113 protein-coding genes, 2 tRNA genes and 8 pseudogenes (1 of these 123 running past the window's edge) are annotated in these 109,070 nt (G+C 69.9%); 60 read left to right on the plus strand and 63 right to left on the minus strand.

Annotation, left to right across the window (positions count from 1 at the left end):
- Window positions 1-210: 210 nt before the first annotated feature.
- From pstS to mshD, 8 genes are all read right to left on the minus strand, one after another.
- Window positions 211-1,347 carry a phosphate ABC transporter substrate-binding protein PstS gene (pstS, locus tag ACZ7IB_RS25500; protein WP_470916004.1) on the minus strand — a complete coding sequence of 379 codons (1,137 nt, stop codon included), beginning with the start codon at window positions 1,345-1,347 and terminating at the stop codon, window positions 211-213.
- Between the two features lie 241 nt (window positions 1,348-1,588).
- A complete protein-coding gene (locus ACZ7IB_RS25505) occupies window positions 1,589-1,987 on the minus strand; it encodes an NUDIX hydrolase (protein ID WP_470916006.1) in 399 nt (132 codons plus the stop codon).
- An 11-nt stretch (window positions 1,988-1,998) separates the two neighbouring features.
- Window positions 1,999-2,994: a CHAD domain-containing protein gene (locus ACZ7IB_RS25510; RefSeq protein WP_470916008.1), complete on the minus strand. Its 996-nt coding sequence runs from the start codon at window positions 2,992-2,994 to the stop codon at window positions 1,999-2,001.
- The gene (locus tag ACZ7IB_RS25515) at window positions 2,981-5,236 is read right to left on the minus strand and encodes an RNA degradosome polyphosphate kinase (protein WP_470916010.1); all 2,256 of its coding nucleotides are present in this window, start codon (window positions 5,234-5,236) and stop codon (window positions 2,981-2,983) included. Before ACZ7IB_RS25515 ends, ACZ7IB_RS25510 begins: the two co-directional genes overlap by 14 nt.
- A gap of 276 nt (window positions 5,237-5,512) precedes the next feature.
- A complete protein-coding gene (locus tag ACZ7IB_RS25520) occupies window positions 5,513-6,487 on the minus strand; it encodes an ABC transporter permease (protein ID WP_470916013.1) in 975 nt (324 codons plus the stop codon).
- Window positions 6,484-7,380, minus strand: coding sequence for an ABC transporter ATP-binding protein (locus ACZ7IB_RS25525; protein WP_470916015.1), 897 nt, complete (start codon window positions 7,378-7,380; stop codon window positions 6,484-6,486). Before ACZ7IB_RS25525 ends, ACZ7IB_RS25520 begins: the two co-directional genes overlap by 4 nt.
- Window positions 7,377-7,787, minus strand: a complete 411-nt coding sequence (locus ACZ7IB_RS25530) for a GntR family transcriptional regulator (protein ID WP_093899758.1) — start codon at window positions 7,785-7,787, stop codon at window positions 7,377-7,379. The genes ACZ7IB_RS25525 and ACZ7IB_RS25530 overlap by 4 nt, the downstream gene beginning before the upstream one ends.
- 90 nt (window positions 7,788-7,877) lie before the next feature.
- Window positions 7,878-8,801, minus strand: a complete 924-nt coding sequence (gene mshD, locus ACZ7IB_RS25535; RefSeq protein WP_470916017.1) for a mycothiol synthase — start codon at window positions 8,799-8,801, stop codon at window positions 7,878-7,880.
- A 297-nt stretch (window positions 8,802-9,098) separates the two neighbouring features.
- On the opposite strand from mshD, the gene ACZ7IB_RS25540 reads away from it, so the two are divergent.
- A complete protein-coding gene (locus ACZ7IB_RS25540; RefSeq protein WP_470916018.1) occupies window positions 9,099-9,359 on the plus strand; it encodes a hypothetical protein in 261 nt (86 codons plus the stop codon).
- A pseudogene (locus ACZ7IB_RS25545) lies at window positions 9,340-9,906 on the plus strand (5'-nucleotidase C-terminal domain-containing protein); the annotation flags it as partial. The gene ACZ7IB_RS25540 and the pseudogene ACZ7IB_RS25545, both read left to right, overlap by 20 nt.
- 50 nt (window positions 9,907-9,956) lie before the next feature.
- Here ACZ7IB_RS25545 and ACZ7IB_RS25550 read toward each other — a convergent pair.
- A complete protein-coding gene (locus ACZ7IB_RS25550; RefSeq protein WP_470916020.1) occupies window positions 9,957-10,367 on the minus strand; it encodes an HIT family protein in 411 nt (136 codons plus the stop codon).
- A gap of 129 nt (window positions 10,368-10,496) precedes the next feature.
- Here ACZ7IB_RS25550 and ACZ7IB_RS25555 point away from each other — a divergent pair, with 129 nt between their 5' ends.
- Window positions 10,497-11,390, plus strand: a complete 894-nt coding sequence (locus tag ACZ7IB_RS25555; protein WP_470916022.1) for a phosphatidylinositol-specific phospholipase C — start codon at window positions 10,497-10,499, stop codon at window positions 11,388-11,390.
- 28 nt (window positions 11,391-11,418) lie between these two features.
- Here the strand turns inward: ACZ7IB_RS25555 and ACZ7IB_RS25560 are convergent, their stop codons facing one another.
- The 6 genes from ACZ7IB_RS25560 to ACZ7IB_RS25585 all read right to left on the minus strand — a co-directional run bounded on the left by ACZ7IB_RS25560 (window position 11,419) and on the right by ACZ7IB_RS25585 (window position 16,997).
- Complete coding sequence (locus ACZ7IB_RS25560; protein WP_470916024.1) at window positions 11,419-12,846, minus strand: sensor histidine kinase; 1,428 nt, start codon at window positions 12,844-12,846, stop codon at window positions 11,419-11,421.
- Window positions 12,843-13,574: a response regulator transcription factor gene (locus ACZ7IB_RS25565; protein WP_470916026.1), complete on the minus strand. Its 732-nt coding sequence runs from the start codon at window positions 13,572-13,574 to the stop codon at window positions 12,843-12,845. Before ACZ7IB_RS25565 ends, ACZ7IB_RS25560 begins: the two co-directional genes overlap by 4 nt.
- Window positions 13,575-13,634: 60 nt before the next feature.
- Window positions 13,635-13,835, minus strand: a complete 201-nt coding sequence (locus ACZ7IB_RS25570) for a hypothetical protein (RefSeq protein WP_470916028.1) — start codon at window positions 13,833-13,835, stop codon at window positions 13,635-13,637.
- Window positions 13,836-13,845: 10 nt separating this feature from the next.
- A complete protein-coding gene (locus tag ACZ7IB_RS25575) occupies window positions 13,846-14,967 on the minus strand; it encodes a S1C family serine protease (protein WP_470916030.1) in 1,122 nt (373 codons plus the stop codon).
- 158 nt (window positions 14,968-15,125) lie between these two features.
- Window positions 15,126-16,169 carry a LacI family DNA-binding transcriptional regulator gene (locus tag ACZ7IB_RS25580; protein ID WP_470916032.1) on the minus strand — a complete coding sequence of 348 codons (1,044 nt, stop codon included), beginning with the start codon at window positions 16,167-16,169 and terminating at the stop codon, window positions 15,126-15,128.
- A 24-nt stretch (window positions 16,170-16,193) separates the two neighbouring features.
- Window positions 16,194-16,997, minus strand: a complete 804-nt coding sequence (locus ACZ7IB_RS25585; protein ID WP_470916033.1) for a response regulator transcription factor — start codon at window positions 16,995-16,997, stop codon at window positions 16,194-16,196.
- Window positions 16,998-17,310: 313 nt separating this feature from the next.
- On the opposite strand from ACZ7IB_RS25585, the gene ACZ7IB_RS25590 reads away from it, so the two are divergent.
- From ACZ7IB_RS25590 to ACZ7IB_RS25630, 9 genes are all read left to right on the plus strand, one after another.
- On the plus strand, window positions 17,311-18,207 hold the full coding sequence (locus ACZ7IB_RS25590) for an alpha/beta hydrolase family protein (protein ID WP_470916035.1): 897 nt from the start codon (window positions 17,311-17,313) through the stop codon (window positions 18,205-18,207).
- A gap of 41 nt (window positions 18,208-18,248) precedes the next feature.
- Entirely contained in the window at window positions 18,249-18,503 is a 255-nt protein-coding gene (locus tag ACZ7IB_RS25595) for a MoaD/ThiS family protein (protein ID WP_470916037.1), read from the plus strand.
- 10 nt (window positions 18,504-18,513) lie between these two features.
- On the plus strand, window positions 18,514-20,007 hold the full coding sequence (locus ACZ7IB_RS25600) for a hypothetical protein (RefSeq protein ID WP_470916039.1): 1,494 nt from the start codon (window positions 18,514-18,516) through the stop codon (window positions 20,005-20,007).
- A gap of 133 nt (window positions 20,008-20,140) precedes the next feature.
- On the plus strand, window positions 20,141-20,830 hold the full coding sequence (locus tag ACZ7IB_RS25605; protein ID WP_470916040.1) for an LmeA family phospholipid-binding protein: 690 nt from the start codon (window positions 20,141-20,143) through the stop codon (window positions 20,828-20,830).
- A 208-nt stretch (window positions 20,831-21,038) separates the two neighbouring features.
- A complete protein-coding gene (locus ACZ7IB_RS25610) occupies window positions 21,039-21,146 on the plus strand; it encodes a putative leader peptide (RefSeq protein WP_350983699.1) in 108 nt (35 codons plus the stop codon).
- A gap of 158 nt (window positions 21,147-21,304) precedes the next feature.
- A complete protein-coding gene (locus tag ACZ7IB_RS25615; RefSeq protein WP_470916042.1) occupies window positions 21,305-22,150 on the plus strand; it encodes a sulfurtransferase in 846 nt (281 codons plus the stop codon).
- Window positions 22,151-22,201: 51 nt separating this feature from the next.
- Window positions 22,202-22,489: a DUF1416 domain-containing protein gene (locus tag ACZ7IB_RS25620; protein WP_351200601.1), complete on the plus strand. Its 288-nt coding sequence runs from the start codon at window positions 22,202-22,204 to the stop codon at window positions 22,487-22,489.
- 256 nt (window positions 22,490-22,745) lie between these two features.
- Window positions 22,746-24,413, plus strand: a complete 1,668-nt coding sequence (locus ACZ7IB_RS25625) for an IS200/IS605 family accessory protein TnpB-related protein (RefSeq protein WP_470916293.1) — start codon at window positions 22,746-22,748, stop codon at window positions 24,411-24,413.
- 80 nt (window positions 24,414-24,493) lie between these two features.
- Window positions 24,494-24,751: a DUF3099 domain-containing protein gene (locus ACZ7IB_RS25630; RefSeq protein WP_383760227.1), complete on the plus strand. Its 258-nt coding sequence runs from the start codon at window positions 24,494-24,496 to the stop codon at window positions 24,749-24,751.
- A gap of 45 nt (window positions 24,752-24,796) precedes the next feature.
- On the opposite strand, the gene ACZ7IB_RS25635 is transcribed toward ACZ7IB_RS25630, so the two are convergent.
- Complete coding sequence (locus ACZ7IB_RS25635) at window positions 24,797-25,159, minus strand: DsrE family protein (protein WP_093540233.1); 363 nt, start codon at window positions 25,157-25,159, stop codon at window positions 24,797-24,799.
- 106 nt (window positions 25,160-25,265) lie between these two features.
- Here ACZ7IB_RS25635 and ACZ7IB_RS25640 point away from each other — a divergent pair, with 106 nt between their 5' ends.
- From ACZ7IB_RS25640 to ygfZ, 6 genes are all read left to right on the plus strand, one after another.
- On the plus strand, window positions 25,266-26,192 hold the full coding sequence (locus tag ACZ7IB_RS25640) for a hypothetical protein (RefSeq protein ID WP_470916044.1): 927 nt from the start codon (window positions 25,266-25,268) through the stop codon (window positions 26,190-26,192).
- Window positions 26,189-27,025, plus strand: coding sequence for a hypothetical protein (locus ACZ7IB_RS25645; RefSeq protein ID WP_470916046.1), 837 nt, complete (start codon window positions 26,189-26,191; stop codon window positions 27,023-27,025). Before ACZ7IB_RS25640 ends, ACZ7IB_RS25645 begins: the two co-directional genes overlap by 4 nt.
- Entirely contained in the window at window positions 27,022-27,927 is a 906-nt protein-coding gene (locus ACZ7IB_RS25650; protein WP_470916048.1) for a hypothetical protein, read from the plus strand. The genes ACZ7IB_RS25645 and ACZ7IB_RS25650 overlap by 4 nt, the downstream gene beginning before the upstream one ends.
- A gap of 335 nt (window positions 27,928-28,262) precedes the next feature.
- Window positions 28,263-28,835, plus strand: a complete 573-nt coding sequence (locus ACZ7IB_RS25655; RefSeq protein ID WP_470916050.1) for a heme-binding beta-barrel domain-containing protein — start codon at window positions 28,263-28,265, stop codon at window positions 28,833-28,835.
- A 71-nt stretch (window positions 28,836-28,906) separates the two neighbouring features.
- A complete protein-coding gene (locus ACZ7IB_RS25660; RefSeq protein WP_470916052.1) occupies window positions 28,907-29,377 on the plus strand; it encodes a Fur family transcriptional regulator in 471 nt (156 codons plus the stop codon).
- A 50-nt stretch (window positions 29,378-29,427) separates the two neighbouring features.
- Window positions 29,428-30,393 carry a CAF17-like 4Fe-4S cluster assembly/insertion protein YgfZ gene (ygfZ, locus tag ACZ7IB_RS25665; RefSeq protein ID WP_470916053.1) on the plus strand — a complete coding sequence of 322 codons (966 nt, stop codon included), beginning with the start codon at window positions 29,428-29,430 and terminating at the stop codon, window positions 30,391-30,393.
- A 101-nt stretch (window positions 30,394-30,494) separates the two neighbouring features.
- Here the strand turns inward: ygfZ and dtd are convergent, their stop codons facing one another.
- Window positions 30,495-30,944 carry a D-aminoacyl-tRNA deacylase gene (gene dtd / locus ACZ7IB_RS25670; protein WP_470916055.1) on the minus strand — a complete coding sequence of 150 codons (450 nt, stop codon included), beginning with the start codon at window positions 30,942-30,944 and terminating at the stop codon, window positions 30,495-30,497.
- Window positions 30,945-31,061: 117 nt separating this feature from the next.
- On the opposite strand from dtd, the gene ACZ7IB_RS25675 reads away from it, so the two are divergent.
- The 5 genes from ACZ7IB_RS25675 (at window position 31,062) to ACZ7IB_RS25695 (ending at window position 36,138) form a co-directional block, all read left to right on the plus strand.
- Window positions 31,062-31,676, plus strand: a complete 615-nt coding sequence (locus tag ACZ7IB_RS25675; RefSeq protein ID WP_470916057.1) for an RsiG family protein — start codon at window positions 31,062-31,064, stop codon at window positions 31,674-31,676.
- A 45-nt stretch (window positions 31,677-31,721) separates the two neighbouring features.
- Complete coding sequence (locus ACZ7IB_RS25680) at window positions 31,722-32,705, plus strand: asparaginase (RefSeq protein ID WP_470916059.1); 984 nt, start codon at window positions 31,722-31,724, stop codon at window positions 32,703-32,705.
- A 64-nt stretch (window positions 32,706-32,769) separates the two neighbouring features.
- Entirely contained in the window at window positions 32,770-34,020 is a 1,251-nt protein-coding gene (locus ACZ7IB_RS25685; RefSeq protein WP_470916061.1) for a GNAT family N-acetyltransferase, read from the plus strand.
- A 250-nt stretch (window positions 34,021-34,270) separates the two neighbouring features.
- The gene (locus ACZ7IB_RS25690; protein WP_470916295.1) at window positions 34,271-35,080 is read left to right on the plus strand and encodes a TetR/AcrR family transcriptional regulator; all 810 of its coding nucleotides are present in this window, start codon (window positions 34,271-34,273) and stop codon (window positions 35,078-35,080) included.
- 377 nt (window positions 35,081-35,457) lie between these two features.
- Entirely contained in the window at window positions 35,458-36,138 is a 681-nt protein-coding gene (locus tag ACZ7IB_RS25695; protein ID WP_470916063.1) for a TetR/AcrR family transcriptional regulator, read from the plus strand.
- Between the two features lie 45 nt (window positions 36,139-36,183).
- On the opposite strand, the gene ACZ7IB_RS25700 is transcribed toward ACZ7IB_RS25695, so the two are convergent.
- The 5 genes from ACZ7IB_RS25700 to ACZ7IB_RS25720 form a co-directional block, all read right to left on the minus strand.
- On the minus strand, window positions 36,184-36,687 hold the full coding sequence (locus tag ACZ7IB_RS25700) for a hypothetical protein (RefSeq protein ID WP_470916065.1): 504 nt from the start codon (window positions 36,685-36,687) through the stop codon (window positions 36,184-36,186).
- The gene (locus ACZ7IB_RS25705) at window positions 36,680-37,201 is read right to left on the minus strand and encodes a DUF2199 domain-containing protein (RefSeq protein ID WP_383959913.1); all 522 of its coding nucleotides are present in this window, start codon (window positions 37,199-37,201) and stop codon (window positions 36,680-36,682) included. The genes ACZ7IB_RS25700 and ACZ7IB_RS25705 overlap by 8 nt, the downstream gene beginning before the upstream one ends.
- A gap of 123 nt (window positions 37,202-37,324) precedes the next feature.
- The gene (locus tag ACZ7IB_RS25710; protein ID WP_470916067.1) at window positions 37,325-38,227 is read right to left on the minus strand and encodes an oxidoreductase; all 903 of its coding nucleotides are present in this window, start codon (window positions 38,225-38,227) and stop codon (window positions 37,325-37,327) included.
- Window positions 38,228-38,937: 710 nt separating this feature from the next.
- Entirely contained in the window at window positions 38,938-39,642 is a 705-nt protein-coding gene (locus ACZ7IB_RS25715; RefSeq protein WP_470916068.1) for an alpha/beta fold hydrolase, read from the minus strand.
- 77 nt (window positions 39,643-39,719) lie between these two features.
- A complete protein-coding gene (locus ACZ7IB_RS25720) occupies window positions 39,720-40,337 on the minus strand; it encodes a hypothetical protein (RefSeq protein WP_470916070.1) in 618 nt (205 codons plus the stop codon).
- 219 nt (window positions 40,338-40,556) lie between these two features.
- On the opposite strand from ACZ7IB_RS25720, the pseudogene ACZ7IB_RS25725 reads away from it, so the two are divergent.
- Window positions 40,557-41,084 (plus strand): annotated as a pseudogene (locus ACZ7IB_RS25725) (sigma factor-like helix-turn-helix DNA-binding protein); the annotation flags it as partial.
- Window positions 41,085-41,111: 27 nt separating this feature from the next.
- On the opposite strand, the gene ACZ7IB_RS25730 reads toward ACZ7IB_RS25725, so the two are convergent.
- The 6 genes from ACZ7IB_RS25730 to ACZ7IB_RS25755 all read right to left on the minus strand — a co-directional run bounded on the left by ACZ7IB_RS25730 (window position 41,112) and on the right by ACZ7IB_RS25755 (window position 47,464).
- Entirely contained in the window at window positions 41,112-41,528 is a 417-nt protein-coding gene (locus ACZ7IB_RS25730; protein WP_470916072.1) for a VOC family protein, read from the minus strand.
- A gap of 10 nt (window positions 41,529-41,538) precedes the next feature.
- Complete coding sequence (locus tag ACZ7IB_RS25735) at window positions 41,539-42,009, minus strand: helix-turn-helix transcriptional regulator (RefSeq protein WP_470916297.1); 471 nt, start codon at window positions 42,007-42,009, stop codon at window positions 41,539-41,541.
- Between the two features lie 241 nt (window positions 42,010-42,250).
- Complete coding sequence (locus ACZ7IB_RS25740; protein WP_470916074.1) at window positions 42,251-44,650, minus strand: ATP-binding cassette domain-containing protein; 2,400 nt, start codon at window positions 44,648-44,650, stop codon at window positions 42,251-42,253.
- Between the two features lie 154 nt (window positions 44,651-44,804).
- The gene (locus ACZ7IB_RS25745; RefSeq protein WP_470916077.1) at window positions 44,805-45,296 is read right to left on the minus strand and encodes a pyridoxamine 5'-phosphate oxidase family protein; all 492 of its coding nucleotides are present in this window, start codon (window positions 45,294-45,296) and stop codon (window positions 44,805-44,807) included.
- Window positions 45,293-45,649, minus strand: a complete 357-nt coding sequence (locus ACZ7IB_RS25750; protein ID WP_470916079.1) for a VOC family protein — start codon at window positions 45,647-45,649, stop codon at window positions 45,293-45,295. The genes ACZ7IB_RS25745 and ACZ7IB_RS25750 overlap by 4 nt, the downstream gene beginning before the upstream one ends.
- A gap of 735 nt (window positions 45,650-46,384) precedes the next feature.
- A complete protein-coding gene (locus tag ACZ7IB_RS25755; RefSeq protein WP_470916081.1) occupies window positions 46,385-47,464 on the minus strand; it encodes a MerR family transcriptional regulator in 1,080 nt (359 codons plus the stop codon).
- 793 nt (window positions 47,465-48,257) lie between these two features.
- Here ACZ7IB_RS25755 and rox point away from each other — a divergent pair.
- Window positions 48,258-49,697 (plus strand): rifampin monooxygenase, encoded by a 1,440-nt coding sequence (gene rox, locus ACZ7IB_RS25760; protein ID WP_470916083.1) that lies wholly within the window; start codon window positions 48,258-48,260, stop codon window positions 49,695-49,697.
- Window positions 49,698-50,010: 313 nt separating this feature from the next.
- On the opposite strand, the gene ACZ7IB_RS25765 is transcribed toward rox, so the two are convergent.
- Window positions 50,011-50,865 carry an alpha/beta hydrolase gene (locus ACZ7IB_RS25765; protein ID WP_470916085.1) on the minus strand — a complete coding sequence of 285 codons (855 nt, stop codon included), beginning with the start codon at window positions 50,863-50,865 and terminating at the stop codon, window positions 50,011-50,013.
- Window positions 50,866-51,391: 526 nt separating this feature from the next.
- On the opposite strand from ACZ7IB_RS25765, the gene ACZ7IB_RS25770 reads away from it, so the two are divergent.
- A complete protein-coding gene (locus ACZ7IB_RS25770; protein ID WP_470916088.1) occupies window positions 51,392-52,099 on the plus strand; it encodes a hypothetical protein in 708 nt (235 codons plus the stop codon).
- A gap of 14 nt (window positions 52,100-52,113) precedes the next feature.
- Here the strand turns inward: ACZ7IB_RS25770 and ACZ7IB_RS25775 are convergent.
- The 4 genes and pseudogenes from ACZ7IB_RS25775 to ACZ7IB_RS25790 form a co-directional block, all read right to left on the minus strand.
- Window positions 52,114-52,584 (minus strand): annotated as a pseudogene (locus ACZ7IB_RS25775) (IS5 family transposase); the annotation flags it as partial.
- A gap of 75 nt (window positions 52,585-52,659) precedes the next feature.
- Complete coding sequence (locus ACZ7IB_RS25780) at window positions 52,660-53,511, minus strand: GNAT family N-acetyltransferase (RefSeq protein WP_470916090.1); 852 nt, start codon at window positions 53,509-53,511, stop codon at window positions 52,660-52,662.
- A 100-nt stretch (window positions 53,512-53,611) separates the two neighbouring features.
- Complete coding sequence (locus tag ACZ7IB_RS25785; protein ID WP_470916092.1) at window positions 53,612-53,893, minus strand: DNA-binding protein; 282 nt, start codon at window positions 53,891-53,893, stop codon at window positions 53,612-53,614.
- Complete coding sequence (locus tag ACZ7IB_RS25790; RefSeq protein ID WP_470916093.1) at window positions 53,893-55,146, minus strand: IS256 family transposase; 1,254 nt, start codon at window positions 55,144-55,146, stop codon at window positions 53,893-53,895. The genes ACZ7IB_RS25785 and ACZ7IB_RS25790 overlap by 1 nt, the downstream gene beginning before the upstream one ends.
- 586 nt (window positions 55,147-55,732) lie before the next feature.
- Here ACZ7IB_RS25790 and ACZ7IB_RS25795 point away from each other — a divergent pair.
- The 3 genes from ACZ7IB_RS25795 (at window position 55,733) to ACZ7IB_RS25805 (ending at window position 57,354) form a co-directional block, all read left to right on the plus strand.
- Window positions 55,733-56,236, plus strand: a complete 504-nt coding sequence (locus ACZ7IB_RS25795; protein WP_470916095.1) for a helix-turn-helix domain-containing protein — start codon at window positions 55,733-55,735, stop codon at window positions 56,234-56,236.
- 27 nt (window positions 56,237-56,263) lie between these two features.
- On the plus strand, window positions 56,264-56,896 hold the full coding sequence (locus ACZ7IB_RS25800) for a hypothetical protein (RefSeq protein ID WP_470916097.1): 633 nt from the start codon (window positions 56,264-56,266) through the stop codon (window positions 56,894-56,896).
- 122 nt (window positions 56,897-57,018) lie between these two features.
- Complete coding sequence (locus tag ACZ7IB_RS25805) at window positions 57,019-57,354, plus strand: DUF2516 family protein (protein WP_470916099.1); 336 nt, start codon at window positions 57,019-57,021, stop codon at window positions 57,352-57,354.
- On the opposite strand, the gene ACZ7IB_RS25810 is transcribed toward ACZ7IB_RS25805, so the two are convergent.
- The 3 genes from ACZ7IB_RS25810 to ACZ7IB_RS25820 form a co-directional block, all read right to left on the minus strand.
- A complete protein-coding gene (locus ACZ7IB_RS25810; protein WP_470916101.1) occupies window positions 57,336-58,733 on the minus strand; it encodes a PP2C family protein-serine/threonine phosphatase in 1,398 nt (465 codons plus the stop codon). The genes ACZ7IB_RS25805 and ACZ7IB_RS25810 overlap by 19 nt on opposite strands.
- Before the next feature lie 318 nt (window positions 58,734-59,051).
- Window positions 59,052-60,140 (minus strand): C40 family peptidase, encoded by a 1,089-nt coding sequence (locus tag ACZ7IB_RS25815; RefSeq protein WP_470916103.1) that lies wholly within the window; start codon window positions 60,138-60,140, stop codon window positions 59,052-59,054.
- A 219-nt stretch (window positions 60,141-60,359) separates the two neighbouring features.
- Window positions 60,360-61,151, minus strand: coding sequence for a class I SAM-dependent methyltransferase (locus tag ACZ7IB_RS25820; protein ID WP_470916105.1), 792 nt, complete (start codon window positions 61,149-61,151; stop codon window positions 60,360-60,362).
- Between the two features lie 226 nt (window positions 61,152-61,377).
- On the opposite strand from ACZ7IB_RS25820, the gene mshA reads away from it, so the two are divergent.
- The 3 genes and pseudogenes from mshA to ACZ7IB_RS25835 all read left to right on the plus strand — a co-directional run.
- Entirely contained in the window at window positions 61,378-62,730 is a 1,353-nt protein-coding gene (mshA, locus tag ACZ7IB_RS25825) for a D-inositol-3-phosphate glycosyltransferase (RefSeq protein ID WP_470916107.1), read from the plus strand.
- Complete coding sequence (locus tag ACZ7IB_RS25830; protein ID WP_327273866.1) at window positions 62,723-63,250, plus strand: type III secretion system chaperone family protein; 528 nt, start codon at window positions 62,723-62,725, stop codon at window positions 63,248-63,250. The genes mshA and ACZ7IB_RS25830 overlap by 8 nt, the downstream gene beginning before the upstream one ends.
- Window positions 63,251-63,263: 13 nt before the next feature.
- A pseudogene (locus tag ACZ7IB_RS25835) lies at window positions 63,264-63,449 on the plus strand (hypothetical protein); the annotation flags it as partial.
- A 24-nt stretch (window positions 63,450-63,473) separates the two neighbouring features.
- Here ACZ7IB_RS25835 and ACZ7IB_RS25840 read toward each other — a convergent pair.
- Window positions 63,474-64,496: a phosphotransferase family protein gene (locus tag ACZ7IB_RS25840; protein ID WP_470916109.1), complete on the minus strand. Its 1,023-nt coding sequence runs from the start codon at window positions 64,494-64,496 to the stop codon at window positions 63,474-63,476.
- Window positions 64,497-64,678: 182 nt separating this feature from the next.
- Here ACZ7IB_RS25840 and ACZ7IB_RS25845 point away from each other — a divergent pair, with 182 nt between their 5' ends.
- Both ACZ7IB_RS25845 and ACZ7IB_RS25850 read left to right on the plus strand, forming a co-directional pair.
- Entirely contained in the window at window positions 64,679-65,467 is a 789-nt protein-coding gene (locus tag ACZ7IB_RS25845; protein ID WP_470916111.1) for a hypothetical protein, read from the plus strand.
- 172 nt (window positions 65,468-65,639) lie between these two features.
- Window positions 65,640-65,987, plus strand: coding sequence for an SCO0607 family lipoprotein (locus ACZ7IB_RS25850; protein ID WP_470916113.1), 348 nt, complete (start codon window positions 65,640-65,642; stop codon window positions 65,985-65,987).
- Between the two features lie 48 nt (window positions 65,988-66,035).
- On the opposite strand, the gene ACZ7IB_RS25855 is transcribed toward ACZ7IB_RS25850, so the two are convergent.
- Together ACZ7IB_RS25855 and ACZ7IB_RS25860 are read right to left on the minus strand one after the other, a co-directional pair.
- Entirely contained in the window at window positions 66,036-66,278 is a 243-nt protein-coding gene (locus ACZ7IB_RS25855) for a hypothetical protein (protein WP_114245783.1), read from the minus strand.
- Complete coding sequence (locus ACZ7IB_RS25860; protein WP_114245784.1) at window positions 66,275-66,523, minus strand: hypothetical protein; 249 nt, start codon at window positions 66,521-66,523, stop codon at window positions 66,275-66,277. Before ACZ7IB_RS25860 ends, ACZ7IB_RS25855 begins: the two co-directional genes overlap by 4 nt.
- 135 nt (window positions 66,524-66,658) lie before the next feature.
- Here ACZ7IB_RS25860 and ACZ7IB_RS25865 point away from each other — a divergent pair, with 135 nt between their 5' ends.
- On the plus strand, window positions 66,659-67,303 hold the full coding sequence (locus ACZ7IB_RS25865; RefSeq protein WP_470916115.1) for an AAA family ATPase: 645 nt from the start codon (window positions 66,659-66,661) through the stop codon (window positions 67,301-67,303).
- 929 nt (window positions 67,304-68,232) lie between these two features.
- Here the strand turns inward: ACZ7IB_RS25865 and ACZ7IB_RS25870 are convergent.
- Complete coding sequence (locus ACZ7IB_RS25870) at window positions 68,233-68,805, minus strand: hypothetical protein (protein WP_470916117.1); 573 nt, start codon at window positions 68,803-68,805, stop codon at window positions 68,233-68,235.
- A 277-nt stretch (window positions 68,806-69,082) separates the two neighbouring features.
- Window positions 69,083-69,349 (minus strand): annotated as a pseudogene (locus tag ACZ7IB_RS25875) (aminoglycoside phosphotransferase); the annotation flags it as partial.
- A gap of 205 nt (window positions 69,350-69,554) precedes the next feature.
- On the opposite strand from ACZ7IB_RS25875, the gene ACZ7IB_RS25880 reads away from it, so the two are divergent.
- Complete coding sequence (locus ACZ7IB_RS25880) at window positions 69,555-70,901, plus strand: hypothetical protein (protein ID WP_470916119.1); 1,347 nt, start codon at window positions 69,555-69,557, stop codon at window positions 70,899-70,901.
- On the opposite strand, the gene ACZ7IB_RS25885 is transcribed toward ACZ7IB_RS25880, so the two are convergent.
- Window positions 70,879-71,412: an NUDIX hydrolase gene (locus ACZ7IB_RS25885; RefSeq protein WP_032764683.1), complete on the minus strand. Its 534-nt coding sequence runs from the start codon at window positions 71,410-71,412 to the stop codon at window positions 70,879-70,881. The genes ACZ7IB_RS25880 and ACZ7IB_RS25885 overlap by 23 nt on opposite strands.
- Window positions 71,413-71,979: 567 nt before the next feature.
- Here ACZ7IB_RS25885 and ACZ7IB_RS25890 point away from each other — a divergent pair.
- Together ACZ7IB_RS25890 and ACZ7IB_RS25895 are read left to right on the plus strand one after the other, a co-directional pair.
- A tRNA-Trp gene (locus ACZ7IB_RS25890) sits at window positions 71,980-72,054 on the plus strand.
- Window positions 72,055-72,219: 165 nt separating this feature from the next.
- Window positions 72,220-72,672 (plus strand): hypothetical protein, encoded by a 453-nt coding sequence (locus ACZ7IB_RS25895; protein ID WP_351263483.1) that lies wholly within the window; start codon window positions 72,220-72,222, stop codon window positions 72,670-72,672.
- A 6-nt stretch (window positions 72,673-72,678) separates the two neighbouring features.
- On the opposite strand, the gene ACZ7IB_RS25900 is transcribed toward ACZ7IB_RS25895, so the two are convergent.
- Window positions 72,679-72,897, minus strand: coding sequence for a hypothetical protein (locus ACZ7IB_RS25900; RefSeq protein WP_470916121.1), 219 nt, complete (start codon window positions 72,895-72,897; stop codon window positions 72,679-72,681).
- Between ACZ7IB_RS25900 and ACZ7IB_RS25905 the strand changes: the two are divergent.
- Window positions 72,893-73,094: pseudogene (locus tag ACZ7IB_RS25905) on the plus strand (replication initiator); the annotation flags it as partial. The gene ACZ7IB_RS25900 and the pseudogene ACZ7IB_RS25905 overlap by 5 nt on opposite strands.
- A 95-nt stretch (window positions 73,095-73,189) precedes the next feature.
- Here ACZ7IB_RS25905 and ACZ7IB_RS25910 read toward each other — a convergent pair.
- Both ACZ7IB_RS25910 and ACZ7IB_RS25915 read right to left on the minus strand, forming a co-directional pair.
- Window positions 73,190-73,819: a DUF4360 domain-containing protein gene (locus tag ACZ7IB_RS25910; protein WP_470916299.1), complete on the minus strand. Its 630-nt coding sequence runs from the start codon at window positions 73,817-73,819 to the stop codon at window positions 73,190-73,192.
- A gap of 229 nt (window positions 73,820-74,048) precedes the next feature.
- Window positions 74,049-74,306, minus strand: coding sequence for a hypothetical protein (locus ACZ7IB_RS25915; RefSeq protein WP_470916123.1), 258 nt, complete (start codon window positions 74,304-74,306; stop codon window positions 74,049-74,051).
- Between the two features lie 218 nt (window positions 74,307-74,524).
- On the opposite strand from ACZ7IB_RS25915, the gene ACZ7IB_RS25920 reads away from it, so the two are divergent.
- Window positions 74,525-74,806 carry a ribosomal protein L7/L12 gene (locus ACZ7IB_RS25920; protein ID WP_470916125.1) on the plus strand — a complete coding sequence of 94 codons (282 nt, stop codon included), beginning with the start codon at window positions 74,525-74,527 and terminating at the stop codon, window positions 74,804-74,806.
- 100 nt (window positions 74,807-74,906) lie between these two features.
- On the opposite strand, the gene ACZ7IB_RS25925 is transcribed toward ACZ7IB_RS25920, so the two are convergent.
- Window positions 74,907-75,668, minus strand: a complete 762-nt coding sequence (locus tag ACZ7IB_RS25925; protein WP_266359292.1) for a phosphoglyceromutase — start codon at window positions 75,666-75,668, stop codon at window positions 74,907-74,909.
- A 205-nt stretch (window positions 75,669-75,873) separates the two neighbouring features.
- Between ACZ7IB_RS25925 and ACZ7IB_RS25930 the strand changes: the two genes are divergently transcribed.
- Window positions 75,874-77,220, plus strand: a complete 1,347-nt coding sequence (locus tag ACZ7IB_RS25930) for an MDR family MFS transporter (RefSeq protein ID WP_470916127.1) — start codon at window positions 75,874-75,876, stop codon at window positions 77,218-77,220.
- Between the two features lie 106 nt (window positions 77,221-77,326).
- Here the strand turns inward: ACZ7IB_RS25930 and ACZ7IB_RS25935 are convergent, their stop codons facing one another.
- Entirely contained in the window at window positions 77,327-77,476 is a 150-nt protein-coding gene (locus ACZ7IB_RS25935; protein WP_327369013.1) for a hypothetical protein, read from the minus strand.
- Window positions 77,477-77,647: 171 nt separating this feature from the next.
- Complete coding sequence (gene phoU, locus ACZ7IB_RS25940) at window positions 77,648-78,325, minus strand: phosphate signaling complex protein PhoU (protein WP_405685767.1); 678 nt, start codon at window positions 78,323-78,325, stop codon at window positions 77,648-77,650.
- A gap of 196 nt (window positions 78,326-78,521) precedes the next feature.
- On the opposite strand from phoU, the gene phoR reads away from it, so the two are divergent.
- Window positions 78,522-79,796 (plus strand): two-component system sensor histidine kinase PhoR, encoded by a 1,275-nt coding sequence (gene phoR / locus ACZ7IB_RS25945; RefSeq protein WP_470916132.1) that lies wholly within the window; start codon window positions 78,522-78,524, stop codon window positions 79,794-79,796.
- A 5-nt stretch (window positions 79,797-79,801) separates the two neighbouring features.
- Window positions 79,802-80,473 carry a two-component system response regulator PhoP gene (gene phoP / locus ACZ7IB_RS25950; RefSeq protein ID WP_470916301.1) on the plus strand — a complete coding sequence of 224 codons (672 nt, stop codon included), beginning with the start codon at window positions 79,802-79,804 and terminating at the stop codon, window positions 80,471-80,473.
- A gap of 76 nt (window positions 80,474-80,549) precedes the next feature.
- Here the strand turns inward: phoP and ACZ7IB_RS25955 are convergent, their stop codons facing one another.
- Window positions 80,550-81,206 carry a copper chaperone PCu(A)C domain-containing protein gene (locus ACZ7IB_RS25955; protein ID WP_470916135.1) on the minus strand — a complete coding sequence of 219 codons (657 nt, stop codon included), beginning with the start codon at window positions 81,204-81,206 and terminating at the stop codon, window positions 80,550-80,552.
- Window positions 81,207-81,825: 619 nt separating this feature from the next.
- Between ACZ7IB_RS25955 and ACZ7IB_RS25960 the strand changes: the two genes are divergently transcribed.
- From ACZ7IB_RS25960 to ACZ7IB_RS25985, 6 genes are all read left to right on the plus strand, one after another.
- Window positions 81,826-82,308: a CarD family transcriptional regulator gene (locus ACZ7IB_RS25960; protein ID WP_006380568.1), complete on the plus strand. Its 483-nt coding sequence runs from the start codon at window positions 81,826-81,828 to the stop codon at window positions 82,306-82,308.
- 334 nt (window positions 82,309-82,642) lie between these two features.
- On the plus strand, window positions 82,643-83,389 hold the full coding sequence (ispD, locus tag ACZ7IB_RS25965; RefSeq protein WP_470916137.1) for a 2-C-methyl-D-erythritol 4-phosphate cytidylyltransferase: 747 nt from the start codon (window positions 82,643-82,645) through the stop codon (window positions 83,387-83,389).
- Entirely contained in the window at window positions 83,379-83,882 is a 504-nt protein-coding gene (ispF, locus tag ACZ7IB_RS25970) for a 2-C-methyl-D-erythritol 2,4-cyclodiphosphate synthase (RefSeq protein ID WP_470916139.1), read from the plus strand. Before ispD ends, ispF begins: the two co-directional genes overlap by 11 nt.
- A gap of 647 nt (window positions 83,883-84,529) precedes the next feature.
- On the plus strand, window positions 84,530-85,933 hold the full coding sequence (gene cysS, locus ACZ7IB_RS25975; RefSeq protein ID WP_470916141.1) for a cysteine--tRNA ligase: 1,404 nt from the start codon (window positions 84,530-84,532) through the stop codon (window positions 85,931-85,933).
- Between the two features lie 81 nt (window positions 85,934-86,014).
- Entirely contained in the window at window positions 86,015-86,971 is a 957-nt protein-coding gene (gene rlmB, locus ACZ7IB_RS25980) for a 23S rRNA (guanosine(2251)-2'-O)-methyltransferase RlmB (protein ID WP_266359276.1), read from the plus strand.
- A gap of 116 nt (window positions 86,972-87,087) precedes the next feature.
- A complete protein-coding gene (locus tag ACZ7IB_RS25985; protein WP_470916143.1) occupies window positions 87,088-88,713 on the plus strand; it encodes a DoxX family membrane protein in 1,626 nt (541 codons plus the stop codon).
- 79 nt (window positions 88,714-88,792) lie between these two features.
- Here ACZ7IB_RS25985 and ACZ7IB_RS25990 read toward each other — a convergent pair whose 3' ends face one another.
- From ACZ7IB_RS25990 to ACZ7IB_RS26000, 3 genes are all read right to left on the minus strand, one after another.
- Window positions 88,793-89,503 (minus strand): nucleotidyltransferase family protein, encoded by a 711-nt coding sequence (locus ACZ7IB_RS25990; protein ID WP_470916144.1) that lies wholly within the window; start codon window positions 89,501-89,503, stop codon window positions 88,793-88,795.
- 34 nt (window positions 89,504-89,537) lie between these two features.
- Complete coding sequence (locus ACZ7IB_RS25995) at window positions 89,538-89,951, minus strand: hypothetical protein (RefSeq protein ID WP_470916145.1); 414 nt, start codon at window positions 89,949-89,951, stop codon at window positions 89,538-89,540.
- Window positions 89,952-90,176: 225 nt separating this feature from the next.
- Complete coding sequence (locus tag ACZ7IB_RS26000) at window positions 90,177-91,313, minus strand: ABC transporter ATP-binding protein (protein ID WP_470916148.1); 1,137 nt, start codon at window positions 91,311-91,313, stop codon at window positions 90,177-90,179.
- A 179-nt stretch (window positions 91,314-91,492) separates the two neighbouring features.
- Here ACZ7IB_RS26000 and ACZ7IB_RS26005 point away from each other — a divergent pair.
- Window positions 91,493-91,566 (plus strand) — tRNA-Thr (locus ACZ7IB_RS26005).
- A 381-nt stretch (window positions 91,567-91,947) separates the two neighbouring features.
- On the opposite strand, the gene ACZ7IB_RS26010 is transcribed toward ACZ7IB_RS26005, so the two are convergent.
- From ACZ7IB_RS26010 to ACZ7IB_RS26020, 3 genes are all read right to left on the minus strand, one after another.
- Window positions 91,948-92,280 (minus strand): hypothetical protein, encoded by a 333-nt coding sequence (locus tag ACZ7IB_RS26010; RefSeq protein ID WP_470916149.1) that lies wholly within the window; start codon window positions 92,278-92,280, stop codon window positions 91,948-91,950.
- A 411-nt stretch (window positions 92,281-92,691) separates the two neighbouring features.
- On the minus strand, window positions 92,692-93,453 hold the full coding sequence (locus ACZ7IB_RS26015; RefSeq protein WP_470916151.1) for an SDR family oxidoreductase: 762 nt from the start codon (window positions 93,451-93,453) through the stop codon (window positions 92,692-92,694).
- On the minus strand, window positions 93,450-93,761 hold the full coding sequence (locus ACZ7IB_RS26020; RefSeq protein WP_470916152.1) for a hypothetical protein: 312 nt from the start codon (window positions 93,759-93,761) through the stop codon (window positions 93,450-93,452). The genes ACZ7IB_RS26015 and ACZ7IB_RS26020 overlap by 4 nt, the downstream gene beginning before the upstream one ends.
- A gap of 306 nt (window positions 93,762-94,067) precedes the next feature.
- Between ACZ7IB_RS26020 and ACZ7IB_RS26025 the strand changes: the two are divergent.
- From ACZ7IB_RS26025 to ACZ7IB_RS26035, 3 genes and pseudogenes are all read left to right on the plus strand, one after another.
- Window positions 94,068-94,367, plus strand: a pseudogene (locus tag ACZ7IB_RS26025) (IS1380 family transposase); the annotation flags it as partial.
- 62 nt (window positions 94,368-94,429) lie between these two features.
- Window positions 94,430-94,618 carry a hypothetical protein gene (locus ACZ7IB_RS26030; protein ID WP_470916154.1) on the plus strand — a complete coding sequence of 63 codons (189 nt, stop codon included), beginning with the start codon at window positions 94,430-94,432 and terminating at the stop codon, window positions 94,616-94,618.
- Window positions 94,619-94,825: 207 nt separating this feature from the next.
- Window positions 94,826-95,248: a YgjP-like metallopeptidase domain-containing protein gene (locus ACZ7IB_RS26035; RefSeq protein ID WP_470916155.1), complete on the plus strand. Its 423-nt coding sequence runs from the start codon at window positions 94,826-94,828 to the stop codon at window positions 95,246-95,248.
- Here ACZ7IB_RS26035 and ACZ7IB_RS26040 read toward each other — a convergent pair.
- Window positions 95,245-95,991, minus strand: a complete 747-nt coding sequence (locus tag ACZ7IB_RS26040) for a TetR/AcrR family transcriptional regulator (RefSeq protein ID WP_470916157.1) — start codon at window positions 95,989-95,991, stop codon at window positions 95,245-95,247. The two genes, ACZ7IB_RS26035 and ACZ7IB_RS26040, sit on opposite strands and share 4 nt — an antisense overlap.
- A gap of 126 nt (window positions 95,992-96,117) precedes the next feature.
- Between ACZ7IB_RS26040 and ACZ7IB_RS26045 the strand changes: the two genes are divergently transcribed.
- A complete protein-coding gene (locus ACZ7IB_RS26045; RefSeq protein WP_470916159.1) occupies window positions 96,118-97,617 on the plus strand; it encodes an MFS transporter in 1,500 nt (499 codons plus the stop codon).
- Between the two features lie 234 nt (window positions 97,618-97,851).
- Window positions 97,852-98,292: an NUDIX hydrolase gene (locus ACZ7IB_RS26050; protein WP_470916161.1), complete on the plus strand. Its 441-nt coding sequence runs from the start codon at window positions 97,852-97,854 to the stop codon at window positions 98,290-98,292.
- 486 nt (window positions 98,293-98,778) lie between these two features.
- Here ACZ7IB_RS26050 and ACZ7IB_RS26055 read toward each other — a convergent pair whose 3' ends face one another.
- On the minus strand, window positions 98,779-100,188 hold the full coding sequence (locus tag ACZ7IB_RS26055) for an NAD(P)/FAD-dependent oxidoreductase (protein WP_470916163.1): 1,410 nt from the start codon (window positions 100,186-100,188) through the stop codon (window positions 98,779-98,781).
- Window positions 100,189-100,251: 63 nt separating this feature from the next.
- Window positions 100,252-100,926 carry a rhomboid-like protein gene (locus ACZ7IB_RS26060; protein ID WP_470916165.1) on the minus strand — a complete coding sequence of 225 codons (675 nt, stop codon included), beginning with the start codon at window positions 100,924-100,926 and terminating at the stop codon, window positions 100,252-100,254.
- A gap of 33 nt (window positions 100,927-100,959) precedes the next feature.
- Here ACZ7IB_RS26060 and ACZ7IB_RS26065 point away from each other — a divergent pair.
- Both ACZ7IB_RS26065 and ACZ7IB_RS26070 read left to right on the plus strand, forming a co-directional pair.
- Window positions 100,960-101,061, plus strand: a pseudogene (locus ACZ7IB_RS26065) (aminoglycoside phosphotransferase family protein); the annotation flags it as partial.
- Window positions 101,062-101,086: 25 nt separating this feature from the next.
- Window positions 101,087-101,575, plus strand: a complete 489-nt coding sequence (locus ACZ7IB_RS26070) for a GNAT family N-acetyltransferase (RefSeq protein WP_470916167.1) — start codon at window positions 101,087-101,089, stop codon at window positions 101,573-101,575.
- A gap of 12 nt (window positions 101,576-101,587) precedes the next feature.
- On the opposite strand, the gene ACZ7IB_RS26075 is transcribed toward ACZ7IB_RS26070, so the two are convergent.
- Entirely contained in the window at window positions 101,588-102,589 is a 1,002-nt protein-coding gene (locus ACZ7IB_RS26075; RefSeq protein ID WP_470916170.1) for a zinc-binding dehydrogenase, read from the minus strand.
- Between the two features lie 95 nt (window positions 102,590-102,684).
- Window positions 102,685-103,893: an NAD(P)-binding protein gene (locus ACZ7IB_RS26080; protein WP_470916171.1), complete on the minus strand. Its 1,209-nt coding sequence runs from the start codon at window positions 103,891-103,893 to the stop codon at window positions 102,685-102,687.
- A gap of 111 nt (window positions 103,894-104,004) precedes the next feature.
- Between ACZ7IB_RS26080 and ACZ7IB_RS26085 the strand changes: the two genes are divergently transcribed.
- A complete protein-coding gene (locus tag ACZ7IB_RS26085; protein WP_470916173.1) occupies window positions 104,005-104,682 on the plus strand; it encodes a pentapeptide repeat-containing protein in 678 nt (225 codons plus the stop codon).
- 15 nt (window positions 104,683-104,697) lie between these two features.
- Here ACZ7IB_RS26085 and ACZ7IB_RS26090 read toward each other — a convergent pair whose 3' ends face one another.
- The 3 genes from ACZ7IB_RS26090 to ACZ7IB_RS26100 form a co-directional block, all read right to left on the minus strand.
- On the minus strand, window positions 104,698-105,195 hold the full coding sequence (locus ACZ7IB_RS26090) for a hypothetical protein (RefSeq protein ID WP_114245809.1): 498 nt from the start codon (window positions 105,193-105,195) through the stop codon (window positions 104,698-104,700).
- Window positions 105,196-105,284: 89 nt separating this feature from the next.
- Entirely contained in the window at window positions 105,285-105,911 is a 627-nt protein-coding gene (locus ACZ7IB_RS26095) for a response regulator (RefSeq protein ID WP_470916175.1), read from the minus strand.
- Entirely contained in the window at window positions 105,908-107,272 is a 1,365-nt protein-coding gene (locus ACZ7IB_RS26100; protein ID WP_470916303.1) for a sensor histidine kinase, read from the minus strand. The genes ACZ7IB_RS26095 and ACZ7IB_RS26100 overlap by 4 nt, the downstream gene beginning before the upstream one ends.
- 209 nt (window positions 107,273-107,481) lie before the next feature.
- Here ACZ7IB_RS26100 and ACZ7IB_RS26105 point away from each other — a divergent pair, with 209 nt between their 5' ends.
- Both ACZ7IB_RS26105 and ACZ7IB_RS26110 read left to right on the plus strand, forming a co-directional pair.
- The gene (locus tag ACZ7IB_RS26105; RefSeq protein ID WP_470916177.1) at window positions 107,482-108,039 is read left to right on the plus strand and encodes a GlcG/HbpS family heme-binding protein; all 558 of its coding nucleotides are present in this window, start codon (window positions 107,482-107,484) and stop codon (window positions 108,037-108,039) included.
- Between the two features lie 56 nt (window positions 108,040-108,095).
- A protein-coding gene (locus tag ACZ7IB_RS26110) for a M1 family metallopeptidase (RefSeq protein ID WP_470916179.1) crosses the window boundary here: on the plus strand, window positions 108,096-109,070 show its 5' portion. The gene runs 432 nt beyond the window's last position; 975 of the gene's 1,407 nt are visible here — the first part of the coding sequence; its start codon is at window positions 108,096-108,098; its stop codon lies beyond the right edge, outside the window.

A 109,070-nucleotide genomic window follows, 5' to 3' on the forward strand; every position in this document is an offset into this window, starting at 1 on the left:
GTGTCTGTGGGTGGGGGGGAAACGGTGTTTTTTCGGGTCGGTGTGGGGGAGAGGGGGCCCCCCCGGGCGTGGGTGCACCGGGTGGGTGGTGGCGGGCCGGTCCGGAGGGGTGCACCGGACCGGCCCGCCAGGTGTTGCTGACGTTGCTACGGGTGTTGCTGGGTGGTGCTTGCGTGGCTTCGGGCTGCGTGCCCCGGCTGCGTGCCTCGGTTACGAGAGGGAGGCGATGGTCTCGCGGACCTTCGCGTTGATCTCGGTCGGGATCGGCGCGTAACCGGCGTCGGTGAGGAGCTTCTGGCCCTCGTCACCGGCGGTGTAGTTCAGGAAGGACTTGACCGTGGGCAGGGTCTCGGCCTTGTTGCCCTTGTCGCAGACGACCTCGTACGTCACCAGGACGATCGGGTACGCACCCTCGGCCTTGGTGGTGTAGTCGAGGTCGAGCGCCAGGTCCTTGCCGGTGCCCTTGATCTTGGCGGCGGCGATGGCCTTGGAGGCGTTCTCCGGGGTCGCCTTGACCGGGGCGGAGCCACCGGTGTTGATGTCGACGGTGGAGATCGACTGCGAGGTGGCGTAGCTGAGCTCGAAGTAGCCGATCGCGCCGTCGACCTGCTTCACCTGGGCGGCGACACCGGAGGAGCCGGATGCGGCCTGGCCACCGGGGGCCGGCCACTTCTTCTCGGCCTCGTACTTCCAGTCGCTCGGGGCGGCTGCGCCCAGGTACTTGCCGAGGTTCTGCGTGGTGCCGGAGTCCTCGGAGCGGTGGAAGGGCTGGATGGCCTTGTCCGGGAGCTTCGCGCCGCTGTTGAGCTTGGCGATCGCGGGATCGTTCCACTTCTTGATCTTGCCGTCGAAGATCTTGGCGAGGGTGGGGGCGTCCAGCGTGAGGCTGTCGACGCCTTCCAGGTGGTAGCCGATGGCGATCGGGCCGCCGACCATCGGGAGGTTGATGCCCTGGCCGCCCTTGCAGATCTTCTTCGACGCGGCGACCTCTTCGGGCTTCAGCGCCGAGTCGGAACCGGCGAAGCCGACCGTGCCCTGGTTGAAGGCGACGATGCCTTCACCGGAGGAGGACGACTTGTAGTTGACCTCGACGCCCGAGCAGCCGGCCATGTAGTTCTTGACCCAGAGGTCCATGGCGTTCTTCTGCGCGCTGGAGCCGGAGGCGAGCAGCTGACCCTTGGCGTCGTCGCACTTGATGTTCGACGCGGCGCTCGACTTGCCGCCGTTGCCGCCGGTGGACCCGTCGCTGTTGTTGTCCGAACCGCACGCCGTGAGGGCCAGGGCGCCGGAGACGGCGAGGGCACCGAGCGCGGTGGCACGAAGCCGGTTCTTGCGCTGAAGCTTCACTTTTCGGGTGTTCCTTCCAGGAGCCGCCGAGGTCTTTTTCGTTCTACGACGGCGTGCGATGTGGTGGGTGCTTTGGCGTTGCGCCGCGCACCGTGCACTGCCGAAGTTAGGCAGAACAGGTGAAGCCGTTTACGGGGGAGAGTGAACGGGAGGTGAACCGTGTCGTACGGTGCGGTTCTGGGGCCCCGTCCGGGGCGAGGGTTACGTCCTCGATGCCGGACGGACTCGATCCCCGTCCCGGTCAGGTGCTCGGCAGGCCGGCGAGCAAGGCGTCCAGCACATCCCGGTCGTGCGGCCGGGTGAGGCGGGTACGGGCCGCTGCCGGGGAGAGCCAGCTCACCCGGTCGACCTCTGCGTTCGGTACGAAGGCGCCACCGGTCGCCTCGGCCGCCCAGTAGGCGACCTCTTTGGGACGCCCGTTCACGGCGTACCGGACCGTGGGCAGCGGGGCACCCGGTGCGCAGTGGTGGCCCGTCTCCTCAAGGACCTCGCGCCGGGCGCCGTCCAGTGCGGACTCGCCGCGCTTCAGCTTTCCTTTCGGATGCGACCAGTCGTCGTAACGGGGTCTGTGGACCAGACAGATCTCCAGCTTGCCGGAGCGCTCCGACCGGCGCCACAGCACGCACCCCGCGGCGAGCACAGGCCCGCTCCTCACGGTGCGATCACCGCCGCGGTCGCGTACGGCCAGCTCTCCCGGAACACACTGCGCGCCGCCTCCACCTCGTGCCGCTGATCGGCGTGGAGCACCCCCAGGGCGTACGCGGTCGCGGGCGCGATCCGGGGCGTGCGGGCCGCCGATGCCGCTGCCGCGGCCGCCTCCGACGCATCCCGGTGCAGATCGAGCGCGTGCCCCGGCGCGACCAGGACCGGATCGGGGGCGCCCCGTACCACCTCGTGGGCGTACCGGTGCAGGCGCAGCAGCAGCCGGGTCCGGTGCCAGGGCGCGTCCTGCGCCTCGTTGTACGGCTTGACCGCCTCGTTCGAGGGGAGCGCGGCCACCGCACCGAGCAGCTGCTGTTCGGCCCGGTCGGCGGGCCCGTGCAGCATCTCCTCGGCCGGAGCCGTGGCCGCCGCGGCGAGCGGCACCTCGGAGGCGAGCAGCGCGACGGCGTCGGCCACCGCATGGAAGCGGGAGGAGCCGAGCGCCTGGAGCGCCGCGGAGTGGGCGCGGGTCCGGGCGAGGGTCAGCTGCCGTTCGAGCAGCGCCCCGGCGCGGGCCGCGCCGACGCCGAGGGCGGCGCGCTCCTTGTCACCGGCATCGGAGCCGGGCCCGGTGCGGGCGGTGGGCAGTGAGGTGCCGGACAGGGCGTGGAGAGCTTCGAGGAGCCGGTTCAGCCGGGTCGCGTAGGCGTGCTCCCGGGCCAGGGTGCCCGACAGCCAGGCCAGTTCGGTGCGCAGCTGCTCGGCCCAGGCCGCGTCCAGCGCCGCCCGGAAGGTGTGCAGCGTGCCGCCGATCCGGCGGGACGAGCGGCGCAGGGCACCGGCGGCCGCCTCGGCGGCGTGGGTTCCGGCGCCCGTGGGGGCGCTGTTCTCGCGGTGCAGGCGCAGGCTGCGCAGGAATTCGGCGGCCTGTTCCTGCAGGTAGGGCGCGAGCACCGCCCCTGCCGTAAGGTCCGCCTGCGTCGTCTGGTGGTCATGGCGTCGCACGCCGGCGCCTCCGGGCGTCAATGAGCATTTCCTGTACGTGCCGCAGCGGTTGGCCGTCCGCGTCCGTGGCGTGCCGGGTCCAGTTCCCGTCGGAACCGAGGTGCCAGGAGGAGGTGGTGTCGGCCATGCCGGTCTCCAGGAGCCGGCTGAGTGCGGCGCGGTGGGCGGGATCGGTGACCCGGACCAGTGCTTCGATCCGGCGGTCGAGGTTGCGGTGCATCATGTCGGCGCTGCCGAACCACACTTCGGGTTCGCCGCCGTTGCCGAACGAGAAGATCCGGGAGTGTTCGAGGAAGCGGCCCAGTATCGAGCGGACCCGGATGTTCTCGGACAGGCCGGGGACGCCCGGGCGGATCGCGCAGATGCCGCGTACCCAGATGTCCACCGGTACGCCCGCCATGGCGGCCCGGTAGCAGGCGTCGATGATCGCCTCGTCGACCATCGAGTTGACCTTGATGCGGACGTAGGCGCTGTGCCCGGCCCGCTGGTGCGTGATCTCCTTGTCTATACGGGCGATCAGCCCGTCACGCAGAGACCTCGGGGCGACCAGGAGGCGGCGGTAGGTCTCGCGGCGGGAGTAGCCGGAGAGCCGGTTGAAGAGGTCGGAGAGGTCCGCGCCGACCTGCGGGTCGGCGGTCAGCAGGCCGAGGTCCTCGTACAGCCTGGCGGTCTTGGGGTGGTAGTTGCCGGTGCCCACGTGGGCGTAGCGGCGCAGTGTGTCGCCCTCCTGGCGGACGACGAGCGAGAGCTTGCAGTGGGTCTTGAGGCCGACGAGCCCGTAGACCACATGGCAGCCGGACTCCTCCAGCTTGCGCGCCCACTTGATGTTGGCCTGCTCGTCGAAGCGGGCCTTGATCTCGACGAGTACGAGGACCTGCTTGCCGGACTCGGCGGCGTCGATGAGCGCTTCCACGATCGGCGATTCGCCCGAAGTCCGGTACAGGGTCTGCTTGATGGCCAGGACGTCCGGGTCGCCCGCGGCCTGCTCCAGAAACGCCTGGACGGAGGTGGAGAACGAGTCGTACGGGTGGTGCAGGAGTACGTCGCGTTCGCGCAGGGCGGCGAAGATGTCGGGCGCGGAGGCGGATTCGACCTCGGCGAGATCACGGTGGGTGCCCGCGATGAACTTGGGGAACTTCAGCTCGGGCCGGTCCAGGGACGCTATGCCGAAGAGCCCGGTGAGGTCGAGCGGTCCGGGCAGCGGGTAGACCTCGGCGTCGGACACCTTCAGCTCGCGTACCAGCAGGTCCAGCACGTACGGGTCGATGGACTCCTCGACCTCCAGGCGGACCGGCGGGCCGAAGCGGCGCCGCATGAGCTCCTTCTCCAGGGCCTTGAGGAGGTTCTCGGCGTCGTCCTCCTCGACCTCCAGGTCCTCGTTCCTGGTGACCCGGAACATGTGGTGGGCGAGGACCTCCATGCCCGGGAAGAGCTCTTCGAGGTGGGCGGCGATGACGTCCTCTATGGGCACGTACCGCTGCGGCGACGCCTCCAGGAAGCGGGTCAGCAGCGGCGGCACCTTGACCCGGGCGAAGTGGCGGTGGCCGCTGACCGGGTTGCGTACGACGACGGCGAGGTTGAGCGAGAGACCCGAGATGTACGGGAAGGGGTGCGCCGGGTCGACGGCGAGGGGGGTCAGCACGGGGAAGACGCGCTGCCGGAAGAAGGTGAACAGGCGGGCCTGTTCCTTCTCGGTCAGCTCGGGCCAGCGGATCAGCTGGATGCCCTCCTCGGACAGGGCGGGGGCGACGTCCTGCTGATAGCAGGCGGCGTGCCGGGCCATGAGCTCGCGCGAGCGGGTCCAGATCAGGTCGAGGACCTCGCGGGGCTGGAGTCCGGAGGCGGAGCGGGTGGCGACACCGGTGGCGATACGGCGCTTCAGTCCGGCCACCCGGACCATGAAGAACTCGTCCAGGTTGGAGGCGAAGATGGCGAGGAAGTTGGCGCGTTCGAGGAGGGGTGTCGCCGGGTCCTCGGCCAGTTCGAGCACCCGTTCGTTGAACGCGAGCCAGCTGCGTTCCCGGTCCAGGAAGCGGCCGTGGGGCAGTTCGCTGCCGTCGACGTCGGGTTCGTACGCGTCGACGTCGGCGTCGATGTCGGGATCGAGGTCGGCCCGGGTCGACAGTATGGCGCCGTTGGACGCCGACGAGGCGAGGGCGTGCGGCCGGTGCGCGGCGAGCGAGCCGACCGACGGCTGCACGGTGGGCTGGACCGGGACCTCGGAGCTGGGCTGCTGGCTCATGGCCCTATTCTTCCGCGTCGAGGGCTCCGAGGGCGCGCCGGAGGGCGCGGAGATCACGGGGAACTCACGGGGCCTGTGGTTCGCACGGTCTCCACCGGGATTTCTCCCGTTGTGGGGGGTCGGCACAGCTTGCTGCATCCTGAGAGGGTCGCAAGCCCTTCTGAATGGCTGGTAACGGCGACATGACGTGCAGGAAGCGGTGTGCCGTGGGTGGATCGGTCATATGAGCAGTGTCCGGGCCCTTCAAGGGCCCGGACACGGTGCGTGGAAGCGGTCTCAGCCGTGGTGGCAGCGCAGCACCCGGAAGGAGAGCGCGACGGCGAGCGCGGCCAGGGCGAGCAGGATGCCGGTTTCGACGAGCTGGAGCGGCCAGAAATGCGAGGCGGGGTGGTAGTCGACGTAGCGGAGGGTGATGTCCTTGTCGGCCAGGCACTGCTTGATGTCGGTGGGCCAGCTCAGGCACGCATCGTCGGGCAGCCGTTTGCCGCCGCTGGTCAGCCAGCCCTGTCCGGTATCTGCGGCCCCGTCGGGGAACCGGTAGTCGCTGCTCGGCCGGAACGTATCCGTCAGGGTCGGCCACAGATCGTTGCGCACGGTGTTCAGGGCCACCACCAGCGCGCCGTATCCGATCACGGTCACGACCATCGCGGCGACGGTGCGCCGCAGCACCAGCCCGGCGAGTGCGCCGAGGGCCAGCATGCACAGGGCGTAGCCGACGGGGACGGTGCCGATCGAGCCGTAGACCTCACGGGCGTACCGCTCCGACGGGTGGTGTATCGCGTTCTCCCGTGTCTGCGCCCAGGCGCAGACGGCGGACAGTACGGAGACGGAGGCCAGGGTCACGACGGCGGGCACGGCGAGTTTGGCGGCGAGCCAGCGCGCGGGTGTCACGGACTGGGACCACGCCAGCTTGTACGTGCCGCTCTCCAGCTCACGGGCGATCACCGGGCCCGCCACGAAGATCCCGATGAACGCGGGCAGGACCATCATCAGCAGGCCGGACCAGTTGAGGGCCTCCCTCATCCACAACTGGCGGTCGAGGAAGTCATTCACCGTGTCGCCGCAGCCGGGCGTGGTGTGCACGACCGAGCAGCCCGTCGCGGCGAAGGCGTCCGCGACGTGGTCGGTCCACAGCCAGGCGCCGGCCAGGACGGCGAGGGCCAGGACCGGGAGTGCGGCCGTGATCTGCAGGGCCCGCCGGTGCTGGGTGACGACCACACGGGCCGTTCCGCGCAGAGCGATCGTGCTCATACGGCAGCCACCTCCTTGCCGGCCTCGGCGCTCGGTGTCAGCAGAGCAGGCGCCTGCGGCGACCGCAGATGCGCCAGCAGCAGTTCCTCCAGCGAGGGCTCCGCGGCTTCCCAGACGGTGGCGTCCACGGGACCCTGCCTCCGTACCAGCGCCGTCTGCAGGCGCCCCGCCGTGCGGGACTCGACGACGGTGTGCGGGGCGGTGTCCCGCACCGGACCGGTGAGCAGGGCGTGCGCGGCGAGGAGGTCGTCCGTCTCGCCGCCGAGGCGGACCTGGCCGCCGTCGACGAGCAGGAGGTAGTCGCAGGCGCCCTCCAGCTCGGTGAGGATGTGCGAGGACATCACGATGGTGGTGGAGTGCTCGGCGGCCTCGGCCATCAGTGCGCCCATCAGCTGGTGGCGGGCGAGGGGGTCGAGGTCGGCCATCGGTTCGTCCAGCAGGAGCAGTTCGGGCCGCTTGCCGAGGGCGAGGGCCAGTGCGAGCCGGGTGCGCTGGCCGCCGGAGAGGCTGCGGACGCCGGCGTCGCGCGGGAGCTCCCCGGCGATGCGTTCGGCGGTGTCCTGGTCCCAGGTGGCGGGGTTCAGCTCGGCGCCCGCCCAGAGCGTCGCGGCGACCGTCAACTGCGGGTACAGCGGCTTGTCCTGGGCCACGAAGGCCATCTTGGCCCTTGCCTCCCCGGGCGCCCCGCCCAGCACTCGTACCGTGCCCTCCGCGGGCCGCAGGAAGCCCGCCGCGAGGGCGAGCAGGGTGGACTTGCCCGCACCATTGGGGCCGACGAGGGCGCACACGCGCCCGGTGGGCAGCCGGAACGAACAGTCGCGCAGCGCCCAGCCCCCGCCTCTGCTCCGGTACTTCATGCCGAGGCCGACGGCCTCGATCGCAGCGCCTGTCATCCGGCCTGATCCCCCTTGAAAGTCTTGTCCAGTACGGCGGTGAAGAGCGCGCTCACGTCGTCCTTCTCCAGTCCGGCCGCGCGGGCCCGGCGGGCCCAGTCGGCGAGCTCGGCGCGCAGCGGCGCGTCGTCGGCGGCCGCAGCGCCGCCGAGGGTCCGCGTGACGAAGGTGCCGAGCCCGCGCCGGGCCTCGACGAGGCCCTCGCGCTCCAGCTCCCGGTAGGCCTTGAGCACGGTGTTCGGGTTGATGGCGGTGGCCTCGACGACCTCGCGTGCGGTGGGCAGCCGGTCGCCGGGCTCCAGCAGGCCGAGGCGGAGGGCCTGTTTGGTCTGCTGGACGATCTGGAGGTACGTGGCGACGCCGCTGCGCCGGTCGATGCGGTACTCGACCGCTGCGGACTCTGCCATGTTCACCCCTTTCACTAATTAAGTAGTGGAAGAGTGGCGTAGAGAAGGGGCGACGTCAAGCGACGCCGCCCCCGGGCGAGTTGTGGCTGTTCAGGACTCCGTGCGGTACATCAGGTCCACTTCGTGCGTCGCGAAGCCCATCCGCTCGTAGACGGTCAGGGCCGCCTTGTTGTCCGCGTCGACGTAGAGCATCGCGGTCGGCAGCCCCTCGGCGGCCAGGTGGCGCAGCCCGATGGCGGTGAGCGCCTTGCCGAGCCCGCCGCCCTGCGCGTCGGGCCGGATGCCGACGACGTACACCTCGCCGAGTTGGTCATCGGCGTGCACCTTCGTCCAGTGGAAGCCGATCAGCTCGCCGCCGCGCTCGGCCAGGAAGAAGCCCTTCGGGTCGAACCAGGGCTCCGCCTTGCGGTCGTCCAGGTCGCGCTGGGTCAGTGAACCCTGTTCGGGGTGGTGGGCGAAGGCGGCGCGGTTCACCGCGAGCCAGGCGGCGTCGTCCTCGCCGGGCACGAAGGTGCGGACGGTGACGCCGGGCGGCAGCACCGGCTCCGCGATGTCCAGCGGGCTCAGCGGGCGCCGCAGCTGACGCAGTTCGCGGAAGAGGGAGAGGCCGAGGACCTGCGAGAGATGCCGGGCCGCGGACTTCCCGCCGTGCGCCCACACCCGCAGCCGCTTCCCGGTCACGGCGAGCAGCGCCGCACCCAGCGCCCGCCCGTGCCCCTGCCCGCGGTACGCCGGATGCACGACCAGCTCGGCGGCCGGCGCCTCGACGGGGTCGGTGTCCTCCAGCTGCGCATACCCGACCAGGGTCGGCCCGCTGGTGAGCAGCAGATGCCGCACCCCCTCACGCCGCCCGCCCCGCAGCTGCAGCCGCCCCTGCTCGGACACGGCCTGCCTGCCGTCGGACCGGGCCGCCTCGGCGAGCAGCTCGGACACGGCTCCGGCCTGTTCGGGGGAGAGTACTTCGAGCGTCTGGATCTCGCGTCCGGGGGCGGGGAGAGGTGCGTCAGTCGTCATGTGTACGAGCGTACGGGGGGTGAGGCGTGATGTGGCCCGGGCGGCCCGGTGTGCGTGCTGACGGCCAGGGCCTGGTTGCACCCCCGGCGTGTACTCGGCCATCGGCCGGTCGCGGCTCTCGGCGATATGTACGCCATACCGGTGATGCGCGGAAGTCTGCCCCGATACCGACCGCATGGCAACCGGTTCGTAACCCCGGACACCTGTCGCGCTACGCGCGTTGACTCTAGGCTGCGGCACGCAGTCTCCAGACTCGCCACCACTCTCAGACCTCCCGCTGAACTCACAACGGGACCGATGTCAGCGACACCGCAGAAGAACCGTGCGTCCCGGCGGATGCTCGCCGCCGCGGCCGGGCTCGCCACCGTCGGCGCGCTCGTCGCCGCGATGCCGGCCGGCGCCCAGGAACGCGGCCATGGGCACGGCCACCACAAGCCGGCCCGTACCGTCGACGTACAGCTGCTGTCCTTCAACGACCTGCACGGGAACCTGGAGCCGCCGGCCGGCTCGGCGGGCACGGTCAGCGAGACGCAGGCGCGACAGCTCCGGCGCCGGTGACGGCATCTCCGGGCCGATCACCGACATCGCCAAGGGCATCACGCCCAAGGCCGACGCGCTGGTCACGGGCCACACTCACCAGGCGTACGTGTGCACGGTCCCGGACCCGGCGGGCAACCCGCGCATGGTCACCTCGGCGTCGTCGTTCGGCAAGCTCTACACCGACACGACCCTCACCTACGACCGCCGCACCAAGGACATCGTCCGTACGTCGGTGAAGTCGGCCGGAGCCTCGAACCCGAAGTCGGCGAACCACATCGTCAGCCGGGACCAGCCCAGGGCCACCGACGTGACGGCCCTGATCGCCCGCTGGAACACCCTCGCGGCGCCCATCTCGAACCGGCCGCAGGGCTACATCAGCGCCGACATCAACGGCCGCGGCTCCACGGCCCCCGACAAGCCGCTCGGCAACCTGATCGCGGACGCCCAGCTGGAGGGCCTGGCCCCGGCGGACAAGGGCGGGGCGGTCGTCGCCTTCATGAACCCGGGCGGTATCCGGGCGGACCTGGTGTACAGGTCGACGTACGCGGGTGAGAGGGGCGGTGGGCCGGCGGGCCCACCGCCCTGCTGTGTGTTTCCGTCAGCCTGCGAGTGCCCTCATCGAACCGCGGTGACCCGGGCCAGGACCTGTTCGAGATCCTGGCCCGGGGCCCGCCGGGAATTCCACATCGGGTGCAGGTTGTCGCCGTGCCGGCGCGGTACCACATGGGCGTGGAAGTGGAAGACCTCCTGCGAGGCGGCCTCGCCGGTGGAATGGACGATGTTCACGCCGTCGGGGGCGAGGGCCGTATTCAGCAGAGCGGCGACTCGGTGCACCATGCGGGCGACATGCCCGTGCGTGGCCTCGGAGATCTCCCAGATGTCCCGGGCGTGCTCGCGCGGGACGACCAGGGTGTGGCCCTCAGAAGCCGGTGCGATGTCGAGGAACGCCACGGTGTGATCGTCCTCCAGGACACGGTGGGAGGGCAGCCGGCCGGACACGATCTGGCAGAAGACACAGGTACTCATCCGGCCGATGATCGCACCGGTCCGCCTCCGAAGCCGTACCTTTCCAGCCCGGCCGCCCTGTTCCAGTAGTGACGTGCACCCGTCATAATCCCAGGGCTGACCCCCCATGGCAGACGGAGGCACTCCCGCATGAGCCCGTACACCGCTACCCGCCGCAACTTCCTCACCGGCGCCCTCGCCGCCACCGCCACCGTCCTCGTGGGCGCGGCACCCGCCACCGCCGGGTCCCGTCAAGTCCTCACCACTCAGGACTGGATGGGCGCCGTCCCCGGCGCCACCGCGCTGCAACGACTCACGATCCCCGGCTCGCACGACTCCGGTGCCCGCTACGGCGGCCCCTGGACCGAGTGCCAGAACACCACGATCGCCGAGCAGCTGAACAGCGGGATCCGCTTCCTCGACGTACGGTGCCGGATCACCGGCGGCTCGTTCGCGATCCATCACGGGGCCTCGTACCAGAACCTGATGTTCGGCGATGTGCTGGGCGCCTGCTGGGACTTCCTGGCGGCCCACCCCGCCGAGACCGTGCTGATGCGGGTCAAGCAGGAGTACTCGGAGGAGAGCGACGCGGCGTTCCGGGCGGTCTTCGACGACTACCTCGACAACAGGGGGTGGCGGCCGCTGTTCCGCATCGACCCGGCGCTGCCCTCGCTGGGCGAGGCGCGGGGCAAGGTCGTGCTGCTCGCCGACAACGGCGGGCTGCCCGGTGTCCGCTACGCCGACTCCGCGCTCTTCGACATCCAGGACGACTACATGGCGGAGCCGTTCGCCAAGTACCCCAAGATCGAGGCCCAGTTCCGCAAGGCCGCCCAGCAGCCCGGGAAGCTGTACATGAACTACGTCAGCACCGCCGCCCTGATGCCGCCGCGCTGGAACGCGGACCGCCTCAATCCCCAGGTCCAGTCGTTCCTCGATGGCTCCGACGCGGCCGGCTGGACCGGGCTCGGCATCGTCCCGCTGGACTTCCCCGCCACCCGGTCCGGCCTGGTGGAATCGCTGATCCGGCGCAACCCCGGGGTCTGAGCGCTCCCGGCGGCCCGGGCGGCGGGCCTCACGGCCGTGGCGGTTTTGGCGGTGGCTGCGACGCCCCCGGCAGGCGGATCACCGCCACCGTGCCGTCGCCCTCCGCCGGGCGCAGGGTGACCTCGCCGCCCGACTGCTGGACCGTGCGGGCGACGATCGACAGGCCCAGGCCCGAACCGGGGAGCTGGCGGGCGGACGGGGAACGCCAGAAACGTTCGAAGACGTGGGGGAGTTCCTCGGCGGGGATGCCGGGGCCGTGGTCCCGTACCGTCAGTTCGCCGTCGCGCAGCGCGACCTCGATCGTGCCGCGGGGCGGGCTGAACTTGACCGCGTTGTCCAGGACGTTGACCACCGCCCGCTCCAGCCCGGCCGGCTCGGCCCGTACGTACCAAGGCGTCAGGTCCGCCCTGATCGTCAGCTCGGGACCGCGCAGACGGGCGCGTTCCAGGGCCGTGTCCGCGATGTCGTGCAGAGCGACGACCTGGAGCGGGCCGGGGTTCGCCGCGTCGGGGCGGGCCAGTTCCTGGAGGTCGCCGATGAGCGAGGCCAGCTCGGTCATCTGCGCCTTGACCGACTTCATGAGCGCCCTGCGGTCGTCCGGCGGGATGGCCCGGCCGGTGTCGTCGCTGCGGGCGAGGAGTTCGATGTTGGTACGGAGGGACGTCAGCGGTGTCCGCAGTTCGTGGCCGGCATCCGCGATCAGCTGGGCCTGACGGTCGCGGGAGCTGGCGAGGGAAGTGGTCATCGAATTGAAGGAGCGGGACAGCCGGGCGATCTCGTCCTCGCCCTCGACCGGGATGCGGACGGTGAGGTCCTCGGTGCGGGCGACGTGCTCGACCGCCTCGGTGAGCTCGTCGACGGGGCGCAGGCCGGTGCGGGCGACCCAGAGACCGGCCGCGCCGGCGCCGATCACGCCGATGCCGGAGACGACCAGGAGGACCCAGGCGAGCGTGGAGAGCGGCTTGTCGATCTCGCTCATCGGGCGGGCGATGGAAACGGCGATGTTGCCCGACGTCACCCCGGGGGCGGGGGTGAGTTGCACCAGCGGGTAGGTGTAGACCCGCATCTTCGTCCCGTCCTGGTCCCTGGCCGAGTGCAGGGCGTAGTCCTGCTGCCCTTCGGCCACTGCGATGTCGGCCGGGCTCACGGGGAGCGCCGATTTCTTGCGGGCGATGCACACCGTGCCCTGGGAGTCGACGAGCTGAACGGTGTATCCGGTGAACAGCGGGGGCGGCGGGGTGGTGCCCCGGCAGTAGGAGTACAGGTCTACCAGGTAGCCCCTGTCGACCTTGGAGCTGCGCAGCGAGTTGTCCATCTGCTGGTCCAGCTGCGCCTTCGTCACGACCCAGCAAGCCGCAGCCACCGCAGCCACCGCGACCGCCACCGCCGTCGCCACCAGCAGCGCGAGCCGGGTCCGCAGCGGCAGGGCGCGCAGCCGGTGCAGGGTCTCGGTCATCCGTCACCGCCGCCGGAGCGGAGCGCGTAACCGACCCCTCGCACCGTGTGCACGAGCCGCGGTTCGCCGCCCGCCTCCGTCTTGCGGCGCAGGTACATCACGTACACGTCCAGGGAGTTGGAGCTCGGTTCGAAGTCGAAGCCCCAGACCGCCTTGAGGATCTGCTCGCGGGTCAGCACCTGCCGCGGGTGCGCCAGGAACATCTCCAGCAGGGTGAACTCGGTACGGGTCAGCTCGACCCGGCGCGTGCCCCGGGTGACCTCGCGGGTGGCGAGGTTCATCCGCAGATCGGCGAAGTCCAGCACATCGTCGTCCGGGACGCCGCCGCCCGCCGTGGCCGCGTACGAGCTGCGGCGCAGCAGGGCCCGGATGCGGGCGAAGAGCTCGTCCAGTTCGAACGGCTTCACCAGGTAGTCGTCGGCGCCCGCGTCGAGACCGGTGACCCGGTCGCCGACGGTGTCGCGGGCGGTGAGCATCAGGATGGGTGTGGTGGTGCCTGCGGAGCGAAGCCTGCGGGCCGCCGTCAGTCCGTCCATCCGCGGCATCTGGATGTCGAGGACGATGAGGTCGGGGGCGTACGACTCGGCCCTGGCGAGGGCGTCGAGACCGTCGACGGCGACCTCGGTGCCGTATCCCTCGAACGCGAGACTGCGCTGCAGGGCCTCACGCACGGCGGGCTCGTCGTCGACGATCAGGATGCGTTGGGGATCGTCTTCGGCGGGGCTCATCGCTCGTTGTCCTCTTCTCGTTCCGGGCTGCCGGGGCGGGCCGCGGGGCCTGCCGTGCTCTCAGCCTCGCACGGCTGCGGCACGTCGTCGCGCGGCCCGGCGCTTGCGGCCCGCGGTGGTGCGGACCTCCGGGGCGCGCCGGGGCCCGGAGGTCCGGCGCTCGGCCGGTTCCGTGGCGAGTTCCACGGCGAGTTCCGTCACGAGGGCGAGGGGCAGGGCCAGGTCGGCCGGGCCGGTGGGGGTGTCGGTGGGGTGGAGCATGACTGTCTCCTCAGGAGCTGTTGCCGGCCCGCAGGGTGTCGAGGTCGGCCTTGAGTGTGTTCACCGGGATCGCGAAGCCGAGACCCACGCTGCCCGCGCCGGCGCTGCTGGATCCGTCGGACGAACTCGCCGAATACATCGCGGAGTTGATGCCGATGATCTCGCCGTTCATATTGATGAGCGCGCCACCGGAGTTACCGGGGTTGAGCGAGGCGTCGGTCTGGATGGCCTTGTACGTGGTGGTGGAGTTGCCGGTGTCGCCGTTGAACTGCTGACCGCCGAACTCGAACGGCCACTGCTGGCCGCCGCGCTGCCGGCCCTGGCCCTGGCCGCTGCCGTCCTCCTTGGCGACCGTGACATCGCGGTCGAGGGCGGAGACGATGCCGCTGGTGACGGTGCCGGTGAGGCCCTCCGGCGAGCCGATCGCGACGACCTGGTCGCCGACCGCGACCGCCGAGGAGTCGCCCAGCGTGGCCGTCTTCAGCCCGCTCGCACCCTGGAGCTTGATGAGTGCGAGGTCCTTGTCCGGGTCGGTGCCGACGACCCTCGCGTTGTACGTCTTGCCGGTGCTGAGCGTCACCTTGATCGACGAGGCGCCGGAGATGACGTGGTTGTTGGTGACGACCTCGCCGTCGGACGTGATGACCACCCCGGAGCCGGTGGACTCGCCCGCGGTCGAGGTCGCGTTGATCTCGACGATCATCGGCGAGACGGCCTGGGCGACACCGGCGACGGTGCCCTTGCTGCTCTGCGAGACGGTGGTGCCGGGGACGACGCCGCTGCCCGTGTTGTTCGCATCGTTGCCGGTGAGCCGGCCGATGACGGTGGCGGTGCCGCCGCCGACGACCCCCGCCGCGATCGCGACGGCTACCAGGAGGGCGACCGGCCGCCGGGCCCGGCGCCGGGACGAGGCAGGTTCGGGTGCGGGCTGCGGGAGGTCGGAGCCGTAACCGCCGTCCTCGCCTCCGCCGTGCCCGTCGGCGCCGCCCTGGCCGGGCCACACGGTGGTTCCGGGGCCCGTCGCGATCGGCTGCGCGGGCTGGTAGGGCGGCGGCGGCGGGTAGGACGCGTCACCGTTGCCGTACGAGGGGTACATCGGGTACTCGCCGCTCGGGCGCTGGCTCTCTGTCATGTCCAAGAGCGTGTCCGGCGAAGATGAGAGAAGCCTGAGCACTCGCTGAGAAGCCCGGCAGAACCTCGTATGCCCCATATAAGGGAGTACGGCCCGCCGGGAAGTACGGGGGTACGGCCCGGCAGGGACAAGAGGTACGCAGCTACGGCCCGCCGGGCCTATCGCGCCCCGACCGTGGGCTCCCCGCAGCCGCACGACCGCCGCACCACCAGCGCCGACGGGAACTGCTTCAGCCGCTCCCGCCGCGACCCCGACACCCGCAACGAGTCGTCGAGTACCAGGTCCACGGCCGCCCGTGCCATCGCCGGGCGGTCCGAGAAGACCGTCGTCAGCGGCGGATCCGTCAGACCGGCTTCCTTCACGTCGTCGAAGCCCGCCACCGCGAGATTCCCGGGCACATCGATCCGCAGCTCGCGCGCGGCCCGCAGCACACCGATGGCCTGGTCGTCCGTCGAGCAGAAGATCGCCGGCGGCCTGTCCGGACCCGCGAGCAGCTTCAGCGCCACTTGATAGGCGTCATAACGGTTGTACGGGGCCTGGAAGAGCCGGCCCTCCGTCGAGCGCCCCGACTCGTGCATCGCACGGCGCCAGCCCTCGACATGGTCGGCGACCGGGTCGCCGACCGCCGGGGTCGACTCCATGCCGCCGAGGCACGCCACGTACTCGTTGCCGTGTTCCAGCAGGTGCCGGGTGGCGAGCTGGGCGCCGCCGATGTCGTCCGTGACGACCGCGACGTCATCGATCGCCTCGGGCCGCTCGTGCAGCAGCACGACCCGCGCGTCCCATGCCTCGATCTCGGCCGCCGCCCGCTCGCTGGGGCCCTGGCTGACCAGGATCAGCCCGGAGACCCGCATGCCGAGAAAGGCCCGCAGATAGTGGACCTCGCGCTCGTCGCGGTAGTCGGAGTTGCCGACGAGCACCATTTTTCCGCGCTCGGCGGCAGCCTGTTCGACCGCGTGCGCCATCTCCGCGAAGAACGGCTGCCGGGCGTCCGGCACGATCATCCCTATGAGGTCGGTCCGCCGCGAGGCCATGGCCTGGGCAACCCGGTCGGGCCGGTAGCCCAGCTCCTTGATCGCGGCGAGTACCCGCTCGCGCGTGGCCGGGGCGACCGGCCTGGGTCCGTTGTTGATGACATAGCTGACGACCGCGGTCGACGTACCCGCCAGTCTCGCCACATCGTCCCGCGTCACCTTGGCCACGCGCGGCAGTCTACGCGGATGGACCTACCGGTTGGCAGGCCGGACCGGGGCTTCTTCGACGGTCTCGGCCACGCGCGACTGCTCCGGACGGAGTACGGGTTCGGCGGCCGCCTTCGCCGCGGCCTGCGCCTTGGCCTCCTCGGCGGCACGCTCCACCTTCTCCGGTGCGACGAAGCGGTAGCCGACGTTGCGGACCGTACCGATCAGCGACTCGTGTTCGGGGCCGAACTTGGCGCGCAGTCGCCGCACATGGACGTCGACCGTCCGAGTACCGCCGAAGTAGTCGTAGCCCCAGACCTCTTGGAGCAGCTGGGCGCGGGTGAAGACCCGGCCCGGGTGCTGTGCCAGATATTTGAGCAGTTCGAATTCCTTGAAGGTCAGGTCCAGGACCCGGCCCTTGAGCTTCGCGCTGTACGTCGCCTCGTCGACCGACAGATCGCCGCTGCGGATCTCCATCGGGGAGTCGTCGGAACTGATCTGCTGCCGGCCGGTGGCCAGCCGCAGCCGGGCCTCGACCTCGGCCGGTCCCGCCGTGTCCAGCAGCACGTCGTCGATGCCCCAGTCGGCGGTGACGGCCGCGAGACCGCCCTCCGTCACGACGAGGATCAGCGGACAGCCCGGTCCGGTGGACCGCAGCAGCTGGCACAGCGACCGCACCTGCGGCAGATCGCGGCGGCCGTCGATCAGGATGACGTCGGCACCGGGGGTGTCGACGAGAGCGGGGCCTTCGGCCGGCGCCACCCGCACGCTGTGCAGCAGGAGACCGAGGGCCGGAAGCACCTCCGTCGACGGTTGGAGGGCATTCGTCAGGAGCAGCAGTGAACTCATCGCCGCCCACCTGCCTGGGTCGTCGGTCGGTGATCGTGCACGGTTCGCTCGCCCATTACGTCGGTCCTCCTCGTTCCCTGCGAGAGGGGCACTCCCGGGCCGGGCCCGGGGGAGTATGCGGCACTTCTTCGTACGTTTCGTGCTGGCTTTCGCACTGTTTGCCGTACGACATTCGTCATACGGGTTTTACGGGTGCGGTCCCGCGCCCTGGGACCGCTGAGCTTGTGGAAACGTCGCCGTAACAACGCTTGGAAAGCACAAAAGGACCCGGGGGCTGCTTTGCCCGGATCCTCTTCCCAGCAGAATAGCCCACATGAGTTCAGTGTCCGAGGGGCGATTTCCGAGTTCTTCTGTTCCCTTGATCACGCCGGGTCCACTGCGCACCACATTGCGGACCGATGACGGGGTCCATATCGAGGCGGTGTACGAGCCGTGTACGGCAGATGCCGGGGCTGCTGCGGAAACATCCTTCGACAGTACTGCGATCGTGGTCGCGCACGGTTTCACCGGATCGGTGGACCGGCCCGCGGTGCGGCGTGCCGCCGGGGTGTTCGCCCAGCGTGCGGCCGTGATCACGTTCTCCTTCCGGGGGCACGGCGGGTCCGGCGGGCGGTCGACGGTGGGCGACCGCGAGGTGCTGGATCTTGCGGCTGCGGTGGAGTGGGCGCGGGCGCTCGGGCACCGGCGGATCGTGACCGTCGGGTTTTCGATGGGCGGTTCCGTGGTGCTGCGGCACGGGGCGCTGTATACGGGCCGATCAACGGCCGGCGCGGAAGCCGGTGGCACTGCGGAGCGCGAGGGGCGCATTGAGGCGCGCAACGAGGCGCATGCGGATGCGGTGGTGGCCGTGAGCGCCCCTGCCCGCTGGTACTACCGGGGCACGGCTCCGATGCGCCGCCTGCACTGGGTGGTCACCCGACCCCTCGGCCGGCTGGTCGGCCGCTACGGGTTGCGCACCCGGATCGACCGGAACGACTGGAATCCGGTGCCGCTCCCGCCGGTCGAGGCGGCCGGGCTGATCGCCCCGGCCCCGCTGCTGATCGTGCACGGCGACCAGGACCCGTACTTCCCGCTGGACCACCCCCGGATGCTGGCGGACGCGGCGGGCGACGGCGCCGAGCTGTGGCTGGAGCGCGGCATGGGCCATGCCGAGAACGCCGCCGACGAGAGCTTGCTCACCCGCATCGGAGACTGGGCGGTGGCGCGGTGATTCATGATGGACAGCTGATGCGAGACGAGAGGAACTCCGCCATGCCTGCGGGAACGATCCGCTACTGGGCCGCCGCCAAGGCCGCCGCCGGGACCGCGGAGGAGCCGTACTCAGCCGCGACCCTCGCCGAGGCGCTCGACGCGGTGCGTGAGCGGCACCCCGGTGAACTCACCCGAGTGCTGCAAAGGTGCTCGTTCCTCATCGACGGTGCCCCCGTGGGGACCCGCAGTCATGAGACCGTACGCCTTGCCGAGGGCGGCACGGTCGAGGTGCTCCCGCCGTTCGCAGGAGGGTGAACCGCAGAACATGAGCAGCAACGATCAGCAGCATCCGTACGGACAGGACCCGGGCTACGGGTACGACCCGCTGAACGGCCAGGAGCCGCAGGCTGCGCAGCCGCACGGGGATCAGTCCTACGGCGACCAGCCCTACGGCGCGCAGTCGTACGGGGATCAGTCCTACGGCGACCAGTCCTACGGCGCGCAGTCGTACGGAAATCAGTCGTACGCGGATCAGTCCTACGGCGACCGGTCCCACGGTCAGCAGCCGTACGGGGGCGAGTCCTACGGCGCGCAGTCGTATGGTCAGCAGGCCCCGTACGGAGCCCCGCAACAGGCGCACGGCCCGTACGACCCGAACCAGGCACCCCGGGCGAACCCCGGGCCCGCGTGGCCGGCCGGGCACATGCAGGAGCCCGCCGCGCCTGCTGGGCACGGCCCGCAGGATCCCGGTGTCACCCAGACCTGGGAGGGCCAGACCTGGGACACCCAGTACCAGCCGGCCATCCGGCCCGCCCAGTCCTCCCAGCCCGTGCAGCCCGCCCAGCCGGTGCAGCATCCCGTTCCGGCCGCCGCCGAGACCGGATATCCGCAGCCGCCGCTGGGTGCCTCCGGCTCCTACCCGCTGCCTCCCGAGGCCCCGGTCGCGCCCCTCGCGGCCGAGCCGGTCCGGGCGGCCGCACCCGCCGGCGCGGCTCCGGCCGCCACCGCGTCCGCGCACGATGCCACCGGTTACAGCGCGCCCACCACTCTGGGCAACAGCCGCATCACCAATGCCCAGCGCGCCCGCGCCGAGGGCCGTTCGCCGATCATCGCGCCGGGTATGCAGCCCGCCGGGATCACTGCGGGACTCGGGCTGCTGCTCGCCCTCGGCGCCGCGATCGGGCCGTACGCCCTGGTCGTACCCCTGGTACTGCTCCAGGCCGTGACCGCGGCCGGCTGGTTCCGGCTCAACGGCATGTGGCCGGCCCGGCAGGGCATCGCGCTCGCGTTCGCCGGTGGCTTCGTAGCCGACATCGCACTGCTCGCCGCGGGCCGCGAGAACGGACCGGCCGCCATCCTCGGCACCCTCGGTATCTGGGTGCTGCTCACCGTGGTCCTCCAGCTGCGCAGCCACGCGAGCGCCGACGAGCGGATGCAGGGGCTGATGGCCACCGTCGCGTCGGCCGCCCTCTCCGTCCTGGCCGCAGGACATCTCGCGGCGGTCCCGGACGCGGTGACGGTGGGCGGGGTGGCCGTCGCGGTCGCCGTGCTCGTCCGCGCGCTGCCGCTGCCCGGACCTGCCTCGGTCGTGGCGGCGCTGCTCGCTGCCGCGGGCGCCGGTGCGGTGGCGGGGGCGTTCACCGACTTCGGTACGAAGGGCGCGCTGCTCGGCCTCGCGGCGGGCGGTTGCGCACTGATCGGGCTGCGGGTGGCGAGCTACGACTACCCGTCACGGTTCGTCCACATGACGGCCGGTGTGGCACTGCCGCTCACCGCCGCGGCCCCCGCCGTCTATCTGATCGGCCGCGCGATCTCGTAGCGCGGAACGGTATCGCCCCCGGGAACCGAAGGGGGGTGACCGTTCGTCGATCACCCCGGGCGTCCTGTGCATCCATGGCGGACGCGCGGGCGCCAGGGGGCCGGCCGGATTCAGGGTGGGGGGAAGAACGGGCATGCGTGCACTGCGAATACTGCTGGTGACAGTGGTGGTTCTGGGCGGGATCTTCGTCGCCGTCGACCGGGCGGCGGTGTACTTCGCCGAGTCGGAGGTCGAGGGGCGGGTCCAGGTCACCGGCGCCACGATCGGCTCGACGGACGTCTCCATCAAGGGATTCCCGTTCCTGACACAGGTCGCCGGAGACCAGCTCGACGAGGTCGACGTCAAGATCACCGGCATCGAGACCGACGCCAACGGCCACAGGATCCGGATCAGTCGGATGAACGCCGCGCTGCACGAGGTGAAGCTCGCCGACGGCTACTCCAGCGCCACCGCTGCCCGGGCCACCGGCACGGCCGTCATTTCGTACGAGGACCTGACCAAGGCCGCCGGCGACGGCGTCGTCGTCGAGTACGGCGGCAACGGCAAGGTGAAGGTGACCGGCACGGTCGACATCCTCGGCAGCCCGCTCTCGCGCAGTGTGCTCTCCACCGTCACCCTGGTCGACGGCCACAGGATCAAGGTGCACGCGGACAAGGTGCCGGGCGAGGGCATCCCGGGGCTGGAGGGCCTGGTGCGCGAGAAGACCGACTTCGAGCGGGAGGTCGGCGGTCTGCCCAGCGGTCTGAAGCTGGAGAAGATCCAGCCGACCGCCGACGGCCTGGAGATCTCGGTGACGGGCACGGACGTACGGCTCGCGGGATAAGACCGACCGGCAAATGGGGGCCCAATGACCCTGCGCGCCACATATTGAGACGGCTGCGTCCGATCCGTAGATGGCCGACGGGCGCCGACGGCGAGGGGCGGCGCGGGGGAAGTCGTAATGCCATCCATGTCTCACATCACGGACGATCGTGTCTCATGATGCGACACGGCGGTGACATGCCCGCCCGTACCTCCCTACGATCGGTCCCATGCAGTGCTCTATTGGCGGTCTCCCACAGCGGGGACGGGCGGATCTCACGAAGCGGCGGGCAGTGGACCTGTGCCGCGTCGCCGCCATGCTCTGTCGCACTGTCTGAGCGGGAGCCTTCGGCACCCCGCATTCCCCGGCCCTTCGACCGATGTCAGGGCCCATCCCGATCGCCTGCGCACGTGCGCCGCACCCTGTGCCGCCGTACGTCCGCATCACGCACCGTCTCGCACCATCTCGCCGCAGACTGCCCCGGAGGAGAACAGAATGAGCCGCAGTGACGTCCTGGTAGACGCCGACTGGGTCGAGGCCCACATCGACGACCCGGAGATCGCTCTCGTCGAGGTCGACGAGGACACCTCGGCGTACGAGAAGAACCACATCAAGAACGCGATCCGGATCGACTGGACCAAGGACCTCCAGGACCCGGTCCGCCGTGACTTCATCGACCAGGCCGGCTTCGAGAAGCTGCTGTCCGAGAAGGGCATCGGCAACGACACCACTGTCGTCCTGTACGGCGGCAACAACAACTGGTTCGCCTCCTACGCGTTCTGGTACTTCAAGCTCTACGGTCACCAGGACGTCCGCCTGCTCGACGGCGGCCGCAAGAAGTGGGAGCTCGACTCCCGCGACCTGGTCGACGGCGACCAGATCCCGTCGCGCCCGGCCACCGAGTACAAGGCCCAGCCGCAGGACGAGTCGATCCGCGCCTACCGCGACGACGTCGTGAAGGCGATCGGCAGCCAGAACCTGGTCGACGTGCGTTCGCCCGACGAGTTCAGCGGCAAGCTGCTCGCCCCGGCGCACCTCCCGCAGGAGCAGTCCCAGCGCCCCGGCCACGTGCCGACCGCCCGCAACATCCCGTGGTCGAAGAACGCCAACGACGACGGCACCTTCAAGTCGGACGACGAGCTCAAGGCCCTCTACGAGGACGAGCAGGTCGACCTGGCGAAGGACACCATCGCGTACTGCCGTATCGGCGAGCGCTCCGCGCTCACCTGGTTCGTGCTGCACGAGCTGCTCGGCCAGGAGAACGTCAAGAACTACGACGGTTCGTGGACCGAGTACGGCTCCCTCGTGGGTGTGCCGATCGAGCTCGGCGCCAACAAGTAACTCCGCACGACCCGGACCAGCACGACCCCCGACCCAGAAGGACAGAACACCATGTGTGGAGCAAAGGCCGGCGGCCCCGACGCTTCGACCATCAAGCCCGGTGAGACCACCATCCAGGGCAGCGTGACCCGCGACGGCGAACCCGTCACCGGTTACGTGCGTCTGCTGGACTCGACCGGCGAGTTCACCGCGGAGGTCCCGACCTCGGCGACCGGACAGTTCCGCTTCTACGCGGCCGAGGGCACGTGGACGCTGCGCGCCCTCGTCCCGGGCGGCAGCGCCGACCGCACGGTCGTGGCGCAGACCGGTGGCCTCTTTGAGGTCGCGATCGCCGTCTAGTTCGCACGCGGGAGCCCGCCCGGCCGACCGGCCCGGCGGGCACCCGCGACACCTCACCGGCCGAGGGGCCGTACCCCAGGGGTTGTGAGCTGCTGTCGGTTTGCTGAGCTGAAGTGCGTTGTAGCGAGCAGGAGTGGGTCCTGTCGGTGCTTCGCGGGGTGGGAACGGTAGTTCTGGGGTCGAATGGGTGACCTTGGCGGCTGGTGCTCGTTGGGCTGGGTAGCGGGTGTCCGGTCTCATCGGGGAGGGTGACGTGGTGGGTGGTGTGCGGGAGTTGGCGGCGCCGTTCGTGGTGCCCGGGCCCCGCGGGGTGGCGGTCCGGGACCGTCTGAAGCACCTCACGCCCCAGGACGAGAAGGTTCTGCGTGCGGTCGGTGAGCATCAGGGCGCGCTCGCCTCCCGGGATCTCAGGGTCCGTTGTGCGGATGGTCTGGAGCACAGCGCGGACACCTGGGCGTCGCGTAAGCGGGTCCTGACCGCGCTGTCGTCGTCGCGGATCGCGGGTGCGATCACCAAGGCCACCCATGATCAGTGGGCGCTGGCGCGCCGTTGTCAGGCGGCGCACATCCGGAATCTGGAGGCCGGGATCGGGACGCTGCGGCACCGCCTGTCCCTCCCCATCGGCGCGAGGGGCACCAAGCGGGCAGCCGGTGGCTACCGCTCCAAGGGCGAGTGGTTCCACAAGTCCCGCCGCCTCGCGGCGCTGGAAGCCCGGCACGATGCCGCGGTCCGTGACCGGCAGGCCGGACGCGTCCGGGTCGTGCGGGGCGGCAAACGTCTCCTCAACACCCGTCACCACCTCACCCAGGCCCAGCTCACCGAAAGCCAGTGGCGGGAACGCTGGGAAGCGGAACGCTGGTTCATCGCCGCCGACGGCGAGTCCGGGAAACGGTTCGGGAACGAGACCATCCGCGTCACCCCGGACGGCGAAGTGTCCATCAAGCTGCCCGCCCCGCTCGCCCACCTGGCCAACGCCCCTCATGGCCGGTACACCCTCACCGTCCGTATCGGCTTCGCGCACCGGGGCGTGGAGTGGGCCGACCGCGTCACTGCGAACCGGGCCGTGGCCTACCGCATCCACCTCGACACCGACCGTCGCCGCTGGTACCTCACCGCATCCTGGCAACGCCCCGCCGTGCAGACCATCCCGCTGGAGGCCGCCCGCGCCCGGGGCATGATCGGCGTCGACACCAACGCCGACCACTTCGCCGCCTACCAGCTCGACCCACATGGCAACCCCATTGGCGAGCCCCGGCGGTTCTTCTACGACCTGTCCGGCGCCGCCGATCACCGCGACGCCCAGATCCGCCACGCGCTGACCCGGCTGATCCACTGGGCCAAGCAGGCCGGTGTTGCCGCGATCGGCATCGAAGACCTCGACTTCACCGCCGAGAAAACGCGGGAGAAGCACGGCCGCAGGAAGCGGTTCCGCCAGCTGATCTCAGGTATTCCGACCGGCAGGCTCAAGGCCCGGCTGGTCTCCATGGCCGCCGAACAGGGCCTGAGCATTGTCGCGGTCGACCCCGCCTACACCTCGATGTGGGGTGCCCAGCACTGGCAGAAACCGCTGGCCACCCCGCGCCGCAGAATGTCCCGTCATGATGCCGCCGGTATCGCGATCGGACGACGCGCCCTCGGACACCCGGTCCGGGATGGGGTATCCCCTGCTCGAACGGAGTTGAGAGCTTGGGGAAGGACGGCACCGCCCCCACACGACCGGAGTGATCGTGCGGGGCATCGGACCGCCCAGGCCCCACCAGGCACCCGAGGACGTGACGGAACCCGCCCACCCGCAACGGACCACGCCCCCAGAGACGTGCCGCCGAACGGGACGAGAAAGCGGGAACCCAGCGCATCCAACACCGTTCGGGATGCGCCCAGTACACATCAGTGGGTCCAGGACTCACTCATGCACACTGGCTAGGAACGGTTGGACGCCTTCTGAAGCGGGGTGCGGCCCTTCGCGCCATTCGCGTGTGCGCGTAACGGGCCTACGCTGGATTTATGTACGCCCGACGCCGTCGCGGCTATTTCCTGATGATGGGCGGCTGCATCGTCCTCTTCGTATCGGCCTGGGCATTCGTCCGGCTGTGGTCGATGCCCGCCGCGATAGCGATGTGTCTCGTCGCCATGGTCATCCCGCCCGTCGCCGCCATGATCGCCAACCGCCGGGGCCCGGAGGACCGCTGGTGGGACGATCCGTCCGGCGACCCGAAGTCCGACGAGTGGTGGGACGAACTCGACGGCAAGAAACGGCACTAGGTGTACTAGGGCCTGACGGGGGCGCGGGCGGGTGCGCGTGGCGCGTCAGTAGACGAGGGCCTGGACGCCGTCGGCCATGATCTCGCTGACGAAGACCTGGGCGCCCGCGATCCGTACGCCCTCCAGGACGTCCTGCTCAGTGATGTCGCGACGGGCCGCGCACTGCGTGCACAGGGTGATCTGCCCGCCCGCCTGGATCGACTCGATCAGATCCGGCAGCGGCGCGGCATGCGGCAGTTCGAACTCCGCGGCGCGCCCCGGCAGAGCAAACCATGAGGATTCACCGGTCAGCCAGAGCGAGACCTCCACACCGCTGGCGACGGCGACCGCGGCCACCGTGAACGCCTGCGAGCAGCGCTCGGCTGAGTCGGCACCGGCAGTCACCTTGATCACGAGCTTCTTCGGCATATGCCGAACTGTAATCGTCGGGCGGGCAACCTCATCTCCTCGGTGGCAGTCAGGTGTGTGCGCGGATAACGGAATCTGCGCCTCAGGTCTCGTGGGGGGACCCCTTTTGGAACCGAAAGACACCATTCCTGACGGGCAGGCCGAGCCGCTCGCCGGGGAAGAGGCACCGACCGGCGCCGCAGAGCCATCCGCGCCGGTGGCCGAGCCCTCGGTCGGGTCCGGGCCGGTGACCGTGCCTGCGGTCGAGCCCGAGCCTGCGCCCGAGTCCGCGCCCGCCCCTGTGGCCACAGCGCCCGTCGCGAGGCGCCCGCGTGGGCGTACGACCCTGCTGATCGCCGCTGCCGCGGTGCTCGGCATCGCAGGCGGCACCGCCGTGGGCTGCGACGTGCAGGCCGGACGGGCCCCGACACCGCTGCCCGCCCTGTCGCAGCCCGATCTGGCCTACCCGGCGAAGGCGCTGCCCCGGGGCAAGGTCCCCGACCCGCTGCCCGCGTCCCAGGACCGTCGGGTCAGGACGGACGGCGACCTGCGCAAGCTGCTCGCCGACAGGCCCGCGGGCTGGAGCGACGACAAGGCGGCGCTGGGCTTCCGCGACGGCTGGCTGGGCGTGGACGAGTACGCCCGCACCTTCAGGGACAAGGGCCCCCAGTACGAGTACTTCCTGGAGTCCGGCATGCGCCGGATCGCGGGCGCTGCCTGGAAGCGCGGGCAGTACCGCACCGCCGAGACCCATCTCGTGCAGTTCCGCTCGGGCGTCGAGCAGGTAGCCCAGGGCTTGGCCGAGGGCCAGCGTTCGTACATGCCCGGCACCGAGTTCGGTGCGGGTAACGACGGCGATCCGCTCAAGGGAAGCGGCAACGGCCGCTACTACCTCTACGAGGTCGAGCGGAAACCGGGCTATCTGCCGGCCTATCGGGCCAGGGCCATCGTGTACCGCGGCGACATCATGGCCGACATCAACATCTACGACACCGTACCGATCAGCAAGAAGGACATCCGGACGCTGGCCGAGCGACAGCTGGAGCGCCTGTGAACGACGTGGCCACGCAGGTGACGACGCCCGACGAGAGCGCCGACGCTCCCGGGCCCGCGGCCCCGCTTCCCCCGGCCGTCCCCGGCCGGGCACGCCGGGTGATCCGCACAGCGCTCCCCGTCGTGCTGGTGATCGCCGCGGTCGGAGGTGCGGCCGCGTACACCAGCAGCACGGTGGACAGCGCGGACCACAGCGTCAGGACCGTCCTCTGGCAGGAGCCCGAGCGCAAGCCGGGCAAGGACCCGGCCGGTGACGTGGCCCGGGGCAGGGCCTCCACCGAGCTCAGCAAGCTGCTGCTGCCGGTCCCGATCGGCTACCGGCTCGGCCCCGACATCGGAGAGATGGGCAACGACGGTGAGCAGAGCGGCAGCAAGGCGGCAGCCGCGGTGAAGGAGAGCGCCCACGGTCTCGCGGGCAAGGAACGCCGGGACTACGAGAAGCGGATCGACGAGCTCCGTATCGAGGGCACGGCCGTCCGTTCCTATGTACCGGACGGCAACGACCTGCTGGTGGAGACACAGATCATGCGGATGAAGGACAAGAAGGCGGTCCGGAACCTCTACGACGTCAGGTCGGACCTCTTCGAGACCATCGGCATCTTCCGCCAGGGGCCGAAGATCCAGGGGCACACGAGGAACGCCAAGTGCTTCGTCCTGCGCAAGGACAGTGAAGGCGGCGAGGACTCCATCGTGTCCATGGAGTGCATGGCGTACGACGGTGAGCTGAGCATCAGTGTCTCGGCATCCGGCACCGTGCCCTTCGACCGGGCGGCCGTCGCCGAATTGCTGAAGGACCAGCTCAACCACATCACGTCTCCGGGGGAGTACGTATGACCGAGCAGACGACGGAAACGCCCGCCGGGACCGAGCCCGCCGCGCCCGCCGGGACCGAGCCCGCCGCGCCCTCCGAGGCCACCCCCGTACCGCCGGCGCCCGAGCCTCCGTCGGCCCCGCCGCCGGCGTCCAAGCAGCCCCGGCGCGTCCTGCGGGCTGTCGCCCGGTGGACTGTCGCGGCCCTGGTTCTCGGCGGCCTCGGCGCCGGTACGGCCTTCGGCATCACCTCGATGGAGCGCACCGACGTACCGGGTCTGGCCACCGAGAGTGACGGCCGCTGGGACTATCCCGAGCTGAGCCTGCCCGCGCTGCCGGCCGGTTCGCCCCGCCCGTTCAGCGACGGCAATGCCGCCGAGATCCACCACGCCGACCTTCGGCGTCTGCTGCTGCCCGCTCCGGCCGGAGCAACCGTGGACAAGAAGCTCGATGGCGGCTGGGTGAGCACGGAGCAGTACCTCTCCGAGTATGCGAAGGGCAAGCGCTCCGACATCACACACATACTGAAGGACTCTGCTCCGCGGCACGTCGCCGCCCGCGGCTGGACGATGCCCGACGGCACGTCGTCCCGGATTTATCTCGTGCAGTTCAATTCGACGGCCTTCGCGCAGTACTTCAGGGACGCGATCGTCCAGGACACCCCCGCCGGGGTGCCGCTCGTCGGGACGTCCGAGATGTCCGAGATGGTCCTCGACGAAGGCTGGAACGGCGCGGGCAAGGTGGAGCGCACCGCGTCGTACGCGTACGACGAGGCGAAGCCGTACGGCAAGGCGCAGATCCGCCAGGGCTACCTGGTCGCCGGCGACACGCTCGCCCTCGTCGTCCAGTCCCGCAAGGGCAAGGAGGGCACTCGGAGTGTTCCGTTCCACCAGACGCTGATCCTGCAGAACCAGCTGCTGGGCTGACCTGCCCCTCGGCGGTCCCCGGGCAAACCCCGCACCGACGGGACGGGCCCCAACCCATTAGGCTGGGGCCCGGCCCCGTATTGCTGCCATACCGCTCGTTCCAAGGAGCTCCCGTGCTTGAGGCATTCTTCTCCGCCCTGCTGGTCCTGGTCTGCGTCGGCGTTATCGCCTTCGCCGGCGTGACCGTGAAGAAGCTGTACCAGGGTCAGCGCTGACCCTGGCCGCCCTCGCCTCCGTCCGCGCGGGTACCCCCCCCGTCACGAACGTGACACTCATGCCCGATGTGTCACGTCCGCACTCACCCGCCCCCACCTCACAGATCGTCTGAGCCGCTCATGATCGAGATCCCGTCCGACCTCCACCCGGACCTCGTCCCGCTGGCCTTCCTCCTCGGCAACTGGGCGGGCGCCGGTGTCTCCGACTTCCCCGGCGCCGAGCAGTGCAACTTCGGCCAGGAAGTCTCCTTCAGCCACGACGGCCGGGACTTCCTGGAGTACGTCTCGCACACCTGGGTGCTCGACTCCGAGGGCAAGAAGGCCAAGCCGCTGGAGTCCGAGTCCGGCTACTGGCGCATCGACAAGGACCGCAAGGTCGAGGTCGTCATGGTCCGCGACCAGGGCGTCATCGAGATCTGGTACGGCGAGCTGGCCGACAAGAAGCCGCAGATCGACCTGGTCACCGACGCGGTGGCCCGGACCGCGGCCTCCGGCCCGTACAGCGGTGGCAAGCGTCTCTACGGCTATGTGAAGAGCGACCTGATGTGGGTCGGCGAGAAGGCCACCCCCGAGGTGGAGCTGCGCCCGTACATGTCGGCGCATCTGAAGAAGACCGTCACCCCGGAAGAGGTCGAGGCGATGGCGAAGAGCCTCGGCGACCTGCCGGACGACGGCATCGCCTTCTTCAAGTAGTACGGCCCGTTCACGGGTTTCCCCTCGTGCAAAGCTGCGGACAGGTGCTCACCCGGTCCTACACTGGGCCTGTGGTGAGCACCGACTGGAAGACCGATCTCCGGCAGCGCGGCTATCGTCTGACGCCGCAGCGGCAGCTTGTCCTGGAAGCCGTCGACACGCTGGAACACGCGACGCCCGACGACATCCTCTCCGAGGTGCGCAGGACCGCGTCCGGCGTGAACATCTCCACCGTCTACCGGACGCTCGAGCTCCTGGAGGAGCTGGAGCTGGTCAGCCACGCCCATCTGGGCCACGGGGCACCGACGTACCATCTGGCCGACCGCCACCACCACATCCATCTGGTCTGCCGCGACTGCACGAACGTCATCGAGGCCGATGTCGATGTCGTCGCCGAGTTCACCGCGAAGCTGCAGGGCACCTTCGGTTTCGAGACGGACATGAAGCACTTCGCGATCTTCGGCCGCTGCGCCGACTGCACGGCGAAGGCGGCGTCCGAGGGTGCGCCCCGGACGGCCGACGCGGCCGACCCCAAGCCTTAGGCCGACCGGCAGCTGGAGGGCGGCCTTAAATCGCGTCGTACGCTGGTCGCATGAAGAGCCCCCTGCTGTCCCTGCCCGGCGCCGTCCCCGCCGAAGGCCGCGACGAAGGCGTCGCCGCGCACTACGGTGACCTGTTCCGCGAGCAGCGCGCCCTCGCCGACGGCTCCGGCCTCGTCGACCTCTCGCACCGCGCCGTCGTCACCGTCACCGGCAGCGACCGGCTGGCCTGGCTGCATCTCCTGCTCACCCAGCATGTCAGCGAACTCGCCCCGGGACAGGCCACCGAGGCCCTGATCCTCACCGCGAACGGGCACATCGAGCACGCCCTCTATCTCGTCGACGACGGCGAGACCGTGTGGATGCATGCCGAACCGGGCACGCAGGGTGACCTCGTCGCCTATCTGGAATCCATGAAGTTCTTCTACCGGGTCGAAGTCGCCGACCGCACCGAGGACTTCGCCGTGGTGTACCTGCCGGCCGGCTCCATCGCGGAGGTCCCGGACGGCGTGACGGTACGGGAGACGGCGTACGGCCGGGATCTGTTCCTGCCCCGCGCCGACCTGGAGAAGTACGCGGCCGGGCACGGCCCCGTGGCCGGCATCCTGGCGTACGAGGCACTGCGCGTCGAGGCGCACCGTCCGCGCCTCGGCTTCGAGACCGACCACCGCACCATTCCGCACGAGCTGGGCTGGATCGGCACCGCCGTCCACCTCCAGAAGGGCTGCTACCGCGGTCAGGAGACCGTGGCCCGGGTGCAGAACCTGGGCAAGCCGCCGCGGCGGCTGGTCTTCCTGCACCTCGACGGCAGCGAGGTCGTCCTGCCCGGGCACGGCACACCGGTACGGCTCGCTGCGGACGGTGCCGAAGGCCGTCAGCTGGGCTTCATCACCACGTCCGCCCGCCACCACGAGCTGGGACCGATCGCGCTGGCCCTGGTCAAGCGGAACGTCGCGGTGGACGCGGAGCTGCTCGCGGGGGACACGGCCGCAGCCCAGGAGACGGTCGTGGAGCCGTAGCTGTGCGTAGATTCTCTACGCACGACCGTCTGCACCGACTGCTCGACCTGGCTCAGACGTGACACGGACCAGACTCGGACCCGGCCCGGCTCAGGCCCGGCTCAGACCTCGATGATGACGGTGAACGGGCCATGGTTCGCGAGCGAGACCCGCATGTTCGCCCCGAACCGGCCCGTCTCCACCTGCGCCCCCAGCGCCCGCAGCTGTGCCACCACCTCGTCGACCAGCGGTTCGGCGATCTCGCCGGGCGCCGCGGCGTTCCACGTGGGCCTGCGCCCCTTCCGGGCGTCCCCGTAGAGAGTGAACTGCGAAATCACCAGAAGTGGTGCATTCACATCGGAGCAGGACTTCTCGCCCTCCAGAATGCGGACCGACCAGAGCTTGCGGGCGAGCTGCGCCGCCTTCTCCGCGGTGTCCCCGTGGGTGACTCCGACCAGCACACACAACCCCTCGCCGACGATTTCGCCGACCACCTCGGGCCCGCCCGACGCGCCCGCGCCGTCGGACACCGTGACGCTCGCACCGTCCACCCTCTGTACCACTGCACGCATACAGACCAACCTATCTTGGGCTGAACGGGTACAGAGCATCCACACAGGCCCCACGGGAGTGGCACCATGCTCGGAAGGCGGTGTGCCGACGCACCGGTCGAGGGGATGGACAACAGCATGAGTACTTATGGAACCGGGCAGTCCCCCGGCGCCGTGCCGGGCACGCGCACCGGCACCAGTACCAGCACCAGCACCATGCGCCCACCCGTGCAGCGAACCGGTCACGGTCCCGTGGACGGCCCGTCCGCGGGACCGCAGCCCGAGCTGGACGGCCTGCGGCTGCCGGAGCTGCGCACCCTGCGCCGCGAATCGCAGCGCGACGAGGCCGACCTCAGCTATGTGCGGCGGCTGGTCCAGGGGCGGATCGACATCCTGCGGGCCGAGCTGGCCCGAAGGCTGGATCCGGAGACACCCGTGGTGGACCGGCTCTCGGAGATCCTCGCCGACACCCCGTCCCAGCACCGCTCCTCCGCCAGGCATGTCACGCTCACCACACCGCGCAGCGACGAGTACCGCCGACTGGCGGCCGAGACGCTCGCCGAGGTCGAACTCTCCGACCTCGACGCCCGTACGGACGAAGAGCTGCACGCCGCGATGGGGCGCCTGGTCCGCTACGAACAGCAGGTCTCCCGACGCCGTCACCAGCTGCAACGGACCGCTGACGATTGCAGTGCGGAGATCGCCCGCAGGTACCGTGATGGTGAAGCACAAGTAGACGACCTGCTCGCCTGAAGCGACCCTTCCGGGGGCGGGTCCGCCCGTCCCCGGAAGGCCACCATGACCTCCAGCGCCGCCCCCGCTGCTCCCTCCGTCATATCCCCCGCCCACCCCGTCCTGGCCGAGGTCGTACGGTCCGGCTTCGTGGAGGGCCGGCACCGGGGCTCGCTGGTCGTACTGGCCGCCGACGGCAGCGTGGAGCGGGTTCTGGGCGACCCGGCGGCGCCGGTCTTCCCGCGCTCCTCCAACAAGCCGATGCAGGCCGCGGCGGTGCTGCGGGCCGGGCTCGATCTGTCCGGGGAGCGGCTGGCACTGGCCGCCGCGAGCCACTCGGGCGAGGACTTCCACCTCGAACTCGTGCGCACGATGCTCGCCGAACACGGACTGACGCCCGGCGATCTGCAGACCCCGCCCGATCTGCCGCTGGATCCGGCGGAGGCGGAGGCGTATCTCGCCGCGGGCCACGTCCGGGACCGGATCACCATGAACTGCTCCGGCAAGCACGCGGCGATGCTCGCGGTGTGCGCGGTGAACGGCTGGGACCGGACCTCGTACCTCGACCCGTCGCACCCGCTCCAGCAACTGGTCCACCAGGTGGTCGAGGAGGCTGCCGGAGAGCCGGTCGCGGCGGTCGGTACGGACGGGTGCGGGGCCCCGCTGATGGCGATCAGCCTGGTGGGTCTGGCGCGGGCCTTCCGTTCGTTCGTGCTGGCGGAGCCGGGGTCGGCGGAGCGCCGGGTCGGGGACGCGATGCGGGCCCACCCCGAGTACGTGGCCGGAACGCGCCGCCCCGACACCTGGCTGATGCGGGAAGTGCCGGGCACGCTCTCCAAGATGGGCGCGGAGGCGGTGCAGGCGGTGGCGCTGGCGGACGGCCGGGCGCTGGCCTTCAAGATCGACGACGGTGCGACGCGGGCCCTCGGCCCGGTGCTGGCACAGTCGCTGCGCCTGCTCGGCATCGACGCCCCGGTGGTCTCCCGGATCGGACGCACGCCTCTGCTGGGCGGCGGCGGCGAGGTCGGCGAGATCCGGGCAGCGTTCTGACCGGATTACCCGTCGGCGGAAAAACCGGGCGACATTCGGTGAGCCGGTATCTAGCGTGGGGTGTATGCGCCTTGACGTCCGTGCGATCACCGAATCCGAGTTCCCCGGCTGGCGGCAGGCCCTGAACACCGGCTTTCTGCGCCCGCCGACGGTGACGGAACAGGAGGTCGCCAGCCGCCTCCCGCACACCGACCTGGCCCGTACGCAGGGTGCGTTCGACGGCGGGCGGTGCGTGGCCACGTTCCGTTCGTTCGCGCAGGAGCTCACGGTCGTCGGCGGCGCCACGGTGCCGGCCGATGCGGTCTCCAACGTCACGGTGTCGCCCACGCACCGCCGTCGCGGGCTGCTCAGCCGGATGATGGCCATGGACCTGGCGGCGGCCAAGGAGCGCGGCGACGTGGTCGCCACGCTGATCGCCGCCGAGTACCCGATCTACGGGCGGTACGGCTTCGGCCCGGCGGCGTGGACCACCGAGTGGGAGATCGACGTACCGCGGACGGGCCTCGACCCGCGCTGGTCGGGGCCCTCCGCGCAGGACGGCGGCCGGATCGACCTGGTGAGCGGCGCGGACGTACGCAAACTGGGCCCGGCCCTCCACGACCGGCTGCGCGCCCGGCAGCACGGCGCGGTCAGCCGCGACACACGCTGGTGGGAGCTGAACACCGGCGAGAACCTGTCCGGCCCCGAGACCTGGACGGAGCCCTTCTACGCCGTCTACAGCAACGCGGACGGCGAGCCCGACGGCCTGATCGCCTACCGCGCCGACGACAACTGGGGCGACGCCAAGCAGCCGCTGAACCGGGCCACGGTGCTCGGCCAGATCGCCGTCACCCCGGCCGCGGAGCGCGCGCTGTGGCACTTCGTCTGCTCGATCGACTGGATCACCACGGTCCGCACCGGCCACCGCGCCCCCGACGACCTGCTGCCACTTCTCCTCCCGGACCCGCGCGCGGCCCGCATCGTGACCCAGGCGGACTGGCTGTGGATACGCGTCCTGGACGTCGTACGCGCCCTGGAGGCCCGCACCTACGCGGTACCCGGCGCACTGACCCTGGACATCCACGACGCCACGGGCCTGACCACCGGCCGCTACCACCTCGACGCCTCCCCGTCCGGTGCCACCTGCACCCCCACCACGGCCGCCGCCGATCTCGCCCTGGACGTAAGGGAGTTGGGGACGCTCTATCTGGGCGACGAGTCCCCGGCCCGACTGGCGGCCCTGGGCCGCATCGAGGAACTCACGCCGGGTGCGGTGGCGCTGACGGAGGGGATGTTCCGGACGGCGCGGCGGGCTTGGTGCCCGGATGTGTTCTGAGGTGAACCGGGCCAACGTTCTCACGTATCAGGGGTTGTGAGCGGCGGGGTGACCTCGGAGGCGCTCCGGCACGCCGGCTGCGGACGGGGTGGCTTCGGCCGTGACGGAGTTCCGTCAGGCGTAGGGCCGGCCGTGAAGCCCCCGTGATCGGTACGGCGACGGTCCTGTCCGGTCTCTGCGCGTAATTGCGTGCGTTGTACGCATAACTGGGATGGGTACCAAGGGGCGCAACGCCGCGGGGCGGGCGGCGATGAGCCCCGGGGCCGCGCGGAAGGTGGGGTTTCAGGTGACTGAAGAGAAGGGCCCGTCGGGCGGTACGGGCCTGCCGGCCAGCATCGAGGCCGCATGGGGGCTGCGGGAGCGTCCGGCCAAGGGGTCGAAGCCCGGGCTGAGCCTGACCCGCATCGTGGACGCCGCGGTGGCGGTGGCGGCGTCCGAGGGGCTGGGGGCGGTGTCGATGGGGCGGGTCGCCAAGGATCTGGGCGCTTCGACGATGTCGCTGTACCGGTATGTGTCCGCCAAGGGTGAGCTCTATGTCCTGATGCGGGAGGCGGCGATGGGTCCGCCGCCTCCGCTGCCCGCACTGGAGAGCGGCGCCGGCCGGCGGGAGGCGCTTGCGCAGTGGGCGTGGGCGCAGCGTCGGGTGTTCCACCGCAATCTGTGGATGCTCCGCATCCCGATCTCGGGCCCGCCCGCCAGCCCGAACTCCGTCGCCTGGTGGGAGCAGGGCCTCCAGGCTCTCGAAGGCACCGGCCTGAGCGCGGGCGAGGAGGTCTCCGTCATCCTCCTGGTCAGCGGGTTCGTACGGAATGATGCGCTGCTGATGGGCGATCTCGCCGCCGCAGTGGAGGCGCGCGGCATCCCGGCGCAGGAAGTGATGGACGGGTACGCCCGCACCCTGGACCGGCTCGTCGACCCCATACGGCATCCGTCGCTCTCCCGGCTGCTGAAGTCCGAGGTGATGGGGACCCCGGACGAGCCCGACCACGAGTTCAGGTTCGGGCTCGAACGCGTGCTGGACGGGGTCGAGGCCCTGGTGGAGGCACGGGCGCGGGACTGAGGGGGCGAGGCCGGGCCTCCACCGCCGGATGTCGGGCTTCCGCGCTGAAGACACAGCGCTTCCGTACCCGATGCCGGGCCTGCGCGCCCGGGCGTCAGGCTTCCGCGCTGAGCAGCACCTTGCCGACCGGGCTGCATGCCTCGATCGCCGTATGTGCCCGTGCGGCCTGCGCCAGCGGGTAAACCTGACACCTGACCGATCACCGGGCGCAGCCGTCCGGCCGCCACCTCGGCCAGTGCCTGCCCGGCCAGTCGTACGTGTTCCGCCTCCGTCAGCTGGACTTCCGTAACCCTTCCGGCAGTCGGTGGCCGGCTCGTCCGGCGCCCGTCCGGCCACCCTCGGACGTCAAGTCTGGTTGAGGTCAAGGCGTACGCTTCATGGTCATGAACGGAGAGAAACCCTGGCCCGGGGCGGCGGTGCATACGGCCCCCGCAGCCTCTGCGGCCCATGCGCCGATGAGCCTGCGTGAGCGGAAGAAGCAGCTGACGTACCAGGTGGTCTCCGATGCCGCGATCGCGATGTTCCTGGAGCGGGGCTTCGACAAGGTCTCGGTGGCGGAGGTGGCGGCCGCCGCGGACATCTCCAAGCCGACGCTGTTCCGGTACTTCCCGACCAAGGAGGACCTGGCCCTGCACCGGTTCGCCGACCATGAGGACGAGGCGGCCCGTGTCGTCGCGGCTCGTGCGGACACCGAGTCCCCCCTGGACGCCCTGCGCCGCCACTTCCTGGACGGCCTGGAGCGGCGCGACCCGGTGACCGGGCTCTGTGATGCGCCTCAGGTGCTGGCGTTCATGCGGTTGCTGTACGGGACGCCGTCCCTGGTGGCCCGCATGTACGCCTACCAGGGCCGCTCGGAGGCGGCCCTCGCCCGTGCGCTGGGCGACCGGGTACGGGACAGGCTGGCCGCGGGGCAGATCATCGCCGTGCAGCGCATCCTGGGCCTGGAGAACTGGCGGCGGATCGACGCGGGGGAGAGCGCGGACCAGGCTTACGGCAGTGCGGTCGAGGCCGCCGAACTCGCCTTTGTCCAGCTGCGGTCGGGGCTCGGGGAGGAGTAATGGGCGGCAGCGGTGGACGGGCGGTGTCCGCGCCGGCGTCCGGGTCTATTCGGACGGGCGGCAGTCTTCGGCGCTGCCCGTGAACACGATCGAATCGCTGTACGTCGGCGGGGGCCCGCTGCCGGTGACGTTCAAGGTCCATCCGCTCTTCTTGAGGGTCGCGTAGACGAACGTCTCCCGTTCGGAGCGGTCACTCACCCGCCAGCCGGCCGCCTCCAGCGCGGCGACGGCACCGGCGAAGGATCCTTTCGGCTTCGCCTTCCGCTTCTCCGGTTCCGTGTAGCGCCCCCAGGCGAAGGAACACCCGACGGCGGATTCCTCCTTCGTGCCCCTGCCGCTCTTCATGACGCCGACGACCAGGTCGGGCGACCTCGTCACCCCGGCCCCGGCGGCGACGGCCGTGACCTCCTGCTCGGTGACCTGCCGGGCGCGGGGCCGTTCCGGTGGCGTCCCGACGGACATGCGTACCGCCACCAGCGCGAAGGCCGCGAGCACTGCCGCACCCGTCACCGCCACGGCAGGGCGCACCCGGCGGTGTCGCTCAGGCACGGACGTCCTCGGCGTGCAGCACCGCTTCGGCGATCTCCCGCACCCGGTCGCGCGTGATGCCGGTGCGCTGCTCCACGGCGAGGGGGTGGTCGGTGGGCTCCAGCTCGATCCGGGGGCGCAGGCCGATCGGGCGGGTGTGGGCGTTCGTCTTGAGGTTGGTCGTGCGCGGCGAGTACAGCCCCAACTCGGTGCTCAGCCAGCCGAAGTACGGTTGCTCGGACTCTCGGCCGGGGGTCTCCCACACATCGAGGGCACGGGCGAAGTTCTCCCGGCTGAGAGAGACCCAGACGCCCCAGGAGAAGGGCTCCTCGCTGCCGAGGACGGGTATCTCGATCAGACCCTTGATGAAGTAGTGCTGGTGTCTGACGATGCACTGGTCCGAGGAGAGCATGCTGTCGGGATCGCTCTCCAGGCTTGCGTCCCAGACATCGGGTGCCATGGTCGAGTACCCCATCGGGAGTTCCGTGTGGTGTTCGCCGCAGCAGGAGCAGGTGTAGCCGGGGTCGATAGCCATGGGCGGGATCCTAGGCCCTGCGGTCTCGGGGGCGGCGGGCGTTCCGGACCCGGCCCGTACAGCGGGAACGCGCCGGCTCCACGCCCGGGCCGGGGCCGGGCCGGGCGGCCCTTCCCGATTCGGCTACCGGCGACGCCCGAGCAGTGCCATGTCGGCCTCGTCGAGAGTCAGTCGGCCGGCGGCCATGTTCTCCTCGAGGTGGGCGAGAGAAGCCGTGCCGGGGATCTGCACGATGGAGGGCGAGCGGGCCAGCCCCCACGCGATGGCGATCTGGAACACAGTCGCACCGTGCCGCTCCGCGACCTTCCGCAGGTTTTCGCTGCCGAGATCGGTGTGTCCGCCGCCGAGCGCGAAGAACGGCATGTACGCGATACCGGCGTCCGCGCACTCGTCGACGAGCGCGGCGTCCGCCTGGTCGAGCACTCCGAACCGGTTCTGCACGGCAGCGACCGGTGCGATCGACCGGGCCTCCGCGAGCTGCCCGGCCGTCACATTGCTGACGCCGAGCTGCCGGATCAGCCCTTCCTCGCTCAGCGCGGCCAGCACGGCGAACCGTTCGCCGAGCGACTCGGCGACATCCGGACCCAGCCGCCCCACGCGCAGATGCACCAGGTCGAGGACGTCGACCCCGAGATCCTCCAGATTCCGCTCCACCTCCCCGCGCAGCTGATCGGGACGGGCCTCGGCGTACATCTCACCGGTCTCGTCCCGCAGCGGGCCGACCTTGGTGGCGATGGTGACGTCCGCTGGGTACGGATACAGGGCCTCGCACAGGAGGTCGTTGGCGCGGTGGGTGTCGGAGAAGTAGAAGGCGGCGGTGTCGATGTGCCGCGCCCCGAGTTCGACGGCGCGCCGTGCCACGGCCACAGCGGTCGCGGTGTCACCGGCGGGTCCGCTCCACCGCCCCGGCAACTGCATCGCGCCGAAGCCGAGCCGGGGGATGGTGACGGCGCCGCCCAGTTCGAAGGTGCCGGGGCCGGGGGCAGGCGCGGAGTCCGAGGCCGAGTCGATCGATGAGAAGGTCATGGGGGCAGCATGGCTGCCGGAGGGCCGGATCACCACATTCATTGTTGCCCGTCACGGTCACGGCATTCTGAGACCGGCCGGGCCCGGCCGGCGTGAGGCAATGACCTCCGCGCCGACGCCCGGAACGAGAGCCTTCCCGCCCCACCCGCTCCGCGGAGTCCAGGCGTCGTACGTCCGTCGGAGCAGCTGTCCCTCCGACTACGCGCAGGTCGTCGCGGACTTCGAACCCTGGGAGGAAGGGGGCGCGTTCGAGACCGCCGACACCGCGTCGGTCAAGGGCTGGCCGGCGGACCAACTCGCCTCGTTCCACGAGGGTTTCATCCAGGGTGTACGCGAGGAGCCGGCCGACCTTGCCGACCGCGAGTCCGGGACCGTCGTCGCGGTGGCGGTCCTCCTGCAGCGCATCAAGGTGCATGAAGCCGACACCCGCCCGGGGCGTTCCGGGCGGCCGGACGCATCGCCTTGCGCAACGCCCTGGTGCAGGCATACGGACCGCCGCCCAGGCCCAAGCGCCGCCGCGGATGAGGACGGGGCGTGGCCACCCCTGCCCAGGGCGTGGCCACCCCTGCCCAGGGCGTGCCACCCCTGCCCAGGGCGTGCCACCCCTGCCCAGGGCGTGCCGCCCGGGTCCGGGCTGCCGCCCGGGTCCGGGCTGCCGCCCGGGTCCGGGCTGCCGCCCGGGTCCGGGGCGTGCCACCCCGGTCCGGGTCTCAGGATTCCACGGCCGACCGGTGCAGGATCCGTGCCAGCTCGTGCGGCTGGGAGAACATCGGCCAGTGGCCGGTGTCCATCTCGACCAGTTCCCAATGCTCGCTGCCGGCCAGCAGCTTGGCCACGTCGCCGTTCGGCTCGTCGCCGTCGAGCAGGCATTTGATGTAGGTCGCCGGAAGCTCGCCGAGCGGGCGTGCCAGTACGGCCGGCTCGGTCAGCGTGGTGCCCGGATGCGGTGCCGAGCCGGCCACGATCCGGGCGATCTGCTCGTCGGTGAGGTCCTGGCCGTCGAAGTCGGCGGCGGTGAGCGGCGCCCAGAAGCCGCCGTTCCCGGCGATCGAGGCCTCCAGCGCCTCGCGGCCCGCCCACCAGCCGGAGGCGAACGATTCGCCGTCGACCGGAATCTCGGAGTCGACGAACACCACACGGGCCAGCCGGTCACCGATGCGTTCGGCAGCCTGGCCGACCGGGATGCCCGAGTAGCTGTGCCCGACCAGGACGACGTCGTGGAGATCGTGGCGCTCCACCTCGTCGACGATGTCCCGGACGTGGGTCTGCTGCCCTGCCTGCACGCCCTGCTTCTCGGCGAGGCCGGACAGCGTCACCGGGTGGGCGCCGTGCCCGGCCGTACGCAACTGCGACACCACCTCGTCCCACGCTTGCGACCCGAGCCACGCGCCTGCCACCAGTACGAATTCAGCCATGGTGGCAAACTAGCGCGGCGGCCCCATCGCTCGCCCCGGTTTTGCCCAGGTGCGGCGTGGGCGCATCCGAGTCCGTGTCAGCCGAGCGGGGAGGCGTGGCCCGGCCTGCACCCGGAAGGGACGCTGTTGCCGCTGATGTCGAAGTCCCCGCAGGTGAGAAAGACATCGTTGAACTCGCCGAGCACAAAGGCGAGCCCGCCGACGACCGCGACGACGCCGATGACCATCCTTCGCTGGCGTACGGAGAGCTCCGATTCCCCGAACAGCAGGAGTTGCAGGAGCACCCAGGTCAGCAGCGGGGTGCCGATGATGCTGATGACGCCGCCCACCACGAAGACCGCCTCGCCCTGCCAGTTGCCGCTGCGCGGCACGATGGCGGCCAGACCGAGCCACGCGCTGGGCAGGGCCAGGCAGGCCCAGTACACCCAGCCGTGCCGCAGCCCGCGTTCGCGCATCAGCAGACCGGCCAGCAGTACGGCCGTCGACACCGCCCAGAGGGTGAGCAGCTGGTAGTAGAAGATGACGTTGTAGGCGCCGAGCGTGAAAGCGGGCTCCCAGACCGCCAGTGCTCCGCCGCCCGCGATCACGGCGGTCTTCGGCACCACCGAGGCCCCGCGGCCGCCACGCGTGCGGCTGGAGGCGGGGGCTGTGCCGTCGCTTGCGCCTGCGGCGCGGGCGTCGTCGTCATCATCCATGGGGACCCGTCTCCGACATGGGGATATTTCCGCACACATTACCCAGAGCCGAGATCCTGTCGGGCTGTCCGCGCGGTCGGCCGGGCGGAAATGGGTGGACAGCCCCGGACCGTCCCGGACCACCCCGGGCCCACCGGGCCGCCCACGGTTCCCCCGCCGCTCCCATGGCCGGTGTCACGCAAAAGGCCACGTACGACCGCCCCATGACATGCGGTCAGGACGGTCGGGCCGGCGCTGCTCGTGGTGCTGGAGACGCTGACACCGGCCGAGCGGCTCGCGTTCGTACTGCACGACATGTTCGCCGTGCCGTTCGACGAGATCGCCCCGATGATCGAGCGGACCCCGACCGCGACGCGGCAGCTCGCAAGCCGCGCACGCCGCCGGGTGCAGGGGCAGGCCCCGGTCCCCGACCCCGACCTCACCCGCCAACGCAAGGCCGTGGACGCGTTCTTCGCCGCCGCTCGCGACGGTCAGTTCGATGCGCTCGTCGCCGTACTCGACCCCGATGTCGTCCTGCGGTCCGACGGCGGCGTCGCACTTGCCCGCCACACGGTCGTGATCTCCGGCGCCCGGACCGTGGCCGGACAGGCGCTCACGTTCGGACGGCTCTCCCCGTTCGCGCGACCGGCGCTGATCAACGGAACCGCGGGGGTTGTCGTCGCTACGAACGGTCAGCCGTTGTCCGTCATGGCCTTCACCGTCACGGACGGGAAGATCGTCGCGATCGCCGTCGCCGCCGACCGGGCGCCCACCGCACGGGGGCCCGCCCGGGGCTCACTTCCCGAGGGGCTGGTTGAAGCGCAACAGGTTGCCGGCGGGGTCGCGGAACGCGCAGTCGCGGACGCCGTAGGGCTGGTCCATCGGCTCCTGCAGCACTTCGCCGCCCGCGGCGCTGATGCGCTCGAAGGTGGCGTCGCAGTCGTCCGTCGCGAAGATGACGCCACGCAGCATGCCCTTGGCCATCAGCTCCGCCATGGCCTGTTTGTCGGCCGGTGAGGCGTTCGGGTCGGCGGCGGGCGGCTCCAGGACGATGTTCACGTCCGGCTGCGAGGGCGCTCCGACGGTCACCCAGCGCATCCCCTCGAACCCGACGTCGTTGCGTACCTCAAGGCCGAGCACATCGCGATAGAAGGCGATCGCCTTGTCGTGGTCGTCGACGGCGATGAAGCACTGGGAAACGCTGATCTCCATGCCGTTCACGCTACGGCCTGGCAGCGGGGCTCGCTCCACCGTTCCTGACCGGCCGCGTGTGGATCTTGGCCATGCACGCCGGGATGGCGGCGCCATGGTCATGGCTCCGGGCCCGGTAGGCGCTCGGGCTCTCGCCGACCAGCTGGGTGAAGCGGGAGCTGAACGACCCCAGCGACGTACAGCCGACCGCGAAGCAGACCTCGGTCACCGTGAGGTCGCCGCGGCGCAGCAGCGCTTTGGCCCGCTCGATGCGGCGGGTCATCAGGTAGCCGTATGGCGTCTCGCCGAAAGCGGCGCGGAAGCTGCGGGAGAAATGGCCAGGGGACATCAGGGCGTCACGCGCCAGCGCCGGGACGTCGAGCGGCTCGCCGTAGTCACGGTCCATCCGATCGCGGGCCCGCCGCAGCCGGACGAGGTCGTCGAGGTTCTGCCGTCTCACCCGACCAGTTTCACACAGCTCCCGAGGCCGGTGATGAAGCATGGACGACGCCCCGGAGCCGGAGCTGACCGAGGACGAGCCGAGCGACCGGCTCAGCGATGACTGCGCGAGGCCTGCGTCCGCGGCAGTCATCGCCGAAGCCCTCGGGTGCTCCCCCGAGGCGGCCGGTCTTGCTCGTCCTGCCAGGACACGTCTCGTCACCAGTCGAGTGGGACGAGTCGAAACACGGGACGAGTCGAAACAGATGAGAGAACTCGTCCCACGGTGTCCGCGAGGGCCTCGGTCAGGTGCCGACGTAGGCCGCGAGGTGCTCGCCGGTGAGGGTGGGGCGGGCGGCGACGAGGTCGGCGGGTGTGCCCTCGAAGACGATCCGGCCGCCGTCGTGGCCGGCTCCGGGGCCGAGATCGACGATCCAGTCGGCGTGCGCCATGACCGCCTGGTGGTGCTCGATGACGATGACCGACTTGCCCGAGTCGACGAGCCGGTCGAGCAGGCCGAGCAGGTGCTCGACGTCGGCGAGGTGGAGGCCCGTGGTCGGCTCGTCGAGGACGTAGACGCCGCCCTTCTCGGCCATGTGCGTGGCGAGCTTGAGCCGCTGCCGCTCGCCGCCGGACAGTGTGGTCAGCGGCTGGCCGAGGGTGAGGTAGCCGAGCCCGACGTCGGCGAGCCGTTCGAGGATCTTGTGCGCGGCCGGCGTGTGCGCCTCGCCGGCGCCGAAGAACTCCTCGGCCTCGGTCACCGACATCGCGAGCACCTCGCTGATGTCGCGACCGGCGAGGTGGTATTCGAGCACCGATGCCTGGAACCGCTTCCCCTCGCACTCTTCGCAGGGGCTGGAGACGCCGGCCATCATCGCCAGGTCGGTGTAGATGACGCCGGCGCCGTTGCAGGTGGGGCAGGCGCCCTCGGAGTTGGCGCTGAAAAGCGCCGGCTTCACGCCGTTGGCCTTCGCGAACGCCTTGCGGATCGGGTCGAGCAGCCCGGTGTACGTCGCCGGATTGCTCCGGCGCGAGCCGCGGATCGCGCCCTGGTCGATCGAGACCACACCCTCGGCCCCCATCTGCCGGGGGATCGATCCGTGCACGAGCGAGCTCTTGCCGGAGCCGGCGACGCCGGTGACGACGACGAGCGCCCCGAGCGGGATGTCGACGTCGACGTTCTGCAGGTTGTTCGCTGTCGCGCCGCGGATCTCCAGGGTGCCGGTGGGCTTGCGCACCGTCTCCTTGACAGCGGCCCGGTCGTCGAGATGGCGGCCGGTGACGGTGCCGCTGGCCCGAAGCCCCTCGAGGGTGCCCTCGAAGCAGACGGTGCCGCCCCCCGTACCGGCGCCGGGGCCGAGGTCGACCACGTGGTCGGCGATCGCGATCGCCTCCGGCTTGTGCTCCACGACGAGCACCGTGTTGCCCTTGTCCCGCAGCCGCAGCAGCAGGTCGTTCATCCGCTGGATGTCATGGGGGTGCAGCCCGATCGTCGGCTCGTCGAAGACGTAGGTGACGTCGGTGAGCGAGGAGCCGAGGTGCCGGATCATCTTGACGCGCTGCACCTCGCCACCCGACAGCGTGCCCGCCGGCCGCTCGAGCGAGAGGTAGCCGAGCCCGATCTCAACGAACGAATCCAGGGTGTGCTGGAGCGCGGCGAGCAGCGGCGCCACCGAAGGCTCCTTGAGGCCGCGGACCCATTCGGCCAGGTCGCTGATCTGCATCGCGCAGGCGTCGGCGATGCTGATCAGCTTGATCTTCGACGACCGGGCCCCCTCGCTGAGCCGGGTGCCATCGCACTCGGGGCAGGTGGTGAACGTGACAGCACGCTCCACGAACGCCCGGATGTGCGGCTGCATCGCCTCCTTGTCCTTGGACAGGAACGACTTCTGGATCTTGGGGATCAGCCCCTCGTAGGTGAGGTTCACGCCCTCGACCTTCACCTTGGTCGGCTCCCGGTAGAGGAAGTCCTGCATCTCCTTCTTGGTGAACTTCCGGATCGGCTTGTCCGGGTCGAGGAGGCCCGACTCGGCGTAGACCCGCACGGTCCAGAAGCTGTCCGACTTCCAGCCGGGGATGGTGAACGCGCCCTCGGCGAGCGACTTGGAGTCGTCGTAGAGCTGGGTGAGGTCGATGTCGGAGACGGTGCCCCGGCCCTCGCAGCGCGTACACATGCCGCCGGTGCGGTTGAAGGTCGCTTTCACCGCCTTCTTGGCACCGCGCTCGACGGTGATGGCACCGCTCGCCCGGACCGAGGGGACGTTGAAGGCATACGCACTGGGCGGGCCGATGTGCGGCTTCCCGAGCCGGCTGAAGAGGATGCGCAACATCGCGTTGGCGTCGGTGGCGGTGCCGACCGTGGAGCGGGGGTCGGCACCCATCCGCTGCTGGTCGACGATGATCGCGGTCGTCAGCCCGTCGAGTACGTCGACCTCGGGCCGCGCCAGCGTCGGCATGAAGCCCTGCACGAAGGCGCTGTAGGTCTCGTTGATCATCCGCTGCGACTCCGCGGCGATCGTGTCGAACACCAGCGAGCTCTTGCCCGAGCCGGAGACCCCGGTGAACACCGTCAGCCGGCGCTTCGGGATCTCGATGCTGACGTCCTTGAGGTTGTTCTCGCGCGCGCCGTGCACGCGGATCAGATCGTGGCTGTCGGCAACGTGCGGCGCAGGCGACTGCGTGTCCGTCCTCGTGGCCATGCTCATCGTGTCTCCCTCTGTTGGGCGGGGCCGCCTTCGCGGTCTCCGTCGGCGTCGCCTGGCTCGATCCGACCAGCTTCGAGCGTACGTGCGGTTGTTCCTCGCTTCGGCCCGTGGAGCCTCTGGGCCCCGGCGGCCACGCGGCGTGCCCGCCGAGGCGTCAGACCAACCAGCGGCCGTCGCGCATCAGCTCGCGGTCGGGCAGCTCGTTCACCTCGCGCCAGGCCTGGATGCGGCGTGGGGAGATGCGGAACCAGCGGTACGGGGTGGCCGGCGCAATGGGGTCTCCCCTGCTCGAACGAAGCTGAGAGCTTGGGGAAGGGCCGAAGCCGGTGCGCGCGGCGAACCGGTCACCCGCGGCTGCCGGCAGCGCGTCGATCTCGAGGACCTCGACTTCGCCCTCGATCACGGACACGTCGCGGGTGTGGCCCAGCCCCAGCCGAACGGTTCGGGTGGCGGCCAGGTTCCTGCCGGTCGGGCTGTCCGTCGGCGTGGCCATCAGCAGCGCCTCGCCGTCCCGGTCGAAGGACAGCGGTACCAGGTACGGCGCACCGTCCGCCGAGGCACTGGCCACCCAGAGATCGATGTCGTGGGTGAGCCGATGCTCGGTGTCGCGACGACGCCGATCGCGGGAGCGGGGGTCGGCAGTCATCGGTCCTGAAGCAGCCCGAGGACGTTGCCGTCGGGGTCGGTGACGGTGGCCACCAGGCGGCCGCCACCGACGTCGTGTGCGGGCTCCTTCACGGTGGCACCCGCGGCGGTCACCTCGGCCAGCTTCGCCTCGATGTCCGGCACGTGCCAGTAGGCCACCGGTGAGGTCATGCCCTGCTGTCCACCGCCCGGCACCAGCCCGATGTGCTGGCCCGCGGCCTCGAAGCCGACGTAGTAGGACTCGTCGGCCTGCGGCGCTACGCCGAGCAGGGCGGCGTACACCTCCTTGGCCCTCGCCAGGTCGGTCACGGGATGCAGCACGGTCTTGATTCCCTGGGTGGAAGAGCTGGTCATGGTCACTCCTGAAGTCGTGGGTCCGGTCGGGATTGTCTGGCTCAAACGGGAAGTGCTGAATTCGACAGGCCGATCGCTTCGGCTGTGGATTTCGCCGTTGGCCGCGATGTCCATGGCAGTCACGCTAGCTGCGGCTCGGGGGCCGGCGCTTCTCGAATCCTGATCGGTCCGGTCGCGTGTTCCGCGACACACGACGGGATCCCCGCCGTCGCGCGCGTCATGTGCTGCCGACAGACGCCGACGGCACACCGACCAGCGCGGTGAAGCGACTGCTGAAGGTGCCCGGCGACGAGCAGCCGACCGCGATCCGGACCTCGGCGCACCCCACGTCAAACATCTCGGTGAACCAGATCACCGGAGTCTGCAAGAGAATGGGACCAGATCATCTGAGACGGGGACCAGATCATTCGAGACGGGACACCGGTGATCGAGCGGCCGATGGTCGAGAGGTGTCCTGTCCCGGATAACTGTGGGCAGGGTGAGGCTCTGACCTGCGGTGCCTACGGTTGTGCAGGACAGGCTGGCGGTTGGTGTCCCGGTCAACCGTAGGCAGCGCGGTCGTTCACCCGCGGGGCCAAGCCGGCAGGCGCCGTAGAGGTCGCGATGCGCCGGCTGCCATGGCTCGGGGAGCCGGCCCGGCTCTCCTGGCTTGTCGGGCGAGTCGGTACTCGTCGGCTTCACGGATGAGTTCCTGAGAGCGAATCTGGTGCAACTCGAAGTGCATGCCGCTCGCTCCTACTGCTGGAACTCCATGACGTCGGCGACCACGCAGCTGATGTTGTCGGGGCCGCCGGAGCCGTTGGCGAGGGCGATGAGTTCACGGACGGCCTGCTCGGGCTCCCTGACTTCGGAGAGCACCCGTCGGATTTCTTCGGTCGGCACGACGGTCGACAGACCGTCGGAGCAGAGCAGGTATCGGTCTCCCTGCTGGGCGTCGTTCAGGCGCATGTCGGGGACGGCATCGGCTCCTTGACCCAGGGCCCGTATCAACAACGACCGCTGGGGGTGGGAGGCGGCTTCCTCCGGGGTGAGGCGTCCTTCGTCGACCATCGACTGCACCATGGTGTGGTCGTGCGTGATCTGGAACAGCTCTCCGTCGCGCAGGAGATGGACGCGGCAGTCGCCGATGTGGACGAGGGCCAGCTGCGATCCGGTCCAGAGCATCGCGGTGAGTGTCGTACCGGCTGCTTCGGGTGAAGAGCCAGTCGCGGCGACGCCGTCCACGGCCTGCCTGGCCCGCTCGATGGCGTCTTCGAGGACGTTGAGGAGATTGCCCGCCGGGATGCTGTCCGTTTCGAGGTGCTTGAGCGCGTCGACGGCGGCCGCGCTCGCGGGGGCTCCTGCGCTGCCGTAGCCGTCGGCGACGGCGAGCAGGCGGGACCCGGCGTAGGCGGTGTCCTGGTTGCTTTCGCGGACCAGGCCCGTGTCGGAAAGGGCGGCGTAACGGATTCCCAGGGGCTTCGCGGTCGGGGACATGGCTGGGTCCTTCCAGTACAGGTGGTCGATGAGGAAGGTGGCCAGGTCCTGCCGTGCGGCGGTGTCGGCTTCGGCCTGGGCCCAGAACGCGCGGATCTCCTGGGCCGCCGGGCCTGCCTCCAGCGTGCAGACGTGCTGGATGCGGGCCAGGGGCATTCCCAGGCGTCGGAGCCAGGCGACGAGCCGGGCCTGATCCACTTGTTCCGGTGCGTAGAGGCGGTAGCCGGTCACCGGGTCGACGCGAGCGGGGGTCAGCAGGCCGAGCTCGTCATAGAGACGCAGCGCCTTCGGCGACAGGCGGGACGCCTTCGCGAACGTCCCGATGGTCAGCAACCCCATGCTCGCTCCTCCTCATGCCGAGCACATCGCCCGGCCCCACCGATGCTGTGGCTTCCCCCAAGGTGAAGGTCAACCATCGGGGCACTGACTGCTCTTTCCGTGTAGCGGTCGATGCGGCGCATTACCGTGGCGCACTCCTGAACGAGTCCGACGAGGGCGGGACCGGCCGGGGGAGGGGTGCCGACGGGCAGGCGGCGTTGGAACTCCGCGAGGACTCGACCGATGTCGTCGGGGTGACCACTGTCGGCCACGACCGAGCGCCAGGAAGGCATCACCGCGAGGGACATGGCGGCGGCCATGCCGGGATATGCCATCACGTAGAGCCCCGGTCCCCAACCGCTGCGCGCGCTGGTCCGCTTGCGGTGTCGCGCTTCAGCCGGCCCTTCGGCGCTTGAGTTGGTCCCACCGAGCGCCAGGTCGGCCTGGACCGCCGGCATCGCCGTACGCGGCGCGTCACCGCTTCGGGAGGAGCTTGTCCGTCCACAGCGGACGACAAAAGGCAAAGGCAAGGAGGTTACCCACTCCTTGCCACTTTCAAGATATAGCGCACCGGGGGGCTTGCGGCAAGGCCCGGGTCGTGCCGCAGAATCGTCGGCCTGGGCCAGAACCTGCGGAAATCAGGGATTCGCGAAGTACGCGTGCTGTTGTCGATGTATGGGTCACGCGGGACGCCGAACCACCGGTGGGACTCGCGTTGCGTTTGCGGGGGCTGGGCGCGGAGGCGCGGGCGTGCGTGCCGCCGGACCGCGCGGAGCGGCTGGCCGAAATCCAATCTCGTTGAATGGGCGTTTTGATGATTGACGTGATCGTGGTCGGCGGCGGACCGACCGGCTTGATGCTGGCCGGCGAGTTGCGGCTGGCCGGAGTGCACGTGGTCGTGCTGGAGAAGTTGGCGGAGCCGACCGCGGAGTCCCGCGGGCGCGGTCTGCACGTGCGCAGCGTCGAGGTGATGGACCAGCGCGGCCTGCTTGACCGGTTCCTCGCGGTCAGTGAGAAGTTCCAGGTCGGAGGTTTCTTCGGCGGCATCATGAAGCCGTGGCCGGACCGGTTGGACACGGCGCACCCGTACGGCCTCTCCACCCTTCAGCCGGTCACCGAGCGGCTGCTCAATGAGCGTGCGCTCGAACTCGGTGCCGAGATACGGCGCGGCTGCGAAGTGGTCGGGCTGAGCCAGGCCGAAGACGGGGCCGGCGCCGGGGTGACCGTCGAGCTGGCGGACGGCACGCACCTGCGCTCGCGCTACCTCGTCGGGTGCGACGGCGGCCGCAGTGCTGTGCGCAAGCTGCTCGGCGTCGGTTTCCCCGGCGAGCCCGCCAAGGTCGAGACGCTGCTGGGCGACATGGAGATGACCGAGGATCCGGCGACGGTTGACGCCATCGTCGCGGAAGTCCGCAAGACCCAACTCCGGTTCGGCACCATCCCCAACGGGGACGGGACGTACCGCGTCGTCGTGCCCGCCGACGGCGTGGCCGAGGACCGTGCGACCGCGCCGACGCTCGAGGAGTTCAAGGAGCGGCTGCGGGCGGTCGCGGGCACCGACTTCGGCGTGCACTCGCCACGCTGGCTGTCCCGGTTCGGCGACGCCACCCGGCAGGCCGAGCGCTATCGGGTCGGCCGGGTGCTGCTGGCCGGCGACGCGGCGCACATCCACCCGCCGACCGGCGGGCAGGGGCTCAACCTCGGCGTGCAGGACGCGTTCAACCTCGGCTGGAAGCTGGCCGCCGCGGTCAACGGCTGGGCGCCGGAGGGGCTGCTGGACAGCTACCACGCCGAACGGCACCCGGTGGGCGCCCGCGTGCTGGACAACACCCGTGCGCAGATCGCGCTGCTCGGAACCGATCCGGGGGCGACCGCGCTGCGGGAGCTGTTCTCGAAGCTGATGGACTTCGAGGAGGTGAACCGGTACGTGACCGGGATCATCACCGCGGTCGAGGTCCGCTACGACTTCGGCGAGGGCCACGAACTGCTCGGCCGGCGGATGCGGGACGTGGGGCTGAAGCGAGGGCGCCTCTACGAGTTGATGCACGGCGGCCGCGGGCTCCTCCTCGACCGGACCGGCCGGCTCTCGGTGGCGGGCTGGGCAGATCGGGTCGACCACGTCGTCGACGGCAGCGAGGAATTGGACGTGCCTGCGGTACTGCTGCGGCCGGACGGCCACGTGGCGTGGGTCGGTGAAGATCAGCAGGATCTGCTCAGCCGGCTGCCCACGTGGTTCGGCGCTGCCGTCGGCTGAGCGCGCAGTTGTGGCCCGAAAGGGTGGGCCGTGTTCTGCTGTCCTGTCCCAGATAACTGTGGGCATGGTGGGGCTCTGACCTGTGGTGCTTACGGTTGAGTGGGACGAGCCGGCTCCTCCTGTCCCGCTCAACCGTAGGCAGCCACCTCTGGGGGTGTGCATCGCGAAAGTCCACCGATGGCCCTGGCGTTCCTGGCGGGGTGAGCCCGCGGGATCCCACTGGACCCGGGTGTGCCGGTGCGCCGGCCTGAGCCTGCTCATGAGATTCGGCCCGGCGCACCTACTGCAGCACCGCCAAGCGCCTGGTGGAGTGTCAGCGCGCTGCGAGGTTTGCGAGCAGTTCGGCAGCGGGCTTCGGGCGGACGAGCCAGCGCAGGTGGCTCCCCTCGAGTGTCCGAACCTCAAAGGGGTTGTCGGGTGTGAGCGTGTTGGCTTCGCGGATCATACGGTCCTGCATGACGAGCGGAATGCTGGCATCGTTGGCAAGGCGCACATAGGTCTTGGGAATCCGACCCCAGGTCGTGGCCTGTGCCCGGTCGGCAGACGTACCGACATCTAGGTTCTCATCGGGCTGGAAGGTGTTCAGGAACGTCCGGAACTCATCGTCGGCGAGGTCGGCGGAGAAGGCTTGCCTGAACGCGGCGAGTGCCGCCGGGTCAGCGGTTCGGAAGTTGGTCCGGATCAGACCGAGCTCGATCGGGTTCCCGACGACCGCCGGAGCGAAGGCGCCCAGGTTGACTTCCGCCATCTCCGGCTCGGCGTAGTAGTCATTGACGTCCAGGTCGACCGGGCACCAGGCGGAGACGTAAGCGATCCGGTCGATCAGCTCAGGCCGGGCGTTGCCGGCCGCGGTGATCGTGATGCCACCCCTGCTGTGGCCGACGAGGATGGTGGGTCCGTTCTGCTTCGCCCGTTCGAGGACTTCGATCACGCGGGCGGCATTGTCGGCGAGTGTGACTCCCTTGATGCTCCCCGGTTCCGCGGCGAGCGCGTTCACATCCTGAGGAGCCTGGTAGGCCGCGGGGAATGTCGCCTCGAACCCGTGCCCCGGAAGGTCGACCGCAACCGAGCGGTGCCCGAGCAAGGCGAGCTCGGCCTGGAGCGGCGCGAACGAGAACGAATTCGCGAAGGCCCCATGAACAAAAACGAATGTCGGCAGATTCTGCATGCCTCAGCCTCCAACAGAACGATCTCCGCAGCAAGATCAGGGGTTCGAAGGGGTGTCCGCATCGGGAAGCGGCGGTGGAATTCGGCGATGGCCTGAGCGACGAGGAGGAGGTGGTCACTGCTGGCCGCCTGTCTCCAAGTGGCAGACGCGAACGGACCGATCAGCGTGATGTGCTCGGGGAATCCGGCTGCAATCAGCCAGGGTGCCGCTTTGTCCGGTTCCACTGTCGGCTGCCCGGAGGTCGGGGATGGCTTTGGCCAGGTTCTGCCGGGACTGGCCGCTGAGGATGCAGAGGGCATCGAGGCTGGTGAGGCGGGAGTCCAGCCAGCGTGAGGGAGAGCGCAGGCCGGCCAGCAGAACATGGTTCGCCAGGGCCGGCCGGGACCAATAGGACGACTCGCACTCGCTGGGGAACGGCGGCAGGGTGATGGGAAGTGGGCGAATAGGAACTCCTGACGGAAGGACTCCCAAGTCCCCTCGTTGTCCCCTGGGAAGGTGGGCTGCGGCCTGGTGCGAGGATGCTGTCGTGTCAGATGCGATTCAGACAGTCAACTGGGGTGTCATACCGGGCCATCCCGGCTGGTACGAACCGGCTCGTGCCGCACGCGGTCTGCGCGCCCTGGCAGATGCAGCGAGCCTGATACAGGCAGCCGAGGCCGGCTCGCTGCTCGACGGCGGCGGGATCGTCCATGGCCACAGTGGAGCGGTGTTCCCAGCGGCTGTGGTTGCGGTACCCCTGCTCCTGGACATCGCCCAGCAGGGTCACCCGGCGGCGAGGGACACCGCGTTGGGGCTGATTGATGAGGCCTTGTCGTCCTATCCTCACGTCGGGTACTCGCGAGTGGCGACGCCCTGCGGGACAGCGGTCCCGATCTGCTGCGCCATCGCCCATCACCTGCGAGCCCGCACCGTTTTCCTCGCCGGGCTGGGGAAGAGGGGCAAGGCGCTACTTGCCGATGCTGCCGAGCACTGGCGCTTCGAGATCCAAGAGTGCGCCGCCGACGGCAATGACACGGCAGCCTTCGGGGCTCTGGCAGGCTGTTTCCCGGCGGGCGGGCACGCGGCGGAACTGCACCTCGCCGGTGGGATCACTGTGCTGGACGACGTTGTCCTCGAATACCCGCCCGTGCAGGGCTCTCGCGAGGCGGCCTTGCGGGTGATCGGACGGCATCCGGGCGAACTACCGCCCGGCGCCACCCTGTTTCCGGCGGAGTGCGGGGAACGCGTGCACTGACCGGCTTCTCTCCTTCAAGGGCATTCCGGTACAGGGACCGGCCGCCGTCGCGGCGCGGTGAGACGCCTCCAGCAGATGAGGATGCATCCGAGGGTGAGGAAGGCTTCGTGAATTTCGTCCCGGATCTCCCAGCGGATCCGCAGGCGGCGGAACCAGTGCAGGCGGGTGAACGTGCGCTCCACGACCCGGCTTTGGGTGCCCAGGCCGGAGCCGTGTTCGGTACCCCGGCGGGCGATCAGCGGCTTCACGCCGAGGTCCCGAACCAGACGGCGGTACTTGTCGTGGTCGTAGCCGCGGTCGCCCAGCACCACGTCCGGGCGGCGCCGGGGCCGGCCCCGTTTGCCCCGCACCGGCGGCACCGCTTCGAGCAGGGGGACCAGTTGAGTGACGCCGTTGCGGTTGCCGCCAGTCAAGGTGGCCGCGAGCGGGATGCCGGTGGCGTCGGTGATCAGGTGATGCTTGCTGCCCGTCCTGCCCCCGTCAACGGCGATCGCCAGCGTCCGCGGAGGAGGGGCGAAGCCGGCGATGCCGCTTCCAGTCGCTCGGCGTAGTCCGCAGACCTACTGACCACGGGCCGGCTGGTTGGCGATAAGCAGGGTGGTGCCAGCCAGGCGGAAGCCCAGGCGGGCGTAGATACGGGCGACGGCCTCCTCCGCGTAGGCGAGGAAGATGGTGTGCACGCCGTGATCGCGGGCGTGGGCAGCCAGTGCCGCCATGACAGCAGCGCCGAGACCCTGGCGGCGGGCCGTGGGAAGAGTGCCGATTCCGCCGATCTCGGTGATGCCATTCGCCGGGTGGTAGTGGCCCGCGGCAAGAGGAGTGCTGTCCGGAGCGAAAGCAGCGACGAGGGTTTTGTGGCCGGCGCGGAGAGAGGGACGGATCGTTGTCACCGTGCCGTCCGCTGCGAGCTTTTCGGCCGCTACCGCCAGCTCGGCGCGGCCCGCCGGACCTACCGCTGTGCCCTCTGCCGCGAAGGCCAGTTGGGGGATGGCGAGTACGGCGGGCAAGGCCGGATCGTCGGCGGCCAGGGCCCGGATCGTAACGCCCTCGGGCAGGGGCTGCGGGGGCAGCGGATGGTGTGGGCCGAGGGTCATCAGCGGGCGTTCCGTTACCGGGAGGCCGGCTGCCTCGATGCGGGCGCGCAGCAGCGGCGTCACCTCGGCGAGCCACTCGAAGGACTCCGGCACGCCGAGCCCGCGCTGTCGGGCGCGCACGCGGGCGATGTCGGCGGCGGTGGCCGTTACGGGGCCTGCTGAGGTAGGGCGGGCGTGGTTCGGGCCGCCGTAATACGGGGTTCCTTCGGCCTTTCGTACAAAGAGGCGCAAGGGGCCAAACTCTTCGACATCGGCGAACACCAACGGCACCGTGGCGTAGTACTGCTCGATGCGGTCACGCAGGGACGGCTCGCTCATGCGGCTCATCCCACCACGGGGAGGCGCAGCACCGCTTCCGAAATAAAGGTCCCGAGCGTGAGTCGACCAGAGTAATCGTCAAGACCTGTGGACCGGGTAGTTAGAAGAAGCCGATGGTGCCCTTGAGAAGACGAAGGGCTTTTGCGCGGTATGTGGCGCTGCCGCGCCAGATCTTCTCTGCCTGCACGCTGGTGATCGTGACGCCCGCCCTCCCGGCTGAGTTCTTCGCGGGCGCCAGGTGTCCGCAGGCGATGAGTGCGCCGATGCGAAATAGAGCGATGCCCAGTTGGCGGGCGGCCTCGGGCTGGGACAGCCAGGCATCGTCTGCCACCTGGGGAACCCGCAGGAGCTTTGGGTAGCGGCGCTCGTCTTTCGGAGTCATCAGGCGGCCCCCGCTTCGGAGCGTTCGACGAGGTGACCGTTCTTGAAGCGGGCGCCGTTGCGGACGAGGGCAACGAAGTGAGGTGCGGTGATCGCGCGCCAGCGGGTCTGGGCGGACTCGACGAGCTTGAACACCATCGCCAGGGCCGCGACCGGGCTGCCGGCCCCGCGGGTGACCTTGGTCCGCAGCTTCACGGTGCTGAAAGTGCACTCGATGGGGTTTGTCGTGCGCAGGTGCACCCAGTGTTCGGCGGGGAAGTCGTAGAACGCGAGGAGCTCGTCGGTCTCGTCGGTGACCTTCTTGGCCGCTTTCGGCCATTTGACGCCGTAAGCGCGCTCGAAGCCCTTGACCGCCTTCTCGGCGTGGTCGCGGTCCTCGGCGTTGTAGATCTCTTGCAGGGCCTTCTTCGCGCCGGGCTGGGCCGACTTCGGTAGCGCGTTCATGACATTGCGGACTTTGTGAACCCAGCACCTCTGGTGTCTGGCCTGTGGAAATACCTCCGCCAGGGCCCGCCATAGGCCCATCGCGCCATCCCCGACCACGAGTTCGGGATCGCGCATGCCGCGTCGGCGGCAGTCGCGCAGCAGGTCCGCCCACGACTCGGTCGATTCACGCAGCCCCTCGGCCAGCGCGATGAGTTCCTTGCGGCCGTCGGGGCGCACGCCCATCAGGACCAGGACGCAGGAGTGGGCCTGGCCGAGGCGGACCTTGGGGTGGACGCCGTCGGCCCACACGTAGACGTAGTCGGAATCCGACAGGTCGCGGGCCTGGAAGGCCGTGTGGTCCTCGGCCCACTGCTTCGTCAGCCGGGTCACCGTCGCCGGCGAGAGGCCGGTCGAGGAGCCGAGGAACTGCTCCATCGCTGGCACGAAATCCCCGGAGGGCAGTCCGTGAAGGTAGAGCAGGGGCAGGACCTCACTGACCTTCGGAGACTTCCGGCACCACGGCGCAAGGGTCTTCGACGAGAACCGCTTGCGCTCACCAGTCTCCACGTCAACACGCTTGTCATTCACGCGAGGCACCTTCACCGCGACCGACCCGGCGGCGGTGGTCACCTTCCGTTCGCGATGATGACCGTTGCGGACCACCAGACGGCGACCGGCCTCATCCCGGTCACCGGACAACTCGGCTATGTACTGGTTGACTTCGGCCTCCAGGGCCGCGGCGAGCATCCGCCGCGCACCCTCACGGACGATGTCGTCCATCAGGGATCCGGTCTCGGTGGTTCCCTCGTCGTTGACTACGCTGAGCACGGGCGTGCCTTCCCGACCCGCGGTGCAACGCGGGTCTACTCGGTGACCATCAATCGATCACTCGGGAAAGTACGCCCTCCGCGTTCCGCGAGGCACCCCTCCCGAGGCCGATCCACAGGTCTTGAGCATTGCTCCTCGCCCGGCGCCCGTTGCTACTACGACAAGCAGCGTGCACGCGATGTCGGCTACAACCCCGCCCTTCGACAGATCGGCAATCGCCTCGTCGGCATCCTCCACGGCTGCCTCAAGGCCCGCACCCTCTACGGCGAAGCGACCGCATGGTCGCACCACGCACACCTCCATGCCGCTTGACCTCAAACGACATGGGGTGTCTCAAACGGCGTCAGCGCTCAACTGGCCAAGTGAAACGCTCGCTGACTCAGACACAGCGACAACAAGCCTGCCCATGTGGCAACTATCGTGCTTCGGCTCACTGCGCCGCTCGTCGACTACGGACGACTGGTGACAGAAATCCCTGCGAGGTGACAGTTATCGCTGCGAGTCACAGAGGGCCATGCGAGTGGTGTGGCGCACTTTTGCAAGCAGGCGCTTGCAAAAGTTAGCAAGGGTGGCGCACCATCGACGTATGGCATCACTCAACGTCGGCAATCTCGGTGAGTATCTGCGCGAGCAGCGGCGCAATGCGCAGCTGTCGCTGCGGCAGCTCGCCGATGCCGCCGGGGTGTCCAATCCCTACCTCAGCCAGATCGAGCGCGGGCTGCGCAAGCCGAGCGCCGAGGTGTTGCAGCAGGTCGCCAAGGCGCTGCGGATCTCCGCCGAGACCCTTTACGTACGGGCCGGGATTCTGGATGAGCGGGAGCGGGAGGAGCTGGAGACGCGGGCGGTGATCCTGGCCGACCCGTCCATAAACGAGCGGCAGAAGAATGTTCTGCTGCAGATCTACGACTCCTTCCGCAAGGAGAACGGGTTCGAGCCCGGACCGGAATCCGGCGCCGAAGCCGGATCGGTGACCGGCGGCGAGTCCGGACCGGGGGCCGGTGCGGACGGCCGCCCCGGTGCCGACGGCCCCCGCACGGCCGGCGGCGGCAATGCCGGCACAGCTTCAAAGCCTTCAAAACCCTCACACTGAGTCTGATGATCCGGGAGGACCACAGTCATGGCCATCACCGATGACCTGCGCAAGACCCTCACCGACCCGACCCCCCTCTACTTCGCCGCCGGTACGGCCGATATCGCCGTCGAGCAGGCGCGCAAGGTCCCGGCGCTGATCGAGCAGCTGCGTGCCGAGGCGCCGGAGCGTATCGAGGCCGTGCGTAACACCGACCCCAAGGCCGTGCAGGAGAAGGTGACCTCACAGGCCAAGGAGGCGCAGGCCACCGTGCAGGCCAAGGTCACCGAGGTGATCGGGTCGTTCGACAGTGATCTGCGGAAGCTGGGCGAGAGCGCCCAGGACCTGGCGCTGCGCAGTCTGGGCGTGGCCGCGGAGTACGCGGTGCGGGCCCGGGAGACGTACGAGAAGGTCGCCGAGCGCGGCGAGCAGACCGTGCGGACCTGGCGTGGCGAGACGGCCGACGAGATCGTCGAGATCGCCGTCGTCGTCGAGCCGCGCAAGGAGTCCAAGCCGACGGGCACCGCGAAGACGGAGCCCGCCGCCAAGCCGGGGCCGGCAAAGGCGTCGCCCGCCCCGAAGACCGTCAAGCCGGAGAGCAAGGCCCCGGCCGCGCCCGCCAAGAAGGCGCCCGCGCACAAGCCCGCCGCGAAGAAGACCAATCCGCCGACCGCGAAGTAGGGCCTCGGCCCACAGCCGGAGTGTGTACCGGGGCGCGGGGCGGGCACCTTTCGAGGTGCCAGGCGCGTTGTCCCGGTACCTTGGCCGCGAGGCGCTCATCCACTCATTAGGCGGTGCACACCATGTTGCTCACAGGATTCAGCACACTCGTCTGGCTGCTCTACATGGTCATGCTCGTCCTGGCCGTGGTCGCACTGTTCTTCGCCGCGATGGCCCGTGAGGACGCCTACCGGGCCGCGGACAAGCAGAAGAAGTCCTTCTGGCTGATCATCCTCGGTATCACCGTCGCCGTGAATCTCTTCGTGCCGATGCTGTTCCTGCAGCTTGCGGGCGCGGTCGCGTCCATCGTCTTCCTGGTGGACGTACGGCCCGCGCTGAGGGCGGTCTCGGGTGGTGGCGGCCGGCGCGGCGGCTCCAGCAGCGACGGGCCGTACGGGCCCTACAACGGCGGGCGCTGAGCGCTCGCAGAGATTGCCGGGGCCGTGGGTGATGCCGGTTCGGGGCGGGGGCGCGGGATGCTCCGGCCCCGGTTGGCGTACAGGCCCCGTCGGCGGACGTGTTCCTGATCGCGGTCGAGCAGCAGGACCGCGACGTCGTCGGTCAGTTCGCCGCCGTTCAGCTCCCGCACCTGGGTGACCGCGGCCTCCAGGAGATCCTCGCCGGTGAGCCCCTGAGCCAGCTGGCGGTTGATCATCGCGACCATGCCGTCCTGGCCGAGCCGTTGAGTGCCGTCCGGCCCCACACGCCCCTCGATCAGCCCGTCCGTGTACATCATCAGGCTCCAGGAGCCGCCGAGATCCACCTGACGGCGAGGCCATGGGGTGTCCCCTGCTCGAAGAGCTTGGGGAAGGTCGTTGCGCGGCAGCAGACCCAGAGCCGGGCCGCCGTCCTCGTACGGGAGAAGGTGCGCGGCCTGTCCGTGCCGGGCGATCAGCGGGGCGGGGTGGCCCGCCAGGCAGAGGCCGGCGCGCCGGCCGTCGGGGGTGATGTCGACGGTGCAGAGCGTCGCGAAGATCTCCTCGCTCTCCCGCTCGTGCTCCAGGACCTGCTGCAGCGTGGAGAGCAGTTCGTCGCCGCAGAGCCCGGCCAGTGTCAACGCCCGCCATGCGATGCGCAGTTCGACGCCGAGCGCCGCTTCGTCCGGGCCGTGCCCGCAGACGTCGCCGATCATCGCGTGAACGGTGCCGTCGGGCGTACGGACCGTGTCGTAGAAGTCCCCGCCGAGCAGTGCGCGGCTGCGGCCGGGGCGGTAGCGGGCCGCGAAGCGCAGATCGGAGCCTTCGAGCAGCGGGGTGGGGAGCAGGCCGCGTTCGAGGCGGGCGTTCTCCTGGGCGCGCAGCCGGGACTCGGTGAGCTGGTGCTGGGCGACGTCGGCGCGCTTGCGTTCGACGGCGTAACTGATGGCGCGGCTGAGCAGCCGTCCGTCGAGTTCGTCGCGGAAGAGGTAGTCCTGGGCGCCGACCCGTACCGCCTCGGCGGCCAGCTCGGCGTCGTCCTCCGCTGTGAGGGCGAGGACGGCGTGGCGCGGGGCGATCCGCAGGACGTGCTTGAGGGTGGCGAGCTCGTCGGCCCCTTCGGCGGGGGCGGAGCGGGTCTCGCTGCCGGTCGGCAGGGCCAGGTCCAGCAGGATGCAGTCCACGTCGTCCGTGAGGAGCCGGCCCGCCTCGGTCAGGTTGCGGGCGGTGCGGATACGGACCCGCGTGCCGGCTGCGGCCGGGAGCTCGGGGACGGTGAAGGTGCCCGCCGGGTCGTTCTCGATCACCAGGAGGGTCAGGTCGGCGCCGTGGGAGGTCTCCGCATCGGAAACGGCGCGCTGCTGCGGTACGGGTACGGGCATCGGTTCGGGTTTCCTTCCCTCCCCCCGAGGGCGCGGCGGAACGACGATCGACGATCCGCCAGACGGGGACGATAGCGGTCCGCGGTGGGGGAACGGAATGGTGTTCCGCAATTGCCCGCTGTCATATGCACCGCCATAAGCCGCCTCAGGTCACGGATCCGGCGAGATGTGCGGGGGTGGGGCGGGTGCCGGGGCATGACAAAGGTCACGCGGGATGGTGGGGGGTGGGTGGTGCGGGTCACTCCCGTGGGCGTCCCCGGCGGGTGCTTCGTCCTCGATCGCCGGACGGGCTTGATCTGCCCGTCCGGGCAGCACGCGCTACTTGTCCGGGCGGACCACGCCGAGGATCTGCATCGAGCCCGCGCCCGCCAGTGTGACGTTCCGGCCGGGGCGGGGGGCGTGGATGATGGCGCCGTCGCCGATGTACATGCCCACGTGGCTGGCGTCGCCGTGGTAGATGATCAGGTCGCCGGGGCGCATGTCCTTGACGGCGATGCGGGGCAGCAGCCGCCACTGCTCCTGCGAGGTACGCGGGATCGGCCGGCCCGCCGCCGCCCAGGCCTGTGACGTCAGCCCGGAGCAGTCGTACGAACCGGGGCCCTCGGCCCCCCAGTCGTACGGCTTGCCGATCTGCGCGGTCGCGAAGGCCACCGCCTTCTTGCCCTTCGCACTCGCCTCGCGGTTGATGTCCTTCAGGGCGCCGGAGCTGAGCCAGGCCGTCTGCAGCTTGTACTCGGCCGCCTGCTCCAGCTTGAGCAGGCGGGCCCGCTCCTTCTTCTCCAGCTGGTCTTCCAGCTTCTTCGCCGCGGCGATCTGCGCGTTGATCTTCTTCTTGGCCTCGGCCTGCTTGAGACGGTTGGCTTCGAGCTTCTCCCAGTTGGTACTCGCGTCCTGGGTGTACGTCTCCAGGTCCTGCTGGGTCCTGGTCAGTTCGCCGAGGACGCCCTGGGCGGCCTGCTGGCCCTCCCTGACCCGGCTCACCCCGTCGAGGAACAGCTGCGGGTCGTCGCTGAGCATCAGCTGGGCGCCCGGCGGCAGTCCGCCGGTGCGGTACTGCTCGCGGGCCTGGGCGCCGGCCTGGTTCTTGAGCTCGGCGATCTTCGACTGGCCCTCGACGATGGCCCTGGCCAGCTTCACGATCTCGCCGGACTGCTTCTTGGCCTGCTCCTCGGCGAGGTTGTACGCGTCGGTGGCCGCCCCGGCCTTGCGGTAGAGGGCGTCGATCTCCTCGCGCACCTCTTCGAGGCTCTTCTTCGGTGTCTTCGACCCGGAACCGGACCGGGTGTCGGGCTGTGTCACTGGGGGGGAGGGGGGTGCGGGCGCGGCGAAAGCCTGGACCGGCGCGGTGAGTACGGTCAGCGCACAGACCAGACTGATCGCGGCTGCGGCAACGTGACGTCGGTTCACGGGATCCCCCTCCGAATGAATCTGATTTACCGTCAGTAACTTCTTGCCGATGACGAGATCGTGCCATGCCGTACCGAAAAGCAACAGAGGCACACACCTGCTGTCCTGACGGTCACACGGGTCGACCGGCGCCCCGGGAATCGCTCCCCATCGTCCTGACGAACGATGCCCTGTCCGCGTTCCCTCCCGCCTCCTCGCATGTGGGCCCGCCGGGTCTGTTCAGTACGTGTTGGGCTGTCGGTTGGGCTGGAGGGCGGGCCACTTCACCGTGACTTCGCCCTGGCGCCACCGCCGCACCCCGTCCGCCAGCGGCCAGTCGCCCGACAGCGCCCGCACCGCCGTGATCCAGCGCTGCCGGGCACCCAGTGAAGCGTACGGAGCTGCCGCGGCCCACGCCCGGTCGAAGTCCCGCAGGAACGCATGGACCGGTTCGCCCGGAACATTGCGGTGGATCAGCGCCTTGGGGAGGCGTTCCGCGAGGTCGGAGGGGCGGTCCAGGGAGGCGAGCCGGGTCGCGAACGTCACGGTGCGCGGGCCCTCCGGGCCGAGCGCCACCCATACGTGCCGGCGCCCGATCTCGTCGCAGGTGCCCTCCACCAGCAGTCCGCCCGGCGCCAGGCGCGCGCAAAGCCGCTGCCAGACCGCGGCGACCTCACCCTCGTCGTACTGGCGCAGCACATTCGCCGCCCGGATGAGGTCGGGGCGCTCGGGGAGCGGGATCTCGAAGCCGCCGTGCAGAAAGGTGAGGCCCTCGCGTTCGTACGGTTTCGCCGCCGCGACCCGCTCCGGGTCGATCTCGATGCCGACCACCGTCGTGCGCGGCTCGGCGGTACGCAGGCGCTGCAGCAACTCGACGGCGGTCCAGGGGGCGGCGCCGTACCCGAGGTCGACGGCTACGGGGGTGTCGGCGCGGCGCAGGGCCGGGCCGTGGGTGGCGGCGATCCAGCGGTCCATGCGGCGGAGCCGGTTCGGGTTGGTGGTCCCGCGGGTCGCGGTGCCGATGGGGCGCATGACAGCGAGCGTAACGATCTCACGGGGGCGGAAGGCGACGCGGGTGCCCGGCCCCGGTCCGGCCCGGTGGGCGGCGCGGGGTGCCCGGAGCCCCGACCCGGCATGCGGCCCCCTCACTGCAATGATTTGGTAAAGCGGAAATGAAAGGAGAGATTCCGCTGTTGCAGCCCCCGAAGGGGCTCTGGTCCCTTCGGTGCCATGCCCTGAGTGAGGAGGACCGGACGACGTGAGTCAGTACGTCTCCCGGCTCGGCAGCAGCCGTGTCGCGCCGCGCCTCAGGTTCCCCGCCGCCTTCCCCGGCGGTCACCGCAAACCTCGCCGCATCGCGATGCTCTCCGTGCACACCTCGCCCCTGCACCAGCCGGGCACGGGTGACGCGGGCGGCATGAACGTCTACATCGTGGAGCTGGCCAAGCGCCTCGCCGCGATCAATATCGAGGTCGAGATCTTCACCCGGTCCACCACCGGCGGGCTGCCCCCGACGGTGGAGCTGGCGCCCGGTGTCCTGGTCCGGCATGTCGACGCGGGGCCGTACGAGGGTCTGGCCAAGGAGGAGCTGCCCGCCCAGCTCTGTGCCTTCACGCACGGCGTCATGCAGGCATGGGCCGGCCAGCGCCCCGGCTACTACGACCTGGTCCACTCCCATTACTGGCTCTCCGGTCATGTCGGCTGGCTCGCCGCCCAGCGCTGGGGCGTCCCGCTCGTCCACGCCATGCACACCATGGCGAAGGTCAAGAACGCGGCGCTCGCGGAGGGCGACACCCCCGAGCCCGCCGCCCGCGTCATCGGCGAGACCCAGATCGTCAGCGCGGCCGACCGGCTGATCGCGAACACCGCCGAGGAAGCGGACGAGCTCATCCGCTTCTACGAGGCCGATCCCGGGTCCGTCGCCGTCGTACACCCCGGGGTCAACCTCGACCGCTTCCGCCCCGCCGACGGGCGCGCCGCGGCCCGGGCGCGCCTCGGACTGCCGAAGGACGCCCTGATTCCGCTCTTTGCGGGCCGCATCCAGCCGCTGAAGGCCCCGGACGTGCTGCTGCGGGCCGTCGCCGTCCTGCTGGAGCGCGACCCCTCGCTGCGTCGCCGGATGGTCGTACCGGTCGTCGGCGGTCCGAGCGGCAGCGGACTCGCCAAACCGGAGGGGCTGCAGAAGCTGGCGGCGCGGCTGGGCATCGCCGATGTCGTACGGTTCCAGCCGCCGGTCGGGCAGGACCAGCTCGCCGACTGGTTCCGGGCCGCGTCCGTGCTGGTCATGCCCTCGTACAACGAGTCCTTCGGCCTGGTCGCCATCGAGGCCCAGGCGGCGGGCACCCCGGTCGTCGCGGCGGCCGTGGGCGGTCTTCCGGTGGCGGTGCGGGACGGGGTCAGCGGCTTCCTGATACCCGGGCACGACCCGCAGGCGTACGCGCAGGCGCTGGGCCGGTTCGCCGAGGCGCCGGAGCTGGTCGCACGAATGGGGGCGGCGGCCGCCGCGCACGCCCGGGGTTTCGGCTGGGACACCGCCGCGTCCGCGACCGCCGACGTGTACACGGCCGCGATGCACGAACACCGCCGTCGCGTACGCTCGCACCATGGCTGACGTACCCGATGAAGCGGTGACGACGCAGGTCGCGCAGGTCGCGCAGATCATCGAGGCGACCCTGAAGGACGCCGAGCTCGAATGGGAGAGCCCCGAACCCGGCAGCTACGTCGTCAAGCTGCCCGGCACGCGGAAGCTGTCCACCACCTGCTCGCTGCGCGTCGGCAAGCACTCGCTCTCTCTCAACGCCTTCGTCGTCCGTCACCCGGACGAGAACGACGCGGCGGTGCACCGCTGGCTGCTGGAGCGTAACCTCCGCCTCTTCGGCGTGAGTTACGCGATCGACCAGCTCGGCGACATCTATCTGGTCGGCAAGCTGCCGCTCTCCGTGGTCACCCCGCAGGAGCTGGACCGGTTGCTCGGCACGGTCCTCGAAGCGGCCGACGGCTCGTTCAACACCCTGCTGGAGCTGGGCTTCGCGAGCGCGATCCGCAAGGAGTACGAGTGGCGGGTGTCGCGCGGCGAGTCCACGCGGAACCTGGACGCGTTCACGCATCTGACCCAACGCCCCGTCGGCTGACCTTCCGTTGCTGCTGATGCGGATCGACGGGCCCGCCCCGTACAGCGCCACGGTCGGCGTCAGCGAGGTGACGGAGTTCGACCAGATCGACGTCCCCGACTTCACCGGCGATCTGCACACCCGGCTGGAGGCGTACGGCACACCGGAGGCGGTGTTGCCGCCGAACCTCCACGCGGCGCAGCGGGCACCGGCCGGCTGAGGGGCGGGCGCTGCGGACCGGTGGTCAGTCCCGTGCCCGCAGTGCCGCTTCCACGTCCGCCAGAGCCGATTCGAGCTGCGGACCGACTTCCTTCCACACCCAGTCGAGGTGCTCCTGGGGAACGCGCCGCGGAACGGTCTCCACCAGCATGATCAGGTAGAGGTAGCAGCGGTAGAGCGCGAGCCGCAGCCGCACGGACGCGTCGAACACCAACGGCTGCCCGCTCCCGCTTCCGTACCCGGCGAGGAAGTCCTCGTCCTCCTCCATGTTCGCGAACAGCGCGAGCGATACGAAGTCGGCGACCGGATCGCCCCAGAACATCCGCTCACCGTCGATGATCCCGCCGATGGTGCGCGCGCCGGGCTCCCCGCCGACGAGCAGGTTGCCCTGCCACAGGTCGAAGTGGACCAGGGCGGGCCGGGTGACGTCGCCGAGTACGGGCGAGGCGGCGGCGATCAACGCGCGGATATCGGCTGCAGGGCGCGGCAGCCGGGCACGGTAGGTGTCCGCGTCGGCGAGTACGGCGTCCGTCATCGCCGTGAACGCCTGCCGCCAGGTCGGGGCCAACGGGCCCAACGCCCCGGCCGGATAGCCGAATCCGCCGGGGCCCGTGACGGAGTGCAGCCGGGCGACGATCCGCCCCAGCTCATTCCTGAGCCGGCGCTCCTCGGCATCGGACAGGACGCGGTCGCCCGCGGCCCCGGCGATGTCGTACCAGGGCTGACCCGGGCAGGCCGACATGATCACGTACGGACCGGTCGGGGCGTCCGGGTCCAGTTCGCTGTGCAGGACACGGGGGACTGCCGCCGAATCGCCCGCGCAGGTGTAGAACTCGACCTCGTTGACCAGCAGATCGCGTTCGTAACTCATCAGGGTTCCCTCGGTCGTGGGCGGCGGTATCTTCACCACCCAGTCGCTGCCATCGAGGAGAGTCACCCGGGTGACGGCGTTGAACGTGCCTCCGGCGAGGGGTGCGACTGCGGCGATCCGGTCCTCCGTCACGCCAACAGACCGGAGAACGACCGCGGTTGTGTCATCTGGCTGCATGGGATGAATTGCCCTCTGTGTCGGTATTCGATCCGGCTTGCGGCGACGGACGGCGCTTTCACAGGATGATCACGGCGCCATCACGATCACATCCCGTGCCCTGATTGATTGATCGTCAAACCAACTGTCGCTCATAGGGTGAGCAAAACCCGAAGATCCAGCTCAGAGAGACGGACCGGACCATGCGATCCACCGCCGTACGCCGTACCGCCGTTGCCGCCACCGCGGTGTCCCTGGCCCTGCTCGCCACCGCCTGCGGCGGCGGATCGGACTCCGCTTCCGGTGACAAGGGAGCGGATACCAAGGGCAAGGACTCCGCCGCCGCGAAGCCGGCCGCCAAGGCGCTGACCGCCGCCGAGCTGGAGAAGGCGGCGCTGGCCCAGGGCGACGTCAAGGGGCACAAGATCGCCAAGGCTGCGGCCAAGGACGTGATCTCCGGCGACGACATCAAGGTCGAGAAGGAGGTCTGCGCGCCGTTCGCCGACGCGCTGATGGGGGCGCAGGTCGGTGAGCCCGCGGCGTTCACCAAGCGGACGGTCGTCAGCGAGCCCAAGAAGGGCAGCATGGAGCAGGACGGCGCGGATGCCGAAGACGCGTTCAAGGCGGCGTTCGACATCACGACGACGCAGCTTGCCCTCGGCTCGTACGACGGCAAGGGCGCGGAGGAGTCGGTCGCCTCGCTGCGCACCGCCGCCACCGACTGCGCGGGCGGGTTCGACTTCACGGCTGCCGGTGAGAAGCAGAAGGTCAGCAAGATCACTGAGGAGCGGGTCAAGGGCGGCGAGGAAGCGGTCGCCTGGACGGTGCAGCTTGAACAGGGTGGCGAGAAAGGCCAGTTGAAGCTGGTGGCTCTGCGTCAGGGCCCCACGTTCGCCTCGTTCTCCTCGATGAACCTGGCCTCGATGGGCGGGGGCGGGGACTTCGAGCTGCCGACCGCGGTGGTCGAGGCTCAGGCCGCGAAGCTGGCGTAGGAGGCCGGGCGTGGCTCTGCGCGTTCCTCGTGGCGGCGGGCCTGTGCCAGTTCGCCGGCGCCGCGTCCGTGGAACAGGTATGCAACCCGGCACGTGTGAGTACTCGTACTCATGATCGGTGCCTCACCCTCCCGGCAGGCTGGTCGTACCAACCACCCAGAGGGAGCCAACCGTGCGCAGGATCAGCCGACTTGACCGATCGGCGCCCGCGAGAAGCGGGCGCCGCCCGAGCCGGTCCGCGGTGGGCCTCGCCCTGGCCTCCGTGACCGTGGCGCTGCTGACCGCGGGCTGCTCGATGGAGGACGCGATCTGCGGCGGCGGCGAATATCCGGTCCTCGCCGTCGGGGGCGCCGGATCGGCGTGCGTGCCCGACGACGAGGCACCACCGAAGGGCTTCGCCCGGTATCCGAAGGGCAAGGTTCCCGAGCATGTGGGTGACAAGTGGGACAAGTACTGGGATACCCGCACCGTGGACGAGAGCGGCAAGACCATCGGCATCCCCGCAGAATCCGGGGAGTGAGGCAGGATCGCTCGGGTTGCCCGGGCATCACCTCGGTTCGGTGCCGGCTCAGGGCAGCGGGACGAGCCTCACCACGGTGACGATCAGGACGGACCCGGAGACGTAATAGAGCACGATGGCCCCGGCGACCGTCGCCTCGCGGCGGTCGCGCTCGCTCTTGACGGCCGACGACCCGTGCCCGTACGGGTCGAGGCCCAGGGTGCGCGCCATCTCGTCCCGGAAGACCTCGCTGTCGCGCATCTTGGCCAGGGTGTCGTCGGCCGGCGGGGCGTAGGAGATGCGGAAGCTCAAGCTACGGTCCGCCTCTCGGCCTCGTCCTGCGCCAGCCGGTCCAGGATCTTCTCGGCCTCCGGATCGGGTACGGCCTCCAGCATCCAGTGCCGCATGACCGCCTGGATCTCGCTCACACCGGCGTCGTTGATGGCGCGGTCGAACTCCTCACGTCTCTCCTCGGGCAGGGTGGCCCGGATGTCCGGAATGCTGTTGGGTACGTCGACTTCGGCGCCGCCGACGAAGGTCTTCAGGGGCTCGCCCATGATTGCTCTCCCCGCTCTCCTTGCTCTCTCCGCACGGCCCGTCCGATCGGCTCCGCCCATGCGCGGGCCGGTGCTCGGGCCACGGTAGCGCCAGGGCGCGCGACCGACGCGGAGCCCACGCGATACGTTCGCCCCGTGACAGGAACATCGTGGGACATATTGCTTCTTGGCGGGGCGTCGGGCGTCGGCAAGAGCCGGGTGGCCGCGCAACTGGCCGATGAGGTCGAGGCGTTCGTGGTCGAGTTCGACGACGTAGTGAGCGCCGTCGGGGCCATGACGACGGCTGAACACCACCCCGCTCTCCACCACTTCGATGACATCCCCGACATGGCACAACTCGCCACCGAGCAGGTGCTGGACCTTCAGATCGCCACTTCCAGGGCCCTGGAGCCCGCGGTGTTGGGAGTCGTGCGCAACCGCCTGACGGTCGACGTCCCCGCCGTGATCGAGGGCGACTACCTCACCCCGGCCGCCGCTGCGGCGGCGATCCACGAGGGCCGGGCGGCGGACCGCCGCGTGCGGGCGGTGTTCCTGCACGAGGAGGACCCGGACCAGATCACCGCCAACTACGCCTCCCGGGAGCCCGACAGCGGCGAACAGCGGCATCGGGCGCAGGTCAGCGCGGAGTACTCACGATGGCTGGGCGACCAGGCCCGCCTGCATGCTCTGCCGGTGGTCGCCTGCCGCCCGTGGGACACGTTGGCGGCGCGCATCGGGCGGGCGTTGGGTGCGGAGGGGGAGGGGCGGGAGCGGGAGTTGTTCGAGCTGCCGGGGGCGTGACGAAGCTCGGGGGCGGGGGCGCTGCCCCCGCAGTCATGGACGGCGAATCAAGCCCCCTGCGGCAAACCCCAGGCAGGGGGGCTCGTTCAGGTAGGGCCCTACTACTTGGCCCAAGGTCTTGCCGCCGCTCCTGGCGACCTGGGTCTTCGCTGGTCCGGGCCTTGCGCGGCCTCGTCCGAGCTGTCGTCATCGGCCGCTGCCGAGTGGCCTTGGACGGCCCGGAGACGGACCCGGCCTACCGATTCTGTGCTTTGAACCAGCGGATCGCAGTGATGGCCAGTCCGACGACAGCGGTGATCGTGACAGCTGCTGCGATCTTGGCACCCAGGTCCATTGCTCCGAACACGTGCGTCTCCCCCGTCGAGTGGGTGCAGTCGCCTGCAGATACGCGCTCGCGTTCGCGCGTGTGATGACCATGGCATGCCGTCCGGCGTTCGTGGCATCCAAAGCGAAAGCTTGAGGATCTTCTGAGCTCGGCCTCTACACATGCGGTGGTGTGCGACACCCATCGCCGAGCCACCGTCGAAGCCGCGCGCCTCAGCCCACTGCCGTCCCCAGGCTTCCATCCCGTCTGCCTTCGGCCACACCGTGGAGCGGGCTTGGTCCCTGGCGTCCAGGTGGAGCGCGCGGTGCAGACACGCATGGGCGGCCGATAGCCGGGCGTCGGGCGGAGGTCTTGAAATGCCCAGTGCGACAACAAGCCCCCTGCCTGCGGAGGAGGAGCCGCAGGCAGGGGGCTTGTTGTCGACGTACTACTTCTTCTTGCCCGGGTCTTGCGTACCGCTCCGGCTGACCTGAGTTATGCCTGCTCCGCGCCCCGTGGTTGCGGAGATGTCACCTGTCATCGCCGGTGGTCATCTGCTGCCGTTTGTTGGCCTCGGACGGCCCAGGGACGGCCCAGGAACCCTGCTGTACACCGTGTCCAGGCGCTAGCTCAGCTGCGGCGGACCGATGACGGTCTGGCCAACCTGTTCGGCCAGCCAGGTTGCATGGCGTTCCTCGTACCCGTCGCCGTTTCTGCGACGGACGTGCACGAGGGCAGTGTGCTCGTCGCGGCGCTCGTCCAGTTCGCGTGTGGCGGCGTTGAACAGCACAGAGACCTCGGCATGCTTGAAGTCCGCGTACAGGCCCGGTTCCGGAACCTCCGGCCAGCCCAGACCCTCCCAGCGGATCTCTGCCACATGCCTGCCGGCCACGGCCATGAACCTGTCCTCAACGCTTCCTACTGGCTGATCCAGCATCGATGCCCAGATCGGCAGATGCGCCGACAGGAATGCGGGATCGGTGGAGAGCTGGGGTGCGTGGACTCCACCGTGCAATCCAGTCGGGTCGCTTGGATCGCGGACCCAGTCCTCGGTGTCCTCTTTCCTGAACCATGCGTCGGGCAGCGCGCTCCATACGCGCAGTACGTCCTCGACTGTGAGGAGTTCGACGTCCACGCCTACGCCCGCGTGCTGCTGGTCACCCACCGCGAGCAGCTGGCGCGCTACTCGGAGCGCCAATGCAGGATCGTCAGTGCGGAAGACGGGATAAGCAACGTCAACGGACATGCGTGCACCCTGCCACAACGATCCACGATCGAAGATCGATTTTTCCGGGGCCCGCGTCGGGCAAGTTCAGGGGGCCACTCGTTCAAATTCCGGGCAGGGGCAAAGCCTGCCCGAGTTGCCGGGCCGGCGTACGGCCCCCTGAACATGCCCGACCCCAACCCGAAGAGGACACCGGCCAAAGCCGCTCCGGCCGGCCGCTCGTTCGGCTCACCCGAGCGGAGGGTTCGGTTCAAGCAGTCCTGCGGTGTGCGTGCCAGGCGGTGGCGGCGGTCGCGAGGCGCAGGGTCCACGGGTCGGGGTCGGCGGTGCTGATCTCGGACCAGACGTTGGCGTTGGCGGCGGCGAAAGCGATGATGCCCTCGGCAGGGGCGGTGTGCCAGGCGGGGATCTCGGCGGCCCACCCTTCGGCCGATGTGGGGGTGTGGCCGGAGGCGATGAGCCAGATGACCCAGTAGCCGGCATCGAGCCAGGCCGCTCCGCGGGTCGCCCACGCCCACCTCCGTGAGAGGCCCCCACGTCTGGCCGGAGTCGCGGGAGACCCGCAGCGTCATCCGTACGTCGTCCTGTCCGTTCGCCATGGTCAGGAGCATCGCGATTCGCAGGCTCAGCCAGAAAGGCCAAGCGGATTACCCAACTTGGGTAACATCACCCTCGGTTGACTAAGTGCAGCGATCCGTAGTCCTCATGCCGGAGCGTGCCCGATGCCCAAGCCACCTCGCTCGAAGGAACTCCCGGTCAGCCTGCTCACGGCTCCAGTGATGATCGAGGCATGCCAGGCCAGAGACTTCGGCCGCATCTTTCAGCTGGTCAAAGCACGAGCAGGCATCTATCCGTCGATGATCGCGCGCCGCTGCGACCTCACCCCGAGCCGCGTGGGCGAAGTGATCGCTGGGCGAAGACAGTTGCTGCATATGGACGTGATCGAACGGATCTCGGACGGACTGCGCATCCCCGGGCACATGCTCGGTCTTGCCCGACGCCCCTGGGAGGTGCCAACCAGCCTGACGGTCGCGCCCCGAGAACCGGCCGAGGCACCGACCCCATCCGCCGAGCCGCTGGCCGCCGGGCTGCCGGGGGCGGACGTGGACAGCATCCTCGCCCTGGCGGCCGAGCGGGACCTCAGCCCGTCGACGCTGGACGCGCTGCATTCGTCGATCGAGGACTACTGGCGGAGGGACGACGAGCACGGCGGTGAGACCTTACGGCCGGCGGTCGTCGGCCAGCTCCGCTACGTCGTTGATCTCCTCAAGGAGCAGCGTCCCGCGCCCATGAGAGCCGGCCTGCACAGCATCGCGGCCGAGCTGGCCCGGCTCACCGGGTGGACCTACTTCGACGCCCGCCAGTACAACCAGGCACGCGCCTACTTCACCGAATCCCTTGGCTTGGCCAAGTCGATCGAGGACCACCAGTCCATGGCCAATGTCCTCGCCTGCATGAGCCTCCAGGCCACCTACCAGGACAAGCCCGGGGACGCCCTCGCACTCGTCACAGCGGCCCAGGACCAGGCCCGAACGGTCGTGGGGACGACACCGCGTGTGCTGGCCATGCTCGCGATGCGCGAAGCCTTCGCCCACGCCACCCTCGGGAACCACAGCGCGACCCACACCGCGATCTCGGAAGCCCACACCCACTTCGGCCGGATCGGCACCGCCGATCCGGACCCAGCCTGGGTTGCCTACTTCGACGAGCCGAAGCTGATCGTGGACACCGGCATTGCGCACGGTCGCCTGGGCGAAGCCGCCCTCGCCGAACCTCTCATCGCGGACGCTCTACGCCGCGAACACCAGACGAACCACCGAGGCCGTGCCTTCCACGCCTTCTGGCTCGCCCGCACCCAACTCCAGCGCGGCAAACTCGACGAGGCGTGCCACACGGCTATGGATGCCCTGGTCCCGGCGGCGGCCGTCAGCTCGCAACGAGTCGCCAGCCACCTCAGGGAGTTCTACGAGCAGCTGGAGCCCTTCCGCCGGGAGTCAGCCGCGGTGGCGTTCGAGTCCCGGCTCCGGGAAGTGCTGCCCCGCCAGGTCAGCGGATCGCCTCGTCCATGAGCACGTACAGCAGCCCGACCAGGGAGCCACTGCTGACGATCTCGCGACGGTCGATCATGCCCCGCACGTCTGCCAAGGGGATCCACTCGATCCGATCCGACTCGTTCTTTTCGGTCGGCGGTCCTTCGTACGTCGCCCCGTCGGCCCGGAAGACGTGGTGCTGGGAGTCGGTGATGCCGTTCGCTGGCTCGGCGTAGATCAGCGGCTTTATCGGACCGGGCCGCCAGCCGGTCTCCTCCAGCACCTCACGGGCCGCTGCATCGGCCGGTGTCTCGCCCTCCTCGACCAAGCCCATGGGCAGCTCCCACGCCCAGGCGTCCGTGATGAAGCGGTGCCGCCACATCATCAGAACCTCGCGCCGTTCGTTGACGACGGCGGCCACGGCCAGGTGCCGGAGCTTGACGACGTGGTGTTCCCAGCGGTTCCCGTCCGGCGTCTCGACGTCGGTGAGCCACAGGTTCACCCAGCTGTTCTCGTAGATCGGACGTTCCCCGTGGATCTTCCACTGCATCGCTGCGGCCCCTCTCGATCGACCTCCAGCATCGCAGAGCAGCCCGGGCTTCTGCGACTGCCATCAGGCAGTTGGTAGAGCTGAGTTGAGGCCTGCGACGGTTGGCCTCTTCAGGGCAAGGGGGGTGACTCGCTCGTCCGGTGGCGAGCCTGAACTGGGGCGGGGAAGATGCCTGGGCTGTAGGACGCTGTGGTGGGGGCTCAGAGGAGTCCAGCTGTGCGCCTTCGGCGTGCAGAGCCGTGCTGCCGCAGCTGCGTCCTGTGGACCAGGGGAGGACCAAGAGTGCTCTGGGGCAGATGTCGCAGGAGGAAATGGCGAGGTCAGGCCCATGGGGTAGTAACCAGGCACGACCCTCTTGAAAACCGTCGTGGCAGCGATGTCACCGTGGTTCAAATCCCACACCCACCGCAGGTGAACGGTCCCTGACCAGGTGAATCGGTCGGGGGTCATTCTCTTGCGGGCTGTCCGTCAATCACCGTGGCTCCCCGTCAGTTCCTGTCCGACCGGGCACGGCAGGGGCACGGGCACCTTGGCAGCAGCGGGAGTCCGTAGGATGGCGGACGGGGCGGAGCCGTAGCGCAGAGGTCGTCGCGCGCGGTCTCCAAAATCGCGAGGACGCCGGTTCGAATCCGGCCGGTTCCGCCTTCCCGCCCCGTCGTACTTGGCGTGTCTGCCGCGCGGTACCAGGACCTGTCCGGGCGAGCATGGCCAAGGGCGACGTCGTCCTCAAGCGCTGCCCTGATTCGACTTCTGACCTGCAGTAGATCTCAGTTGCGGTGCATCCGTGGTTCACGGTGGTATTCCGGCATGAGCAGAATTGCTGAGGTCATCGTGCTGGCGCAGGACGCGGACGAGGTCATGGAGCCACTGACGCGGCGCGACGACACACGCACCTGGAACGGAGCGTTCTTCGAGATGCTGCCCGGCGGAAACTGGGGGTTCGGCTGGGGTGCGGAGTTCGTGCGGATGGGCAGTAGATCCGGGTTGTTGAAGCACCTGGAGTCCTTGCCGTGGCCCCGGCCGGAGACGGTGCAGGTCCTGATCCATGACGAGGAGGACGACTGTTTCGGGCTGTGGATGATCCACGACGGCAAACTGGTGGAGATACCCCTTCCGCGCACGCGGCGGGCCTATTGGTCCGGACCGCACGACGAAGAGTTCCCACCCGACCCCGGGATCCTGAGCAGGACGGACAGCCGCCCCATTGACTGGCCGAAGGAGATCGAGGGTGGCGACCAGTCTCGGCCTCCGGCCTGGTGAGGGCGATCAGGCTCGAAGCCGGATGGCGACGGCTGCCGCGGTCGCGGTGCCGAGGAAGACGTACCCGCGCTTGTCGTAGCGAGTCGCCGCGGCCCGTGCGTGTTTGAACTTGTTGATGGCCCGCTCGACGGTGTCGCGCTTCTTGTACCGCTCTTCGTCGAAGCCCGGTGGCCGTCCGCCGCGCAATCCTTTGCGGAGGCGGGCGGCCTGGCTGTCGCCCTTCACCACCCGCCTCCGACGGGAGATCGCGGCTCGCGCCGGACTCACGCAGGTGGAACTGAAGGAATCGGCCCGGCTCTCATACGGCAAGGTCGCGGAGTTCCAGAAGCGCGGGGCGATCCACTTCCACGCCGTGATGCGGATCGGCGGACCGGACGGGCCCGGTACTCCTCCTCCGTCCTGGGCCACCGTCGACCTGCTCCGCCAGCGCACTCCCCCCAGCGATCACCACACAGTGCTACCACCGATTACGAGAGCCGTCGGCCTGGACGCACCCGCCGATCGCAGCGCCAGGAGATCACTGACACTGCTTCCAGGCCAGGTGGTGCACGGTTTTGATCCTGCCGTCCGTCGAGTCCATCTCCATGAAGCTGGTGGCGCTCGGGCTCGAAGTGCCGCGCTCGACCCGCAGTTCAGTGTTGATGTTGAGGTTGCGCTCCTCCCCGCAGGGGGCGAAGGCCCGGGAGGCGACGTCCACGGTGTCGGTCGTCTGCCAGTTGCCGTTGAACCCGCCTTTGAAGTGATGGGTCGAGTTGGTGGTGTGGGCGTTGCCCTGGAAGTGGTAGCTGGCCCGCTGGGTCCCGGACGCACCCGGCGCCAGTGACGCGAAGCCGCGGTAGTCGGCGGACACGATCGCGTAGGTGTAGCCACCGGGGACGTGCACTCGCAGGTTGAGCTGACAGTCCTTCTTCCGGTCGGTCGGCGCCGACCCGGGCCCCACCTGGGCGAGGTAGTTACTGTAGGTGACGGTGAAGGCGGTGTTGTCAGGGGACACGGTCACGGCGGCCGTCCCCGCCGGGCAGCCGGAACCGTTGACCGCCACGGTGTCGATGACGATCCGGTCCGGCGGCGGGGACGGGTTGCCGCCGAAGGCCGACGAGCCGAACAATGATGTGGCGGCACCAGTCGCGGCCAGCGCACGGAGCACCATGGGCTTCCCTTCAATCGTCCACGGATCCAGGGCGGGCGTCGCTTTCCGAGCCCGACCCCCGGATTTCACGTGGGCATCGCACCACACGTTGCGTGTGCGCGTGCAGAAGGTGACGCTCCAGTCACTCAAACGGCCTTCAGGGTGGAGACCTCGTTCACCCACGCACGGGACAGAGCGGCGCGCGAGCTCGGATACACCGGCAGACTCAATCTGCTCTACCGCTACATCACCCAGGGGGCGCGCCGAGGGTGACAAGCCGGTGGCTCTCCACCAAGCGGTCATAGATGTGCTGGGTAGTGTGCCGCTGTTCGGGAGGAGCGTCCAGGTCAGCCCGCAGCATGCCGTCGATCAGCGACTTGTAGGGATCGAGCCGGGACTCCTTGCCCCGCTGCTTCTTCCGCGGCTGCGGCCACTGCCCGTCCAGAGCCCGCCGGACCGTCCTCCAGGTCACATTGCGCGTGCGCTGAAGCGCCCGCAGCGACATGCCCACCCGGTGATCCCGCCGCATCGCCGGTACAACTCGACCTTCGACTGCGAGCTACCCATGAGGCCCCCAGCGGGAGAAGCACACCTCACAGTCCCACCGCAAGCACCCAAGTGACGTCAAAACAAACTGACATCGCAAACTCGGTCAGATGGTGACGCTCACAGTCACATCGAAACGGCTCCCGCAGTCACGCACATAACCAGGGGGGAACAGGGATGGCCGTCAAGTACTTCATGTTGGTCTGCGACGACGTGCCCCACGAGGTGGTGCTCGTCCACCCGGGTGCCTGTCCACTCGACGTGGCCCAGGTCGTACGCCGGATGACTGGACTGAGCCTCTGGCGTAGCAAGGTCCTGGTGGATCAAGCCCCTGTCGTGATTCTCGACCGCATTCCGGAAGAGACCGCCGAGAGAGCGGTCGCGGCCCTGCGCGATGCAGGAGAACAGGCAGAGCTGAGGCAGCAGCCGGAACCGCATTCCCCTGGTCCTGTCGCCTGACGGCCCGGTCGAGCAGCTCACGGCCCAGAGACGGCCCCAGCACAGCAGCAAGCCCCCTACCGGCGGAGAACTCGCAGGTAGGGGGCTTGATCAGTCCGTCTTACTTCTTCTTGCCCTGGTTCTTCACGGCCTCGATGGCGGCCTTCGCCGCGTCCGGGTCGAGGTACGTGCCGCCCGGCTCGATCGGGCGGAAGTCGGCGTCCAGCTCGTAGGAGAGCGGGATGCCGGTCGGGATGTTCAGGCCCGCGATGTCGGCGTCGGAGATGCCGTCGAGGTGCTTGACCAGGGCACGGAGGCTGTTGCCGTGCGCGGCGACCAGGACCGTGCGGCCGGCCAGGAGGTCCGGGACGATGCCGTCGTACCAGTACGGCAGCATGCGGACGACGACGTCCTTGAGGCACTCGGTGCGCGGGCGGAGCTCCGGCGGGATCGTCGCGTAGCGCGGGTCGTCGCTCTGGGAGAACTCTGTGCCGTCCTCGAGGGCGGGCGGCGGGGTGTCGTACGAGCGGCGCCAGAGCATGAACTGCTCCTCGCCGAACTCGGCGAGCGTCTGCGCCTTGTCCTTGCCCTGCAGGGCACCGTAGTGGCGCTCGTTCAGCCGCCAGGAGCGGTGGACGGGGATCCAGTGACGGTCCGCGGATTCCAGCGCGAGCTGTGCGGTGCGGATGGCGCGCTTCTGGAGGGAGGTGTGCAGGACGTCGGGGAGCAGGCCGGCGTCCTTGAGCAGCTCACCGCCGCGGACGGCCTCCTTCTCGCCCTTCTCCGTGAGGTTGACGTCCACCCAACCGGTGAACAGGTTCTTCGCGTTCCATTCGCTCTCGCCGTGGCGGAGGAGGATCAGCTTGTACGGTGCGTCGGCCATGGGCCCGAGCGTAATCGAAGCCGTACGGGCGTTGCGCGGCCGGTCACAGGGCGGACAGGCGGGGCGGGTGAGGGGCCGGGGGCGTGACGATTGACGGCCGGCGTCAATTGACTGGCGGACCGGAATCCGGGATTCGTAATGTTCGGATGGCCGACGGGCCTCTTACCGTCGGTGTTCGTTCCGTACTTCCCTGGGGGGATTCCGTATGTCTGTCGCCGGTTTCAGACGGGCCGCACGCGAATCCGTGTCCGGTCTCCCCAGGGAGTTCTGGTGGCTGTGGACCAGCACGCTGGTCAACCGCCTCGGGGCGTTCGTCGCCACCTTCATGGCGCTCTACCTGACCCTCGACCGGGGCTACTCCGCCTCGTACGCCGGTCTGGTCGCCGCGCTGCACGGGCTCGGCGGGGTCGTCTCCTCGCTCGGGGCGGGGGTGATGACCGACCGGCTGGGCCGCCGGCCCACCATGCTCATCGCGCAGACCTCGACCGCCGTGTCCGTGGCCGTGCTCGGGTTCATGGTCCATCCGGTGGCGATCGCGGCCGTCGCCTTCGTCGTCGGCATGGCCAGCAACGCCTCGCGGCCCGCCGTGCAGGCCATGATGGCCGACATCGTCCGGCCCGAGGACCGGGTGCGGGCCTTCTCGCTCAACTACTGGGCGATCAATCTGGGCTTCGCCGTCTCCTCGGCCGGGGCCGGGTTCGTCGCCGAGTACAGCTACCTCGCCGGGTTCCTCGGGGAGGCCGCGATGACGCTCGTCTGCGCCTTCGTCGTCTTCATGAAGGTGCCCGAGTCACGGCCGGAGAAGTCGGCGCCGGCCGGGCATGCGGTCACCGGCGCCGACGAGGTCCGGCTCTCCACCGTGCTGCGCGACGGGCGGTTCATGAGCGTCGTCGGGCTGTCCTTCGTCATCGCCCTGATCTTCCAGCAGGGGTACGTGGGGCTGCCGGTGGCCATGGGGGCGGACGGGTTCTCCAGCTCCGACTTCGGCACCGCCGTCGCCGTCAACGGTGTACTGATCGTGGTGCTCCAGATCCCGGTCACCCGCTTCATCCAGCACCGTGATCCGCGCCGGCTGCTCATCGTGTCGTCGCTGCTGGCGGGGTACGGATTCGGGCTCACCGCGTTCGCCGGTTCGGTCGCCGTGTACGCGCTGACCATCTGCGTCTGGACGGTCGCCGAGATCGTCAATTCGCCCGTCCAGACCGGTCTGGTGGTCCGGCTCTCGCCCGCTCAGGGCCGCGGCCGCTACCAGGGCATGTACACGATGTCCTGGTCCGCGGCGGCGCTGGTCGCACCGCTGATGTCGGGTGTGGTGATCGACCGGTTCGGGGCGCAGTGGCTGTGGGGGACGTGTGCGGTCCTGGGTACCGGGGCCGCGCTCGGGTACGGGCTGCTGATGCGGAATCTGCCGGGGGACGACGGGGCGGCCTCCGAGGGCAGCCGGGTGGCGGAGAGCGGCCGCACGGTGACGGGAAGGGGCCGGGATGCGGGGGATGCCGTCCCGGTCGGTCCCGGGGCCGACGCCGATGCCGGGCCCGGGCCTTCCGCCTAGGGGACGCGCGGACGCCGCCCGGCGCTGCATCGGCACACGAAGGGCGCCCCACACGGAGCAGCCGCTCCGCGTGGGGCGCCCTTCCGGCTCCGTACAGGCCCGCCGGTCAGCCGCTGCAGCCACCGCACTGGCACGGGGCCCCGGACTGGCATCCGCATCCGCAGCCCGAGCCGCAGCCGCAGGCGCCGAGCACGGTCAGGTGCACCACTTCAGCGGGTGCCTCCTGCTGGGGGTCGGTCGTGGGGGAATCGGCCATGGTTCCTCCTCATTGCGCACGACAGGGCCGTACGCCACGACGACGCGCGTACGACCGGGGCGTACGGACAAGGCGTGCCGCCCCACCCCATTGCATGCCCAACGGGGCGGGCGCATCAACGGCGCACACGCGCAGAGACACATGTGCGACGGGTTGCGACGGCGTACGCCGCTACGCGCCCTCCACCGTTGTCTGCTGCTGGATCTCGTCGGCGTGCTCGCCCGTCACCAGGTAGACCACGCGCTTGGCGACCGACACCGCATGGTCGGCGAAGCGCTCGTAGTAGCGGCCGAGCAGTGTCACGTCGACGGCCGTCTCGATGCCGTGCTTCCAGCGATCGTCCATCAGGTGCTGGAACAGAGTGCGGTGCAGCAGGTCCATCTCGTCGTCGTCCTGCTCCAGCTGGAGCGCCAGATCGACGTCCTTGGTGATGATCACCTCGGCCGCCTTGGCCATCAGGCGCTGCGCCAGCTGCCCCATCTCCAGAATGGTGGCGTGCAGGTCGTGCGGCACCGCCGATTCCGGGAACCGCAGCCGGGTCAGCTTGGCGACATGCTGGGCGAGGTCGCCCGAGCGCTCCAGATCGGCGCTCATCCGCAGCGAGGTGACCACGATCCGCAGATCCGTCGCCACGGGCTGCTGGCGCGCGAGCAGCGCGATGGCCCGCGCCTCCAGGTCGTGCTGGAGGTCGTCGACCTTCTGGTCCGCGGCGATCACGCTCTCCGCGAGCTTGAGATCGGCATCGAGCATGGACGTCGTCGCCCGGCCGATCGCCGACCCGACGAGCCGGGCCATCTCGACCAGTCCCTCGCCGATCGAGTCGAGTTCCTCGTGGTACGCGTCACGCATGGAAGTCCCTCTCCAGTCCTCACTAAGGCCGGGGCCAGGTATGAACCCCACGCTGCCACCATGGGCGGCGTACGCGTCGGATTCCGGCCGCCCAAGTGAACCAACCCTTGCTCCTCGGTGAACTCTGGGCGACGAGTGTTCGGATCCGCACTCGGATGGCTGGGAGAGTCCTCCCGGACCCGCATAACCTTGACGTATGGACGTGAACGCGGCAGTCGCCGCAGCTGCGGCGATCGGCGGTGCGTGTACCGGCGTGATCGCCATGCTGGCGTTCCGCTGGAGCGAGCGCGACCAGAAGAAGCCGACGCGTACCTCCCTGCGGCCCGACAGCAATGCCCCCCTGCCCCCGGGGGTGGACACGGTCCTGTCCGTGCTCAGCTCCTCCGCGGTCGTGCTCGACGAGAGCGACAGCGTGGTCAAGGCCAGCTCCGCCGCCTATGCGCTGGGCCTGGTCAGGGGCGGGCGGCTCGCTGTCGACGCGATGCTGAACATGGCCAGGGACACCCGCCGGGACGGTGAGATACGGCAGGTCGAACTGGATCTCCCCAGGCGCGGTACGGGCCGCGGCGAGGCCCTCGCGGTGTCCGCCCGGGTCGCCCCGCTGGGCTCCCGTCTGGTGCTCCTGCTGGTCGAGGACCTCACCGAGGCCCGCCGCATAGAAGCGGTACGGCGCGACTTCGTCGCCAACGTCAGCCATGAGCTCAAGACCCCGGTCGGCGCGCTCTCGCTGCTCTCCGAGGCCGTGATGGACGCTTCCGACGACCCGGAGGCGGTGGAGCGGTTCGCGGGGCGGATGCAGATCGAGGCGACCCGGCTGACCAACCTCGTACAGGAGATCATCGACCTCTCCCGGGTGCAGAACGACGACCCGCTGGAGGACGCCGAGCCGGTCCGGGTGGACGAGCTGGTGGCCGAGGCCATCGACCGCTGCCGCCAGCAGGCCGGCTCGAAGCAGATCACCATGGCAGCGGGCGGCACCGCGGAGCTCCGTATCTGGGGCAACCGCGGCCAGCTCGCAGCGGCGCTCGGCAACCTCGTCGAGAACGCCGTCAACTACAGCCCCGCCCGTACCCGAGTGGGCATCGCCGCCAGGCGACTGTCCGTACCCGGCGGGGACCAGATCGAGATAGCCGTGACCGACCAGGGCATCGGTATCTCGGAGAAGGACCGCGAGCGGGTCTTCGAACGCTTCTACCGCGTCGACCCGGCCCGCTCACGGGCCACCGGTGGCACCGGCCTCGGCCTCGCCATCGTCAAGCACGTGGCCGCCTCGCACGGCGGGGAGGTCACGGTCTGGAGCTCGGAGGGCCAGGGCTCCACCTTCACCCTGCGGCTGCCCGAAGCGGGCGCCGTACGGGAACGGGACCGCAGCTCGGGCGGACCGCTCATCGTCAACGGCGACGAGGGCCCCTGCGGACCCGCTCACCCCGACACCCTTGATTCATTCCCTGCCCCGGAGGTCCTTCCGTGACCCGAGTGCTTGTCGTCGAGGATGAGGAATCCTTCAGCGACGCCCTGTCCTACATGCTCCGCAAGGAGGGTTTCGAGGTCGCCATCGCGGCCACGGGCCCGGACGGGCTGGACGAGTTCGAGCGCAACGGCGCCGACCTCGTGCTGCTCGACCTGATGCTGCCGGGCCTGCCCGGTACGGAGGTCTGCCGTCAGCTGCGCAGCAGGTCCAACGTCCCCGTGATCATGGTCACGGCCAAGGACAGCGAGATCGACAAGGTCGTCGGCCTGGAAATAGGAGCCGACGACTACGTCACCAAGCCGTTCTCCTCGCGGGAACTCGTCGCCCGCATCCGCGCGGTGCTGCGCCGCCGCGGCGAGCCGGAGGAGGTCACGCCGGCCGCGCTGGAGGCGGGCCCGGTCCGGATGGACGTGGACCGCCACGTCGTCACGGTCTCCGGCGGCAAGGTCGACCTCCCGCTCAAGGAGTTCGACCTGCTGGAGATGCTGCTGCGCAACGCGGGCCGGGTCCTGACCCGCATGCAGCTGATCGACCGGGTCTGGGGCGCGGACTACGTGGGCGACACCAAGACCCTCGACGTCCATGTCAAGCGCCTGCGCGCCAAGATCGAGCCCGACCCGGGCGCACCGCGCTTCCTGGTGACGGTGCGGGGCCTGGGGTACAAGTTCGAGCCGTAAACCGGCCCGTGTGCGACGGCGGAGGGGGCCCCCCGAAAGGGAGGGCGCCCTCCGCCGTCCGCGTACCCGCGTACGGTCAGTCGGTCTGCGCCGAGGCGGACGCGGCGTCGCTCGGGGCGACCGTGTCGCTCTCGGAATCCGACGCGCCCGGGGCCCCCGCAGCCGGCGAGGCGGCACCGGACGGCGTGGTGGAGGTCTCGGGCGACTGCGCCACCGGCAGCGAGCTCGGGCCGAAGCCCTGGAAGTAGCTGGTCGCCGGAACGACGAACGCGCCGAGCGAGATCTCACCGGTCGAGCTGAACTTGAAGACGACGGGCTGCACATTGCCCGCCTGCGCGGCCTCGCGGCTGTTCTCGATCACGGCGGACGCATTGCCCTCGCCGCCGAGAACCACCCTGCCGCCGGCCGGGACCACGACCGGTCCGGCGCCCTTGGCGGCGTGCAGCTTCACCGAGACGCTCGTACCCGGCAGGGTGACGGAGTCCAGGGTCTGCTGCTTGTGGCCTTTGTTGAACAGCGTCGCGGAGACGACGGCCGGGCCCTCGGCGTTGCGCTCGGGCTGGGTGATGACGTTCGCGTTCTGGATGCTGATGTCACCGGAGGCGGCGGCAGCAGTGTCCGGCCTGACCTTGAGCGTCGCTGCGTCATTGCCCGCACCGCACGCGGTGAGCGAGGCGATCGAGAACACGATGGCTGTGGCGGCGAGGGCGCCGTGTCGAAGGCTGCGGCTCACGGCGGCGGCAACTCCTTGAACGTGTCGGACTGCGGACGGGAGGGGCGGGCGACGTAAAGCCGCCCTAAGGGTGTGTCAGCGGCCTTAGGCTACCGAGCCGCCCGTCCCGCCCCGCACCCGACCCGCCCCTTCGCGCACCGGCACTTCCCGGAGCCGGTGCCGTTCGGGGTCCGCACCCGGCCGAGGTTCGCGGACCGGCGCATCCCGAAACCGGTCGACACGCGCCGTTCACATATCGCCGGTGATCAATTCATGGAGCGTGGCGCATTCCGCGCGCATAACCGATCGCATCGGGGGCTGATCAATTCCATTGATCCATCACACTTACATCCGTACGGGTGATCGACGTCCGAACGGAGTACGGAAAGTTCATCATCCAGAATCCGGCAAAACGGGACGTTCGGCCACTTTGGTGGGGGGTTCGGATGTGCGCAACGTACGCGTTTCGCCTCGCCCGTACAGCCGCTCCGACCTGCGAATACCGTCTCCCGTGAGCCTTCCGCAGCACGTACGTGTTGCTGTTGTCAAGCCCCGAGATATGCCCTGACCTGCGAAAACGCCATTCAGGAGAAGCTGTTCTCGTGTTACTCTTGATAGCCACGGAAGGGGTACCTGTCACATGACGTTCAAGGTTGGCGACACCGTGGTCTATCCCCATCACGGGGCCGCGCTGATCGAGGCTATCGAAACTCGCCAGATCAAAGGCGTGGACAAGACCTACTTGGTGCTCAAGGTCGCCCAGGGCGACTTGACGGTTCGTGTGCCGGCGGACAATGCGGAGTTCGTGGGTGTGCGCGACGTGGTCGGGCAGGAGGGGCTGGACCGGGTCTTCGAGGTGCTGCGTGCACCGTATGCCGAAGAGCCGACGAACTGGTCCCGGCGCTACAAGGCAAATCTGGAGAAGCTCGCCTCCGGCGATGTCATCAAGGTCGCCGAAGTTGTTCGCGACCTGTGGCGTCGTGAGCGCGAGCGTGGACTCTCCGCAGGTGAGAAGCGCATGCTCGCCAAGGCTCGTCAGATTCTGGTGAGCGAGCTCGCTCTCGCGGAGAACACGAACGAAGACAAGGCCGAGGCTCTGCTCGACGAGGTACTCGCGTCCTGAACCGGCTCGCGCCGGTCGTAAAAAAATGTGCCGCGGTGCCCGCTGACAACCGTATTCACGGTATGTCGTCGGGCGCTGCGGCATGTCCGGATTCGGTCAGGACGTGTCTGGATTACGTTCTGACTCGCCGATGCGTTGGCTTCATCGGCGATCCCCCCGATACGTTGCTCGCGATCTTGTGTAGCCGATCCCGAGCGACCGGTGCGGCTTGTCCGACTTCGACCAGGTGTCACGGAAAGGGCCCGGTCGAGTCATGGCGTGGCGCCCGGCTCGCTTGTGGCCATACCCATGTCGGCTGTGGAAACAAACATGCCGAAGCTTCGGAGTGCAACCGATGTCTGATCAATCGCGTCCGTACCGCACCGCCGCCGTGATTCCCGCGGCCGGCCGCGGCGTACGGCTCGGCCCGGGCGCCCCCAAGGCGCTCCGCGCGCTGGGTGGGACGCCCATGCTCATCCATGCGGTACGGGCCATGGCGGCGTCCCGTTCCGTGTCCCTGGTCGTCGTCGTCGCGCCGCCGGACGGCGCCGCCGAGGTCAAGAACCTCCTCGACGAGCACGCCCTGCCCGAGCGCACCGACTACCTCGTCGTGCCCGGCGGCGAGACCCGGCAGGAGTCGGTGCGGCTCGGTCTCGACGCGCTGCCCGAGGACGTCTGTGTCGTCCTCGTCCACGACGCGGCGCGCCCGCTGGTGCCCGTCGACACCGTGGACGCGGTGATCGAGGCGGTACGGGACGGGGCGCCCGCCGTCGTCCCCGCGCTGCCGCTCGCCGACACCGTCAAGGAGGTCGAGCCCGGTCCGCCGGGGGAGCCGGAGCCGGTCCTCGGCACGCCCGTACGGGCCAGGCTGCGCGCCGTGCAGACTCCGCAGGGCTTCGACCGCGACACGCTCCTGCGTGCGCACAAGACGGTCGCCGTCAGTGGCGAGGGCGCCACGGACGACGCGGGCATGGTGGAGCAGCTCGGGGCGCCCGTCGTGGTCGTACCCGGGCACGAAGAGGCGTTCAAGGTGACCCGGCCGCTGGATTTGCTGCTGGCCGAGGCGGTACTCGCACGCAGGAGGGCGAACGATGGCTTCTGAGGAACGGACCGGGCCCGTGATCCCGCTCGTCGGGATCGGCACGGACATCCACGCCTTCGAAGAGGGCCGCGAGCTGTGGTGCGCGGGACTGCTGTGGGAGGGCGAGGGGCCCGGCCTGGCGGGGCACTCCGACGCCGATGTCGTCGCGCACGCCGCGTGCAACGCGCTCTTCTCCGCCGCTGGGCTCGGCGACCTCGGCCGGCACTTCGGCGCGGGGCGGCCCGAGTGGTCCGGCGCCGCCGGAGTCACCCTGCTGACCGAGGCGGCGCGAATCGTACGGGCCGAGGGCTTCGAGATCGGCAATGTCGCCGTTCAGGTCGTCGGCGTACGGCCGAAGATCGGCAAGCGGCGTGACGAGGCGCAGAAGGTGCTCTCGGCCGCCGTGGGGGCGCCCGTCTCGCTTTCCGCCGCCACCTCCGACGGGCTCGGCTTCACCGGGCGGGCCGAGGGCCTCGCGGGGATCGCGACGGCACTGGTCTACCGCACGGGCTGACCTGCCGGTGGGTGGGGGCGGGGCCCTCGCGCCAGTCCCCGGGCCACCGAGGTGCACGAACGCAGGCAGGAACGGGAAGCGGGAGGGGCGACGCGGGGTTGGGGCACGGGCAGAAGTGCACCGGCAAGAAGTACGCGGAGTTCAATCGTTCCTGGGCAGTGAACATAAGTTGCACTGGCACGCCCCGAACGGTCTTGGGCGCACTGGTCCTCCGCTTTCGCGTCCTGGGCGGCGACGCATATCCCGTATGCGGTCCGTCCCGGGTGGGCGGAATTCCTGCGACCTGGCCATGTGGGTGTGGCCAGAGGCGACGGGGAGGCCCCGAACCATCACTCCGGTGATACGGGGGCCCCGACTGCTGACGCCACACCCGGCGTCCCAGATCGCGCCACACATTACGCACATCCGCCAGGCGCGCCCACGGAACGTCGCGCCGTTCACTCAATCGTGCCCATGTTCGCCAAAACGAGGTACCGGACCAGCAGTTGTGAGCCCCACGGCCGGTGACGACGACGAGCGCGTCGTCGTCCGCATCACGCCGCGCAAGGTCGTCGGGCGCATCCGGCAGACACTCCGCCGCCCCGGACTGTTCCCCGTCATTCCCAAGGGGTCGCGGGGCACTGGTGCGCGCCCACTACCCTTGAGGCGTGACTATTCGCCTGTACGACACCAGCGCCCGGCAGATCCGTGACTTCGTACCGCTCACAGCGGGCTGTGTCTCGATCTACCTCTGTGGCGCGACTGTCCAGGCCGCCCCGCACATCGGGCACATCCGTTCCGGGCTGAACTTCGACATCATGCGCCGCTGGTTCGAGTACCGCGGCTACGACGTCACGTTCATCCGGAACGTCACCGACATCGACGACAAGATCATCGCGAAGTCGGCCGAGCAGGGCCGCCCGTGGTGGGCCATCGGGTACGAGAACGAGCGGGCGTTCAACGCCGGCTACGACGCGCTCGGCTGCCTCCCGGTCACATACGAACCCCGCGCGACCGGCCACATCACCGAGATGATCGAGATGATGAGGGGCCTGATCGAGCGTGGCCACGCCTACGCGGCCGACGGCAACGTCTACTTCGACGTGCGCTCCTTCCCCGGCTACCTGGAGCTCTCCAACCAGGACCTGGACGATCTGCGCCAGCCGTCCGGCGAGGGCGAGACCGGCAAGCGCGACCAGCGCGACTTCGCGATGTGGAAGGCGGCCAAGCCCGGCGAGCCGAGCTGGGAGACCCCGTGGGGCCGCGGCCGGCCCGGCTGGCACCTGGAGTGCTCCGCCATGGCGCACAAGTACCTCGGTACCGCCTTCGACATCCACGGCGGCGGCATCGACCTGATCTTCCCGCACCACGAGAACGAGATCGCCCAGGCCAAGGCGTACGGCGACGACTTCGCGAAGTACTGGGTGCACAACGGCTGGGTCACCATGTCCGGCGAGAAGATGTCGAAGTCGCTCGGCAACTCCGTCCTGGTCAGCGAGATGGTCAAGCAGTGGCGTCCGATCGTGCTGCGCTACTACCTCGGCACCCCGCACTACCGGTCGATGATCGAGTACAGCGAGGAGGCCCTGCGCGAGGCCGAGTCCGCGTTCGCGCGGATCGAGGGCTTCGTGCAGCGCGTCGTCGAGAAGGCGGGCGGTGAGGTCGCCGCGGCTCCCGAGGTCCCGCCGGCGTTCGCCGAGGCGATGGACGACGACCTGGGCGTCCCGCAGGCGCTCGCGATCGTCCACACCACGGTCCGCCAGGGCAACTCCGCACTCGCCGCCGACGACAAGGAAGCCGCCGTCGCCCGGCTCGCGGAGGTCCGCGCGATGCTCGGCGTCCTCGGCCTCGATCCGCTCGACGAACACTGGGCGGGCGAGAGCGACCGCGGCGACGACCTGCACGGGGTCGTCGACACGCTCGTACGCCTCGTCCTGGACCAGCGCCAGTCGGCCCGCGAGCGCAAGGACTGGCCGGCCGCCGACGCCATTCGCGACCAGCTCAACCAGTCCGGACTCGTCATCGAGGACAGCCCGACCGGGCCACGGTGGACACTCGGCCCGCGCCAGTAGTCCTCACCATGTGCCGCTCGGCGATCCGGGCGGCACACTTTCATTACGTACGCACGTCTGAAGCAACGAAACAGGTAGGTCATGGCCGGGAACAGCCAGCGCAGGAACCGCCGCACGTCCAACAAGAAGGGCATGCAGGTCGGCAGCGGTGGCCAGCGACGCCGTGGTCTCGAAGGCAAGGGACCGACGCCGCCCGCCTCCGCCCGTAAGGGACACAAGAAGAACCGGGTGGCGAACGCCCAGGCCAAGCAGGCCGCGGCCCGCCGTCCCGCGCCGCGGCGCGGCGGCGCCAAGGGAACGTCCGAGATGGTCGTCGGCCGCAACCCGGTCTACGAGGCCCTGCGCGACGGCGTCCCGGCGACGACCCTGTACGTCCAGCAGTACATCGACAACGACGAGCGGGTCCGCGAGGCGCTCCAGCTCGCCGGCGAGCGCGGCAACATCAACCTGATGGAGGCCCCGCGTCCCGAGCTGGACCGGATGACGAACGGCCTGAACCACCAGGGCCTCGTCCTCCAGGTCCCGCCGTACGAGTACGCGCACCCGGAGGACCTCACCGCCGCCGCGTACGACAAGGGCGAGGACCCGCTGATCGTCGCCCTCGACGGCGTCACCGACCCGCGCAACCTGGGTGCGATCGTCCGCTCCGTCTCCGCGTTCGGCGGCCACGGCGTGGTCGTGCCGGAGCGGCGCGCGGCCGGGATGACGGCGGGCGCATGGAAGTCCTCGGCGGGCACGGCGGCCCGTACGCCGGTCTCCCGGGTGACGAACCTGACCCGGGCCCTGGAGGGCTACCAGAAAGCCGGCATCACGGTCGTCGGTCTCGCCGCGGACGGTGAGCACACCGTCGAGGACCTGGAGGCCCTCGCCGGCCCCGTCGTCATCGTCATCGGCAGCGAGGGCAAGGGCCTGGGCCGCCTCGTCGGCGAGACCTGCGACTACCGGGTCCGCATCTCGATGCCGGGCGGCGCGGAGTCGCTGAACGCGGGTGTCGCGGCCGGGATCGTCCTGTACGAGGTTGCGCGGCGCCGGGGCTGAAAGTGCACCCGGCCGGGGGGCGGCCGACCGGGGCGCCCCCTGCCGGACCCCATTGACGGGCCTCGGACACTTCGGGCCCGTCAAGGCAGTGTCCTAAACACACATCACTCGGTTAGATGAGTGTGGACACCAGAACGCCTCGGTTCGACGAACAACCCGCCCTGAGCATGGCCAAGGTGGACTGCGACCCTGCGCAGGTCATCGTCAACCACGCCAGCTTCCGGGTGCGGCTCGCCCCCGGCCAGCGCCCGCGGCTGCGCGGTCTGGCCCCCGCCGGCGTGCCCAGGATGCCCGCCATGAGCGGCTCCGCCGGAGCTGTGCGCCGCAGGCGCTCGCCCGTCGTGTGGAGCGGCCGGTCCGCCCCCGGGGACCCCGGCGCCACCGGACTCCTCCAAGCCGTACGGAACTCCACCGCGGGCCGCCCGGCCACCGCGTACGACCCCTACGCCGGCCACGAGTTCGACGGCGGGCTCGGCGCTCGCGGCACCCAGGTCATCGAGCGCCTCGAAGACACCCAGCCCAACCCCGTCATCACCGCGCCCCAGCAGCCGGGCCGCCACGGCAGCGGCCCCCTGCTGCCGCCCATGCGCCGGGCGGTCGGCGCCTACGACCCCGTCGACACCGGGCCGTACGGCCGAGAGGCGTACGACGAGGGCGAGGACGAGTACGACGACATCACCGAGGCCCGGGGGCGGCGCCACAGCGGCGATTCCGTACGGCACGCGTACTACCCCGGGCGCCGGATGAACCTCGGCGTCGTGCTGCTGCCCATGCGTGTGTTCCTCGGCTTCATCTCCATCTACGCCGGCATGGGCAAGCTGTGCGACCCCGTCTACTTCGACGGCGGCGAGCGCGGCTCCATGGTCAAGTGGCTGACCTCGCTGCACCCCTGGGGGCTGGCCGAGCCACTGCGCGACTTCGCGCTCTCGCACCCGGTGGGCGCTGGACTCACCGTTGCCTTCCTCCAGGTCGTCGTCGGCGTCCTCACCGTCCTCGGTCTCTGGCAGCGCGTCGCCGCCTCCGTCGGCGCTCTCCTCTCCGCCGCCCTGCTGGTCACCGTCACCTGGCGCACCGTCGCCGTCTACGACGCGCCCGACATCATCTACCTCGCCGCCTGGAGCCCGCTGATCATCGCGGGCGCCCCCGTCTACTCCGTCGACGGACGGCTGGCAGGTGAGGCCTGGCGCAGGCTCGGCCCGCGCTCGGCGATCTGGGACCTCCGCCGCCGGGTGCTGCGCCGGGGCGCCGTCGTCGCCACCGTCGTCGTCGGCCTCACCCTTCTCGTGGGCTCCGTGCTCGGCGGCGCTGTCCGCTCCTCCGAGGTCGTCACCGTGCCCGGTCCGGGCGACCCGACCAACCAGCTCCCCGGCTCTCCGCTTCCGCAGGAGTCCGGTAGCGGCCGGGCCTCCCACACGGCCGACGGGCGGCGCCCCTCGCCCTCCCGCAGCAGCGCCTCCACCACCCCGTCCAACAAGGCGTCCACGCCCGCTGCAGAAGCCGTCCGCGAGTCCGGCCAGGCGGATGCCGGTGCCGGACAGCCCAGCCAGACCCAGGGCACCGCCCAGCAACCCCCGCAGCAGACGACCCCGCAGCAGCCGCCGTCCAGCAGCTCCGGCCCGAGCTCCTCCGGCTCCACCGGTACCGGCGGCGGTTCCACGGGCGGCGGCTCGGACAGCGGTGGCGGCTCCACCGGCGGAACGTCCGGCGGCGGGCAGAACCCCATCGGTGGTCTGCTCGGCTGAGACCCCGGACTGCAGCAGACGAAGGGGCGGTCACCGGAACGAACCGGTGACCGCCCTTCGCGTACTGCGCCGCTCTTTCCTACTGCCCGTCGAGCTCCTTGGCGGCCTCGGTCAGGTCCTTCGCCGTGTCGATGGCCCGCCAGTACGCCCCGTGCGGCAGCGGGTACCCGGCCAGCCTGCGCTCGCGGGCCAGCCGCGGGAACGTCGTCCGCTCATGGTCGCCCCGGTCCGGCAGCAGCGTCGTGAACGTCGGCGAGAAGACGTACACACCGGCGTTGATCAGGTACGGCGACGGCGGCGACTCGATGAAGTCGGTGATGTGCCCGAACGCGTCCGTCTCCACTGCACCCCACGGGATACGGGGACGGGCCAGGGCCAGTGTGGCGGTCGCATCGCGCTCTGCGTGGAACGCGGCCATCTCGCGCAGGGAGAAGCGCGTCCAGATGTCGCCATTGGTGGCGTACCAGGGCTGTTCCGGATCGGGCAGCCGGGCGGCGGCGTACTTCAGCCCGCCGCCACGGCCCAGGGGCTCGGACTCCACGACGGTCGTCACTCGCAGTGGCAGCACTGCCGAGTCCAGCCACTCCTGCAGTACCTCGGCCAGATGACCGCACGACACCACGGCGTCGGTCACGCCCTCGGCGGCCAGCCAGGACAGCTGATGGCCGATGATCGGAGTCCCGGTGCCCGGGATCTCGACCATCGGCTTGGGGCGGTCATCGGTGTACGGGCGCAGTCGCGATCCCTGGCCACCCGCCAGGATCACGGCCTGCGTCGGAAACGTATGCATGCCAGGCACGATATGCGGTGCCCGGACCGGCGGGTCAGCTGAACTGTGCGACGCCCGAGGCGAACGACGTGTCGCAGACGGGGCGCGAGAACCGGTGGGCGCGCGTCGGACCGTACTGCTCGACCGCGGCGCGGCCCAGCGCCTTCGCGATCGACATGCAGTGCCGGGCGAGTGAGGGGCGGCCCTCGACGGAACGCTGCAGGTCCGTCAGCGCGACACCCGGGTCCTTCTCCCGAAGCTCCACGAGCAGCCGGTCACGGAGGATGTCCTGCGGAGTGCGCGCCTTGGCACGCTTCGAAAGACTGTGAGCCGATGCGGTCAGGACCTGCGACTCGGAATTGTGCGCTGCCCACGGCACGCTGGTGACGGCAAGAGTCCCGGAGAGGACCATCACGACGGGCAGTACGAAAGCGAGGGTTCGGCCGATGCGGCGCGCGGTGTGGGTCACGCAGCGAGCGTAGCGGGCAGTGATGATTTGGCGACATTTCGTCACCCTTGAGGGGGATGGTTCGAGGATGCTTTTCGAATCGCGTGTTGACGAGCCGCGGCGAAATGACCGGTGTGCCGGGGATTTCGGCGCTGTACGGATCCAAACCCAAACACGCCCTGCGGCGCGCGAACGGCCCCGCACGGAGAACGTGCGGGGCCGGCTGCGGGGCGGGTGTGCGGGTCGTCAGTCGGTGAGACGCGCACCCGTCGAGGTCGAGAAGACGTGCAGCTCGTCCGGGCGCGGCACGACGTGCAGCTTGGTGCCCTTCTCCGGAACGGCGCGGCCACCGACGCGGACGACCAGGTCCTTGTCCTCGCCGCCGACCCGCGCGGAGCCGTAGACGAAGCCGTCGGCACCGAGCTCCTCGACGACGTTGACCGAGACGGCCAGGCCGGCCGGGGCGTCGGCGCTGTCCTTGGTGAGCGACTTGGCGGCGGCGCCACCGTGCTCGACGATGTCGAAGTGCTCGGGGCGGATGCCGACGGTGACGGTCGTGTCGCCATTGTCCGCAGCGGCGGAGAGCGCCTCGCGGGAGACCGGGACGACGCTGTTGCCGAACTTCACACCGCCGTCGGTGATCGGGACCTCGACCAGGTTCATGGCCGGGGAGCCGATGAAGCCGGCCACGAAGAGGTTCGCCGGCTTGTCGTACATGTTGCGCGGCGAGTCGACCTGCTGGAGCAGACCGTCCTTGAGGACCGCGACACGGTCACCCATGGTCAGGGCCTCTACCTGGTCGTGCGTGACGTACACGGTCGTGATGCCCAGACGGCGCTGGAGCGAGGCGATCTGCGTACGGGTGGAGACACGGAGCTTGGCGTCGAGGTTCGACAGCGGCTCGTCCATGAGGAAGACCTGCGGCTCACGCACGATGGCGCGGCCCATCGCGACACGCTGACGCTGACCACCGGAGAGCGCCTTCGGCTTGCGGTCCAGGTACTCGGTGAGGTCCAGCATCTTGGCGGCCTCTTCGACCTTCGCCCGGATCTCGGTCTTGTTGACACCGGCGATCTTGAGCGCGAAGCCCATGTTGTCCGCGACGCTCATGTGCGGGTAGAGCGCGTAGTTCTGGAACACCATGGCGATGTCCCGGTCCTTCGGGGGCAGGTGCGTGACGTCGCGGTCGCCGATGCGGATCGCGCCGCCGTTGACGTCCTCAAGACCCGCGAGCATGCGCAGGGAGGTCGACTTGCCACAACCGGAAGGACCGACGAGGACGAGGAACTCACCGTCCGCGATGTCGATCTCGAGCTGGTCCACGGCCGGCTTGGTGGAGCCGGGGTAGACGCGGGACGCCTTGTCGAACGTGACACTGGCCATGCTGAATCTTCTCCTTCACCGGCAGGAACGTGCCGGACGATCCGAGTAAGGGAGTGGTCTGGTCCACTTGGGTGAATCCTCAGCGACGCTACCTGGCCATGTGAAATCTGTCAGTAGTTCGAGGGACGCGAAATTTTGGGACCGCGCAGGGAGCGGTGTTGGTTACACTGCTCTGGCATGCCTCCTTAGCTCAGCTGGCCAGAGCAACGCACTTGTAATGCGTAGGTCGTCGGTTCGAATCCGACAGGGGGCTCCGGGAAGGCCCAGGTCAGACACTCTCTGACCTGGCTTTTTCCTTGTCCGGTGGGGCGCTGTCGGCAGACGCTGCCGGCTCGGATCGTGCGACCGAAGCCACGGGGTGCGCGAGGGGAGCGCATGAGCGCAACGCCTGTGCGGCGGGGTGCGCGGGAGGCGGCGCGACGGCGCTGCTCATCGGATCGGCAAGGCTCCTCGGAGATCACGCCGGTTTTGTGGAAGCGCTCCAACCTCCGCTTCAAAGCAGCACGCCGACGGAGCCGCCGAGATCGCGATGCAACCACCACCTGAGTTCTCTGCCGAATCCGGGGCGGTTGGGGCTGGCGACGCATCCGACCGACACGCTCGGAAGCATGCTTCCGCAGGGGCGCTTGTGGCATCACGGCACCGTGAACCAGCAGACGTCACCGGAGTCGGGCAACTGGGACAGGTGTCGCACCTCCGCTGCGATCCGCGCGAGGGCGTCGGCCTTCTCCAGGCGCCACGGCAGGAAGGGCTCTTCCGCCGACTCCGTCAGTTCGCCGGCCCGGACGCCGGCGTCGTACAGGTCGCCGATGATGCGCAGGAGGAGAGCCAACTGCTCCTCGAACGAGGCGCCACGCCCGAGAAGGCTGCCCACGGAACCGCTGACGACCGAGAAGCCGATCCAGTCGTCGTGCGCGTACTGGATCAGATAGTCCAGCTCGTTGCGGTACGCGTCCTGGTTCACCATCGCTCAGTCTTTCCCGTGCTGCGGAATGTGGAATCGTTTCATGTCCAGGCCGTCCACGCCGTTGTAGTCAATGGTTGCTCCACCGGACTTGCTGAACGGCCGGTAGCAGTCGGGCTCTGAGGAGGTGTGGAGGGGGGCGTTCGCCCCTACTTCTTGGGCTTCTTCTGCTTGGGGCTCGGGTCCTTCCTCTTCCCTTCAGCCTGCGCCTTCTTGGCGCGTTTGGACTTCTTCCGGGCCTTCTCTGCCTTGCGCGCGGCTTCTTCCGCCTCAGCTTTGCGCTGTAGGGGACCAGCTTGGCGGTGGCTTCGGCCGCGCTCTTCCCGACGTGGAGGACGCTTAATGGTGACGTCGGGTATTGGAACTGTCCGAGTGCCTGCGGCCGGGGCCCATGTGCCGCCCTGGACCCCGGTGTCAGTCACCGTGCGTGCAGGTGCCAGGAATGGGTTGGACCTGTTCGAAGTGGAACGCCTTGATGAAGCAGTCGCGCGGTTGGGTGAGGGCGAAGAGGATGCACTCCACGAGTGACTGCGCGGTGAGGGCGTCCTTGGCCTCGCGCGCTGTGGTCTCCCACTCCTCGGAGAGCGGGTCAGGGTTGTTGAAGTCGGGTGGGTAGAGGGAGATCACCCTGACTCCCTGGGGCCGCAGGCGCTTGGAGAGGATCTCGGCGAAGCCTGCCTGGGCGCTCTTGGCCGCGTAGAAGGCGTCGTGCGCGTCCGAGCGGTGATGACCAGCCGTTCCGCAGGCGGAGACCATGGTCACCACATCTGGCTTGTCAGAGTTGAGCAGGAGAGGGAGGAAGTTCTTCACGGTCAGGACGGTGCCGGTGGCGCCGGATGCGATGGTGTCGACGACGTCGGCGTCGGAGGCGGATTGGAGGTCTGGGCCGTCGAGGTAGCGGGAGCCGTTGTTGATCAGCACGTCGATGCGGTCGGTGTGACGGGCGACGTCGGCAGCGAAGTCGCGGATCGAGGCGGGGTTTGTCAGGTCGCAGGCGAAGGCGTGGACCTGCTGGTGCCCTCGGTCGCGGATCTCGTCGCGGACGTGCTCAGCGGCGGCGAGAGTGCGCGCGGAGAGGAAGACTTCGGCGCCGAGGTCCGCGAGACGGATGGCCAGGGTGCGGCCGAAATCGCGGCCGGCGGCGGTGATGACCACGCGGTGGTCGTCGAATCTCATGTCGGTACTCCTGCTCCGGGGATCGGATGGTGCGGTGAAGTGCGGCGGCTGACCTCGGCGGCGTAGTTGGCCCAGTCGCCGGCGGAGAGTCGTTGCCAGGCGACGGCGACGTCGGTGTGGATGCCCAGGGTGCGGGCGAGGATCGCGGCGGGGATTTCGGTGGCGAGCTGGAAGAGTGCGGTGCTGCGGGCCGGGTTGGGGCGGATCCCGAGCTGATTCAGGTGTTGGGTCAGCTGTGTGGTGCTGATCGGTCGTCCGGGCTGGCCGCCGGGGAAGAGCCATGGTGACGGGGCTAAGCCTTGATCCACCGATCTGATGGCTGTGGATGACTCTTCGGGAAACAAGGAAGTGCCTTGTGACCTGCGATGATGGGAGTTCTTGAGGCTTCCAGCACGCACGATCGGCAAGGCACTTCCGAGATGCAGGTTTCCCATACTCCAGCGGCGGTCTCCGCCGCGTTCGATGACCCGAATCTGGTCGCGCATGCCGGGCTGGTTCCGGTGATGCGGCTGGCCGAACGGTGTGGGCTGTCGGGCCTGGTGACGCAGAAGGTGAAGCTGAGCGGGACGACGAACGGCGCGGGTGCGTCGGCGGACGCCAAGGTCCGCAGCATCGTGGCCGGCATGGCGGCGGGCGCGGACAGTATCGACGACCTCCATATCCTGCGGCACGGCGCGATGCCGGCCCTGTTCCGGGGGGTCCGTGCGCCGTCCACGCTGGGCACCTTCCTCCGTTCGTTCACCCACGGTCACGCACTCCAACTCCACGCTGTCCAACGCAGGTTCCTCGGTCAACTGGCCGCGCACGCCCCGCTGCTTCCCGGCTCCGGCGAGAAGGCGTTCATTGATGTCGACTCCACCCACAAGCGGGTCTACGGCCGGGCCAAGCAGGGCGCCGAGTACGGCCGGTTCAAGGGCATCCGCACCCTGGTACGGCCAGTTCCATACGCCAGGACGGTCTGTTCGGCGCGGAGTTCATGATGCCTGTCACCCAACGCCCGCACCTGATCGAGCACTACACGTCCCCCGAGAAGCTCAGGCGTCACTTCATCGGCGACTGGGACGTTCTGCTGACCCTGCGAACGAATGAGTTCGCCGAGCGAGCCCACATCGGCCAGCTCCAGGACCACACCCACCGGATGGGCCTGTGGCCCAGGGCGACCTGAGGTCGGCCGTCTTCCGCCTTCTCATCGATCTCAATGTGGCAGACCCTTCACAGGTTGACCACCTCGCCGACAGCCTGCTAGACATCCTCGGCCACCATCGCCATGCGCTCCAGAGGAGTAGCTGACGTAGTCGCGGCCGCGGAACAACTGGGCCCAGTTCGTGCTGGCCTGCTACAGGTCGGCCGCCTCGAGATCGACGTCGTGGTAGTGCAAGACCGCAGCAGTGTGCGGCTGACGGTGGAGCGCGATGCGCTCATTACGGCAACTGTTCCGGCTGGGATGGACGTCGCCCAGTTGGTATCCGCTGTTAAGGGCCGACGGCGTTGGATCTACGGCAAGCTGGACGAGCGCACAGACGAGGCGGCCATCCGGCCCGTGAAGGAGTTCGTCACCGGTGAAGGCTTCAACTACCTGGGGCGCAGCTACCGGTTGAAGCTGGTTGACGATGTCCCGGCGCCGGTCGGACTGGTTCGAGGTCGATTCCTGATGCGTCGAGACCGCTTGGACCGCGCGGAGGACGAACTCATCGGGCTCAGCGAGAAGCCAGGTCAGACTGTGTCTGACCTGGCTTCTCTTGTCTCACTGCCTTTTGCCGACCGGCCCGGTGGGTCTTCCTGGCCGAAGCGCTAGCGCGGGAGCCGCAGCGACAGGCCGTCGAGGACGACCTCCAGGCCGTAGGCGAACTTGGTTTCGCGGATCTCCGCGGGGTCGACGGCTGGGGGTTCGGCGTAGGCGCCGGTGAGGTGGTCGTGGCCGGCCGCGGCCTGCTGGGCGGCAGGCATGAGTCGGGCGATGAAGGCGGCCTCGGTCTCGCCGGAGCGGGCGACCGTGGTGAGCCAGGCCGCCTCCGTGGTGCTCATGCCGATGACGTAGGACAGGACGGTGTCGATCGCGCGGCTCGGCTCGGGAAAGCCGGCGGCCGTGAACAGGGCGGCCAGTCGCTCGGCGAAGGACATGAGGTTGGGGCCGAGGTAGGCGAGGCCCGCCTGGCCGAGGACCGAGGACAGCCACGGGTGGCGCAGGGCGGTCGCCCGGAAGGACCGGGCGGCCTCGGTGGCGGCGGCGCGCCAGTCGGGGCTGTCCGCCTCGGGGTCTGCCCGGCCGAAGTCCGGGGAGGGGACGACGATCTCGGCGGCGACCTCGTCCACCGCGAGCTCCATCAGCTCGTCCTTGGTCGCGACGTGCCGGTAGAGGGAGGTCGCGCCGGCGTTCAGGCGGGCGCCGAGCTTGCGCATGCTCAGCGACTCGATGCCCTCGGCGTCCAGCATGGCGATCGCCTCGCGGACGATCGCGGCCCGGCTGAGCGCGGGCTGATCGGGCGCGGGCTGCTGCCGGGCCCACACGGACGGGATCGGGTTCGTCTTGGCGGCCATGACCCTCCTTCAAGGCGTACGGCGTTCGCATCCAGCGTACAGGAATAGGGCCTTGCGCACGTCGTACCCGGTTGCGTACAGTGTTCGCAACACAGGAACGTCGTGCGCAGGTCGAGAGGAAAGCCCATGGAAACCCGTAATCCGCGCCGCTGGTGGATCCTCATCGTGCTGTGCCTCAGCACGCTGGTCCTGGTGGTCGACAGCATGGCGCTGACCGTCGCGGTGCCGTCGATGACCGAGGACATCGGCGCGAGCGCCCAGGACATCCAGTGGATCCTCGACTCCTACATCCTGGTCTTCGCCGGGCTCCTGCTCACCTCCGGCAGCCTCGGCGACCGCTTCGGCCGCCGGAAGATCATGATCATCGGCCTGTTGCTCTTCGGGGCGGCGTCGCTGGCCGCGACCTTCTGCGCGAACCCCGGCGAGGTGATCGCAGCGCGGATCACGATGGGCGTGGGCGGGGCGCTGATCATGCCGTCGACGCTGTCGATCCTCATCACCGTCTTCGACGAGGAGGAACGCCCCAAGGCGATGGCGGCGTGGGGCTCGGTGTCGATGCTCGGCCTGGTCGGCAGCCCGGTGCTCGGCGGCGTGCTGATCGACCACTTCTCCTGGCACTCGATCTTCTTCATCAACGTCCCGGTCGTCGCGCTGGCCGTCCTGGCGGCCCTCGTCCTCATGCCGGAGTCGAAGGGGCCCTGGCAGAAGCCCGACCCGATCGGAGCGGTGCTGTCCGCGGTCGGTATGACCGCCCTGATCTGGTGGATCATCGAGCTCCCGCAGCACGGCGCCTTCGGCGGCCGCTCGGCGATCACCCTGGCCGCCGCGGTGATCGCCCTCGGTGGGTTCGTGGTCTGGGAGAACGTCACCCCCGCGCCGATGGTGCCGCTGGTCCTGTTCAAGCACCGCAACTTCAGCGGCGGTTCGCTCTCGCTGACCCTCGTGCAGATCGGCAATGGCGGCCTGCTGCTGGTGCTCACCCAGTACCTGCAGTTCGTGCTCGGCTATTCCCCGGTCAAGGCGGGCCTCGCGTTCGTGCCGCTGGCCGTAGCCGCGCTGATCGGCAACGGCGCCGGCGCCGGGCTCGCCGCGAAGATCGGCAACCGCTTCCTGGTGCTGGGCGGGATGCTCGTCATGGCCTCCTCCTTCGCGCTGCTGACCACCGTCTCGGCAGACTCCGGCTTCACTGTCCCGGCGGTCGCCCTCGGACTGCTCGGCCTCGGCGCCGGCCTCGCGATGCCGGCCGCGGTCGGCGCGCTGATGGGCACCATCCCGGCGGAGAAGGCCGGCGTCGGATCGGCCCTGAACGACACCATCCAGCAGGCCGGCGCCGCGCTCGGCATCGCGATCCTCGGCTCGCTCCTGACGAGTGGCTTCCGCAGCGAGATGCCCGCCGACGCACCCGAGCAGGCCAAGCAGTCGATCGCCGGCGCACTGACCGCCGCCAACGGCGACACCGGACTGGTCCACGCCGCCCGGGAAGCCTTCACCGCCTCGATGTCGACCACCTTCACCATCAGCGCGATCGGCGTCCTCACCGCGGCCCTCCTGGCCACCCTGGTCATGCGCGACACCAAGCCCGAGCCCGCCGCCGCCCAGGCCGAGGAGCCCGAACTCATCGCCTGACCTCGTGAAGAAGGCCGGTGCCCCGGGAGGGCGCCGGCCTTCTTCCGTTGCCGGTGCGCCGGCCGGACCGGTCGGCGCACAAACGGAGCAACGCGCCCTCTACGAAGGGTGGTTCACCTTCGTTTTCCGGTTGAACCCGCCCGCACTCTCTCGGCGCACGGTCGATAGATTGCCCCGCACGGGGCGGTCGAGGCCGCAGAGCCCGAGAACCGGAGGGGCACAGTGAACAGTCACGTGCGTTCGCGCGTATCGGCGTATGCCATCGCCGCCGTGCAGGACCAACTGCTTTTGACTCAACTCTCCGATACCTCACCGGTCTTCGAGCCCAGGCTGTGGCACCTGCCCGGCGGCGGAATCGATCCGGGCGAGCAGCCGCGGGAGACGCTGGCACGCGAGTTGCACGAGGAGACCGGGCTCGAACTCCTTGACGCCCGCCTGGTGGACGCGCGGGCGTATACGGCCACCCGGCTCGGCATCAGCTGGAACCTGGTGGGGCTCTTCTACATCGTCGAACTCAAGCCCGGCCCGCTGTCGGTCACCAAGGCCGATGACTCCACGAGCGCGGTGACCTGGATGCCCCTGTCCGGCCTGGAGGACTCGATCCTGTCCCCGGCCGCGATCGACGGTCTGGGGATGATCGGTGCTCAAGAGGGATGGACCGTGGCCGTCCCCTGAGCCGGGCAATTCAGGAGCCGGCGTCCACTGCCAATGCGGTCCTGCCATCGGCGGTGCGGGGCCGGAGGCCGGTCGTCCATGAGGTCGGGCTCAGGTGAGCCGCCGGCCGTGGGAAGCACTGCACGCCCGAGCCGAAGCCGTGTCACGGTAAGCACTGCTCGAAGCCGAAGCCCGAGCCGTGTCACGACAAGCACTGCTCCAAGCCCGAGCCGAAGCCGTGTCACGGTAAGCACTGCTCGAAGCCGAAGCCCGAGCCGTGTCACGACAAGCACTGCTCCAAGCCCGAGCCGAAGCCGTGTCACGGTAAGCACTGCTCGAAGCCGAAGCCCGAGCCGTGTCACGACAAACACTGCTCCAAGCCCGAGCCGAAGCCGTGCCACGGCAGGAACCCCTGCCACTCGAAGTGACACGACCTCCACACAGGTGACCGAACGGACCACGGGCACCCGCCACCACCCGGTGGCGAGTGCCCGTCCGTTCTTCCGGTCAGTGCCGTCCGGACAGCCGGTCCGCGGCCTTCGCGATGGGGTCCGTGCCGAGGCGGGGCGCGGTGAGTTCGCGGCGGTCGGCGGCGCGGTAGGCGGCGTACATGCCGTGAACGCCGAGCCAGCGGAAGGGTTCCGGTTCCCAGCGGCGGACCCGGTGGTTGACCCAGGGCAGCGTGGTCAGTTCCGTGGGGCCGGACTGGCCGGAGTCCTGCTGGATCAGGTCGCGCAGGGTGCGGGCGGCGAGGTTGGTGGTGGCGACGCCGGAGCCGACGTAGCCGCCGGCCCAGCCGAGGCCGGTGGAGCGGTCGAGGGTGACGGTGGCGCACCAGTCGCGGGGGACGCCGAGGACGCCGGACCAGGCGTGATCGATGCGGGCGGCCGCGGTGGTGGGGAAGAGGCGGACGAGGATGTCGCGGAGGGCCTCGATGGTGGCGGGCTGGGTGCGGGCTGTGTCGTTGAAGTGGGCCGCACCTGAGCCGTATCGGTACGGGACGCCGCGGCCGCCCAGTGCGATGCGGTCGTCCGCGGTGCGCTGGGCGTACGTGTAGGCGTGGGCCATGTCGCCGAGGGTTTCGCGGCCGTCCCAGCCGATGGTGTCCCACACGGACCGGGGGAGCGGCTCGGTGGCGATCATCGAGGAGTTCATGGGGAGCCAGGTGCGCCTCTGGCCCTTGAGGTTTGCCGTGAATCCCTCGGTGCAGCGCAGGATGTACGGGGCGCGGACGGTGCCGTACGGGGTGTGGGCGTGCTTGGGCTTGATCTCGGTGACGGGCGTCGACTCGTGGATGGTGACGCCGAGCGCCTCCACGGTCGCGGCGAGGCCCTTGACGAGTTTGACCGGGTGCAGGCGGGCGCCGTGCGGGGTCCAGGTGGAACCGACGGCTCCGGTGACGTTGATGCGTTCGCCGGTCTCGCGGGCGCCGCGCAGGACGCGGTCCTTCTCGCCGAAGGCGATCTCGACGGAGTGGAAGTCCTTGAGCCGGGCCAGCTGGGCGGGGGTGTAGGCGACTTCGAGAACACCGCCCTGGTGGATGTCGGCGTCGATGTTCTCCTCGGCGGCCACGCGGACGACCTCGTCGACGGTGTCGTTCATCGCCCGCTGGAGATGGACGGCGGCCTCGTGGCCGTGGAGCTTGGCGTAGCGGCCGCGGCCCGCGATGCCGTTGTACAGCCAGCCGCCGTTGCGCCCGGAGGCGCCGTAGCCGCAGAACTTGGCTTCGAGGACGGTGATGTTGAGGAAGGGGACGGCCTTCTTGAGGTAGTAGGCGGTCCACAGTCCGGTGTATCCGCCGCCGACGATGCAGATGTCGGCGGTGGCGTCGCCGGGGAGGGGTTCCCGGGGGGTGGGCGTTCCTTGGTCCGCGTACCAGAACGATATGCCGCCGTTGACGGTGCTGACGGTGCTCATGTTGCCCCTGCTTTGTCCGGTGTGAAGCCGTGCCTGCGGTCGTGCTTTCTCTGGGGCGGGACGTTACTGCGCCGGAGGGGTTTTCGTCTTCGGCCGGGACCGGGTCAGTGGGTAGCAGGCGAGGCCGATGAGTACGGAGGCGAAGTGGCCGAGGTCGGTGAAGGTGCGGCCGGCGATGAGCGGGATGCCGTAGAAGACGAGGACGGCGAAGAGGTACACGTACCGCCAGGGCGCCGGGATGCGGTACGTGAGGACCGCGACGACGCCCGCGAGCGCGTAACTGACCCCGACATCGAGCGTGTTCGCGGCGGCCGGCGGTACGTGTCCGTGCCGGATGGCCCAGGCCAGGACGCCTTCGCTGACGAGGGTGGCGAGGACATGGGCCGCGATGGCGACGGCGAGCCAGCGCAGGGTGCCGAGCCAGCGTTCGGCGGGGGCGTGGAAGACGGTGTAGAGGACGGCGTAGGGGACCCAGTGGCCGCCGTCGATCCAGAAGGCGCTGGTGATCAGTACGTGTACGGGGTCCCGGGAGAGTTCGTGGATGTTGGTCGAGTGCTGGCGCAGGAAGTCCTCTTCGAAGTCCGGTGACATCTGGTGGACGATGACGGCGGTGACGAAGAGTGCGCTCAGCCAGATGTAGGTGCCGGGTGCGCTGCGAATCCATGAGCCGACGCTGCGGATCCACGAGCCGGCGGTGGTGTGCGGCCGGGTGGGCGGGGCGGGACTGCTCGGAGTCATATCCGATTGATGCACGGCTCTACGATCGTCCGCGTGATCGACATCCCGGACGAGCTGATCGACACCCGGTCCAAGTACAACGGGGCGGCAGGGCGGGCCTTTCTCGCGGCGCTGCCGGGGCGGGGTCAGTGGGGCGCGAGCCCGCGCCTACGCTGCCCTCATGATTCGTACCGCTACCCCTGCTGATGTCCCTGTTATTCACGCCATGGTCCGCGAGCTGGCCGACTACGAGAAGGCCCTGCACGAGGCGAACGCCACCGAGGAGCAACTGCACGAGGCACTGTTCGGCGAGCGGCCCGCCGCGTACGCGCACATCGCCGAGTCGGACGACGACGGCGAGGTCGTCGGCTTCGCGCTGTGGTTCCTGAACTTCTCCACGTGGCGCGGGGTGCACGGCATCTACCTGGAGGACCTGTACGTACGTCCGGAGCGGCGCGGCGGCGGGCACGGGAAGGCGTTGCTGACGGAGCTGGCGCGGATCTGTGTGGAGCGCGGCTACGAGCGCCTGGAGTGGTCGGTGCTGAACTGGAACACCCCGTCCATCGCGTTCTACGAGTCGCTGGGCGCGCGGCCGCAGGACGAGTGGACGGTGTACCGGCTGACGGACGGGGCGTTGTCGAAGCTCGGGGAACAGCTCGGCGGAAAGTAGGTCCTCGCCGGGTTACGGGATCAGGACGACCTTGCCCATCGTGCCCCGGGTCTCCAGGGCGCGGTGGGCGGCGGCCGCTTCGGCGAGCGGGAAGCGCTGGACCGTGGGGCGGAGCCGGCCGGAGGCCGCCTCGGAGAGCGATCGCGTTTCGAGGGCGCGCAGGCCGCCCGCCCTCGCCATCATGACGGGGCCGAGCACGCTCCCGGAGGTGATGCCACGTTCGGCGAGTTCCTCGTCGGTGAAGGTGAGCGGTGCTCCGTCGTGGAGTCCGGCGCCGGACCAGCCGAACACGATGTGCTGCCCGCCCTTGCCGAGGAGGTCGACGGCGGCGCGGCCGGTGGTGCCCCCGACGGAGTCGTAGACGACGGTGGCGCGACGGCCGAGTCCGTCGAGATGGGTGCGGACCTGCCGGGGCCAGTCGGGGAGGGTGTAGTCGACGGCGAGGTCGGCGCCGTTCGCCCGGACGGCGGCGGCCTTGGCGGGGCCGCCGGCGAGGCCGATGACGGTGGCCCCGGCGTTCTTGGCGTACTGCACGATCAGGGTGCCGATGCCGCCCGCGGCTGCGGGGACGACGACGATCGAGCCGGGGCCGAGGTCGGTGAACTGCAGGATGCCGAGGGCGGTGCGGCCGGTGCCGATCATGGCGACGGCTTCGGCTTCGTCGAGGCCGTCCGGGATGGCGTGCAGCTTCTCGGCGTCGACGACGGTGAGTTCGGCGTAGCCGCCCGGGACCATGCCGATATGGGCGACGACGCGCTTGCCGAGCCAGCCGGGGTCGGTGCTCTCGCCGAGCGACTCGACCCGGCCCGCGACTTCGCGGCCCGGGATGGTCGGTAGCTCGGCGGGGGCCGGGAACGGGCCCGTCATGCCTTCGCGCAGGGCCGTGTCGAGAAGGTGCACGCCCGCTGCGGCGACGGCGATACGGACCTGGCCGGGGCCGGGTACGGGGTCGTCGGTCCGCTCGTAGGTGAGGTTCTCGGCCGGGCCGAAGGTGTGGAGGCGGATGGCGTGCACGGTGGACTCCCCGTTGGTGTCGGTCGCTGTGGGCCGGTGGGCTTGGGACCCGTGGGCTTGTGGGGCCCGTGGCCCTGTGCAGCCACCCTCCGACCTCAAGCCTGCTTGAGGTCAAGCCCTGCCGTGGAGTTGCGGGCGGTGGCCCGGCTCTCGGAAGCCTTGAGGGCGAGCAGCGCCGCCTCCATTCCGCTGTTGAACGACACCTCGCTGAGCAGTCCGGGCGCGGCGACCTGGTCGCCCGCGAGGTAGATGCCGTTGCCGCGGTCGATGGCGGGCCGGTCGCGCCAGGTGGTGCCGGGCCGGTCGACCGCGCCGGTGCGGCCGGAGGCGAGGGCCTCGCGCCGCCATACGGTGCGCTCGCGCCAGTTCGGGTAGCCGAGGTCGAGCAGCTCCTCGGCGCGGGCGATGCCGATGGCCCTGGACTCGCCGGGAGCGAGGGGGAACTGTCCCTGGATGAGCTGCTGTCCGGCGGGCGCGAGGGTGCGGTCCTGGGCGGTGAAGCGTTCGATCCAGCCGGGGGCGTCGAGGTCGGAGACGGCGAAGGCGTCGCCGCGCCGGGTGCGCAGGGCCAGGTCTATGAGTGCGGTCCTGCCGCTGCCCCAGGTCAGTGAGGGGTCGCGGAGCAGGGAGCGGGCCGCGTCGAGGGAGGTGGCGACGATCACCGGGCCCTGTCGGGTCAGGGTGCCGAGGGTGTCGGCGTCCACGCGCGCCGCCGTCTCGATCCGGACGCTGAGGTTCCAGGCGCGGGCCGCCATCCGGTCGATGACCTGTGCCCAGCCGCCGACGGGGTAGCGGGCCTCGGGCGGCAGCGCGGTGGCGCGGCGCAGCCGTTCCTGGACGAACGCGGCGGAGAGCGCACCGGGGTCGTGGTGGTAGAGCGCGACGGCGGCGTAGTGCGCGGCAGCGCGGGCGCCCGCCTCGCCGACCTGTCCGGTGGCCCAGGTGCGGAAGTCGGTGTCGACGGGGGCCTGTTCCGCGCGGCGGCGGGTGAGGCGGAGGAGGGCGAGGGGCGGGGTACGGCGCAGGGCGCCGTCGAGGCGGAAGCGGAGCCGGGCGCCTTCGAGGGGCGGGACGGTGGCGACGGGGCCCAGGAGGTTGCGCCGGTCGAGCCAGGTCCGGTGCGGTCCGCGGCGGTAGAGGGCGTGGGGTCCTTCGTTGGTGCGGTACGGGCCTTCGGCGGTCCTGGCCCGTCCGCCGAGGGTGTGGTGGGCCTCGTGGACGGTCACCAGGGCGCCGGACTCGGCGGCGGTGATGGCTGCGGTGAACCCGGCGAGGCCGCCGCCGATGATGTGGATGCGCTGCATGGTCCCGATCTCCTTCGCTGAAGGGCGCTGCTGTGTACGGGACGGTTCGCGGCACCCCGTTTGTGACATCGGCGAGGGGGCGTTGTCAGTGGGGTGGGTCACGATGGGGGCATGGCGCGCAGCAGCAGGAAGACGGACACGATCGCAGCGGCACGGCGGCCGGAGGTGCGGCTGCCGCCGCTCGTTCCGTACGACGGGGGAGGCCTGGAGCCGGACGGGGACTACGACGGTGTGCGGTTCGACGGGACGGATCTTGCGGACGAGTCGGGTCCGGGGGCCCGTTTCATGGACTGCGCGCTGGACGGCTGCGCACTGGACCGTACGGAGCTGGTCAGGGCCCGTTTCATCGACTCCGTGCTGACGGGCGTACGGGGTGTGGGCACCGATCTCGCGGGGGCGTCGCTGCGCGATGTGGAGGTGGTGGACGCACGACTGGGCGGGGTGCAGTTGCACGGTGCGGTGCTGGAGCGGGTGCTGGTGCGCGGCGGGAAGATCGACTACCTGAATCTGCGGAAGGCGCGGATGAAGGACGTGGTGTTCGAGGGCTGTGTGCTGTCGGAGCCGGATTTCGGGGATGCGCAGCTGGTGCGGGTGGAGTTCCGCGACTGTGTGCTGAAGCGGGCCGACTTCAGCTCCGTACGGATGGAGTCGGTGGATCTGCGGACGGTCGCGGAGCTGGACATCGCCCGCGGGGTGGAGCGGCTGGCGGGTGCGGTGATCAGCCCGTCACAGCTGATGGAGCTGGCTCCGGCGTTCGCGGCGCAGATCGGGGTGCGGGTGGAGGCGTAGCCCGCCGGGGCCGGGTCAGATACGGGGGAAGCGGGCCTGGAGGTCCCAGATCACGGGGTTGTCGGCGAGCCCTTCGTGCATGTCGGCGAGGTCGGCGATCAGGTCGTGCAGGAAGTCGCGGGCCTCGCGGCGCAACAGCGAGTGGCTGAAGGTGAGCGGGGGTTCGTCGCCGGGCATCCAGTCGGCCTCGACGTCGACCCAGCCGAAGCGGCGCTCGAAGAGCATCCGGTCGGACGACTCGGTGAAGTCCAGCTCGGCGAACTGCCGCCGGTGCGAGCGGTTGCCGCGCGGGTCCTGGTCGATCTGCTCGACGATGTCGCACAGCGCCCACGCGAAGTCGAGCACCGGCACCCATCCCCAGGCTGTGGACACTTCGCGGTCCGCCTTGGTGTCCGCGAGGTAGACGTCCCCGGAGAACAGATCGTGCCGCAGGGCGTGGACGTCCGCGCGGCGGTAGTCGGTCTGCGGGGGATCGGGGAAGCGTCGGGAGAGGGAGTAGCCGATGTCGAGCACAGTTCGATGGTGTCATGCCCGGTGACGGGGGCCGACACCATCGGGTGGGGCCTGCGCCGCAGGGCCCCACGAGTCCGGCAGGACACGGACTAGGGCAGCAGCCGCTGCTCCTTCGCCACGGCTACGGCGCCCGCGCGGGTGTCGACGCCGAGTTTGTCGTAGATGCGGCCCAGGTGGGTCTTGACCGTGGCCTCGCTGATGAACAGGGCGCGGGCGATCTCCCGGTTGCCCAGACCCTGGGAGAGCTGGGCCAGGATGTCGAGTTCGCGGTCGGTGAGGGTGGGCTGGGGCTTTCGCATCCGGGCCATGACACGGCTGGCAACGGGCGGGGAGAGCGTGGTGCGGCCCTGGGCGGCCGAGCGGATCGCGGCGAAGAGCTCCTCCGGGCGTTCGGCCTTCAGCAGGTAGCCGGTGGCGCCCGCCTCGATGGCGCGGGTGATGTCGGCGTCCGTGTCGTACGTGGTCAGGACCAGCACGTGGACGCCGGTGGCGGCGATACGGCGGGTGGCCTCGACGCCGTCGATGCCCTCGCCGAGCTGGAGGTCCATCAGGACGACGTCCGGGGTGAGCTTGGCTGCCAGGGCGACGGCCTCCTCGCCGCTGCCGGCCTCGCCGACGACCTCGATGTCCGGTTCGCTGCCGAGGAGGGCGAGCAGCCCTGCGCGTACGACGGCGTGGTCGTCGCAGAGCAGGATGCGTACGAGCGGCGGGGTCATGCGGGGGCCTCCGGGGCGGTCGTCGGTGCGGGTGCCGGCGTGAGGGGGACGGCAGCGGACAGGACCGTACCCTCGCCCGGTGCCGACTCGATCGTCAGCGTGCCGCCGAGCTGGTGCAGCCTGGCGCGCATCGCGGGCAGCCCGTGGCCGCGTACGCCGCCCTTGGGCCCGGTGCGCTCGGCGGGTGCGAAGCCCTGCCCGTTGTCGGTGATGTCCAGGACGATCCGGTCGTCGAGACGGGTCAGCGTCAGCGCCGCCTCCGTCGCGTGTGCGTGTTCCTTCACATTGGCCAGTGCGCCCTGCGCGACGCGCAGGAGCGCCGACTGCACCCGGTCGGGCAGCGCGGTGTGCTGCTCTCCCTCCACATGGCAGCGGACGGTGAGCCGCCCCTGCGCCTGCGCCGTCTCGCGTGCGGCCAGTGCGTGCAGGGCCGCCTCCAGGCCGCCGCCCTCCGCGAGATCGGCCGGGGCCAGGTCGTGGACGAAGCGGCGGGCCTCGGCCAGATTGCGTTCCGCGATGCCCGTTGCCGTACGGACGTGGCGGCGGGCTGTCGCCGGGTCGGCGTCCCACGTGCGGTCGGCGGCCTGGAGCAGCATCTGCTGGCTGGACAGGCCCTGTGCGAGAGTGTCGTGGATCTCCATCGAGAGCCGCTGGCGTTCGGCGAGGGTTCCTTCGCGGCGCTCGGTGGCGGCCAGTTCGCGGCGGGTGCGCAGCAGGTCGTCGATCAGTTCGCCCTGCCGCTCGGACAGTTCGCGCTGGCGCACGGCCTGACGCTGCATATGGACGAAGACCGCCGTCGCGACCGCCGCCACCGCGGGCGGGGCGAGCACCAGGTTCGGGTCGAATCCGTCGGCCAGCCGCAGCTGCGCGGCGACGACGAACACGGTGAGCAGAGCGACGAGCGCGAGTGCGGCGCGTGGCGGAAGGATCCGCAGCCCGGTGTAGAACAGCGGGACCGCGCACCACGCGAAGCTCGGCGCGAGGACGACCAGCACCATCCATACGGCGACCAGCACCCCCAGCCACACCACGCTGCGCGGCGTCGGACGCGAACCGAGCACCGGCCCGAGCACGTACAGCACGGCCAGGGCGACGGAGAGCGCGATGATCCACGGGGTGCGGGCCTCGCCCGGGTGCCGCAGCAGGAAGCGGGCGAGCGAGGCGCCGAGCAGCAGGAAGAACGCGGCGTGCATCAGGAGCGCGAGCCATCGGGCATCCAGGTCGCCGGTCCCGGTTGCGCCGTTCCGGCTTTCGTCAAAGGCGCCGGTCCGCCCTGTCACGGCGTCGTCAGTCCGCCCCGTGACCGTGCCGGGCGCCGGCCGGGTTCGGTGCTCCACCTCGTGTCCCTCGCTCCTCACCATCGCCATCGGCGCTGCTGACCTGCACAGATACGTCCATGGTCACCCCGGAGGACCACCCCCGCATCAACCGATCGGCCGATGGGGCCGTCGGCCGTACCGCGCGTGGCGTCGAGCCGGTTCGTCGACCGTACGGCGCCGGACGCGGCCGGAGGATCGATGACAGAGCCGAGCAGGCTCATCCGCCGACCCCGCTGCTGAAGGAGCCCACCATGAAGAAGCTGTCGCTGCGCATTCGCGTCCTGACCGGTGCCGTTGCCGCCACCGCCCTCGGCGCCGGAACCTTCGGTGCCATGTCCGCCAACGCCTCCGCCCCGGCTGCCGCACCCGCCGCCGCCGTCAAGGCCGACACCGCGAACCGGAACCTCCAGCAGACCACCCACCTGACCGTGGCCGCCGCCACCAAGGCCGCGCAGGCCGCGCTCGACGCCGCGGAGAACGAGAACCAGCGCGTCTCCGTCGCCGTCGTCGACCGCAACGGCAACACCGTCGTGACGCTGCGCGGTGACGGCGCAGGACCGCAGTCGTACGAGTCGGCCGTGAAGAAGGCGTTCACCGCCGTCTCCTGGAACGCGCCCACCTCCGAGCTGGCCAAGCGCCTGGAGCAGGCCCCGAACCTCAAGGACATCCCCGGCACCCTGTTCCTCGCGGGCGGCGCCCCGGTGCAGGTCAAGGGCGCCCCGGTGGCGGGCATCGGAGTGGCCGGGGCCCCCAGCGGCGACCTCGACGAGAAGTTCGCGAAGGCCGGCGTCGCCACTCTCGTGAAGTAAGCGGCCGCCGCGCCCGCACAAGCGCATTTGGACATTTCGCGCCTAGGATCACTTGTGTGGATCAGCGAACATCCGTACGTCGCACGGTACGTGCCGCCCTTGCCCTGCTGGTTCTGACGACGCCTACAGCCTGCACCGGCGGTGTCGATGGCACCCCCGGTGCCGCCGGTCTGCGCGACCCGTACTTCCCGAAGCTCGGCAATGGCGGCTACGACGTCACGCACTACGACCTCGCCCTCGACGTCGACCCGTCCGCCCACCGTCTGAGCGGCACCGCCACGATCACCGCGCGCGCCACCCAGGACCTCAGCGCCTTCAACCTCGACCTCGCCGGGCTCACCGTGAGGTCCGCGACCGTCGAGGGCCGCCCTGCCGCAGTCAACCGGGCGGGGCACGAGCTGACGCTGCGCCCCGACGCCGGGATCGAGAGCCGGCTCCACAAGGGCAGGACGTTCCGTACGGTCGTCCGCTACTCCGGCTCCCCGCAGACCCTCACCGACCCCGACAAGTCGAAGGAGGGCTGGCTGAGGACCGCGGACGGATCGGTCGCGCTCGGTGAGCCGACCGGTTCCATGGCCTGGTTCCCCGGCAACAACTACCCGAGCGACAAGGCGTCGTACGACATCACCGTGACCGTTCCCAAGGGCCTGACGGCCGTCTCCAACGGCGAGCTGACATCCCGCAGCACCTCGGGTACCACCACCACGTACCACTGGCACACCGCCGAACCGATGGCGAGCTATCTCGCGACGGTCGCCATCGGCCGCTTCGACACGAAGACGTCGACCACCCCGGACGGCATCAAGGTGTTCACCGCCGCGGACACGAAGGTGGCGGCGGACAGCGCGCGGATTCTCGCCCGGGTTCCCGAGATCGTGAAATGGGAGGCGGAACGATTCGGCCCGTACCCCTTCTCCGCCACGGGCGCGATCGTCGGGCGTCCCGGGGACGCCGGATATGCGCTGGAGACCCAGAACCGGCCGTTCTTCCCGGGGACGCCGGACGCCGGACTGCTCGTCCACGAGATGGCC

This window comes from Streptomyces sp. NPDC037301, from assembly GCF_055602785.1.

Bases quoted from the DNA above. Each gene is read 5' to 3' on its own strand.
- ACZ7IB_RS25515 (WP_470916010.1), bottom strand. From the start codon at position 5,236: ATGAGCCAGCAGCCCAGCTCCGAGGTCCCGGTCCAGCCCACCGTGCAG.
- ACZ7IB_RS25520 (WP_470916013.1), bottom strand. From the start codon at position 6,487: ATGAGCACGATCGCTCTGCGCGGAACGGCCCGTGTGGTCGTCACCCAG.
- ACZ7IB_RS25525 (WP_470916015.1), bottom strand. From the start codon at position 7,380: ATGACAGGCGCTGCGATCGAGGCCGTCGGCCTCGGCATGAAGTACCGG.
- ACZ7IB_RS25530 (WP_093899758.1), bottom strand. From the start codon at position 7,787: ATGGCAGAGTCCGCAGCGGTCGAGTACCGCATCGACCGGCGCAGCGGC.
- mshD (WP_470916017.1), bottom strand. From the start codon at position 8,801: ATGACGACTGACGCACCTCTCCCCGCCCCCGGACGCGAGATCCAGACG.
- ACZ7IB_RS25540 (WP_470916018.1), top strand. From the start codon at position 9,099: ATGTCAGCGACACCGCAGAAGAACCGTGCGTCCCGGCGGATGCTCGCC.
- ACZ7IB_RS25550 (WP_470916020.1), bottom strand. From the start codon at position 10,367: ATGAGTACCTGTGTCTTCTGCCAGATCGTGTCCGGCCGGCTGCCCTCC.
- ACZ7IB_RS25555 (WP_470916022.1), top strand. From the start codon at position 10,497: ATGAGCCCGTACACCGCTACCCGCCGCAACTTCCTCACCGGCGCCCTC.
- ACZ7IB_RS25560 (WP_470916024.1), bottom strand. From the start codon at position 12,846: ATGACCGAGACCCTGCACCGGCTGCGCGCCCTGCCGCTGCGGACCCGG.
- ACZ7IB_RS25565 (WP_470916026.1), bottom strand. From the start codon at position 13,574: ATGAGCCCCGCCGAAGACGATCCCCAACGCATCCTGATCGTCGACGAC.
- ACZ7IB_RS25570 (WP_470916028.1), bottom strand. From the start codon at position 13,835: ATGCTCCACCCCACCGACACCCCCACCGGCCCGGCCGACCTGGCCCTG.
- ACZ7IB_RS25575 (WP_470916030.1), bottom strand. From the start codon at position 14,967: ATGACAGAGAGCCAGCGCCCGAGCGGCGAGTACCCGATGTACCCCTCG.
- ACZ7IB_RS25585 (WP_470916033.1), bottom strand. From the start codon at position 16,997: ATGAGTTCACTGCTGCTCCTGACGAATGCCCTCCAACCGTCGACGGAG.
- ACZ7IB_RS25590 (WP_470916035.1), top strand. From the start codon at position 17,311: ATGAGTTCAGTGTCCGAGGGGCGATTTCCGAGTTCTTCTGTTCCCTTG.
- ACZ7IB_RS25595 (WP_470916037.1), top strand. From the start codon at position 18,249: ATGCCTGCGGGAACGATCCGCTACTGGGCCGCCGCCAAGGCCGCCGCC.
- ACZ7IB_RS25600 (WP_470916039.1), top strand. From the start codon at position 18,514: ATGAGCAGCAACGATCAGCAGCATCCGTACGGACAGGACCCGGGCTAC.
- ACZ7IB_RS25605 (WP_470916040.1), top strand. From the start codon at position 20,141: ATGCGTGCACTGCGAATACTGCTGGTGACAGTGGTGGTTCTGGGCGGG.
- ACZ7IB_RS25610 (WP_350983699.1), top strand. From the start codon at position 21,039: ATGCAGTGCTCTATTGGCGGTCTCCCACAGCGGGGACGGGCGGATCTC.
- ACZ7IB_RS25615 (WP_470916042.1), top strand. From the start codon at position 21,305: ATGAGCCGCAGTGACGTCCTGGTAGACGCCGACTGGGTCGAGGCCCAC.
- ACZ7IB_RS25620 (WP_351200601.1), top strand. From the start codon at position 22,202: ATGTGTGGAGCAAAGGCCGGCGGCCCCGACGCTTCGACCATCAAGCCC.
- ACZ7IB_RS25630 (WP_383760227.1), top strand. From the start codon at position 24,494: ATGTACGCCCGACGCCGTCGCGGCTATTTCCTGATGATGGGCGGCTGC.
- ACZ7IB_RS25635 (WP_093540233.1), bottom strand. From the start codon at position 25,159: ATGCCGAAGAAGCTCGTGATCAAGGTGACTGCCGGTGCCGACTCAGCC.
- ACZ7IB_RS25650 (WP_470916048.1), top strand. From the start codon at position 27,022: ATGACCGAGCAGACGACGGAAACGCCCGCCGGGACCGAGCCCGCCGCG.
- ACZ7IB_RS25655 (WP_470916050.1), top strand. From the start codon at position 28,263: ATGATCGAGATCCCGTCCGACCTCCACCCGGACCTCGTCCCGCTGGCC.
- ygfZ (WP_470916053.1), top strand. From the start codon at position 29,428: ATGAAGAGCCCCCTGCTGTCCCTGCCCGGCGCCGTCCCCGCCGAAGGC.
- dtd (WP_470916055.1), bottom strand. From the start codon at position 30,944: ATGCGTGCAGTGGTACAGAGGGTGGACGGTGCGAGCGTCACGGTGTCC.
- ACZ7IB_RS25675 (WP_470916057.1), top strand. From the start codon at position 31,062: ATGAGTACTTATGGAACCGGGCAGTCCCCCGGCGCCGTGCCGGGCACG.
- ACZ7IB_RS25680 (WP_470916059.1), top strand. From the start codon at position 31,722: ATGACCTCCAGCGCCGCCCCCGCTGCTCCCTCCGTCATATCCCCCGCC.
- ACZ7IB_RS25685 (WP_470916061.1), top strand. From the start codon at position 32,770: ATGCGCCTTGACGTCCGTGCGATCACCGAATCCGAGTTCCCCGGCTGG.
- ACZ7IB_RS25690 (WP_470916295.1), top strand. From the start codon at position 34,271: ATGAGCCCCGGGGCCGCGCGGAAGGTGGGGTTTCAGGTGACTGAAGAG.
- ACZ7IB_RS25695 (WP_470916063.1), top strand. From the start codon at position 35,458: ATGGTCATGAACGGAGAGAAACCCTGGCCCGGGGCGGCGGTGCATACG.
- ACZ7IB_RS25705 (WP_383959913.1), bottom strand. From the start codon at position 37,201: ATGGCTATCGACCCCGGCTACACCTGCTCCTGCTGCGGCGAACACCAC.
- ACZ7IB_RS25710 (WP_470916067.1), bottom strand. From the start codon at position 38,227: ATGACCTTCTCATCGATCGACTCGGCCTCGGACTCCGCGCCTGCCCCC.
- ACZ7IB_RS25715 (WP_470916068.1), bottom strand. From the start codon at position 39,642: ATGGCTGAATTCGTACTGGTGGCAGGCGCGTGGCTCGGGTCGCAAGCG.
- ACZ7IB_RS25720 (WP_470916070.1), bottom strand. From the start codon at position 40,337: ATGGATGATGACGACGACGCCCGCGCCGCAGGCGCAAGCGACGGCACA.
- ACZ7IB_RS25730 (WP_470916072.1), bottom strand. From the start codon at position 41,528: ATGGAGATCAGCGTTTCCCAGTGCTTCATCGCCGTCGACGACCACGAC.
- ACZ7IB_RS25735 (WP_470916297.1), bottom strand. From the start codon at position 42,009: ATGCTTCATCACCGGCCTCGGGAGCTGTGTGAAACTGGTCGGGTGAGA.
- ACZ7IB_RS25740 (WP_470916074.1), bottom strand. From the start codon at position 44,650: ATGAGCATGGCCACGAGGACGGACACGCAGTCGCCTGCGCCGCACGTT.
- ACZ7IB_RS25745 (WP_470916077.1), bottom strand. From the start codon at position 45,296: ATGACTGCCGACCCCCGCTCCCGCGATCGGCGTCGTCGCGACACCGAG.
- ACZ7IB_RS25750 (WP_470916079.1), bottom strand. From the start codon at position 45,649: ATGACCAGCTCTTCCACCCAGGGAATCAAGACCGTGCTGCATCCCGTG.
- ACZ7IB_RS25755 (WP_470916081.1), bottom strand. From the start codon at position 47,464: ATGGGGTTGCTGACCATCGGGACGTTCGCGAAGGCGTCCCGCCTGTCG.
- rox (WP_470916083.1), top strand. From the start codon at position 48,258: ATGATTGACGTGATCGTGGTCGGCGGCGGACCGACCGGCTTGATGCTG.
- ACZ7IB_RS25765 (WP_470916085.1), bottom strand. From the start codon at position 50,865: ATGCAGAATCTGCCGACATTCGTTTTTGTTCATGGGGCCTTCGCGAAT.
- ACZ7IB_RS25780 (WP_470916090.1), bottom strand. From the start codon at position 53,511: ATGAGCGAGCCGTCCCTGCGTGACCGCATCGAGCAGTACTACGCCACG.
- ACZ7IB_RS25785 (WP_470916092.1), bottom strand. From the start codon at position 53,893: ATGACTCCGAAAGACGAGCGCCGCTACCCAAAGCTCCTGCGGGTTCCC.
- ACZ7IB_RS25795 (WP_470916095.1), top strand. From the start codon at position 55,733: ATGGCATCACTCAACGTCGGCAATCTCGGTGAGTATCTGCGCGAGCAG.
- ACZ7IB_RS25800 (WP_470916097.1), top strand. From the start codon at position 56,264: ATGGCCATCACCGATGACCTGCGCAAGACCCTCACCGACCCGACCCCC.
- ACZ7IB_RS25805 (WP_470916099.1), top strand. From the start codon at position 57,019: ATGTTGCTCACAGGATTCAGCACACTCGTCTGGCTGCTCTACATGGTC.
- ACZ7IB_RS25810 (WP_470916101.1), bottom strand. From the start codon at position 58,733: ATGCCCGTACCCGTACCGCAGCAGCGCGCCGTTTCCGATGCGGAGACC.
- ACZ7IB_RS25820 (WP_470916105.1), bottom strand. From the start codon at position 61,151: ATGCGCCCCATCGGCACCGCGACCCGCGGGACCACCAACCCGAACCGG.
- ACZ7IB_RS25830 (WP_327273866.1), top strand. From the start codon at position 62,723: ATGGCTGACGTACCCGATGAAGCGGTGACGACGCAGGTCGCGCAGGTC.
- ACZ7IB_RS25840 (WP_470916109.1), bottom strand. From the start codon at position 64,496: ATGCAGCCAGATGACACAACCGCGGTCGTTCTCCGGTCTGTTGGCGTG.
- ACZ7IB_RS25845 (WP_470916111.1), top strand. From the start codon at position 64,679: ATGCGATCCACCGCCGTACGCCGTACCGCCGTTGCCGCCACCGCGGTG.
- ACZ7IB_RS25860 (WP_114245784.1), bottom strand. From the start codon at position 66,523: ATGGGCGAGCCCCTGAAGACCTTCGTCGGCGGCGCCGAAGTCGACGTA.
- ACZ7IB_RS25880 (WP_470916119.1), top strand. From the start codon at position 69,555: ATGCCCAAGCCACCTCGCTCGAAGGAACTCCCGGTCAGCCTGCTCACG.
- ACZ7IB_RS25885 (WP_032764683.1), bottom strand. From the start codon at position 71,412: ATGCAGTGGAAGATCCACGGGGAACGTCCGATCTACGAGAACAGCTGG.
- ACZ7IB_RS25895 (WP_351263483.1), top strand. From the start codon at position 72,220: ATGAGCAGAATTGCTGAGGTCATCGTGCTGGCGCAGGACGCGGACGAG.
- ACZ7IB_RS25915 (WP_470916123.1), bottom strand. From the start codon at position 74,306: ATGTCGCTGCGGGCGCTTCAGCGCACGCGCAATGTGACCTGGAGGACG.
- ACZ7IB_RS25920 (WP_470916125.1), top strand. From the start codon at position 74,525: ATGGCCGTCAAGTACTTCATGTTGGTCTGCGACGACGTGCCCCACGAG.
- ACZ7IB_RS25925 (WP_266359292.1), bottom strand. From the start codon at position 75,668: ATGGCCGACGCACCGTACAAGCTGATCCTCCTCCGCCACGGCGAGAGC.
- ACZ7IB_RS25930 (WP_470916127.1), top strand. From the start codon at position 75,874: ATGTCTGTCGCCGGTTTCAGACGGGCCGCACGCGAATCCGTGTCCGGT.
- ACZ7IB_RS25935 (WP_327369013.1), bottom strand. From the start codon at position 77,476: ATGGCCGATTCCCCCACGACCGACCCCCAGCAGGAGGCACCCGCTGAA.
- phoU (WP_405685767.1), bottom strand. From the start codon at position 78,325: ATGCGTGACGCGTACCACGAGGAACTCGACTCGATCGGCGAGGGACTG.
- phoR (WP_470916132.1), top strand. From the start codon at position 78,522: ATGGACGTGAACGCGGCAGTCGCCGCAGCTGCGGCGATCGGCGGTGCG.
- ACZ7IB_RS25960 (WP_006380568.1), top strand. From the start codon at position 81,826: ATGACGTTCAAGGTTGGCGACACCGTGGTCTATCCCCATCACGGGGCC.
- ispD (WP_470916137.1), top strand. From the start codon at position 82,643: ATGTCTGATCAATCGCGTCCGTACCGCACCGCCGCCGTGATTCCCGCG.
- ispF (WP_470916139.1), top strand. From the start codon at position 83,379: ATGGCTTCTGAGGAACGGACCGGGCCCGTGATCCCGCTCGTCGGGATC.
- rlmB (WP_266359276.1), top strand. From the start codon at position 86,015: ATGGCCGGGAACAGCCAGCGCAGGAACCGCCGCACGTCCAACAAGAAG.
- ACZ7IB_RS25985 (WP_470916143.1), top strand. From the start codon at position 87,088: ATGAGTGTGGACACCAGAACGCCTCGGTTCGACGAACAACCCGCCCTG.
- ACZ7IB_RS25990 (WP_470916144.1), bottom strand. From the start codon at position 89,503: ATGCATACGTTTCCGACGCAGGCCGTGATCCTGGCGGGTGGCCAGGGA.
- ACZ7IB_RS26000 (WP_470916148.1), bottom strand. From the start codon at position 91,313: ATGGCCAGTGTCACGTTCGACAAGGCGTCCCGCGTCTACCCCGGCTCC.
- ACZ7IB_RS26010 (WP_470916149.1), bottom strand. From the start codon at position 92,280: ATGGTGAACCAGGACGCGTACCGCAACGAGCTGGACTATCTGATCCAG.
- ACZ7IB_RS26015 (WP_470916151.1), bottom strand. From the start codon at position 93,453: ATGAGATTCGACGACCACCGCGTGGTCATCACCGCCGCCGGCCGCGAT.
- ACZ7IB_RS26030 (WP_470916154.1), top strand. From the start codon at position 94,430: ATGATGCCTGTCACCCAACGCCCGCACCTGATCGAGCACTACACGTCC.
- ACZ7IB_RS26040 (WP_470916157.1), bottom strand. From the start codon at position 95,991: ATGGCCGCCAAGACGAACCCGATCCCGTCCGTGTGGGCCCGGCAGCAG.
- ACZ7IB_RS26045 (WP_470916159.1), top strand. From the start codon at position 96,118: ATGGAAACCCGTAATCCGCGCCGCTGGTGGATCCTCATCGTGCTGTGC.
- ACZ7IB_RS26055 (WP_470916163.1), bottom strand. From the start codon at position 100,188: ATGAGCACCGTCAGCACCGTCAACGGCGGCATATCGTTCTGGTACGCG.
- ACZ7IB_RS26060 (WP_470916165.1), bottom strand. From the start codon at position 100,926: ATGACTCCGAGCAGTCCCGCCCCGCCCACCCGGCCGCACACCACCGCC.
- ACZ7IB_RS26070 (WP_470916167.1), top strand. From the start codon at position 101,087: ATGATTCGTACCGCTACCCCTGCTGATGTCCCTGTTATTCACGCCATG.
- ACZ7IB_RS26080 (WP_470916171.1), bottom strand. From the start codon at position 103,893: ATGCAGCGCATCCACATCATCGGCGGCGGCCTCGCCGGGTTCACCGCA.
- ACZ7IB_RS26085 (WP_470916173.1), top strand. From the start codon at position 104,005: ATGGCGCGCAGCAGCAGGAAGACGGACACGATCGCAGCGGCACGGCGG.
- ACZ7IB_RS26095 (WP_470916175.1), bottom strand. From the start codon at position 105,911: ATGACCCCGCCGCTCGTACGCATCCTGCTCTGCGACGACCACGCCGTC.
- ACZ7IB_RS26100 (WP_470916303.1), bottom strand. From the start codon at position 107,272: ATGGTGAGGAGCGAGGGACACGAGGTGGAGCACCGAACCCGGCCGGCG.
- ACZ7IB_RS26105 (WP_470916177.1), top strand. From the start codon at position 107,482: ATGAAGAAGCTGTCGCTGCGCATTCGCGTCCTGACCGGTGCCGTTGCC.